The organism is Embleya sp. NPDC050154 (assembly GCF_044460165.1).
GTDB lineage: Bacteria > Actinomycetota > Actinomycetes > Streptomycetales > Streptomycetaceae > Embleya.
The window spans coordinates 259,020-350,927 of record NZ_JBITJP010000011.1 but is presented as its reverse complement, the minus strand read 5'-3'; the positions used below and the strand labels follow the sequence as shown (position 1 = coordinate 350,927).

The window sequence follows — 91,908 nt, the reverse complement described above, 5'->3', positions numbered from 1 at the left end:
AAAAGCCTTTTTGTGTGTGTGTGTGGGGGGGGGGGGGGGCCCCCCGGGGGGGGGGGGGCGGGCCCGGGGGGGCCCGGGGGGGGGGGGGGGGGGGGGGGGCAACCCCCCCCCCCCCCCCCCCCCGGCCGGAACGGCCCTACAACACCTCGATGTTGGGCCCCGCGCCGAGCACCCGACGACAGTCGAGCACATAGTCGGCGGCACGCAGCAGATCCAGGTCGACGTCGTCGTGATCGACGAGCAGGACGACCGCGTCCGCGGCGGCCACCGTCTCCGCGGTCAACTCCACCCGCCGCAAACGGGCGTCCACGACCTGGGCGAGATCCACGTGCGGGTCGGCGGCGGTGACCTCCGCGCCCAGGCTCAGCAACAGCCGGGCCACGTGCGCGGACGGCGACTCCCGGGCGTCGCCGGTGTTCTTCTTGTACGCGAGTCCCACCAGCAGCACCCGCGAGCCGTTGACCGACCGGCGCCGGGTGTTGAACGCGGCGGTGAGCCGGCGGATCACATAGTCCGGCATGTGGTTGTTGACGTCGTTGGCCAACTCCACGAAGCGAAAGCTCTGACCGAGCGCGCGCTGCACCCGCCAGGACAGGTACGACGGGTCGATCGGCAGGCAGTGCCCGCCGACGCCCGGCCCCGGGGTGAAGCGCAGGAACCCGAACGGCTTGGTCGAGCAGGCGTCGATCGCCTCCCACACGTCGATGCCCAGATCGTGGGCGAACATCGCGACCTCGTTGACGAGCGCGATGTTCACGTGCCGGAAGGTGTTCTCGATCAGCTTGACCAATTCGGCCTCCTTGGGCGAGGAGACCGGCACGACACGGTCGATCAGCGACCCGTAGAAGTCCTCCACGACCGCGAGCGAGGCGGCGTCCACCCCGGAGACCACCTTCGGGGTGTTCACCAGGTTCCAGGTCGGGTTGCCCGGGTCGATCCGCTCCGGGCTGTAGCCCAGGTGGAAGTCCCGGCCCGCGGTCAGGCCGGAGCCCTCCTCCAGGATCGGGCCGACCAACTCCTCGGTGGTGCCCGGGTAGGTGGTCGACTCGAGCACCACGCAGGCGCCGGGACGCAGGTAGCGGGCCAGTGTGCGCGCGCACTCCTCGATGTAGCTCAGGTCCGGGACGCCCTCGCGCAGCGGCGTGGGCACGGTGATCACCGCGATGTCGTAGCCGCCCAGGTCGCGCGGCTCGGCGGTGGCCCGATAGCTGCCCGCGTCCAGGATCGCCCGCACGTGCGCGGACGGGATGTCCTCGACGTACGACTCGCCCGCAGCCAGTCGCTTGACCCGCCCCTCGTCGACGTCGTAGCCGACCACCTCGTGGCCCACCTGTGCGGCCCGAACCGCCAGCGGCAGCCCCACGTACCCCTGACCGGCGATGACAACACGCATCCGAGAATCCCCCTCCTCGCGCAACCGCCCACCCCCGAGCGGCTGGTGACGCAACGTCAGGTGCGGCCCGGCACGTGATCGGCACGCGGCTTGGCCACCACCCAGGACGACACGAGCCCGGCCACGCGTTCGCCGCGCACCACCGCCCCGGGAAAGCGCGAGAGCAACTCGCCCCGCCGGGCCGGGAAAACCGCGGGCGCCGAACCGACGACCCGCGAGCGCACCCGGTCCGGCATCAGATGCAGCGCCGGCAGCGAGGTCTGCGGATCCAGCGGGTGCTCCCGGGCGGCGGCGCGCAGCCAATAGCGCTCCGCGCTCGCGTGCACGACGTCGGCCAGTCGGGCCCGCGCGGTCGGCACGGCCAACCGATCCAGCAGCCCGTCGCATACCACCAGGTCGCAACTCCCGGACCACTCCAGCGGATCGGCCGCTTCGCGGACCAACCACGAGGCGAGCTCGGCGGACTTGTCCGCGGCGTCGACCACGCGCACGTGCGCCGGCCGGACAGGGGCGTGCCACCAGAACTCGGCCGAGCCGCCCAGGTCCACCACCCGCAACCGCTCGATGTCCGGGAACGCCTCGCGGAACCACAGCCATCGCCGCGCCCGCGCCCCGGCTTCCACCTGCGTGCGCGCGGCTCCCGCGCGCACCGACCAGGCCCGGACCAGACGTTGCGGTGGTGACATCGTGCGCGATCCCCCCTGACGAGCCCGCGACCGAGCGCCCCGGGCCGAGCTCAGGTTATGGCCATAACCCGACCCCCACGCGGGAAACCGGCGAACCCGGGACGGCCCGGACGCGAACATGCGAACGGCCCCGGGGAAGGATCCCGGGGCCGTTCGCGGTCATCGCGAGCGGTCAGGCACTGGGCCAGACGATGCTCTGGATCTCGCTGTAGGCGGCCAGTCCGTACGAGCCGCCGTCGCGGCCGACACCGGACTGCTTGAAGCCGCCGAAGGCGGCCTCCATGTTGCGCCCGACGGTGTTCACACCGACACCGCCCGAGCGCAGCCGGCGGGCGATGCGATAGGCGCGCGTGCTGTCGCCGGAGAACACGTAGGAGAGCAGACCGTAGTCCGAGTCGTTGGCGATCCGGATCGCCTCCTCCTCGTCCCCGTCGAACGGGATCACCGTGACCACCGGGCCGAAGAACTCCTCGCGCGCGATGGTCATCTCGTTGGTCGCGTCCGCGAACAGCGTGGGCGCGACGTAGAAGCCCTTCTCGAAGTCCGGCCGCTCGCCGCCGACCACCAGGCGGGCGCCCTCCTCGCGGCCCTTGGCGATCAACGCCTCCACCCGGCCGCGCTGCACCGCCGAGATGACCGGGGTGACCTGGGTCGCCGGGTCCAGCGGGCTGCCGACCTTCAGACCGCGCGCGTGCTCCGCGAGCCGCTCCACCAGCCGGTCGTAGATGCCGCGCTGGGCGATCACCCGGGTCGGCGCGGTGCAGATCTGGCCCGCGTAGAAGCTCCACACGGTGCCGATGCCGTGCACGGCCGCGTCCAGGTCCGCGTCGTCGAGCACGACGCACGCGCCCTTGCCGCCGAGCTCCATGAGCTGACGCTTGAACGTGCGACCGGCGACCTCGGCGATCCGCGAGCCGATCAGCGTCGAACCGGTGAAGCTGATCATGTCCACGTGCGGGGAGGCCACCGCCGCCTCGGAGACGTCCACGCCCGAGCCGGTGATGATGTTCAGCACGCCGGCGGGCAGCCCGGCCTCGGCCAGTGCCTCGGCCATCCGGTACACCGCCAGCGGGTCCTGCGGCGCGGGCTTGACCACGACCGTGTTGCCCATCGCCAGCGCGGGCGCGACCTTGCCCGCGGTGTTCGCGAGCGGGTTGTTGTACGACGTGATGCAGGTGACCACACCGACCGGCTGGCGGATCTCCTGCGCGCCGAAGATGCCCGCGCGGCTCAACGCGGTCTCCGGGGTCGGCTGCGGGTTGAGCGCGAACTCGGTCGGCTCCAGCGCGCCCTTGGCGTAGCGCTTGAAGCGCGAGTACGTGGTGCCCAACTGCATCATGCCCGCGACCGCGAGCGTGGCGCCGGTCTCGGCGGAGGCGAGCGGGACCACCTCGGCGCCCATCTTCAGGAACAGGTCCGCGGCCCGGTCCAGGATGCCGGCGCGCTCCTCGGGAGTGGTCCTCGACCAGGTGTCGAACGCCTCGGCCGCCGCCGCCGCGGCCGCGTTCGCCTGCTCCACCGACGCCTCGGGCGCCAGGCCCACGACCTCCTCGGTCGCCGGGTTGATCACTTCGTAGTGACCACGCTCCGGCTCGACCCATTCGCCGCCGATGTAGAGCTTCTGCTGCGCGCTGCTCATCGTGTCCGTCGTCTCCCCTGGTCCAGCCGCTGCCCCGGACTCCCGACGCGCCGTCGAAAATCCGACAACCCGTCAGATTCCTGTTCGCAGGCCATTGGACCCCCTAACAGTCGCATTGCCAAGAGGGTGGGGTAGGCGGTGCTGGTCACAGTCACGCATTGTCATCGCGGGCCACACGGACCCCTTCGGGCGTAGGGTTGTCGGGGAACCCCGGTCCTTTTCCAAGGTCGGGGCCGTTCGCGTTGCGGAGGATCCAACCGGCCCATGAGCCTGACCGGTCTGCTAGACATCGTCGTCCAGGACCCCGCCGTCGCCGAGGCGGTGCGGGCCGCGTCCGAGGGCCGCGGTACCGCCCTCGACCTCGTCGGACCACCGGCACTGCGCCCGTTCGTGGTGGCCGCCATCGCGGCCCGCGCGGATCGGCCCGTGCTCGCGGTCACCGCCACCACCCGCGAGTGCGAGGACCTGGTGGCGGCCCTCGGGTCGCTGCTGCCCGAGGACTCCGTCGTGGAGTACCCCTCGTGGGAGACACTGCCGCACGAGCGGCTCTCCCCGCGCTCGGACACCGTCGGGCGCCGCCTCGCGGTGCTGCGCAGACTCGCGCACCCGTCCTCGGGCGGCCTCGCCGACTCCGGCACCGGAGCCCTCAAGGTCGTCGTCGCGCCGATTCGCAGCGTGCTCCAGCCCCAGGTCAAGGGGCTGGGCGAGCTGGAGCCGGTGGCCCTGACCGCCGGCCTGGACATCGCCCTGGACACCGTCGTCGAGCAGCTCGCGGCCGCCGCCTACTCCCGGGTCGACCTGGTGGAGAAGCGCGGCGAGTTCGCGGTGCGCGGCGGCATCCTGGACGTCTTCCCGCCGACCGAGGAGCATCCGCTCCGGGTCGAGTTCTGGGGCGACCAGGTGGAGGAGATCCGCTGGTTCAAGGTCGCCGACCAGCGCTCCCTGGAGACCGCCGAACACGGTCTGTGGGCACCGCCGTGTCGCGAGTTGCTGCTCACCGACGAGGTCCGCGAGCGGGCCCGCGAGTTGCTCGAGGAGCACCCGGGTCTGGTCGAGATGCTCGGGCGGATCGCCGAGGGCATCGCGGTCGAGGGTATGGAGTCGCTCGCGCCCGCCCTGGTGGACGACATGGAGCTGCTCCTGGACGTGCTGCCGGCCGGGAGCCATGTGCTGGTCTGCGACCCGGAGCGGGTGCGCACCCGTTCGGCGGACCTGGTGGCCACCAGTCGCGAGTTCCTGGACGCCTCCTGGGCCGCCGCGGCGGGCGGCGGGGAGAGCCCGATCGACCTGGGCGCGGCGTCGCTGTGGAGCCTGGCGGACGTGCGCGAGCACGCCCGCGAGATCGGCGTGCCGTGGTGGTCGCTGAGCCCGTTCAGCGCGGACGCCGACGACGCGGGCACCGAGATCGGCGCGGTCGAGGTCGAGGCCTATCGGGGCGACGCGCAGCGGGTGCTGGCCGAGATCAAGGGCCGGCTCGCCGAGGACTGGCGCGTGGTGCTGGTCACCGAGGGCCACGGCCCGGCCGCGCGCTTCGTCGAGACGTTGTCCGGCGAGGGCGTGGCCGCCCGCCTGGACGGCGACCTGGCCCAGGTGCCCGACACCGGCATCGTGCACGTGACCACGGGCTGCATCGGCCACGGCTTCAGCTCCGAGCCGCTGCGCACGCTGGTGCTCACCGAGGAGGACGTCTCCGGCCAGCGCACCTCCACCAAGGACATGCGCCGGCTCCCCAGTCGACGGCGCAACATGGTCGACCCGCTGCAACTGCGGGCGGGTGACTTCGTGGTGCACGAGTCGCACGGCGTGGGGCGCTACGTCGAGATGGTCCAGCGCACCGTGCAGGGCGCGCAGCGCGAGTACCTGGTCCTGGAGTACGCGCCGGCCAAGCGCGGCCAACCCGGCGACCGGCTGTTCGTGCCCACCGACCAGCTCGAGCAGGTGACCAAGTACGTCGGCGGCGAGAGCCCGTCGCTGCACCGGCTCGGCGGTGCCGACTGGGCCAAGACCAAGGCCAAGGCGAAGAAGGCGATCAAGGAGATCGCGGGCGACCTGATCAAGCTCTACTCGGCCCGGATGGCCGCACCCGGACACGCGTTCGGCCCGGACACCCCGTGGCAGCGCGAGCTGGAGGACGCCTTCCCCTACATCGAGACGCCCGACCAGCTCTCCTCGATCGAGGAGGTCAAGGGCGACATGGAGAAGCCGATCCCGATGGACCGGCTGATCTGCGGCGACGTCGGCTACGGCAAGACCGAGATCGCCGTGCGCGCGGCGTTCAAGGCGGTCCAGGACGGCAAGCAGGTGGCAGTACTCGTGCCCACCACGCTGCTCGTCCAGCAGCACTTCTCCACCTTCTCCGAGCGCTACGCGCAGTTCCCGGTCGTGGTCAGGTCGTTGTCGCGGTTCCAGACCGAGACCGAGGCCAAGGCCGCCCTGGAGGGCCTGCGCGAGGGCTCGATCGACATCGTGATCGGCACCCACCGGCTGTTCTCGTCCGAGACGAAGTTCAAGGACCTGGGCCTGGTGATCGTCGACGAGGAGCAGCGCTTCGGCGTGGAGCACAAGGAGCAGCTGAAGAAGCTGCGCGCGAACGTGGATGTGCTGACCATGTCCGCGACGCCGATCCCGCGCACCCTGGAGATGGCGGTCACCGGCATCCGCGAGATGTCCACGATCACCACGCCGCCCGAGGAGCGGCACCCGGTGCTCACCTTCGTCGGTCCGTACGAGGAGAAGCAGATCGGTGCCGCGATTCGGCGCGAGCTGCTGCGCGAGGGCCAGGTCTTCTACATCCACAACCGGGTCGAGTCGATCGACCGCACGGCCGCGAAGATCCGCGAGATGGTGCCCGAGGCCCGGGTGGCCATCGCGCACGGCCAGATGCACGAGAACGCGCTCGAACAGGTGGTCGTCGACTTCTGGGAGAAGGAGTTCGACGTCCTGGTGTGCACCACGATCGTCGAGTCCGGCATCGACATCTCCAACGCGAACACGCTGATCGTGGAGCGGGCCGACAACTTCGGCCTGTCCCAGCTCCACCAGCTCCGCGGCCGGGTCGGCCGAGGCCGCGAGCGCGCGTACGCGTACTTCCTGTACCCGCCGGAGAAGCCGCTGACCGAGACCGCGCACGAGCGGCTCGCCACCATCGCCCAGCACACCGAGATGGGCGCGGGCATGTTCGTGGCGATGAAGGACCTGGAGATCCGCGGCGCGGGCAACCTGCTCGGCGGCGAGCAGTCCGGGCACATCGCGGGCGTGGGCTTCGACCTGTACGTGCGCATGGTGGGCGAGGCGGTCAACCAGTACAAGGAGCTCGCGGCGGGCGGCGAGGGCGTGGAGGAGACCCCGGAGATCCGGGTCGAGCTGCCCATCGACGCGCACGTCCCGCACGACTACGTGCCCGGCGAGCGACTGCGGCTGGAGGCGTATCGGCGGATCGCGGCGATCACCTGCGAGGCGGACATCGACGCGGTGCGGGCCGAACTGGTGGACCGTTACGGGCCGTTGCCGCAGCCGGTGGAGAACCTGTTGGAGGTGGCCCGGTTCCGTGCGCACGTGCGCGGCGCGGGCGTCGCCGATGTCACCCTCCAGGGCAACTTCGTCCGGTTCGGGCCGGTCGACCTGCGCGAGTCGCAGCAGTTGCGACTCCAGCGGCTCTACCCGAAGACCCTGGTCAAGACGGCGACCCACCAGATCCTGGTGCCCAAGCCGATGACCGCGCGGATCGGTGGTCAACCACTGCGCGACGTCGCGCTGCTGGCGTGGGCGCGAGACCTGGTGGACGCGATCCTGCTGGAGCCGATCGGCGCGGCGAAGAAGTGACCAGGAATCCCGGGCCGGCGCGACCCGCCGGCCCGGGACCCGGTGCGGCCCGCCGGCCCGAGACGTCGCCGGTCCGCCGACCCGGCCCGGATGATCTTGGCCAAAGTGCGGACTTCGAGCGTGCCCACCCGTATCTTTGATCGTTGGTCATGGGTCGCACGCCTGCCGTGGCCGACAGTCGCACCGCCGTACAGCGCCATCGAGCCCCGGGAGTTCGTGTGAGTCGCACGTCGCGTTCCGTCCCTGTCGATTCCGCGCACCGCCGGCGCCGGTCCGCGGCCCGGGCCCGGGTGGCCGCGCTGGGCCTGGTGCTCGTCACCGGTTTCGCGCTCACCGGCTGCTCGGAGTCCAAGGCCGGCGCCGCCGCCGTGGTCGGCGGGGACCGGATCGAGATCTCCACCCTGAACGCCAAGGTCGACAAGCTGGAGCAGGCGTTCTCCCGGAACAACCTGTCGCTGGCCGGCACGAGCGCCCAACTGGAGGCCAATCAGGCCGAGTTGGTGCAGCTCATCTCGCGACGGGTGGTCGACGAGGCGGCCCGGCGCAACCACATCACGCTGAACGCGACCCAGGTGCTCGCGGCCCGGCGCACACTGGAGGCGCGCTTCCCCAGCCCGGAGGCGCTGCAGGTCCGGCTGTTGCAGACCGGTGTGCTGCCCGGCGAGGTGGACGACTTCGTCCGCACCGAGGCGCTCAAGCCGGAGATCGCCAAGGCACGCGGGATCCAGCTCGGCTCGGCCGATGCCCAGGAGCGGCTCGAGGCGTACCTGAGCGACGTGGCGAGCTCGATGAAGATCACGGTCAACCCCAGGTACGGCATCTGGGACTCGGCGAAGCTGACCACGGCCGCCGCGGCGTACTCGTGGCTCGCCCCGGGCACCCAGCCCGCCGGGGCCGGCCTCACCGAGGTCGTGCCCGGCGCGGGGGGCGGCGCCTGACCCGGACCGTAGGCTGGCCGGGTGAGTGACTCGCCTGCTTCCGCGCCGCCCGCCCGTCTCGTCCTGCTCGCCGGGACCCACCGGGTCGCACCCGGTCTGTTGAGCTGGCCCGCGTGGCACACGCTGCGCGAGGCCACCGACACGCCGACCGGCCGCGTGTTGTCCGCCGACGCCGACCACCCGCAGCTTCCATATCTGCGCGAGGCGGGGGTCGAGGTCGAGATCCTCGACCCGGACGCGGGCTCGCGGGTGCTCGCGCGCCGGCTGCTGGAGCGGGCCCGGACCGGCCTGGTGGTGTGGCTCGCGGCCACCGACGACGATCCGGGCCTGGGCGCCGCGCTCGCGCAGGTCGCGGCGGGCGGTGAGGACACCGAGCCGATCCCGGAGATCGAGCTGTTGCCCGGCGCGTGGGACCTGCCGGGCGCGCGACTGCTCGACCTGGTCGCGGTGATGGACCGGCTGCGCTCGCCCGGCGGTTGCCCGTGGGACGCGAAGCAGACCCACGAGTCGCTCGCGCGGTATCTGGTCGAGGAGACCTACGAGCTGGTCGACGCGATCGACTCGGGGGACCGCGAGCACCTGCGCGAGGAACTCGGCGACGTGCTGATGCAGGTGTTCTTCCACGCCCGGGTGGCCGAGGAGGACGAGGCCGACCCGTTCTCGATCGACGACGTGGCCGGCGCCATCGTGGACAAGCTGATCAGCCGTCACCCACACGTGTTCGCGGACGTCGAGGCGGATACGCCGGAGGCGGTCGAGGCCAACTGGGACGCGCTCAAGGCGGCGGAGAAGAGCGACCGGGACTCGGCACTGGACGGGGTGGCGCTGAGCCAGCCGGCGCTGGCGCTGGCGGCGAAGTTCCTGTCCCGCACCCGCAAATCGGGTCTGACCGTGCCCACACCCACGCTGCCGACGGCCTTCGAGGACGACGACTACACCGGCCCCGAGGCGATCGGCGACCTCCTCCTGGCCGTCACCGAACTCGCGGCCCGCCACGGCGTCGACGCCGAGACCGCACTGCGCGCCGCGACCCTGCGCCACGGCGACCGGGTCCGCGCGGTCGAGCGCGGCTAGAAACGCACGAGGGCCCGGAACCGATCGGTTCCGGGCCCTCCTCGCGTCAATCGATCACACGCGGCGGAAGATCAGCGCACGCTTCACTTCCTGGATCGCCTTGGTGACCTCGATGCCACGCGGGCACGCCTCGGTGCAGTTGAAGGTCGTACGGCAGCGCCACACGCCCTCCTTCTCGTTGAGGATCTCCAGGCGCTCCTCGGCGCCCTCGTCCCGCGAGTCGAAGATGAACCGGTGCGCGTTGACGATCGCGGCCGGGCCGAAGTACTGCCCGTCGCTCCAGAACACCGGGCACGACGTGGTGCACGCCGCGCACAGGATGCACTTGGTGGTGTCGTCGAAACGCTCGCGATCCTCCGGGCTTTGCAGACGCTCGCGCGTCGGCTCGTTGCCCGACGTGATCAGGAACGGCATCACGTCCTTGTACGCCTGCATGAACGGGTCCATGTCGACGACGAGGTCCTTCTCCAGCTTCAGGCCCTTGATCGCCTCGACCGTGATCGGCTTGGACATGTCCAAGTCCTTGACCAGGGTCTTGCAGGCCAGCCGGTTGCGACCGTTGATCCGCATCGCGTCCGAGCCGCAGATGCCGTGCGCGCACGAGCGCCGGAAGGTCAGCGATCCGTCCTGCTCCGCCTTGATCTTCATCATCGCGGTCAGGATGCGCTCGGTCGGGTCGGCCTCGACCCTGAAGTCCTGCCAGTACGGCTCCGCGTCGGTCTCCGGGTTGAACCGGCGGATCCGCAGCGTGATCGTGATCAGGGTGTGGTCACGCTCGGCGGCCGTGGCTCCGTGCCCCTTGCCGGGCGCGGTCTCTTCCACTACGGCAGTCATCAGTACTTACGCTCCATCGGCTGGTAGCGGGTGACCACGACCGGCTTGTAGCCCAGGCGGATCGAGTGCTCGCCCTTCGCGTCGACCTCGCGGTACGCCATCGTGTGCTTCATGTAGTTCTCGTCGTCGCGCGCCTGGAAGTCCTCGCGCGCGTGCCCGCCGCGGGACTCCTTGCGGTTCTGCGCGCCGACCACCAGGACCTCGGCGAGGTCGAGCAGGAAGCCCAGCTCGATCGCCTCGAGCAGGTCGGTGTTGTACCGCTTGCCCTTGTCCTGGATGGAGACGTCCAGGTAGCGCTTCTGCAGGCTCTTGATGTCCGCGAGCGCCTGCTTGAGCGTCTCCTCGGTGCGGTAGACGCCGGCGTTGGCGTCCATCGTCTCCTGCATCTCGGCGCGGATCGCGCCGACCCGCTCGGTGCCCGCGCTGTCCCGCAGCCGCTCGATCAGCTCGACGACCGTGGCCTCGGGGGCCTCCGGCAGCTCGACGAAGTCGTGCGTCGTGGCGTATTCGGCGGCGGCGATGCCGGCGCGCCGACCGAACACGTTGATGTCGAGCAGCGAGTTGGTGCCCAGACGGTTGGAGCCGTGCACCGATACGCAGGCGACCTCGCCGGCCGCGTACAGGCCGGGCACCACCGTGGTGTTGTCCGAGAGCACCTCGGCCTCGACGTTGGTCGGGATGCCGCCCATCGCGTAGTGCGCGGTGGGGTACACCGGGACCAGCTCGGTGGTCGGCTCGACGCCCAGGTAGGTGCGCGCGAACTCGGTGATGTCGGGCAGCTTCTCCTCGATCTGCTCCGCCGGCAGGTGGGTCAGGTCGAGGTAGACGTAGTCCTTGTTCGGACCCGCGCCGCGGCCTTCGAGCACCTCCAGGACCATCGAGCGCGCGACGATGTCACGCGGCGCGAGGTCCTTGATGGTGGGCGCGTAGCGCTCCATGAAGCGCTCGCCGTCCGCGTTGCGCAGAATGCCGCCCTCGCCGCGCGCGCCCTCGGTGAGCAGGATGCCCAGGCCCGCGAGGCCGGTCGGGTGGAACTGGTAGAACTCCATGTCCTCCAGCGGCAGCCCGCGGCGCCAGGCGATGCCCATGCCGTCACCGGTGAGGGTGTGCGCGTTCGAGGTGGTCTTGAAGACCTTGCCGAAGCCGCCGGTCGCGAAGATCACCGACTTGGCCTGGAAGACGTGGATCTCGCCGGTGGCCAGCTCGTACGCCACCACGCCCGAGGTGGTCTTGTTGCCCGCCTCGTCCTCGGCCAGCAGCAGGTCGAGCACGTAGAACTCGTTGTAGAACTCGACGTTCTGCTTGACGCAGTTCTGGAACAGCGTCTGCAGGATCATGTGGCCGGTGCGGTCCGCCGCGTAGCACGAGCGGCGCACGGCCGCCTTGCCGTGGTCGCGGGTGTGGCCGCCGAAGCGGCGCTGGTCGATCCGGCCCTCGGGGGTCCGGGAGAAGGGGAGGCCCATCTTCTCCAGGTCCAGGACGGCGTCGATCGCCTCCTTGCACATGATCTCCGCGGCGTCCTGGTCGGTGAGGTAGTCACCACCCTTGACCGTGTCGAACGTGTGCCACTCCCAGTTGTCCTCCTCGACGTTCGCGAGGGCGGCGCACATGCCGCCCTGCGCGGCGCCGGTGTGCGAACGCGTCGGGTACAGCTTGGTCAGTACGGCGGTACGGCTGCGCTTGCTCGACTCCAGGGCCGCGCGCATGCCGGCGCCGCCCGCGCCGACGATGACGGTGTCGTACTTGTGGGTCTGCATGATGCTCGTTCAGTCCTCGGGGTACTGGTCAGCTGCCGATGTTCGGGTCGAAGGTGAAGATCACCAAGGTCCCCAGGAAAAGCACGATCAGCGCGGACGTGTAGAGCAGCGCCTTGAGCCAGAACCGGGTCTGGTCCCGCTCCGCGTAGTCGTTGATGATCGTGCGCAGACCGTTGACACCGTGCAGCTCGGCGAGCCACAGCATGATGAGGTCCCACGACTGCCAGAACGGCGAGGACCAGCGGCCCGCGACGAACGCGAAGCCGATCTTGGACACACCGCCGTCCAGGACGAGCTGAATGATCAGGTGGCCGATGACCAGGACGACCAGGAGGACGCCCGACAGCCGCATGAACAGCCAGCCGTAGAGCTCGAAGTTGGTCTTGGTCGAACGCGGTGAGCGCTTGCTGCGCGGAGACTCGATCGACGGACCGCCGCCGTGGATCTTGGGCGCGTTTTCGATGGTGGCGGACACTTCAGCTCCCGAAGATGGTCTTGATCGAGTGCTGCAGGATCGGGTAGGCACTCCCGGCCATCAGCACGACCCAGACGCCGACGACAGTCCAGAGCATCTGCTTCTGGTAGCGCGGGCCCTTCTCCCAGAAGTCCACCGCGATGATCCGCAGACCATTGAGTGCGTGGAACAGGATGGCCGCGACGAGCCCGTACTCGAGCAGGTTGACGAACGGGTTCTTGTAGATCTCGATCGTCTCGTCGTACGCCTCGGGCGATACGCGAACGAGTGCGGTGTCGAGGACGTGCGCGAACAGGAAGAAGAAGATGAGGACGCCGGTGACTCGATGAGCCACCCATGACCACATGCCTTCCCGGCCGCGGTAGAGCGTTCCAGCCGGCACGGAAACTACCCTCCGGGTGCGGTACAAGGGGGACGCGGCCGGCTGGGAGGGTGTCCGCATTCCGTGTCGGACCCTCTGGTTGTCGGTCGGCCCGGCCGGGTATCGGTCGCCCGGCCCCGGCCATGGTAGCCACCGATGAGGGAGCCTCTTGTGCCAGGGCGCGCGATGTGATCCATTCCGCATGACGGAGTGGAACCATCCGGGTGACCCGGACGTCGAGGGTCACGATTCGCTGACGCCCCGTCAGCACCCGTACGGGTGAAGCCGCACGGGTGCGGACGAAAGATCGAGGCAAGCGCTGCGCCGCAGGTCGAAGATGTGACCGGCGGGTAGGGCCGGCATCACATCGGCAGTGCGTATTCATCGGCCCCGTCGGTCCATACGATGCGACCCATGACGGAGGCTACTGTCGATGGCGGCACGTCTACCGGGTCCACCTTCGCGAGCCAATTCCCGCAGCCCACGCGGGAACAATGGCAGCGCCTCGTGGCCGGCGTGCTCCGCAAATCGAAGGTGCTGGGCGAGAACGACGCGCCCGAGCACCCCGAAGACCTGCTGGCGACCACTACCTACGACGGCATCAAGCTGTCCCCGCTGTACACGGAGGCGGCCGCCCGGCCGGGCGTGCCCGGGCTGAGTCCGTTCGTCCGGGGCTCGCGCGCGGCCGGACACGCCGCCGACGGTTGGGACGTGCGCCAATCGCACGCCGACTCCGATCCGGCCCGCGCCAACGAGAGTGTGCTCGCCGATCTGGAGAACGGGGTCACGTCCGTCTTCCTGCAGGTGGGCGACGGCGCGCTGGCGCCGGCGGACCTGGCCCGCGCGCTCGACGGCGTGCTGCTCGACCTGGCACCGGTGGCCCTGGCCACCGGTGCCGACTTCGTCGCGGCCGGCGACGCGTTGCTCGCGGTGTTCCGCGCGAGCGGCATCGCGCCGGGCGAGCCGCGCGGCAACCTGGGCGCCGACCCGATCTCGCACCACGCGCGCACCGGGGCGGGCGCCGACCTGGTGGCCGCCGCGGACCTGGCGGCCCGCGCGCACGCCGAGTTCCCCGGCCTTCAGGCGATCGCCGTGGACGGGCAGCCGTACCACGAGGCGGGTGGCTCGGAGGGCCAGGAGCTGGGCGCGGCCACCGCCGCCGGTGTCGCGTACCTGCGCGCGCTGACGGCTGCCGGGCTCGACGTGGACACCGCCCTGGGCCTGGTCGAGTTCCGCTTCGCGGCCACCGCCGAGCAGTTCCCGACCATCGCCAAGCTGCGCGCGGCCCGCCGGTTGTGGGCCCGGGTCGCGCAGGCGTCCGGTGCCTCCCCGGCGGCCGGCGCGCAGCGCCAACACGCGCTCACCTCGTGGGCGATGACCACCCGGCGCGACCCCTGGGTCAACATGCTGCGCACCACGGTCGCCTCCTTCGCGGCCGGCGTCGGCGGCGCGGACGCGGTCACCGTGCGCGCCTTCGACGCGGCGATCGGCCTGTCCGACCCGTTCTCGCGGCGGATCGCCCGCAATACCCAGGCGCTGCTCCTGGAGGAGTCGCACCTCGCACAGGTGATCGACCCGGCCGGCGGCTCGTGGTTCGTCGAGCAACTCACCGACGACCTCGCCCGCACCGGCTGGGCGTTCTTCCAGGAGATCGAACGACGCGGCGGGATCGTCGCGGTGCTCGACTCGGGCTGGCTCGGCGAGCGCCTGGCCGAGGTCCGAACCCGGCGGGACCGGGACATCGCCCACCGGACCGACCCGATCACCGGCGTCAGCGAGTTCCCGAACCTGACCGAGGCGCCCGTCGTGCGCGAACCCGCGCCCGACGTCCCGGTCTCCGCCGCCGGGCTGCCCCGGGTGCGTTACGCCGAGGCGTACGAGTCGCTGCGCGACGCCTCGGACGCGCTGCTGGCCGCGTCCGGCGAGCGCCCGAGCGTCTTCCTGGCCACCCTGGGCCCGCTCGCGCAGTACACCGCGCGGGCCGGCTTCGCGACCAACCTGTTCGCCGCCGGTGGCATCGCCGCCGTCGAAGCGGGCATCACCGCGGTGGACGAGGGCGCGGTCGAGCAGATCCTCGAGCGCTGGACGGCGGCCGGCCGCCCGGCGACCGCCGTGCTCGCCTCCTCGGAGAAGCTGTACGCGACCCTGGCGGCACCGGTGACCGCGGCGCTGCGCGCGGCCGGCGCCCGCCGGATCCTGATCGCGGGCCAAAAGGCGCACGGAGCGGAGCCGGACGGGTACGTGTACACCGGGTGCGACGCGCTCGAGGTCCTGCACGCCACGTACCAGACCCTGGCGGAATCCCCGGAGGGGGCGAAATGAGCATTCCCGACTTCACCCAGGTCGAGCTCGACGCGCCCGCGTCCGGTGACCTCGACGCGTGGCGGGACGCCGTGCGCGAGGAGACCGGCAAGGACGCGGACGCGCTGACCCACGACACCCCCGAGGGCATCCCGCTCAAGGCGCTGTACACCGAGGAGGACCTGGAGGGGCTCGACTTCCTGGGCACCTACCCGGGCATCACGCCGTTCCTGCGCGGTCCGTACCCGACGATGTACGTCAACCAGCCGTGGACGATCCGCCAGTACGCGGGCTTCTCCACCGCCGAGGAGTCCAACGCCTTCTACCGGCGCAACCTGGCGGCGGGCCAGAAGGGCCTGTCGATCGCGTTCGACCTGGCCACCCACCGCGGCTACGACTCGGACCACCCGCGGGTGACCGGCGACGTGGGCATGGCGGGTGTCGCGATCGACTCGATCTACGACATGCGGCAACTCTTCGACGGCATCCCGCTGGACCGGATGTCGGTGTCGATGACGATGAACGGCGCGGTGCTCCCGGTTCTCGCGCTCTACATCGTCGCGGCGGAGGAGCAGGGGGTGGCACCGGAACACCTGACGGGGACGATCCAGAACGACGTCCTCAAGGAGTTCATGGTCCGCAACACCTACATCTATCCGCCCAAGCCCTCGATGTCGATCATCTCCGACATCTTCGCGTACACATCGCAGAAGATGCCGAAGTTCAACTCGATCTCGATCTCCGGCTACCACATCCAGGAGGCCGGGGCCACCGCCGACCTGGAGTTGGCGTACACGCTCGCGGACGGCATCGAGTACCTGCGCGCCGGTGTCGCGGCGGGCCTGGACATCGACGCGTTCGCGCCGCGCCTGTCGTTCTTCTGGGCGATCGGGATGAACTTCTTCATGGAGGTCGCCAAGCTGCGCGCGGCGCGCCTGCTGTGGGCCGACATCGTCAAGTCGTTCGGCGCGAAGAACCCCAAGTCGTTTTCGCTGCGCACGCACTCGCAGACCTCGGGCTGGTCGCTGACCGCGCAGGACGTGTTCAACAACGTGGTGCGCACCTGCCTGGAGGCGATGGCCTCGACCCAGGGGCACACCCAGTCGCTGCACACCAACGCGCTCGACGAGGCGCTCGCGCTGCCGACCGACTTCTCCGCCCGGATCGCGCGCAACACCCAGTTGTTGCTCCAGCAGGAGTCGGGCACGTGCGACGTGATCGACCCGTGGGGCGGCTCGGCCTACATCGAGCGGCTCACCCACGACCTGGCGGTCCGCGCCCGCGAGCACATCGCCGAGGCCGAGCGGGCGGGCGGCATGGCGTCGGCGATCGCCGAGGGCCTGCCCAAGCTGCGGATCGAGGAGGCGGCGGCGCGCACCCAGGCCCGGATCGACTCGGGCCGGCAGTCGGTGATCGGCGTGAACAAGTACCTGGTCGCCAGCGACGAGGCGATCGACGTGCTCAAGATCGACAACAAGGCGGTCCGCGAGGGCCAGTTGGACAAGTTGCGCAGGTTGCGCGAGGAGCGCGACGAGGACGCGGTGCGCCGCGCGCTGGCCGCGCTGTCCGGCGCGGCGCAGGCCGACGTCGAGGGCACCCGGCCGCGCGACCTCGAACACAACCTGCTCGCGCTCGCGGTGGACGCCGCGCGGGCCAAGGCCACCGTCGGCGAGATCTCCGACGCGCTGGAGTCGGCCTACGGGCGCCACCAGGCGCAGATCCGCACGCTGACCGGGGTGTACCGGGAAGAGGTGGGCATGTCGCCGAACGTCGAGACGGCCCGCTCGCTGGTCGCCCGGTTCGAGGAGTTGGAGGGCCGCCGCCCGCGCATACTGGTCGCCAAGATGGGCCAGGACGGGCACGACCGGGGCCAGAAGGTGATCGCCACCGCGTTCGCCGACCTCGGCTTCGACGTGGACGTGGGCGCGCTGTTCCAGACGCCGGGCGAGGTGGCCCGACAGGCGGTCGAGGCGGACGTGCACGTGGTCGGTGTGTCCTCGCTCGCGGCCGGTCACCTCACCCTGGTGCCGGCGCTGCGTCAGGAACTCGCCGCGCTGGACGCCGAGGAGATCATGGTCGTGGTCGGCGGGGTGATCCCGCCCGCCGACGTACAGCCGCTGCTGGACATGGGCGCCACGGCGGTCTTCCCGCCCGGCACGGTGATCGCGGACGCCGCGGTGGACCTGCTCAGGGGCCTGTACAGGCAGTTGGACCACGAGCTGCCGGTCGACTGATGGCACGCGTGATCGACGTCGGCGCGTACGCCGAGGGCGTGCTCGCGGGCAACCGGACGATCCTGGCCCGGGCGGTCACGCTGGTCGAGTCCACCCGGGCCGACCACCGCGACCTCGCGCAGGAGTTGCTGGTCAAGTTGTTGCCGCACGCCGGCGGTGCCCACCGGGTGGGCATCACCGGCGTGCCGGGGGTGGGCAAGTCCACCTTCATCGAGACGCTGGGCACCCGGCTGACCGGCGAGGGGCATCGGGTCGCGGTGCTCGCGGTGGACCCGTCCTCCTCGCGGCACGGCGGCAGCATCCTGGGTGACAAGACCCGGATGGGCCGACTCGCGGTGGACGACAACGCGTTCGTGCGCCCCTCGCCGACCGCCGGCACCCTGGGCGGCGTCGCGCGGGCCACCCGCGAGTCGATCGTGCTGATGGAGGCGGCGGGCCACGACGTGGTGCTGGTGGAGACGGTCGGCGTGGGCCAGTCCGAGACCACCGTGGCGAACATGGTCGACTGCTTCCTGTTCCTGACCCTCGCGCGCACCGGCGACCAGCTCCAGGGCATCAAGAAGGGCGTGCTGGAACTGGCCGACGTGGTCGCGGTGAACAAGGCGGACGGCGAGTACGCGCTCGCCGCCCGCCGCGCGGCCCGCGAACTGGCGGGCGCGCTGCGGCTGATGCGGCGCGCGGGGGAGTCGTGGACCACGCCGGTGCTGACCTGTTCCGGCCTGTCCGGGGAGGGTCTGGACGAGGTCTGGGAGACCATCCTCAAACATCGGCGCACGCTGGAGGAAACCGGCGAATTGGCCGAATTGCGCCGCCGGCAACAGGTCGACTGGACCTGGGCGACGGTGCACGACTCGCTGCTCGCCGAGCTGCGCGGGCACCCCTCGGTTCGGGCTATCGTGCCCGACCTCGAACGCGACGTCCGCGACGGCCATCTCACCGCGACGCTTGCCGCGTCTCGCATCCTGGACGCGTTCCATGGGCGGCAAGGGCAGTCCTGATCAATGGGGCGCTTGGTTGATACGCGGCCGAGTGGGCAGAAGCCCGCCAATGACGAAACGGACGGACAGTCATACCCCTACCGGCGGTAGCGCATGCGCCGGCGGGAGGCTTTTTTCTCACCCGAACGGGGGTAATTCGCTCTCTACCACGTCGCGAAGGCCGATGCAACGTACTCTTGCGTGGGTGAGCGAATCCCTCCACGCCCAGGCCGCCGCCAAAGCCGCGGCTTTCGCCGACGAGCTGGTCGCCTTTCGACGCGACCTGCACATGCATCCGGAGCTGGGTCGGGAGGAGTTCCGTACCACCGGGCTCATCCGGGAACGGCTGGTACGCGCGGGCCTGAGCCCGCGGCTATTGCCCGGCACGGGCCTGGTGTGCGACATCAGACCCCAGCGGGCCTCGCCCGGCACCCGGACCGCGAGTGAGCGGATGATCGCCTTCCGCGGCGACATCGACGCGCTGCCGGTGGACGACGTCAAGGACGTGGCCTACCGCTCGACGGTGCCCGGCCGCGCGCACGCGTGCGGCCACGACGTGCACACCTCGATCCTGCTCGGCACGGGCCTGGTGCTCGCGGAGTTCGCCCGGGACGGGCTGTTGCCCCGACCGGTGCGGCTGATCTTCCAGCCCGCCGAGGAGAAGCTGCCGGGCGGCGCGCTCGACGTGATCAAGGCGGGCGGCCTCGCGGGTGTCTCCGAGATCCACGCCATCCACTGCGACCCCAAGGTCGAGGTCGGCCGGGTCGGGCTGCGCGCGGGCGCGATCACCTCGGCCTGCGACCGGGTGGTGGTCACCCTCACCGGCGCGGGCGGCCACACCGCCCGTCCGCATCGCACCACCGACCTGGTCACCGCGCTGGCCAAGCTCGCCTCGGAGCTGCCCTCGGCGTTCTCCCGGCGGATCGACCCGCGCTCGGGCGCGAGCCTGGTGTGGGGGCGGATCCAGTCCGGCTCCGCGCCGAACGTGATCCCGCAGCACGGCGAGCTGGAGGGCACCCTGCGCTGCCTCGACCTGGAGGCGTGGCGGCAGGCTCCGGACGTGATGCACGAGCTGGTGGACGCGATCGCCTCGACCTACGGCGCCAAGTGGGAGCTCGAACACCACCGGGGCGTGCCGCCGGTGGTCAACGACCCCGACGCGGTCGCCTCGATGCGCACGGTCGCCACCGGGGTGCTGGGCGCGAGCGCGGTCGAGAGCACCGAGCAGAGCCTGGGCGGCGAGGACTTCTCGTGGTTCCTGGACCAGGTCCCCGGCGAGCTCACCCGGCTCGGCGTGCGACCCGCCGGGCACCCCGTATACGACCTGCACCAGGGGAGTTTCGACGTCGACGAGCGGGCGATCGGGGTCGGGGTGCGACTCTTCGCCGGGCTGGCGTTGCGGCCCTTTCGTTGACCCCGACCGGACCCGGTGCGCGCCGCGCGGGCGGGTGCGCCGAGAAGGGACGTATGCGGAACTGTTAACCGCCGCGACCCCGGTCCCCGTTCCTCCCGCGTTCGTAAGTCTGTAATGTTCCGACCCGGTGCCGTTCGATCACGTGCGGCACCGGGTCTTTTCCGTCTGTCACGTCGCGGACTGCCCGGTTCCGCGCCGACCCGTTTCCGCTCCGGCTACTCGGCCGGGCTAACGGGGCGTGTTGCGGTGGCGATTCACGGTTTTTGTCGCTCATATTCTTTTACTAGGTATGCTCTCCGACGGCTAGCAGGTCTACGCGCGTTTACCAGGGATGCAAGCGCGTCAGAGTCTGCATCTGGGAGCAGCGCCCGAAGGGGCGCTCATCGGAAGGAGACACCCGTGCGCCGGGTATCCAAGGTGACCGCGGCTGCGGTCGGCGTCACTCTCGCCCTTACTGCCACCGCCGCGTGCGGTAGCAAGCCCAAGGACGACGACAAGAAGTCGAATGGCAGCAGTGCCACCCCGGGTGGTACGCAAGCGACCAAGATCGACTTCAAGGCATGCATGGTGACGGACACCGGCGGCATCGACGACCGCTCCTTCAACGCCTCCTCGTGGGCGGGTCTGCAGCAGGCCAAGTCGGAGCTCGGCGTCGACGTGAAGTACATCACCTCGAAGACCGAGAACGACTACGTGCCGAACCTGAACAGCCTCGTGAACGACAAGTGCGGCCTGATCATCGCGGTCGGCGGCCTGATGGCCGATGCGACCAAGGCCGCTGCGACGACGCACAAGGACCAGAAGTTCGCGATCGTCGACTCGTCCAGCATCGAGCCGAACGTGCAGGGTCTGCAGTTCAACACGGCCGAGGCCGGCTTCCTCGGCGGCTACCTCGCCGCGGGCTACTCCAAGACCGGCAAGGTCGCCACCTTCGGCGCGAAGGCGATCCCGCCGGTCACCGTGTTCATGGACGGCTACGTCCAGGGCGTCAAGTACTACAACCAGACCAAGGGCAAGAACGTCCAGGTCATCGGTTGGGACGAGGTCAAGGGCGACGGTTCGCTCACGGAGAAGTTCGACTCGCCCTCCGACGGTGAGCGCACCGCCAACGACTTCATCGCCCAGGGCGCCGACGTGATCATGCCGGTCGCCGGTCAGACCGGCCTCGGTGCCACCTCCGCCGTGCAGAAGAGCAACGGCAAGGCGAGCGTCATCTGGGTCGACACGGATGGCTACGAGAGCGCCTCGCAGTACAAGACGGTGTTCCTGTCGACCGTGACCAAGGACATCAAGGGCCAGGTGTTCAACGCGGTCAAGGCCGCGGCGACGAACCAGTTCACCACCAAGTCCACGATCGGCACGCTGGCGAACAACGGGGTCGGCCTGGCGCCGTTCCACGACTTCGACGCGAAGGTCCCCGCCGACCTCAAGAGCGAGCTGGACACGGTCAAGGCCGACATCATCAGCGGCAAGATCAAGATCACCTCGAAGAACCAGCCGAAGAGCTGACTTCGACGATCGGGCGCCGCGGAAGCAGATTCCGCGGCGCCCGTGTCCGTACCGCCCGGGCCCCGAGGGGACCCGGGTCGAACCCGTAGCGGCCCCTCGCGGGGGGCGTAGCCGAGGAGGTCTCCGCGTTGAAGCTCGAACTGCGCGGAATCACGAAACGGTTCGGGTCGCTGGTCGCCAACGACCACATCGACCTGACCGTCGAGCCGGGGGAGATCCACTGCCTTCTCGGTGAGAACGGTGCCGGCAAGTCGACCCTGATGAACGTGCTCTACGGGCTCTACGAGCCCACCGAGGGCGAGATCGTGGTCGACGGCACCCCCCGCAAGTTCCGGACCGCCGGCGACGCGATCGACGCGGGCATCGGCATGGTCCACCAACACTTCATGCTGGTCCCGGTCTTCACCGTCGCCGAGAACGTCATGCTCGGCCACGAGGAGACCAAGCCGCTGGGCTGGCTGGACCGCCGTCGGGCCCGCAAGAAGGTGCTCGACCTCGTCGACGAGTACGGCCTCAAGGTCGACCCGGACATGTTGGTCGAGGACCTCCCCGTCGGTCTGCAACAGCGGGTGGAGATCCTCAAGGCGCTGGTGCGCGACGCCAAGGTGCTCATCCTGGACGAGCCCACCGCGGTGCTCACCCCGCAGGAGACCGAGGAACTGTTCCGGGTGATGCGCGCGCTGCGTGCCTCCGGCCACTCCATCGTGTTCATCACGCACAAGCTCAAAGAGGTCAAGGCGGTCGCCGACCGGATCACCGTGATCCGGCGCGGCAAGGTCGTCGGCACCGCGGACCCCGCCTCCTCGGAGAAGGAACTCGCGTCGCTGATGGTCGGCCGGCCGGTCAAGCTGGTGGTCGACAAGCCCGAGGCGAAGCCGGGCGCGGTTCGGCTGGAGATCGACGACCTGACCGTGCTCGACGGCAACGGCCAGGCCGTGGTGGACCGGGTCGACCTGCGCCTGCGCGAGGGCGAGATCCTGGGCATCGCGGGCGTGGACGGCAACGGCCAGAGCGAGTTGACCCAGGCCATCCTGGGCCTGCGTACGCCCGCCGCCGGGAAGATCAGCCTGGACGGACACGACCTCGCGGGCCGCACCCCGCGGCAGATCCTCAACTCCGGCGTCGGCTTCGTGCCCGAGGACCGTCAGCACGACGGCATCGTCGGCGAATTCACGGTGGCCGAGAACCTGGTGTTGGACATGGTCACCCAGCCGCCGTTCGGTCGCCGCGGATCGATCAACCCGGGCGCGGTGCGCGACAACGCGCGCAAGCGGGTCGAGGAGTTCGACATCCGCACCCAGACCATCGACTCGCCGGCCGGCACGCTGTCCGGCGGCAATCAGCAAAAGGTCGTCGTGGCGCGCGAACTCTCTCGCCCACTGCGGCTGTTCATCGCCTCGCAGCCCACCCGAGGGGTGGACGTGGGGGCGATGGAGTTCATCCACAAGCGGATCGTGGCCGAGCGCGACGTCGGCACCCCGGTGATCATCGTGTCCACCGAGTTGGACGAGGTGGTCGCGCTGGCCGACCGGATCGCGGTGATGTATCGCGGTCGGATCGTGGACATCGTGCCGCCCACCACGTCCCGGGGCGACCTGGGTCTGCTGATGGCCGGCGTGATCCCGAACCGGGACGGGGCCCAGGCGAGTGCACCGGCCGGCGCCACCGCGGCGACCACGAAGCCGGACGCGGCCGAGACCGCCATCGACAGCGACGAAACCCCGGGGGAGGAGGACCCAGCGTGACCGAGGACAACAAGAGCACGCCCGGCGAGCCGAGCGAGGCGAAGCCGGCCCTGAACGAGAAGACGGCCGGGCCGGGCGGGGCGAGCCCGTCGGCGCCGCCGAAGCCCTCGCTCGGTCGGGCTGTGCTCGACGCGATCATCACCGGCAACTCGGCCGTGGTGACCTTCCTGGCGATCGTGCTCGCGCTGGTCGTCGGCGGCATCCTGATGATCCTCGCGGACCAGGACGTGCTCGACGAGTACAAGTACTTCTTCGCCGCCCCCGGCGAGGCGCTCTCCAGCTCCTGGACCCTGGTCTCGGACGCCTACACGGCGATGTTCAAGGGTGCGATCGTCAACCCGGACACCTTCTCCGACGGTTCGGTCGAGGAAATCTTCCGGCCGATCTCCGAGACGATCACCCAGGCCACGCCGCTGATCTTCGGCGGTCTCGCGGTCTCGATCGCCTTCCGGACCGGGTTGTTCAACATCGGTGCGCAGGGCCAGATCATCGCCGGCGCGGTGTTCGCGTCGTGGGTCGGGTTCGTCGTCGACCTGCCGCCGGTGATCCACCTGGTCTTCGTGATCCTCGCCGGCGTGATCGGCGGCGGCCTGTACGCGGGCATCGCCGGTTTCCTCAAGGCCCGCTACGGCGCGCACGAGGTGATCGTGACGATCATGCTCAACCACATCGCGGTGCTGCTGCTCGGCTGGCTGCTGACCACCGACGCCTTCCGCCGGGGCGGTCAGTCGCAGCCGATCGGCAAGGACGCGAACGAGAACGCGGTGCTGCCGAACCTGTTCGGCGACAACCTGCGGATCCACTTCGGCATCATCCTGGCGCTGCTCGCGGCCGGGGTCTACTGGTGGCTGCTGAACCGCTCCACGCTCGGGTTCGAGCTGCGCGCGGTGGGCTCCAACCCGGACGCGGCGCGTACGGCGGGCATGAGCGTGGCCCGCGCGCAGATCCTGGCGATGGTGATAGCCGGTGCGATGGCCGGTCTCGCCGGTGTCTCGCAGGTGATGAGCTCGACCAACCCGGCGCACACGCTGACCCCGAGCATCGACGCCGGTATCGGCTTCGACGCGATCACCGTGGCCCTGCTCGGCCGTACCAAGCCGCTGGGCACCGTGCTGGCCGCACTGCTGTTCGGCGCGCTGCGCGCGGGCGGCTCGACCATGCAGGCGTCCGCGAACGTGTCCGTCGACATCGTCATCGTCATCCAGGCCGTGATCGTGCTGTTCGTCGCCGCGCCGCCGCTGGTGCGCTCGATCTTCCGGCTGCGCGGGGCCCGCAAGGGTGCCGAGGGCGGGCCGTTGGCCGCCAAGGAGACCGTGGGGGTCCAGGCATGAGCGAGCGGAACCCTGAAGGAGGCACGCAGGTGGCGGACACCGTGATCGCCCCCCACGTGGAGGCACCGGTGAACCCCACCGGCGAGGCCGCCGACGTGGTGCGGGCCGCGGCTCGCAAGAAGGCCCTGATCACGGGCATCGGCTTCGTCCTGGTCGGGCTGTACGCGCTGTGGGCGTTCGGCTTCGGTACCAAGAGCGGCGTCGACGCGGTCTTCGGGATGAACGTGCCCAACCGCGACACCACCGAGGTCGGCGACCTGTCGCTGCCCGCGCGGGCCGTCGCGATCGCGATGTCCGTGGTGTGCATGATCGCGGGCGGGCTGCGGATCGCGCTGGATCGCTCGCGCCTGGCGATCCGCCTGAGCATCGCGCTGTTCCTGGTCGCGTTCGTGATCGCGTTCCTCGTGTGGGCGGTCGCGGGCAAGCAGATGTCCTTCGCCGGCGCCCTGCAGAACACGCTGCTGGCCGCCGTGCCGCTCGTGCTCGGCGCGCTCGCGGGCGTGATCGGCGAGCGCTCCGGCGTGGTCAACATCGCCATCGACGGTCAGTTCCTGTTCGGCGCGTTCGCCGCCGCGCTCACCGCCTCGGTCACCGGGTCGCTGTGGGCGGGGCTGGCCGCGGGTGCCGTGGCCGGTGGGCTGATCGGCGCCCTGCTCGCGGTCTTCGCGGTGCGCTACCTGGTCGAGCAGGTCGTCCTCGGTGTGGTGATCAACCTGCTGGTCACCGGCATCACCGGCTTCCTGTACACGCAGCTCCTGCAGAAGGACCCCGAGGGTTACAACAACCCGGGCGTGTTCGAGAACATCCGGATCCCCGGCCTCGCCGACATCCCGGTGATCGGCCCGGTGCTGTTCGACGTCAACATCATCGTGTACCTGATGTACGCGCTGGTCGTGATCGTGCAGCTCGGCCTGTTCCACACCCGCTGGGGTCTGCGGGCCCGCGCGGTGGGCGAGCACCCGACGGCGGCGGACACGGTGGGCATCAAGGTCAACGCGACGCGCTACCGCAACGTGATGATGGCGGGCCTGATCGCCGGCATCGGCGGCGCGTTCCTGACCATCGGCACGGTGGGCACGTTCTCGAAGGACATGACCTCGGGCGCGGGCTACATCGCGCTGGCGGCGGTCATCTTCGGGCGCTGGCGTCCGCTGGGCGCGGTGGCCGCGGCGCTGCTGTTCGGCTTCACGAGCGCGCTGGCCACGTCGTTGCAGCCGCTGAACACGTCGATCCCGAGCCAGTTCCTGCAGATGATGCCGTACGTCGTGACGATCTTCGCGGTGGCCGGTCTGGTCGGCAAGGTGCGCGCGCCCGCGGCGGCCAACAAGCCCTACACGAAGGGCTGACGGGGGTGCCGGAGATTGATTGGCGCGCGCTGCGGGACGCGGCGACCGCGGCGATGCGGGGTGCGTACGCGCCGTACTCGAAGTATCCGGTCGGCGCCTCGGCGCTGGTGGACGACGGCCGGATCGTGTCCGGGTGCAATGTGGAGAACGCGTCGTACGGTCTCACGTTGTGCGCGGAGTGCGGCCTGGTGTCCGCGCTGCACGCGAGCGGCGGCGGCAGGCTCGTGGCGTTTTGCTGCGTGGACAGCGAGGGCGCGGTCCTGATGCCGTGCGGGCGCTGCCGACAACTGTTGTGGGAGCACGGCGGCGCCGAGATGTTGTTGGAAACCAAGCACGGGGTACGGCCGTTGCGGGAGATCCTGCCGGATGCCTTCGGGCCCGACGATCTTCGCTAGCACGAGCTCGTGACCCGAACAGGTCGCCTCGGCGGCCAAGAGAGAACGGACAGCATGGACGCGATTTCGGTCATCCGTACGAAGCGGGACCGCGGTGAACTGACGGCGGCTCAGATCGACTGGGTGGTCGATGCGTACACGCGCGGCGAGGTCGCGGACGAGCAGATGTCCGCGCTCGCGATGGCCATCCTGCTCAACGGCATGAACGCGACCGAGATCAGCCGCTGGACCGAGGCGATGATCGCCTCGGGCGAGCGGATGGACTTCTCGGGGCTGTCCCGGCCGACCGCGGACAAACACTCGACCGGTGGCGTCGGCGACAAGATCACCCTGCCGCTCGCGCCGCTGGTCGCCGCGTGCGGCGTCGCCGTCCCGCAGTTGTCGGGGCGCGGGCTGGGCCACACCGGCGGAACGCTGGACAAGCTGGAGGCCGTGCCCGGGTGGCGTGCGGCGCTGTCCAACGACGCGATGATGCGCGTGCTCGAGGACGTCGGCGCGGTGATATGCGCGGCGGGCGACGGTCTCGCTCCGGCGGACAAGAAGCTGTACGCGCTGCGCGACGTGACCGGCACGGTCGAGGCCATACCGCTGATCGCCAGCTCGATCATGAGCAAGAAGATCGCCGAGGGCACCGGGGCGCTGGTGCTCGACGTCAAGGTCGGCTCCGGAGCGTTCATGAAGGACCTGGCCGACGCGCGCGAACTGGCGCGCACCATGGTCCGGCTGGGTGTGGACCACGGGGTCAAGACGGTCGCGCTGCTGACCGACATGTCCACCCCGTTGGGGCTGACCGCGGGCAACGCGCTGGAGGTCCGCGAGTCGGTCGAGGTGCTCGAGGGCGGCGGTCCGGCGGACGTGGTCGAGCTGACCCTCGCGCTCGCGCGCGAGATGCTCGCGGCGGCCGGGCAGACCCGGATCGACCCGGCGGACGCGCTGCGCGACGGCTCCGCGATGGACGTGTGGCGCCGGATGATCCAGGCCCAGGGCGGCGACCCGGACGCGAAGCTGCCGGTGGCGCGCGAGACCCAGGTGGTCACCGCGGCCTCGTCCGGCGTGCTGACCCGGATGGACGCCTACGAGGTCGGCGTCGCGGCCTGGCGCCTGGGCGCGGGCCGGGCCCGCAAGGAGGAGCGGGTCCAGGCCGGTGCGGGCGTCGAACTGCACGCCAAGCCGGGCGACATGGTCACCGCCGGGCAGCCGCTGATGACTCTGCACACGGACACGCCGGAGCGGTTCGACTACGCGAGCGAGATCCTCGCCGACGCGGTCACGATCGCGCCGGCCGGCACCGCCTTCGAGGCCACCCCGATCCTGATCGACCGGATCGGCCCGACGGCCTGACGCTCCCCCGCGCACGACGAGGCCCTCGACTCCCGACCGGGAGCCGAGGGCCCGTTCGTGTACGGGCAGGCTCGCGTCCGGCAGCCGTCCGCGCGGCACCCGGGGCACGACACATCGGTCCTCCCGCGCGCCGACGGACCCGCCGAGATCCCGGGACGGATCCCGGTTACGACCCCGCGGCGCCGTATCGGCCGTGGAAGACGTTGCGCTCCAGGGCCCGGCGCCCGGGATGGCGCCGCTCCTCGGCCGGTCGGCCGACGGCGACGATCAGCGCGATCGCCAGGTCGTCGCGGTCCGCGACGCCGATCGCCCGTTTGACCAGGTCCTCGTCCCAGCCGTTCATCGGCGACGTGGCCAGACCCAGTTCGGTCGCGGCGAGCATGACGTACGTGGCGGCGATCATCGCGTCCTTGACCGCGTACTCGCGCAACAACCCGCGCGCCGCCAGGCCTTGCTGGAACTCCTGGGAGGCGGCCGCGAACATGGTCACGAACTCCTCGCTCCAGGCGCCGTTGCGGCGTGCCGACGCGTACACGTCGGCACGCTCCTCGCGCCAGGCCTGCGGCTCGGCGACGAAGACCAGCAGGACCGGCGCCTCCAGGGCCTGCGGTTGGCCGCCGGTGGCCTCGATCAGGCCCGCGCGGCCCGCGTCGTCGGTGACCACCACGATCGAACGGTCCTGGAGGTTCCAGCTCGTGGGGGCCTCGACGGCGAGTTCGAGCAGCGTGCGCAGGGTTTCGGCGGGGACCGGCTCGGGGCGGTAGTGGCGGACGGTGCGGCGGGTGCGGATGGCCTCGGCCACCGAGTGGGCCCGGATCGCAGTGCCGTTGCCCGACCCGTGGTCGGCCGGTGTGCGGGTGTTCGACGTGTGGTTGCTCATGGCCACAATTCTTGGAGAGTCACTCTCCAGTGGGAAGTAGGCACTAATTGGTGCGCTACTCTCCTCTCATGGTGACCATCGTCGAATCGGTCGGCCTCCCCGCCGACGTCTACAGCGCCAAGTGCGCGACGCGTCAGGTGCTGGACCACATCGCCGGCAAGTGGACGGTGCTGATCGTGGACGCGCTGCGGGACGGCACGATGCGGTACACGGACCTGAGCCGGCGGATCGAGGGGGTGTCGCAGAAGATGCTCACGCAGACCCTGCGCAGCCTGGAGACGGACGGCTTCGTGCTGCGTACGGTGACCCCGACCATCCCGCCCCGGGTGGACTACGAACTCACCGAGCTCGGCCGCAGCCTGGGCGGGCCGATCCGCGCGCTGCGCGAGTGGACCGAGACGCACATCAACGAGATCGAGCGGGCCAGGATCGTGACCGCCGAGCGCAAGGCGGCGCAGGGCTACTGACCGCGTCGGTCACAATGCCCGCAGGAGCAGCGCGGTGATCGCCACGGCCGAGGCGAGGATCACGAACAGGCAGCCGAGCAGCGCGCAGCCCGCGCGCACGGTGTGCGGTCGGTACACCCGGCCGAAGTCGTCGCGGTCGCCCGGGCGGGGTCCCGGGGACGGGTCGTGCCGCTCGTCCATGGCGCCCCGGCATGCCAAAGCCGGTGGAGGGCCCGATCGGGCCCTCCACCGGCCTGTGCGCACCGTTCAGGCGGTGGAGCGCACGTGTTGCGCGCGGGGCCGCCGCCGGATCGCCGCGGACGCCGTCGCCGCGCCGGTCACCCGGCCGTTGAGCCCGAAGGCCACCCACCCCGCCGCCGCCATCAGCACCAGCACGAGGAGCACCGCGCCCGCCCAGCCGTGACCGTGGAAGGCGACGCCGCCGATCGGTCCGCCCACGCTCGCGCCGAGGTAGTAGGCCGCCAGGTACAGCGCGGACGCCTGCGCGCGGCCCTCGGTGACCCGCAGGCCCACCGCCGAACTGGCCGCCGAGTGGCCCGCGAAGAAACCCGCCGTGAGCACGATCAGGCCCACCACGACCAGCGCCAGGTTGTCCGGCAGGGTCAGCAGCGCGCCCGCGGCGGTGATCGCCGCCGCGGCCCACAACGTCGCGCGGTGCCCGATCCGGCCGACCAGTCGACCCGACGCGGCCGAACTGAAGGTGCCCGCCAGGTAGATCACGAAGATCGCGCCGACCACCGTCTGCGGCAGCCCGAACGGCTCGGCGAGCAGCCGGTAGCCGAGGTAGTTGTAGACCGTGCCGAACGCCGCCATGAAGACCATGCCGAGCAGGTACAGCCGGCGCAGCACCGGATCGGCCAGGTGCGAGCGCAGCACGCCGGTGAGTTGCCGGGCGGTCATGGTCGAGGGGGTGAAGTTGCGCGACGGCGGCAGCAATACCCGGAAGGCGACCGCCGACCCGAGCGCCAGCAGGCCGACAGCCACCAGCGCGACCCGCCACCCGCCCAGGTCCGAGGCCAGGCCGGTGACCAGTCGGCCGCCCATGCCGCCGATGCTGTTGCCCGCCACGTACAAGCCCATCGCCGAGCCGAGCGAGGGGCCGTCGACCTCTTCGGCGAGGTAGGCCATCGCGGTCGCGGGCAACCCGGCCAGCGCCACGCCCTGCACCGCGCGCAGCGCCACCAGGGTGCCGAAGTCCGGTGCGAACGCGGCCAGTACGCCCAGCAGGGCCGCGCCGAACACGGAGATCGTCATCACCCGGGAGCGGCCCCACCGCTCGGACAACATGCTCACCGGGATCACCGCCAGGGCCAGTGCGCCGGTGGTCACCGACACGGACAGGCTGGCCGTCGCGGGGTCCAGGTGGAACCCGTCGGACAACTCCGGCAGCAGCGTCTGGGTGGCGTAGAGCATCGCGAAGGTCGAACAGCCCGCGGCGAACAGTGCCAGGTTGACCCGACGGTAGGCGCGCGAGCCGCGCGTGTGCCGGACGGGAGCGGCGGTGATCGGGTCGGTGGTTGGGGCGGGGTCCGAAGCACTGTTCGATGCGGGCATGTGTACGAAACTAGGCCGCGTCGTTTCATGCGTCCAATGCATGTTTAGGCCACAATCCATGCTGTGTCGTATGACAGCAGATCAGCCGAGGTTTCCGCGGCCATCGCCCCGCTCCTGACGCAATTCGCCGCGGTCGCACGCGAGGAGCACATCACGCGGGCCGCCGCCGGGCTGGGTGTTCCGCAGCCCACGCTCAGTCGCACGATGGCCCGACTGGAGGCCGACGTGGGTGTCCCGCTGCTGGCCCGGACCGGGCGCGGGGTCGCGCTCACCCGGCAGGGTCACACCCTGCTCGGCTACGTGGAACAGGCGCTCGCGCTGCTGGAGCGCGGGCTGGACGAGGTGATCGAGGACGCGGGTGGGGCGCGCGGCAAGGTCGCGTTCGGGTTCCTGCACACGATGGGCCCCGAGGCGGTGCCCGGCCTGCTGCGCGCCTTTCGGGTACACCACCCCGGAATCCGGTTCCAGTTGGTCCAGGACTCCGCCTCGGCGATGTTGGAGCGGATGCGGGCCGGCGAACTCGACCTGTGCCTGACCGCGCCGCTGCCGGACGCGCCGGACCTGGCCGTGCGCGCGCTGGACGATCAGCGGCTCTACCTGGTGGTGCCGGCCGACCATCGGCTCGCGCACCGCCGCCGGGTGCGGTTGGCCGAGGCGGCCGAGGAGGTGTTCGTGTGCATGGAGCCGGGCTACGGGATGCGCCGGATCACCGACGCGCTGTTCGCCGAGGCGGGGTTCGTGCCCAGGATCGCCTTCGAGGGCGAGGAGGCCGAGACGTTGCGCGGCCTGGTCGCGGCGGGCCTGGGCGTGTCGCTGCTGCCCGCCCCCGACGCCCCGCGCCCGGGCACCGTACACCTGGCCGTCACCGCCCCCCGGGCCTTCCGCACGATCGGCCTCGCCTGGATGCCGGCCCGCCCCGAAACCACCCCCGTACGCCTGTTCCGCGAATTCGCCCTCGGCCGCCGCGGCCATCTCCTGCACCCCGAGCATGCCCAGCCCACCCCTCGCGACCCGGCGCCGCCACAAGCCGCCCGGTAGGCCACCCGCAAAGCCGGCCCGACGAAGAGCAGATGATCTACGCGCGTAGGCAGTAAAGTCCTTTCATGTACAGCAGTCACCCGAACACGCCCGCTGCCTCGCCCACGGTCGAGCAGATCCGGCGCGCACCCAAAGTCCTGCTCCACGACCACCTCGACGGTGGGCTCCGCCCCGCCACGATCATCGAACTCGCCGAGGCAATCGGATACGACCGCCTCCCCGACACCGACCCCGAGGCGCTCGGCACGTGGTTCCGCGAGGCAGCCGACTCCGGCTCGCTGGAGCGCTACCTGGAGACCTTCGACCACACCGTGGCGGTGATGCAGACCCGCGAGGGCCTGTTCCGGGTCGCCGCCGAATGCGCCGAGGACCTCGCCGCCGACGGTGTCGTCTACGCCGAGATCCGCTACGCCCCCGAACAACACCTGGAAGCCGGCCTGACCCTGGACCAGGTGGTCGAGGCGGTCGAGGCGGGTTTCCGCGAGGGCGAGCGCCGCGCGGCCGAGGCGGGCAACCGGATCAAGGTCGGCGCGCTGCTCACCGCGATGCGGCACGCGGCCCGCTCGCTGGAGATCGCCGAACTCACCAACCGGCACCGCGACATGGGCGTGGTCGGCTTCGACATCGCCGGCGCCGAGGCGGGCTTCCCGCCCACGCGCCACCTGGACGCGTTCGAGTACCTCAAGCGGGAGAACAACCACTTCACCATCCACGCCGGCGAGGCGTTCGGCCTGCCGTCGATCTGGCAGGCGCTCCAGTGGTGCGGCGCGGACCGCCTGGGCCACGGCGTGCGGATCATCGACGACATCACGGCCAAGGACGACGGCGGTGTCGAACTCGGCCGGCTCGCCGCATACGTGCGCGACAAGCGCATCCCGCTGGAGATGTGCCCGACCTCGAATCTGCAGACCGGCGCCGCCACGTCCTACGCGGATCACCCGATCGGCCTACTGCGCCGACTCTATTTTCGGGTGACCGTGAACACTGACAACCGTTTGATGAGCGGTACGTCGATGACCCGGGAGTTCGAGCACCTCGTCGAGGCGTTCGGCTACGGCTTGGACGACCTGGCCTGGTTCACCGTGAACGCGATGAAGAGCGCCTTCCTGCCCTTCGACGAGCGGCTCGCGATGATCAACGAGGTGATCAAGCCCGGCTATGCCGCGCTCAAGTCGGAATGGCTTTTCGGTCGGAACTGACCTTTCGTGGGTGCGCCCGACCGATTCAGTCCGGTTCAGACGGGTTAAGACCGGTTCGGATCGCGGGCGCACCCCGAGGCCCCTCCGGGTTCGGGCCAACGGTCCGGCCGGACTCGAAGGGGATGTTTTGCGCATTCCGCGTCCGATTCGCTACGTTGCGGTCTCACTTCGTAACGGGGTGTGTCTCGCCCCGCCCGAATCGAGAAACCGAGGATGCACATGCGATCGGTAACGCGTAAGGCGGCCATCACGGCCGGGCTCGGCGCGGCAATGGCAGCGGGCGCCGCAGGCTCCGCGAGCGCCATGCCGGTGACCGACCTGGTCGAGGGACTGGCCCCGGCCGCCGCAACGGCCCAGGCGGCCCTGCCGGATGCCGCCGCGCCGTTCCCGCTGTCCCAGGTCACCGACCAGCTCCCCGTCGGCGAGGTGCTCACCCCGGGCCACACGGCCGGGACCATGGCCCGCAGCATGGAGCAGGGTATGACCGGCTTCGCCGCGCAGGGCGCCCCGGCCAAGGGCGGCCTGGGCTCGCCGCTCAACACGCTGCCGACGGGCGAGTCCTCGCCGCTTGGTGGTACGCCGCTCGGGGACCTGCCGCTGGGTGGCCTTTCTCTCTGACACCCGCATCGGGTTCCGCACCTGCCGCCGGGCCGGGTCGTCGGCGCGGAACCGGTCGGTCCTGTCGTGCCACGGGCCGTGTCCATCGCGCGTCGATCCTGCGCGAGGACACGGCTTCGTCGTGCCGCACGCACGGCGTCGCCGTGCCCGCACGGCTTCGGCCCGCCGGCCCCGCCCCCTCACCCGCCGCCGACCCGTCACCGGCCGGCGACCCGTCACAGCGAGTCGTACATGTCCTTCGCCACATCGCCCAGATACGGCCCCGTCATGGTGCGCGAGTTCCGCGTGGTCACCCCCAGCGAGACGTTGCTCACCAGGTAACTTCGCCCGTCCACCTCGGCGAACCAGCCGCCGCCGGAGGACCCGCCGGTCATCGTGCAGCCCATCCACAACATGTCCGGCTGCGGCCAGCCGTCCTCACGGAAGTCCGTGGTCGGCGACGAGCACGTGTAGAGCGCGGTGCCGTCGTAGGGCGTGTCCCCCGGGTAGCCGAACGACTGCACGCGAAGGTGTCGCGGCGCGTTCCAGAGCACGTCCGCGCCCGCCCCCGCCGTGTCCTCCAGAGTGCGCCCGCCGCGCGAGTCGACGATGAAGGCGCCGTAGTCGAACGGTGACGCGCTCGCGTCCCTGCCGCCCGGATCGGCGTTCTGCGCCCACTGGTTGCTCACCGTGATCCGCCGGGCCGGCCACCGTCCGTACGGTTCGCGCTCCGCCGGGGTGCGACCCGCGCCGTTGTACGCGGGCACGAAGGTGACCCTGTCGTAGAAGTCCCCGTCCCGGCCACCGTGCAGACAGTGCGCCGCCGTCCACACCATGTTGCCGGTGGAGTGGTGCACGACCGTGCCGCTGCACTCGGCGACGCCCTCCGGCGTCCGGAAGAAGATCTTGCCCCGGATCGCCGTGTCGGGCTCGGTGTACGGCGGGGTCACCCGGCGCGCCTGGATCGTCGGCGGTTGGCGGTAGTCCGCCTCGGGCCGCTGCTGCTCCTGGTCGGGCAACTGCGGCGGCTGTTGGTCGGGCGAGATCTCCGCGCCCCGGGGCTTGGCCTCGTCCTGCCGGTCCTGGTCCCAGAACCCCCGGGTGTCCTCGACGTCCCTGTCGCTGTACTGCTTCGAGTTCATCGCCTGGGTGCGCCCGGCCTCGACCGCCAGCGTGCCGCTGAGCACCAGCCCGACCAGGGTCACCAGGACGCCGGCGAACACCGACATCGTGATGATGAGGTTCTTGTTGTGCGTGCTTCCCGGTTGCATGTCCCCGCCCCCCGACCGAGCGCACGGCCCGGAACCCTCCGGTCCCGCGAGACCACTCGATCGAACCGCCTACCCATCCGTTGATCGGATGATAGGCGCCGATGCGGTCGGGCCGTTGCCCCGTCCCGCCCGGCTCAGTCCTGGGGCAGCAGGATCCACAGCGCGATGTACAGCAGGAACTGCGGGCCCGGCAGCAGGCAGGAGAGCACGAACACCACGCGGACGGTGGTGACGGACCAGCCGTAGCGGCGGGCGATGCCGGCGCAGACGCCGGCGATCCGGCGGCCGTGACGCGGGCGACTGAGGGTCGCGGTGCTCATGGTCATGGCGGTTCCTCCTCGATGCGGCGGCGCCTGACGCGGCGTCGTCGTACTTCGAAGGTAGGACGATTCGGACCCGGCCACATCCATCGCAGGACCCGCCTTGCTCATCCGCCTTGGGGAGTAAGGGTCTTCCCGGAGGGGCGGGACTGCGGCCAGTCCTTGTCGAACGCCGACGGCGGACCGGAGGCCCGGGCGCCGGGGGACGGCGTGGCAGTGGTCTTGCGGCTGATGTCGAGGTAGTTCTCGCACCGGTAGCTCTCCGGCGGCGTGCGCCGACCCGCGAGCAGCACCGTGTCGCCGCCGGACGCGCTCTGCAGCGTGCAGACCACCTGCCCGAGCGCGATCGTGGCCAGCGCCGACAGCGGCGCGTCCAGCCGGAAGAGGGTGGGCGGGTCACCCTCGCGCCGGTCGGCCGCGATCAGGCCGCCGGCGGGCAGCGCGGTGGTGTACCCCTCCAACGCCTCGGCGTCGTTGGGGCCCAGGTGCAACTCCTCCAGGAGCTGGTTGACCTGGTCGGTGCGTGGCTTGTCCGGGACCGCCTCGGCGGGCCGCAGCACCAACCGCCCGCCCCGGGGCAGCGCCTGGAGCCGGTTGTCCTTCACCAGGTAGACGATGTGCCGCTCCGAGCCGGGCAGCCGGCTCTGCGCGGACGGCGCCGTACGATTGGCCGGCTTCCCGGCCCCCACCGGTCCCTCGGTCGGCCGGATCCCGCACGACGTGAGCGCGGCGAGCACCCCGGTCGTCGCGAAGATCACGATCGGAAGCCGCCGGCGGGGTCTCAACGCCTGTCTCCTCGCTCGTCGTGCGTGCCGGCACCGTTGCCGCCGAGGTCGGCGCCGGCGTGCTCCGGGTGCTCCGCGTTCTCGGCGTCCAGGTCGGCGTGCACACCGTCGTCCTCGACGCCCTCGTCCGGGTCGATTATCTCTTCGAGCTCGGGTGGCACCAGCGGCAGGCGCAGGGTGAACTTGGCACCGCCGCCCGGCATGTTCGACGCGTACGCGGTACCGCCGTGGATCCGCGCGTTCTCCATCACGATGGACAGTCCCAACCCGCTGCCCTCGGACCGCGCCCGCGAACTGTCCGCCTTGTAGAACCGGTCGAACACGTGCGGCAGTACGTCCTCGGGGATGCCCGGGCCGGTGTCGGAGACCTCGATCACGAGATCCTCCTCCGGACCGGCGAGCATTCCGGGTATCGCCACGCGCGGTTCGTGGTGGATCTCGACGGTCACCGGCGAGCCGCCGTGCCGCAACGCGTTGCCGACCAGGTTGGAGACCATGACGTCCAGTCTGCGCGGGTCCACCCGGGCCAGGATGCCCCGGGGTGCCCGAAGGTCCACCGCGTCCATCCAGGCGCGCGCGTCCAGGCACGCGGTGACCAGGTCGGTGATGTCCACCTCGTCCGCGACCAGCGCGGCGGTGCCCGCGTCGAAGCGGGACACCTCCATCAGGTCCTCGACCAGCGTGGCCAGCCGCTCGATCTCGGCGACCACCAACCGGGCGGCCGGCGCGCCCTGCTCGCCGAGGCTGTCCGCCTCCTCCTCGAGCAACTCGCTGACCGCGGTCATCGCCGCCAACGGGGTGCGCAGTTCGTGCGAGACGTCCGCGACGAAGCGGCGCGAGGACGACTCCAGCGCGCGCAACTCGGCGACGCTGCGCTCCAGCTTCTCCGCCGCGTCGTTGAACGTCCGGGACAGGTCGGCGAGTTCGTCCGAGCCGCGCACGTCCAGCCGGGTGTCCAGGCGACCCGCGCCCAGCTCGCGCGCGGCGTGCCCGAGCCGGCGTACCGGGCGCAGGATGTGCCGCGCGGCGAACAGCGCGACCACCGCCGCCGCGCCCAGCGCCAGCAGGGTGCCCACGATCAGGTAGCGGGCCAGCGAGTTGAGGTCGGCCTGTTCGTCCTTGAGCGACTTGAACATGTAGCCGGTGGGCCCGTTGGGCACCACCTTGGTGCCGCCGACCAGGTAGGGCTGTCCCTCGATGTCGATCCGCTGGAAGTACATGTGGAAGCCGCCACCGCCGTCCGCGGTCTGCACCACGCGCTGCAGCTTCGCGGGCACCCGCTCCAGCGGGAACCGGGTCGGGTCGGAGGCGACCGGGCGGCCGTCGGTGCCGACCAGGACCACGGAGTAGCCGAAACTGCTCTCCCGCATCTGGTCGACGGCGGGCCCCAGATCGGCCTGGTCCGGGTGCTCCGGGAGACCCGCGGAGACTCGGCCGAGGTTGTCTCGGAACTCGGTGAGCACCGAGTCCTGCGCGCGCTCCAGCACGGCGGTCCGGGTCAGCCAGTAGGCGATGCCGGACGCGGCGACCGCGGCGATCAACGCGACCAGCGCGAAGGCGACGAGTACCCGGAACCGCAACGAGCGCAGCTTCAGGGTCGGGGCGACCCGGCGGACGATCCGGCGTACCAGCGGCGGCCGGCCCGTCACTGGGGCGGGTCGAGGCGGTAGCCGACGCCCCGGACGGTGCGGATCAGTGTCGGCGCGGACGGGGTCTGCTCCACCTTGGCGCGCAGTCGCTGGACGCACGCGTCCACCAGGCGCGAGTCGCCGAGGTAGTCGTGCTCCCACACCAGGCGCAACAACTGCTGCCGGGAGAGCGCCTGACCGGGCCGCCGGCTCAGCTCGACCAGGAGCCGCAGCTCGGTCGGGGTGAGCTGGAGCTCCTCGCCGGCCTTGGTCACCGTCATCGCGTTGCGGTCGACCACCAGGTCGCCGAACACCGACGCGTCGGACACCTCGCGCTCGCCGCGGCGCAACACCGCGCGGATACGGGCGTCCAGCACGCGCGGCTGGACCGGCTTGACCACGTAGTCGTCGGCGCCGGACTCCAGGCCGACCACCACGTCGATGTCGTCGTTGCGCGCGGTGAGCAGGATGATCGGCAGCGAGTCGGTGCGGCGGATCCGCCGGCACACCTCGAAGCCGTCGATGCCCGGCAACATCACATCGAGCACGATCAGGTCGGGGCGCTGCTCGCGCCACCGTTCCAGGCCGGCCTCACCGGTGGCGGCGGTGACCACGCGATGGCCCTGGCGCCCCAGGGCGAGTTCGAGTCCGGTTCGTACGGACTCGTCATCCTCGATAAGCAGCAGGTAGGGCACGCAGGCCATTGTGTCTGACGTCACGGCTGGGAAGAACACGGGGAGGCCCCTTCCGGTTCGCCGCCCGAGGTCGCTGTTGCATACCTGTGACAGCTCGCCGACCTGACGATGAAGCCCGCCCAGCAGGCTGTACATCGTGAACGAGCGCCGAACCGGGGGAGAAGTCATGCAGTCCCAGACGCAGTCGCAGGGCATCCGCAAGGACAACCGCCGTACCGTCGTCGCCCTTGCCCCGCTGAACGGCAACGCGCGTAGTGCTTCGTGCACGGACAGTGTCGACGACGAATTCACCGCGTATGTCCGTGAGCGCCGGTCGGCGCTGTTCGCCACCGCGTACCACCTCACGGGTGACCGCAACGAGGCCGAGGACCTGTTGCAGAGCGCGTTGATGAGCACGTACCAGGCGTGGGGTCGGATCCAGGACAAGGCCGCGCTGGGCGGTTACCTGCGCCGCACGATGACCAACCTGCATATATCGGCCTGGCGTCGTCGCCGGATCAACGAGTACCCCTCGGAGGAGCTGCCCGAGCGTCCGGACGGTTCGGACTCGATGGGCGACACCGAGTTGCGTGCGGTGCTCTGGCGCGCGCTGGCCAAGCTGCCCGAGCCGCAGCGCACCATGCTGGTGCTGCGCTACTACGAGGGTCGCACCGACCCCGAGGTGGCCGAGGTGCTCGGATGCAGCGTCGGCACGGTCAAGTCGAGCATCTGGCGCGCGCTGCGCCGGCTGCGCGAGGACGACGCGCTGAGCTTCGGTGCCGACGAGGCGTTCGCCGAACTCGTCGCCTGAGCCCGGGACTTCGTCGCCCGAGCTGTGCCCGGTCGGCCGATCCCACTCGTGTTCGCGATCCGCGTGCGCCGTGCGCACTCGCTCGCCCACGTCTTTCTCTCGTGTCGCGGTATCCCTGTGCAGTTGTGCGTCGTACCGGTGTCGATGCGTCCCGGGCCGAAGGTGTGTCATCGGCAGGGACGGCGGATGGGGCTGTGACGGTTCCGTCGAATTGGGAGCGAATTCGGGACATCGGCGCACGGGGCGCCGAATTGCGCTCGACGTAGCCGAGTGGCTACGTTGCGTGGTCAATCTCCTAGTCGACTGGGAAGGGCCACCGCCATGTCCTCCGTTCTTCGCACCGTGCTCGCCGCCACATCCCTCGGCGCCGCCGCCGCGTTCGGCATCGCCGGGAGCGCCACGGCCGCGCCCGTCGCGCCCGACGAGATCTCCCGTACCGACGTGCCCGCGGCCGGCCAGGGCGCCGCCGCGGCGACCGGAGCCGTGCTCGGCGTCGTGGAGCGCGCGCAACTCAACCCGATGAACGGCGGCGGCCTGAACCCGCTGTCCAACAGCGTCGGCACCGACGTGGGTGACACGCCGGTCGGCACCAGCCTGGTCACCGGCGACCTCGCCGACGGGATGACCGTGCAGGAAGCGCTCGATCGGCTCTGAGCCGGCCGGCCACCGCACCCGGCGCCCGTCGGCGCCCTGCCGCGAGGCCCGTGCCCGTCTACCCTGAGCCGCGAACACGGCCACGGGGAGGCAGTCGGATGCGGCAGGAAACGGATCGTTTGCGGGAACCGGCGGCATGGGCGCTGGTCGGCTTCGTGGCACTGCAGTTGGCGGTCGACGCGTTGCGCGTCCTGTTCGGCGTGGGCTCGGGGGTGCACGGCTTCCGGGCGCGTGCCTACGGCGGTCAGTCCGCCCTGCTCGACGTGCTCACGCCGGTGCTGCTCGCAGGCGCGGTGCTGCTGGCGACCCATGCCGGCCGGCCCACGCCCAGGGCCCGGGTGATCACCCGTGTCGCGCTCGGAGTGCTCGCCGTACAGGGCGCCGTGGGACTTACCGCGGCGCTGGGCGGGCTCGCCTACGACGGCGGCGGGTTCGCCGACATACCGGCCGGGGCCCGGGTCGAACAGAGCGCGATCAACGTGGGTGTCCTGGTCATGTTCGCGCTGTGCGCCTGGTTCCTGATCGTGGTCCTGGGCGCGCCGGTCACGCCGACGGTCACCCGCGGCAAGTCGCTGCCGCATCAGGAGTGGCTCTCGCACGGGCGGGACGCGACGGGCGCCGGCCAACCGGTGAGCACGTCCGGGCAGTACCCGGCGTACTCCGGGACGGGCACCCGGTACGCCGGGTCCACCGGTGAACACGTCACCCCGACGGACGCGGACCGGACCCGGGCGAGGGGTTCCGAACCGAGTGCCGAGCCGGCGTCCACGCCGCCGCACGGCGCCGCGACCGGGCCACGGGCCGCCGTTTCCGAGACCGGCCCGCAGACCGTCGTCTCCGCGAGCACTCCGGGCACCGGCACCCCGGCCGTGCCGCCCCGGCCGGCCACTCCGCCGGCGCCACCCACACACGGAGGGACCCGGCCGTGACCGCCGAGGTCGAGACCGAGTCGGTGCGGGAGATCCCGCCGCCGCCTCGGCTGTGGCGGTTGCGCCGGCGCACCCGCACGTTCGGCCGCAGCGTGGTCGGCCTGATCTTCGCGGGCGCGGTGCTGGTGACGGGGGCGCGGCTGCTCGTGTTCGACGCGATGTGGCCGGTCGCGATCGTGACCGTCTTCGCCCCGTACGCGGCGGCGGCCTCGGTGCTCGTGCTGCTCGGGGCCGCGCTGCTGCGGATGCGGCTGACCCTGCTCGTCGCGCTGGGTCTGGTGGTCGTCCACACCCTGTGGATGTTGCCGAGGCTGACCCCTGCCGACGCTCCCGCGCCCGGCGGCGCGCGGTTGCGCGTGATGACCTCGAACGCCTACTTCGGCAAGGCGGATCCGGTACGGATCACCGACCTGGTGCGCCGCGAGCGGGTGGACGTGCTGGCCGTGGAGGAGTTGACGCCCGAACTGGCGGCGGGCCTGGAGCGGGCCGGCCTCACCCGGGAACTCCCGTACTCGGCCGGGACCGGCGAGCCCGGCGCGGCCGGACTGGCGATCTACGCGCGCCGGCCGCTGACCGAGGAGCGGCTGTTGCCCGAGCGGACCACGATGCCGATGCCCGGCGCCACCGTGGAGGTGTCCGGGCGCCCGGTCCGGATCCAGGGCGTGCACACCATCCCGCCGATGCGCGGGCAGGCCGGGAAGTGGGCCCACGACATGGACGCGCTGCGCCGCGAGGCGGAGCGGCGCACCCTGCCCGCGATCTTCCTCGGCGACTTCAACGCGACCTCGGACAACGCCTCGTTCCGCGCGCTCACCGGCGCCGGGCTTCGGGACGCGCACGAGGAGCGCGGCCGGGTCCTGGCGCGCACCTGGCCGATGGCGTACTTCCACGGCCTGCCGCCGCTGTTCGGGATCGACCACGTGCTGGTCACGGGCGGGATCGAGGTGGTCTCGGTGTCCGAACACCGCGTGCCGCACACCGATCACGCCGCGGTGATCGCCGAGCTGTCGCTGCGCTGACCACTTGTCAAGATCCCGTCGGGAATGCCCTCACCAGCGTCGACGCCGCGTCAACAGGCCCGAGACGGTCGCCGCGCGCGGCCGGCGTCGAGTCTCGCAAGGCGGTTCGCCCGGCGACCACACCTTCGCAACTGCGAGGATTCGATCGCATGTCCGCTCTGTTCGCCCTCTTCGCCGTCGTCGTGATCGTCCGCGTCCCGGCCACCTGGAAGCTCTCCACCCGGCGGCCCGCCGACGCGAAGGGCCCGGCGACGCAGACCCGCGCCGATCGCGTGCTCGCGGCCTGAAGACGCGAGGACCGTCACCCGCGTGGGTGACGGTCCTCGCGCTGTCGCCGCCCGGAGCGCTCCGGCGATCAGTGCCCGGTCGGGTGCCAGACCGTGCGGGTCTCGGTGAACGCCAGCATCCGACCCGTGCCCGGGTCCGCCGACCAGTCCGGCTCCTTGGCCTCGGGGCGCAACACGCGCTTGAGGTTGTCCGCCGCCGCGATCTCCAGGTCGCGCGCCGACGCGACTCCCGCGTCCGGCGCCACGCCGGTCAGGTCGATCGCGTTGACGTCCTGGTGGGACGCGAGCGTCGGGGCGATCTCCGCCGGGTGTCCGGTCAGGATGTTGATCACCCCGCCCGGCAGGTCGGACACCGCGAGCACCTCGGCGAAGGACAACGCGGGCAGCGCCGAGGCGCCGGCCGCGAGCACGACGGCGGTGTTGCCGGTGGCGATCACCGGCGCGACCGCGCTCGTCAGGCCCAGCAGCGACGAGCGCTGCGAGGCGATCACCGCGACCACGCCGGTGGGTTCGGGCGTGGACCAGTTCGCGAACGGACCCGCGACCGGGTTGGCGCCGCCCGCGACCTGGGCGAGCTTGTCGGTCCACCCGGCGTACCAGACCCAGCGGTCCACGGCCGCGTCCACCGACGCGAGCGCCTTGGTCCGGCCGATGCCCTCGGCCGCGGCGACCTCGGTCGCGAACTGCTCGCGCCGACCCTCCAGCATCTCGGCGATCCGGTACAGGATCTGACCCCGGTTGTAGGCGGTGGCGCCCGACCAACCCGGGAATGCCTTGCGCGCCGCGACGACCGCGTCACGGGCGTCCTTGCGGCTGCCGCGCGGCGCGTTCGCCAGGGTCCGGCCCTTGCTGTCGGTCACCGCGTACACCCGCCCGCTCTCGGACCGGGGGAACTTGCCCCCGACGTACAGCTTGTAGGTCTTCAACACCTCAAGGCGCTCAGACATCGAGGTAGGCCTCCAGCCCGTGGCGGCCACCCTCGCGGCCGAAGCCCGACTCCTTGAACCCGCCGAACGGCGAGGCCGGGTCGAACTTGTTGAACGTGTTGGTCCACACGACGCCCGCCCGCAACCGCTGCGCGGTCCACAGGGCCTTGGCGCCCTTCTCCGTCCACACGCCGGCGGACAGGCCGTACGCGGAGTTGTTCGCCTTCTCCACCGCCTCGGCCGGGGTACGGAAGGTCTGCACGGTCAGCACCGGGCCGAAGATCTCGTCCCGGGCGATCCGGTGTGCCTGCGTGACGTTGGTGAACACCGTCGGCGGGAACCAGAAGCCCTTGCCGGGCAGCTCGCCGGCCAACGACCAGCGCTCGGCGCCCTCGGCCTCGCCCGCCGCGACCAGTTCCTGGATCCGGGAGAGTTGCGCTGCCGAGTTGATCGCGCCGACGTCGGTGTTCTTGTCCAGCGGGTCGCCCACGCGCAGCGTCTTGATCCGCCGGGTCAGGCTCGCCAGCAGCTCCTCGGCCACCGACTCCTGCACCAGCAGCCGCGAGCCGGCGCAGCAGACCTGGCCGCCGTTGAAGAAGATGCCCTCGACGATGCCGTCCACGGCGGAGTCGATCGCGGCGTCGTCGTAGACGATGTTGGCTGCCTTGCCGCCGAGTTCGAGGGTGACCCGCTTGCGGGTGCCCGCGATGGTGCGGGCGATCTCCTTGCCCACGGCGGTCGAGCCGGTGAACGCGACCTTGTCCACGTCCGGGTGCGCGATCAGCGCGCGACCGGTCTCGCCGGCGCCGGTGACGATGTTCAGCACACCGTCCGGCAGCCCGGCCTCGACGCAGATCTCGGCGAATCGCAGCGCGGTCAGCGGCGTGCTCTCGGCCGGCTTGAGCACCACGGTGTTGCCGCCCGCGAGGGCCGGCGCCACCTTCCAGGCCAGCATCAGCAGCGGGAAGTTCCACGGGATGACCTGACCGGCCACACCGATCGGCTTCGGGTCGGACCCGAAGCCGGCGTGCGCGAGCTTGTCGGCCCACCCCGCGTAGTGGAAGAAGTGCGCCGCGACCAGCGGGATGTCCACGTCGCGCGACTCGCGGATCGGCTTGCCGTTGTCGATCGACTCCAGGACCGCGAGTTCGCGCCCGTGCTCCTGGATCAGCCGAGCGATCCGGAACAGGTACTTGGCCCGCTCCGCGCCGGGCAGCGCCGACCACGACTTGAACGCCTTGCGCGCGGCCTTGACCGCGCGGTCCACGTCCGCCTCGCCGCCGACCGCGATCTCGGCCAGCACCTCCTCGGTCGCCGGGTTCACCGTCTTGAGCCGACCGCCGTCCGCCGCGTCGGCGAACTTTCCGTCGATGAACAGCCCGTACGCCGGGGCGATGTCGACGATCGCGCGCGACTCGGGCGCGGGCGCGTACTCGAATGGGTTGCCCATGGCTGTCAGTCCACCGTCACGTAGTCGGGGCCGGAGTAGCGGCCCGTGGCCAGCTTCTGGCGCTGCATCAGGAGGTCGTTGAGCAGGCTGGAGGCACCGAGCCGGAACCAGTCGGGGTCCAGCCAGTCCGAGCCCACCGTCTCGTTGACCAGCACGAGGTACTTCATCGCGTCCTTGGTGGTGCGGATCCCACCGGCCGGCTTGACGCCGACCTGCGTACCGGTGGCCTCGCGGAAGTCGCGGACCGCCTGGAGCATCACCAGCGTCACCGGCAGTGTCGCGTTGACCGCGACCTTGCCCGTGGACGTCTTGATGAAGTCGGCACCCGCGAGCATCGCGAGCCACGACGCGCGGCGGACGTTGTCGTACGTCGACAGTTCACCGGTCTCCAGGATCACCTTGAGGTGGGCACTGCCCCCACCGGCGGCGGCGCCGCGGGCGCACGCCGCCTTGACCGCGACGATCTCGTCGAAGACTGCCCGGTAGCGACCGGACAGGAACGCGCCCCGGTCGATGACCATGTCGATCTCGTCGGCGCCGGCGGCCACCGCGTGGGCGACGTCGGCCAGCTTCACGTCGAGTGCGGCGCGTCCGGAGGGGAACGCGGTCGCGACGGCCGCGACATGCACTCCCGAATCGCCGAGCGCGGCCCTGGCCTCGGCGACCAGGTCGCCGTAGACGCAGATCGCGGCGGGCCGGGGCGCGTCCGGTGCGCCCGGGTCCGGATGCAGCGCCTTCGCGCACAGGGCCCGGACCTTGCCCGGGGTGTCGGCACCTTCCAGTGTGGTCAGGTCGATCATCTTGATGGCGAGGTCGATCGCGGCGACCTTGGCCTCGTTCTTGATCGAGCGGGTGGCGAGCATTGCTGCCCGCGCTTCGGTCCCGACCCTGTCGACGCCGGGAAGCCCGTGCAGAAAGCGTCGAAGGGCCGCTTCGGACGAGGTGACCTCGGCCGGGTCGGCGAGAATTGCAGACGGCATGCTCACAAGACGAGCATATCTACTCGCGTAGCGTCGGGCCCAGTGGTCCGGTCGAGCCAAACCCGGCCGGTGTCGTGCGGCACAATCACCGGTCATGAGCAGCGACGAGGACATCACCACGTATCGCTCCCGGCCGGCGATGGCCGTCGGGGTGCTTCTGATCGCCGCCGGGGTGTGGATGGTGATCGACACGCTGATCCGCGGCGAAGGCAGCACCAAGTGGCTCGCCATCGCCGTCGTGGTCTTCTTCGCGGTCCTGGTGGTCGCGCTCACCCTGCGCTCGGCGGTGCTGGTCGGGCCGGAGCACCTGGTGATCCGCAACCCGTTCCGCACCATCGTGGTGCCCTGGGGCGCGGTGGAGCGGGTCCGGGCCGAGTACTCGATCGAGGTGCGCGCGGACGAGAAGTCGTTCCACATCTGGGCCATCCCGGTCTCCCTGCGCGAACGCAAGCGGGCGCTGCGCCAACAGGGCCGCTCGGCGGCGGAGGACCCGTACGGCCACGGCGCGCACGACCTGCCCCAACTCTCCCGTGCCGACCAGGTCGTGGACGACCTGCGCGGGATGAGCGAGCAGTTCGCCGCGAAGTCCACCGGCCCGGTCCGAGTCCAGTGGTCGATGGAGATCCTCGGCGGCCTCGTGCTCTCGGGCGCGGCCTCGCTGGTGCTGGGCCTGATCTGAGGTGCCGGCCCTGATCCGATCCGATCGGGCCCGGAAGGACACGAACGCCGACCGAGCCCTGCGCGGGCCCGGTCGGCGGGTGGTGTGCGTCGGTCGTCCGGCCGCGTTCAGCGACCCCGCCGGCGCAGTACGCGCGCGGCGCTGTACAGCACGATCAGAGCGGCGGTGACGGCGAGCGCGGCGCCCGTGACCGGCTCGACCACCGCTCCGCCGAAGCCGCGTCCGGCGGTGAGATCGTCCGCCGAGGTGTCGAAGAGGGTGTCGGCGACGCCCGAGAACAGCGGATAGGCCGACACGAACGCGAGCACCGGCAGGATCAGCAGGCCGACGAAGGTCGCGAGCGCGGGGACGGAACGCCCGGCCTTCGCCCACTGCCAGACGTGCCGCGGCCGGATGCGCGGGGCGGTGTTCGGAGCGGGGAACTCGGACAGGGTGCTCATGGCGTCCTCTGGGAGCCGGGGGATCGACTGACCCTTCCACGATCCGCCGGCGACCCGTTCGGGCACATCCACCCGAAGAGCCGGCTCCGCCCCGTACCGCGGTACCACGCGCCCCCGGGCCCGTCCTCCGAAGGGCTGGGCCCGGGGGTCGTACGCGAGCGGGGCGGGACGGTCGATCGACCGTCCCGCCCCGCTCGCCCACCGGTCCGTGTCGGCCGGGAGGCGTCCTACATGCCCAGCGTCGCGGCCAGGTCCCGCTTCAGTCGCTCCAACGCCGCGTACGCCGCCGCGCGGGCGCCGTCGACACCGACCTCGGCGATCCGCTTCGGGGCGACCACGACCTCCAGGTAGGCCTTGAGCTTGGGTTCGGTCCCGGAGGGCCGCACCACGACGCGGCCCGCGAGCAGGTCCACGCCGTCGCCGGCCAGCGTGTAGCGCAGACCGTCGGTGGGCGGCAGGCCGTCGGCCGGCGGGTGCAGCAGGTCCTCGGCGCTCGTCACGGCCAGCCCTCCGAGCGTGCGCGGGGCCCGCTCGCGCAGCCCCCGCATCGCGTCCGCGATCAGTTCGAGGCGATCCACCCGCACCGAATACTGGTCGGTCGCGTACAGCCCGTACCGGGTCGCGACGGCGTCCAGCAGGTCGGGGAGCGTGCGGCCGTCCCGCTTGGCGCGGGCCGCGAGTTCGGCCAGCATCAGCGCGGCGGTGACGCCGTCCTTGTCGCACACCCCGGCCGGGTCCACGCAGTAGCCCAGCGCCTCCTCGTACGCGAACGCCAGGTCGGGCACGCGGGCGAGCCACTTGAAGCCGGTCAGCGTCTCGGTGTGGGCGATGCCGTTCGCGCGCGCGATCGCGCCCAGCAGCGAGGAGGACACGATCGTGGTGGCCAGCACGCCGTCGGTGCCCCGGCGGGCCACCTCGTCGCCGAGCAGCGCGCCGACCTCGTCGCCGCGCAACATCCGCCAGCCGCCCGCGACCGCGGGGTCCGGTACCGCGACCGCGCACCGGTCGGCGTCCGGGTCGTTGGCGATCACCACGTCAGCGTCCTCGGCGAGCGCGGTGCGGAACGCGAGGTCCATCGCCCCGGGCTCCTCCGGGTTCGGGAAGGCCACGGTCGGGAAGTCCGGGTCCGGGTCGGCCTGTTCGGGCACCGGTCGAACGTCGGCGAAGCCCGCGCGGTCGAACGCGCCGAGCATCACGGTGGTGCCCACGCCGTGCATCGCGGTGTGCACGATCCGCACGGCGCGCGGCCCGGTCGGGTCGACGACGGTCACGGCGCGGTCGAGGTAGGAGTCGATCAACGCCTCGCCGAGCGTCTCCCAGCCGTCCTCGGCCATCGGCACGTCGGCCAGGGAGCGGACCGCCGCGATGTGCCCGGCGATCTCCGCGTCGGCGGGCGGCACGATCTGCGACCCGTCGCCGAGGTAGACCTTGTAGCCGTTGTCGCGCGGCGGGTTGTGGCTCGCGGTGACCATCACCCCCGCGACGCAGCCCAGGTGCCGGATCGCGTAGGCCAGCACCGGCGTGGGCAGCGGGCGGGGCAGCAGCAGCGCGTGCAGCCCGGCCGCCTCCATGACGGCGGCGGTGTCCCGGGCGAACACGTCGGACTTGTGCCGCGCGTCGAACCCGATCACCACCGCGTTGCGGGTCGCGGCGGGCGCGGCGGTGTCGGTGACGTACGCGGTCTTGAGGTACGCGGCCAGACCCGCGGCCGCGCGGATCACCACCGCGCGGTTCATCCGGTTCGGCCCGGCGCCCAATTCGCCGCGCAGCCCCGCGGTGCCGAACTGGAGCAACCCGGCGAAACGATCCGCGAGGCCCTCCCGATCGTCCGCCTCGAGCAACGCCTCGAGTTCGGCCCGGGTGTCCGGGTCCGGGTCCTCGGCCAGCCAGGCGCGTGCGATCTCGATGACGTCGCTCAACACGGACTCCTCGGTGCGGAAAGGATCAAAGAGGACGGGAACGGTGCTGCGGGCGCTCAGATGCGCGGCAGCACCCGGGTCAGCAGTCGGCCCATGCGCTCGGCGGACGCGCGTCCGGCGGCCAGGACCTCTTCGTGGTTGAGCGGCTCGCCGGTCATGCCCGCGGCGAGGTTGGTGACCAGCGAGATGCCCAGGATCTCGGCGCCGGCCTCGCGCGCCGCGATCGCCTCGATGGTCGTGGACATTCCGACGAGGTGCCCGCCGATCGCGCGGACCATGCCGATCTCGGCCGGGGTCTCGTAGTGCGGGCCGGGGAACTGCACGTACACGCCCTCTTCGAGGTCGGGCTCGACCTCGCGACACAACGCGCGTAGCCGCGGCGAATAAAGGTCGGTCAGGTCGACGAAGTTGGCCCCGACGATGGGCGACGCGGCGGTCAGGTTGATGTGGTCGCTGATCAGCACCGGCTGACCGGGCACGAAGGACGGGCGCAGGCCGCCGCAGCCGTTGGTCAGCACGACGGCCTTGCAGCCGGCCGCGACCGCGGTGCGCACACCGTGCGCGACGGCCGCGACGCCGTGCCCCTCGTAGAGGTGGGTGCGGCCGAGGAAGACCAGCGCGCGGCGGTCGCCGATGACCAGCGAGCGGACGGTGCCGGCGTGGCCCTCGACGGCGGGCGGCGGGAAGCCGGGCAGCTCGGTGACCGGGAACTCGTGCTCCGGGTCGCCCAGCATGTCGGCGGCGGGCACCCAGCCAGAGCCCATGACGAGCGCGATGTCGTGCGTCGCGGCACCGGTGAGCCGCTGAAGGCTTTCGGCGGCCTCGGCGGCGGCCGTGTACGGGTCGTGGCTATCCAATACGTTCACATCGATGAGCGTAAATGCTGTACCCGCAAAGGGCGCGAGCGGGGTCTATGCGCGTAGAAGACTGTGATACGACCGCAATGACAGCGGGGGACGACTGGTGCGGGTTTGTGGCGATACGTCCGTTCAGATGATCCGGTCGGACCGGGATCGTGTCGGTCGCCACTCGGACGCGCGAGACCTCGACGCGGCGGGTGTACACACCTGGGGTCGGCCGCCCGAGGGTCGCCTCCGGCTCGGCCGGCCGGATCGGTCTTCGGGCCCGGCCGGGTGCGCCGCGGGCTACGTGCAGGGGCGGTTGCGGAGTTCCTTGACGTAGTCGTCGGGGGCGCCGGCGGACTCGGCCGACTCGGCGACCATGCCGAGGTAGCGCGCCGAAGGCAGGCCGCCCTCGTAGTCGTTGAGCACGTACAGCCACGCGACCTGCTCGCCGAACAGGGACTCCACCCGGACCCGGACCTTGCGGTACAGGCCCAGCGGCATGCCCTCCCACCGGTCGAGGTCGGGCTCGTCCATCTCGGCCAGGTCGTACAACGCGACGAATACCTGGGACAACTCGTCCTCGACGACCGTGGCCAGCGATCCGTCCCAGCCCAACTGCTCGCCGCCGAAGGTCAGCCGCCAGCCGGGCAGCCAACCGGTGTGGCGCAGAGGGGAGTGCGGGGCACGCCGAGCCATCTGCCGCGCGTCGAGGTTGCTTGCGTACGCGGCGTAGAGGGGCATGGCCGCAGCCTACGCGACGCGCGGTCATGGGAGAGAATGACACCCGTGACTCGGATTGTGATCGTAGGCGGAGGACCCGGCGGGTACGAGGCGGCTTTGGTCGCGGCACAGCTCGGAGCCGAGGTGACGGTGGTAGAGCGCGAAGGGGTGGGTGGTGCGGCGGTACTGACGGACTGTGTCCCGTCCAAGACCCTGATCGCCACGGCCGAGGTCATGACGAACTTCGCCGACTCGCACCACGAGCTCGGCATCTACGTCGACGACGGCACCCCGGGCACCCTGGATCGCCCGATCGTGGGCGTGGACCTGGGCGTGGTCAACCGACGCGTACTGCAGCTGGCCAAGGCCCAGTCCAACGACATCGGGCAGAGCGTCACCCGCGCCGGCGTGCGGGTGCTGCGCGGCACCGCCCGGCTGGACGGGCCGCGCCGCGTGGTGGCCGACCTCGCCGACGGCTCCGAGCGCACGCTCGACGCGGACGCGATCCTTATCTCCACCGGCGCCCACCCGCGCGAGATCCCGGGTGCTGAGCCGGACGGCGAGCGGATCCTGAACTGGAAGCAGATGTACGGCCTGTCCGAGCTGCCGCGCGAGCTGATCGTGGTCGGCTCCGGGGTCACCGGCGCCGAGTTCGCCGGTGCCTACCAGGCGCTCGGCTCCAAGGTGACCCTGGTCTCCAGTCGCGACCGGGTGCTCCCGGGCGAGGACCCGGACGCGGCCGAGGTGCTCGAAGGCGTCTTCCGGCGGCGCGGGATGCGGGTCATGTCGCGCTCGCGCGCGGAGAGCGTCAAGCGGGACGGGGACAGCGTCATCGTCACCCTGACCGACGGTCGGATCGTCGAGGGCAGCCACTGCCTGGTCGCGGTCGGCGCGATCCCCAACACCGCGGGCATCGGGCTGGAGGAGGCCGGCGTCTTCCTCAAGGACACCGGACACGTGCGGGTGGACCGGGTTTCGCGCACCACCGCGAACGGGGTGTACTCGGCGGGCGACTGCACCGGCGTGTTCGCGCTCGCGTCGGTGGCGGCGATGCAGGGCCGGATCGCGATGTACCACATGCTCGGCGACGCGGTGGCGCCGCTGAATCTCAAGGCCGTGTCCTCGAACGTGTTCACCGACCCCGAGATCGCCACGGTCGGATATACCCAGGCCGCGATCGACGCGGGCGAGATCGACGCGCGCGGCGTCAAGCTGCCGCTGTCGCGCAACCCGCGGGCCAAGATGCAGGGCATTCACGACGGCTTCGTGAAGCTGTTCTGTCGGCCGGGCACCGGCATCGTGGTCGGTGGTGTGATCGTGGCGCCGCGCGCGAGCGAGTTGATCCACACCGTCGCGCTCGCGGTGGACCTGCACCTGACGGTCGACCAGATCGCCAGCGGATTCACCGTCTACCCGTCGCTTTCGGGTTCGATCGCGGAAGCCGCCCGGCAATTGCACCGGCGCGAGCGTTCCTGACCAAGCGGCCGAATCGGCCGGGTCGAATCCGCCGGGTGGATCCCGGGGTGTCGGGCCGATCCTTATCGGCACGGGACACCCCGGGCGGCCCCGATGTCAAGATCATCGCAGCCCGGGCCGGGTGGCTCCGGCGCGCGAGGGGCGCGCGTAATTCGGATTCCGCGCCCCTGTGCACTCCACTTACGGGTGGCTTTTCTCGAACATCCGCTGTCCTTCGGGGCCGCCGCGCATACTCGAATCGGACCGGGTGTGATCGCCTCCTCGCGGTGTGTTCGGCGTCCGTCGAGACCGGCTGACGCGGAATCAAAATCTGTGTACAGCAGTGCTATCCGCTTCCCGGTGAGCAGCGTTATGGTTGGCCCTCGCGAACGCTGCGGCTTCGCTGCGCCCGGAAACCGAAGCGGTCTTATCACTTTGGTGAACAAGTTCGGGTAAGAGTCGCAAGCGGCTGATAAGAGCCGGTCGTTCGCGTTACCTTCGTCACGTGTTCGCAGCAGAGCGTCGTCAACTGATTCTTGAAATGGTGCGGGCCAACGGAGCGGTGTCCCTTCGGGAGCTCGCCCGGGTGGTCCAGACGTCCGAGGTGACGGTTCGGCGGGACGTGCGGGCCCTGGAAGCCGAAGGGCTGCTCGACCGTCGGCACGGTGGAGCGGTACTGCCCGGTGGGCTGTCCCGTGAGCCGAGCTATTCGCAGAAGACCCACCTCGCGGCGGCGGAGAAGGCGGCCATGGCCGACCTCGCGGTCTCCCTCGTCGACGAGGGGGACGCGATCGTCGTGGGCGCCGGCACCACCACGCAGGAGCTGGCCCGCAGGCTGGCCCGGATCCCGGGCCTGACCGTGGTCACCAACTCCCTTCTTGTCGCGCAGGTCCTCGCCCACGCCAATCGGGTCGAGGTCGTGATGACCGGCGGCACGCTGCGCGGGTCGTCCTACGCGCTGGTGGGCAGCGGAGCCGAACAGGCCCTCGCGGGTCTGCGCGTGCGCCGCGCGTTCGTGTCCGGCAACGGGCTCACCGCCGAGCGTGGCCTGTCCACCCCCAACATGCTGTCCGCGAGTGTGGACCGCGCCCTGATCCAGGCCGCCCACGAGGTCGTCGTCATGGTCGACCACACCAAGATCGGTGTGGACACCATGTTCCAGACGGTGGCCCCCGAGCGGATCACCCACCTCGTCACCGACGAGGACGCTCCCGGTCCGGAGAGCGAGGCCCTGGCCGAGCTGGGCGCACAGGTGCACATCGCCCCCCTTCCGCAGCGAGCCGTCCCCGGCGCCCGCGCGGAGTTCAACGGGGAGCGGATGCGCGACATGCGCGTCCCGGGGGTGATGCCCGACCAGTGAGCAGGACCTTGCCGCCAGGTGTCACTCGCCGACCGCCCGGCGCCCCCCGGGCAACGCGCGCCGCACCTGTTCGACCAGGTCCCCGCCGAAGGCACCGAACCCCGTCGCCGACCACACGCTCCGCTCGGCCGGGACCTCGTAGTAGGGCAGGTACGCCCCGTCGGCGACCCGCGCGGTGAGGATGTCCGGCACCATGCGCTCGCTCCCGGCGACCGGACACGCCCAGCACGCCGGTACCGGCGCGGTCAGTCCTCGCATCACCCATCGCATCGTGGCGTGCGCTGCGCCGTGCAACGGATTGAACAGACACCGACACCTCGAACCGACGATCCGGGCCGAGCTCGTCGACGGAATCGGCCGCCGCGGCCACTTCCAGCGCCCGGACTCCGTGCCACACCAACACCCACGCGCCCGCGAGATCGGGGAGATCGTCGGCTTCCCGCAACACCCACGAAGCCGCCTCGCCCGCGTCCAGGGCCCGCAGTTGTGCCGCCAAGGTGGCCGGCCGCTCGGCCGGTACGAGCGCCTGCGTGCGCCGAGCCAACTCGGCGAGTCGTTCGATCACGTCTTCGCGCAGCCACACGACCAACTCGGACCGTGCCCGCTCGAGCAACTCGGGCGGGACCGAGAAGACGGCCGGTTCACTTGACGCGATGGCGCGCGGGGGCGGGTGCGACGAGCGGGCGCCGCGTCGACGATCGGACCACCGCACGCCCAGGGCGGCTCCGGTGCCGCCGGCAGCGCGGACGGTGGCGATCAGGAACCAGTGGTCCACGCCGAACCCCCTCCGGCGTGCGCATGGACGACCGCCCCCGCGCCGACGTGTCGGGCGGGGGCGATCGTGGCGTGCGTCGGGATCGTGGGTGATCCCGGTGGGTGTGCGCCCGGGTCAGTCCTTGATCTCGCAGAGCACCGCGCCGGACGTGACCGTCGCGCCGACCTCGGCGACCAGGCCCTTGACCGTGCCGGACCGGTGGGCGTTGAGCGGCTGCTCCATCTTCATCGCCTCGAGGACCACGATCAGCTCGCCCTCGGCGACCTGCTGACCTTCCTCGACCGCGACCTTGACGATGGTGCCCTGCATCGGGCTGGCCAGCGAGTCGCCGCTCGCCGCGGCGCCGGCCTTCTTGCCGCCGCCGCGCTTGGGCGCCTTCTTCCCGGCGGCCGGGGCCGCCGCGCCGGACGCGCCGAGGCCCGCCGGAAGGGTGACCTCGAACCGCCGACCGTTGACCTCGACCACGACGGTCTCGCGCTCGTCGGCCTCTTCGGCCCCGTCCGCGCCGCCGCCGAACGGGGCGATCGTGTTCTCGAACTCGGTCTCGATCCACCGGGTGTGCACCGTGAACGCGTCGGTCGAACCGTCGAGCTCGGGCGCGAACGCCGGGTCCACCACCACCTCGCGGTGGAAGGTGAGCGCGGTCGCCATGCCGTCCACGACGAACTCGTCCAGCGCGCGCTTGGCCCGCTGGAGCGCCTGCTCGCGGTCGCGGCCGGTGACGATCAGCTTCGCCAGCAGCGAGTCCCACGCCGGGCCGATCACCGAGCCCTGCTCGACGCCCGAGTCCAGGCGCACGCCCGGGCCGGACGGCGGCAGCCACGTGGTGACCTCGCCGGGGGCGGGCAGGAAGCCACGCCCCGGGTCCTCGCCGTTGATCCGGAACTCGAACGCGTGCCCGCGCAGCGGCGGGTCGTCGTAGCCGAGCACCTCGCCGTCGGCGATCCGGAACATCTCGCGCACCAGGTCGATGCCGGTGACCTCTTCGGTGACCGGGTGCTCGACCTGGAGGCGGGTGTTGACCTCCAGGAAGGAGATGGTGCCGTCCTGGCCGACCAGGAACTCGCAGGTCCCGGCGCCGACGTAGCCGGCCTCCTTGAGGATGGCCTTGGACGCGCGGTACAGCTCGGCGTTCTGCTCGTCGGACAGGAACGGCGCGGGCGCCTCCTCGACGAGCTTCTGGTGCCGACGCTGGAGCGAACAGTCGCGGGTGGACACGACCACCACGTTGCCGTGGGTGTCGGCCAGGCACTGGGTCTCCACGTGCCGCGGCTTGTCCAGGTAGCGCTCGACGAAGCACTCGCCGCGGCCGAACGCGGCCACCGCCTCACGCACCGCCGAGTCGTACAGCTCGGGGACCTCTTCGAGGGTGCGAGCCACCTTGAGGCCGCGCCCGCCACCGCCGAAGGCGGCCTTGATGGCGATCGGCAGGCCGTTGGCCCTGGCGAACTCCACCACTTCCTCGGCACCCGAGACCGGGTCCGGGGTGCCGGCGACCAGGGGCGCGCCGGCCCGCTGGGCGATGTGTCGGGCGGCCACCTTGTCACCGAGGTCGCGGATCGCCTGCGGCGGCGGTCCGATCCAGGTGAGGCCGGCGTCCAGCACGGCCTGGGCGAATTCCGCGTTCTCCGACAGGAACCCGTATCCGGGGTGGATGGCGTCCGCGCCCGAGTCCTGGGCGGCCCGCAAAACCTTGGCCACGTCCAGGTAACTCTCGGCCGGAGTGTTCCCGCCGAGCGCGTGGGCCTCGTCGGCCACCCGCACGTGCAGAGCATCCCGGTCCGGCTCGGCGTAGACGGCCACACTGGCGATACCGGCATCCCGGCATGCTCGGGCGACGCGGACCGCGATTTCCCCACGGTTGGCGATGAGTACCTTGCGCACGATCTGGCTCCCTCCTCAACTGCGGAGAGTCTAGGGATTCGGAGGCGGGCACCCTCGGCCGCCCCACCTCGTCATGGGTACGGCTACCCGCCACGTTCATGGCCATCGGTGGAGCTGCCGGCCACGTTGCCGGTGGGGTCAACGTACTCCGGACGAGGTCGGCGCCGACGCTCGGGTACGGCTGTAACGTGTTTCAGTTTATCGTCGGGTCCGGTCAGCCGCCCAGGCAATCGCCGCCGGACGCGTGTCCGAGCAGTCCGCTCTCGGGTACGTTCGCCCCGGCCATCTTCCCGCAGTGCTTGCAGGCCTTGGCCCACGGATTGCCGGTCGGTCCGTCGGGCCCGTACTGATACACCCACTCGTGGTCGTCGTGACCCTCGGCACACATGTCCCACGCGTTGCCCGGTTCCCGCACGTCTCGCGTCATTCGCCCTCTCCTCGCGTCTGTCGTGCGCAGGCTACGAGCGCACACGGGCAATGGAGGCCGAAACACGCGAATCGCCTGGCGCCGGGCCGGGGGTGGGGTGTGTGGGTGGGGGCGGGGCGGTTGCTCGACCGGGGGTATTCGGGCCGTGGTGTTTCCCCCGGGCGGGGCCGGCTGCCACGATGTGAGCGTCTACGGCATCCCATGCCTGGGCAGGAGGTACTGGTGGCAGAGGTGTTCTTGCGCCGGCTGACCCGTTGGCAGGCCGACCAACAGCGGGAATCCGTCGCGGATACGTACGTCAAGAGCTACGGCGAGGATCCGCCGGGCCGCCCCGATTTCCTGCGGCGCTATGCCGAGCACATCCAACAGCCGGGGTTCGAGATGGTGGTCGCGAACGGCGCCGGCGCGGCCGGTTGCACCTACGGCTTCCCGCCTCGACGGGCAAGTGGCTGGTGGACCGGCTTCCACGGCGATCTGCCCGAGGACGTGGCCGAACTGGCCTCGGCCGGAAAGGTGTTCGTGATCGTCGACCTGATGGTCGTGCCGCAGCACCGGCGGCAGGGGCTGGCCGGCCGGATGCGGGAGAGGCTGCTCGCGGGCACCGACGCGAAGTTCGCCGCGGTCCGGGTGCACCGGGACAACCACGCGGCGCTCGCCGCGTTCCGCTCCTGGGACTGGGCCCGACTGGGCGAGTGGCAACCCGACCCGGCGACCGAGCCCGCCGAGGTGTGGGGATACCGGATCCGCGCCTGAACCCGGGGCCCGGGACGCGCGCCGCCGCGGTCGCTCGCCGTGCGACGGTCCGCGCCGCCCGGGGTCAGTCGCCGTGCAACTCGCGCAGGATCTGCCCGGTGCGCTTGTCCGCGGGATAGAACGACTCGATCGAGATCTCGGCCACGGTGATGTCGACCGCGGTGCCGAACGTGGCCACGGTGCTGACGAAGGACAACACCTCCCCGCCGAACCGGATGCCCAGCGGGATCGCCGGCGCGCCGGGGCCGGCCGCGTTCGGCGGCTCGCCGCCCGGGTAGCCGCTCACCTCGTCGTACAGCGCCTGCACCAGCGGGTCCGCGGTGATCGCTGCCTGCCGACGCAGCCGGTGCAGCAGGTGCGCGCGCCACTGCGCGAGGTTGACGATCCGCGGCGCCATGCCCTCCGGGTGCAGGCTCACCCGGTAGGCGTTCAGCGGGTCGGTGAGCAACTCGGGGGCGACGCCCTCGGTGAACAGCGCGATGCTCGGCGTCGCGTCGACGATGTTCCACGCCCGGTCCACGATCACCGCCGGGAACGGACCGTGCCCGACCAGGATCTGGCGCATCGCGGCCATCACCGCGTCCAGTTCCGGCGCGTCCAGGCGGCTCTCGTTGTACACCGGCGCGTGGCCCGCCGCCTGCAACATGCGATTGCGTTCGCGCAGCGGGACCTCCAGGTATTCGGCCAGCCGCAGCACCATGTCCCGGCTGGGCACCGCGCGGCCGGTCTCGATGAAGCTCAGGTGCCGGGTGGACACCTCGACCTCCACGGACAACTCCAATTGGCTCAACCGCCGGTGCTGCCGCCAGTGGCGGATCAGCTCGCCGCTCGACCGCCGGCCGGCGGCGCGGCCGGCGGGCCGCTCGGTGGCGATGCCTGCGCTTCCCGAACTCATGGCACCAGACCGTACGCGGTGTTCCACGATCTCGGCACGGTGCGTCCGGAACGGTCCGCCGGCTCCTCTGCGTACGGTCATCGCACGGACTTGCGTGCCTTGCGCAGGGCGAACATCTGGACGTCGGCGAAGCCGAGCACCGCGATCGCCTGGAGCACGATCAACGTGGTACCCAGGCCGGTCGGGTCCATCCAGCCCGCGACGGCCGTCAGCACGCTGTCCGCGAACCACAGCAGGTTGAGTCCGATCACCACGCGCACCGCGGTGCGATGCGGCGTGGCGCGCGCGGCCACCCGCCAGACGCCGAGCGCGTAGAGCACCAGAAAGGCGCCGAGCCCGGCCAGGAAGGCGGTGGACAGGCCGAGCGCGCCGTCGAACGCGGCGCAGCCGACCAGCGCGGCCAGGCCCACCGCGCCGGTGGCGATCGCGTCGAGCCGAAGCGCGATCCGCAACAGGCCGGTGTCGCCGCGGACGGAGCCGTCCGCACCGGAACCGGCGGCCGCGAGTGTGGAGTGCAGGGACTGGGCGCTCATGGGATCCTCCAGGGTCGATTGCCGACATCGACGACTGTGCTGGAGCCCGGGTGGGGCGGTCGATTCCCTCCGAGGTAATGTCCGGCGATCGACGGGCCCGCGCGGGGGCCGGCGCACGGACGTTCCGAGGGATGGTCGAGGGACTTCCGGCGAATCCGAAACAGGCGGGTCCGCGTCTCCCGCTTCGGGAGCGGACGAGCGTCGTCCTTCCCTAAGCTGCGTGTAAAACGACCCGGGGGAGACGGCCATGGCCGGCGGAGTGGTACGCAAGGCCTACGAGGCCGGCGCCGGATTCGCGGAGGGCCGCGCGCGGCGCCCCGAACCGGTGGGCCGGCTGTCCCTGGAGTGGGTGCCCGGTGTGCTGCTGGTCGTGCTCGGCACGGCCGCCGCCCTGGTACTGCTCCGGGCGGGCATCGACCCGTCCGCACCGGCCCCGGCCGTCGCGGACCCGGACACGTACGGGTCGGCGCCGGCGCCGGTGAGCCCGGGCGCCGGCGACTGGTCGGTGTGGGACCTGATCGCGGTGTTGTTGCCGTGGGCGGTGCCGTTGGTGATCGGCGGGGTCGGGCTCACCGACAGCGTGTTCACCCACCGCCGCGGCGCGGTCGGCGGCGTGCTGGTGATCGGCCTGGCCGGCGCCGCGCTGACCACCGCGCTCGACCCGATCGCCGCGCACTACGACGGCTCGGGCGACGCGCGCTGGCTCGGCTTCGTGTACCTGCTGCGGTTCGGCTTCGCCGTCCAGGTGCTGGTCGGCGTGGTGTTGTGGATCCACCTGGCGGTACCCCGGCACCAGGCGCCGTTGAACGCCGCGTTCGCGGCGACGCTCGCGGCGGGTGTGCCGCTGCTGTTCGTGCTCGGCGGGCGGGACGTGCTCGACCCGATGTGGGAGTCCGGTGCCGGTCTACAGACCTGGCTGCCGCTCGCCGCGTTCGGCTACCTGCTGATCCTGCTGCCCACCGGTCGGGTCCTGGTGCCGCCGGGGCGCGGCTGGCAGGAGTCCCAAGTGGGCGCCTTCGGCGGGGTGTTCCTGCTCGGCCTGGCCGGCGTCGGGGTGTCCGCCGCGACCATCGTGATGGGCGACGACAAGCCCCGGGTGCTCGGTCTGTGGCCGATCGTGGCGCTGGCCGGCTGCCTGGTCGCCGCGCTGCTGACCTACCGGGTGGACGGGATCCGCTCGGTGGCGGGCGCGCTGCTGGCGATGGCGGTCGGGCTGGCCGCGTTCCCGGCCGCGCTGTTCGCCTGGGACCGCACCGAGGGCAATCCGGGCCTGGGCCTGGACGGACCGGGCGAATACGTGCCGTGGCTGCTCGGGCTCACCGTCGCGGGCATCGTGGGTGCGGTCGCGGCCCGCATGCTGGGGTCGTACGCGATCGGCCTGGCCGCACTCGCCCTGGTCCTGGCCGAGTTCATCGGTCCGGCGGCCGGCTCCGGGCATCAGCTCGCGGTGCGCTGCGCGGGCGCGGCTGCGATCGGCGTGGTGGTCGGCGGGCTGCGTCCGGAGGCCGCGATCGCGGGATTCGGGCTGGGCGCGGCGTGCGGACCGGTGTGGCCGGAGCTACAGGCCGCGTCGGCGGACTACGCGTGGGTGGAGTGGCTGACCAGGAAGCCCGGCGGCGTACCGCTGCCGCTGCTCGTGCTCGCGGCGATCGCGCTGCCGCTGGCGGTCCTGGCCGGGATGCGCGGCACGCCCACGCCGCCCCCGCGAACCGGTCCCGGGCGCGGGCCCGGATCCGGCCCGGTCGGCGCCCCGGTGCCCGGTGGCGGTCCGTGGGCCCCGAACGCCTACGCCGAACCCGCCCCGCAGCCCTATCTGCCGCAGCAGCCCGACGCCGGCTCGTACCAACCGCAACCGCCGTCGTCCGGGCTGCCCAACCTGGGCCCCGGCCCGGTCCGCCGGGACCTGAACCGGCCGGACGGTTCCGCCTCCTGAGGATCGTCGGCGCCCGGGGCGGAAGCGCCCCGGGCCGCGTCGCCCGATCAGGTCCACAGGTCGACGATCCGCACGCCCACGCCGTCCAGGAGCCGGCGCAGCAGCGGCAGCGACAGGCCGATCACATTGCCCGGGTCGCCGTCGATGCCGTCCACGAACGGCGACGCGTACCCGTCCAGGGTGAACGCGCCCGCCACGTGCAGCGGTTCGCCGGTGGCGATGTACGCGGCGACCTCGTCGTCGGACGGCGTGCCGAACCGCACCGTGGTGGCCCCCACGTCGGACACCCGCAGGCCGCTGCGGCGGTCGATCACGCAGTGCCCGGTCAACAGCACCCCGGAGCGCCCGCGCATGGCCTGCCAGCGGGCCAGCGCGTCGGCGGCGTCGACCGGCTTGCCCAGCGCACGACCGTCCAACTCCAGCACCGAGTCGCAGCCCAGGACCAGTTCGTCGGCGCCCAGGTCGGCGGCGACCGCGTCGGCCTTGGCCTCGGCGAGCAGCAGCGCGAGTTCGCGCGGGGAGGCGGCGGTGAGCGCGTCCTCGTCGACGCCGCTGACCACGACCTTCGGATCGAGCCCGGCGTCGCGCAGCAGCTTCAGGCGCGCGGGGGAGGCCGAGGCGAGCACGAGGGAACGGGAGGGGGTGCGGTCGGTCATGCCGCCAACGTACCGGGCGCCGGATCGCGGGCCGGTCACAGTCCGAGCAGGAGCAGGCCGAGGATCACCACCACGGGCAGGATCCACACGGCGCGCCGAAGCTGGGCCACGGCGCGCCGGGTTTCCTCGGAGAACTCGTCACGCTCACGCATGCGTCCATCGTGGGCCGCGCACCACGGTGCGTTCTTGAGTACGGGTACTCAAGTCGGGTCGTGCGATAGACCGACAACGCATATGCCGATGGACCGAATGGCCGATCGTCGCAGAAACGGGCTCGGTCAGGACGGCCAGGCGCTCGCGCGCCAGGCCCCCGGCCCGGGACGCAGTTGCCGGCGCACCAGCCGGGCCGGCGCGTTCCACTGCGAGGGCGCCGCCGGCTCCGGCGCGACACCGCCGCCGCGCGCCTTGGCCGCCACCACGGTGACGATCACGGCCAACTCCTCCGGGGTGGGTTCACCCCGCACCACCTTGATCATGGGGACCTCCAGGCCCTGACCGGGTCGGCCCGCCGCGCACGGCGCCGCGGGACCGACTCGGTGTGGTCCGACTACAGCGGGATGTTGCCGTGCTTCTTCGGCGGCAGCGTCTCGCGCTTGCCGCGCAGCGCGCGCAGCGCCTTGACCACGTGCGCCCGAGTCGAGGACGGACGGATCACCGCGTCGACGTAGCCGCGTTCGGCGGCCACGTACGGGTTGCACAGCGTGTCCTCGTACTCCTGGATCAGCCGCGCGCGGGTCGCCTCGGGGTCGTCGGCGGCGGCGATGGTGCGCCGGTGCAGGATGTTCGCCGCGCCCTGCGCGCCCATCACCGCGATCTGCGCGGTCGGCCAGGCCAGGTTGACGTCGGCGCCCAGGTGCTTGGAGCCCATCACGTCGTACGCGCCGCCGTACGCCTTGCGGGTGATGATCGTCACCAGCGGCACGGTGGCCTCGGCGTACGCGTAGATCAGCTTCGCGCCGCGCCGGATGATGCCGTTCCACTCCTGGTCGGTGCCCGGCAGGAAGCCCGGCACGTCCACGAAGGTCAGCACCGGGATGTTGAACGCGTCGCAGGTGCGCACGAAGCGCGCGGCCTTCTCGGACGCGTCGATGTCCAGCGTGCCCGCGAACTGCATCGGCTGGTTGGCCACGATGCCCACGGACCGACCCTCGACCCGGCCGAAGCCGACCACGATGTTCGGCGCGAACAGCGGTTGGACCTCCAGGAAGTCCGCGTCGTCCAGGACGTGCTCGATCACCGTGTGGATGTCGTACGGCTGGTTCGCCGAGTCCGGGATGAGCGTGTCCAACTCGCGGTCGTGGTCGGTGGTCTCCAGGTCGGCGGCCTCGTCGAAGGACGGGGCCTCCTCCAGGTTGTTGCTCGGCAGGTAGGACAGCAGGCCCTTGACGTACTCCAGGGCGTCCTTCTCGTCCGCGCCCATGTAGTGCGCGTTGCCGGACTTGCTGTTGTGCGTGCGCGCGCCGCCGAGGTCCTCCATCGTGACGTCCTCGCCGGTGACCGTCTTGATCACGTCGGGACCGGTGATGAACATCTGCGAGGTCTGGTCGACCATCACGACGAAGTCGGTGAGCGCGGGCGAGTACACGTGGCCGCCGGCCGCCGCGCCCATGATCAGCGAGATCTGCGGGATCACCCCGGAGGCGATCACGTTGCGACGGAAGATCTCGCCGTACAGGCCGAGCGAGACGACGCCCTCCTGGATGCGCGCGCCGCCGCCCTCGTTGATGCCCACCAGCGGGACGCCGGTCTTGATCGCGAGGTCCTGGATCTTGACGATCTTCTCGCCGTACACCTCGCCCAGGCTGCCCCCGAACACGGTGACGTCCTGGGAGAACACGCACACCTGGCGACCGTCGACCGTGCCGGAACCGGTCACGACGCCGTCGCCGTAGGGGCGGTTGGCCTCCAGGCCGAAGTTGGTCGAGCGATGCCGCGCGAACTCGTCGAGTTCGACGAACGAGCCCTCGTCGAGCAGGTACTCGATCCGCTCGCGCGCGGTCATCTTGCCCTTGGCGTGCTGCTTCTCGACCGCTCGGGCGCTTCCGGCGTGAACCGCCTCGTCGATGCGACGCTCGAGGTCGGCCAGCTTCCCGGCGGTGGTGTGGATGTCGGGATCGCCCTGTACTGGGTCCATCGTGCTGGCTCCTGTCAAGTCGAACGGCGGCGATCGGTAGCGTAGCCGCGCCACGCCGGCGAGCATCACCGCCCTGCCCCGCGGTGCCTTCTAGGGTGATCGGATGGACTCTCCTTTCACGGATCTGGACCGCCCGCCCCTGAATGAGGCGGCGCTGCGCCGGGCCCTGCTGGTACCGGGTGGATTGTGGCGCGAGGTGGACGTGCTGCCCGAGACCGGATCGACCAACGTCGACCTGGCCCGCAGGGCGGACGAGGCGGAGGGGCTGATCCTGGTCGCCGAGTCGCAGGTGGCCGGGAAGGGCCGGCTGGACCGGCGCTGGAGCGCGCCGCCGCGCTCGGGCATCGCGGTGTCGGTGACGCTGGCGCCGAACGAGGTGCCGGTCGCGCGCTGGGGCTGGCTGCCGCTGCTGGCCGGGGTGGCCGCGGCCGCGGCGGTGTCCCGGGTGGCCGGTGTGCAGGCACGACTGAAGTGGCCCAACGACCTGCTGGTGGGCGAACGCAAGCTGGCCGGGATCCTGGCCGAGCGGGCCGGCGCGGGCGTGGTGCTGGGCATCGGCCTGAACGTCTCGCTGCGCGAGGAGGAACTTCCGGTACCGACCGCGACCTCGCTGCTGCTGGCCGGCGCCGAGAGCATCGACCGGGATCCGATCCTGCGCGCGATCCTGCGCGAGCTGGAGGACTGGTACACCCGCTGGCGGCTGGCCGGCGGCGACGCGCGTACGAGCGACCTGCTCGCCGCCTACACCGGCGCGTGCGCCACGATCGGGCGCCGGGTCCGGGTCGAACTCCCGGCGGACCGCACCCTGGAGGGGCCGGCCACCGGCATCGACGACGACGGTCGGCTCCTGGTCACCACCACCGACGGCCCCACCGCGGTCGGCGCCGGCGACGTGGTCCACGTCCGCCCCACCACCGACTGACACCCGCCCCCACCGGCCCGGGACGAACACGCGACGTGCGGCCCGCGGTAGCGAGGCCGTCTTCGGCTCGGCCCGTGCCCGAAGTCCACAGCTTCGCCACCGTCGACCGCGCATCGCGCGCGTTCGCTTTTCCCGCCACCCGCGCCGCGAGGCCGTCCCGGCTTGACCCCTCGCCCGAGTTCCGCAGCCTCCGCACCTTGCGCAACGGGTGGGCGGGTGGGCGCAAAAACCGTGCCTTCGGCACGCCTCCGGGCCTCCCGCCCAAGGGACCCGCACAATCGTGGGTGACCCATCAGGAGGCCCGGTGTTCCCCATCACAGCCGAGGTCGACGACGACACGCTCTTCGTCGTGCGTCCGCACTGGATGCACCTCGTCCGCCCCGCCCTCGCCCTGTTCGCCACCGTCGCGGTCACCGGCTTCCTCGCCGCGCTGACCCCGCCGGACGCCGCCGCCGGCTGGCTCCAACCCGCCGTGCTCCTGGCCGGCCTCGCGGTGCTGATCCGCTGGAGCGTCGTCCCGTGGCTGGCCTGGCTGGGCACGCTGTACTCGGTCGCCGCCGACCGGCTGACCGTGCGTACCGGCACGGTGACCCGGGAGATCCGGGTGATTCCGTTCGCGCGGGTGGAGGACGTACTGGTCGAGCACGAGTCGTTCGCGGACCGCGTGCTCGGCGCGGGCACCGTCGTGCTGGTGCCGGTCGGCGACCGGGACCAGCTCGAACTGCCCGGTCTGCCGCGCGTGGTGCGGCTGCAGAGCGAGCTGCTCGTGCTCGTGCGGCGGGCCACCGCCGAGCGCGGGAAGCAGCCGGCTCCGCCCGACCCCGAACCTTTGTGACCCCCGACACGTAGTGTGGCTCCGACGAGACCATCCTTCGCACACCGGTGGAGCCACATGCCCGAGGAACGGACCCGCGTGGAGCCCGGCGCGGGCGCCGGGGCCGACGCGGCCGATCAGCACGCCCTGCCCGACCTGTCCGACATCGAGGCGGTCAACAACACCATCGCCGACGTCGAGCAGGTCGTCCTGGGCGCACCCCGGCGATACACCTCGGGCCAGGTCGCCGACCTGGTCGGAGTGCCCCTCGACGAGGCCCGCAGGTTGTGGCGGGGCCTGGGCTTCGCCGACTTCGGGCCCGCCCGCGCGTTCACCGACGCCGACGTCGCGGCGCTCAAGCACCTGCGCGAGCTGACCGAGTCCGGGCTGCTGCCGGCCACGGTCGCGGCGCAGTTCGTGCGCTCGGTCGGCCAGACCATGGCCCGGTTCGCCGAATGGCAGACCGAGGCGTGGGTGGAGTACATCGGCAACGAGCTCACCGGCAGCCGCTCCGAGCAGGTGGTCACCACCGCGGGCGACGTGATGCTCGAACTCGAACCGCTGGTCATCTACGCCTGGCGGCGACACCTGGCCGCGGCCAGCTCGCGGGCGATGCAGGGCCTGACCGATCCGCAGACGGTGGGCCAGTCGCTGGCCGTCGGCTTCGCCGACCTGGTCGGGTTCACCCGGCTGTCGCGCAATCTGGAGGAGGCCGAGCTCGGCCGCCTCGTGCAGACCTTCGAGGACACCGCCGTCGACGTGATCGCCGAGCAGGGCGGGCGGCTGGTCAAGACGCTGGGCGACGAGGTGCTGTTCGTGACCTTCTCGCCGGACTCGGCGGTCGAACTGGGCCTGCGACTGGTCGAGGCGATGGCACAGGAGGAGATCCTGCCCGCGCTGCGGGTGGGGATCGCGTACGGCCACGTGCTCTCCCGGATGGGCGACGTGTTCGGCACCACGGTCAACCTGGCCAGCCGGTTGACCGCGCTGAGTCCCAAGGACGCGGTGGTGGTCGACCGCGAACTGGCCGCGGCGCTGGAGGGCGACAACCGCTACGAACTGCACCCGATGTGGCGCCGCCCGGTGCGCGGCCTGGGCCTGGTCGAACCCTGGACGGTCTGCCGCCCGGGGAGCCCGCTGCCCGATCCGCTCGCCCCGGCGGTCGGGTGAGGCCGGGATCCGGTCCGGGACACCCGGCGCCCCGGTGTCCGCGACGCGGTCAGGCGAAGGCCGCCCGCAGGTCGCGCAGCGCCGGCCGCATCACCACGTGTTCGAGCTCGCGCAGCACCGCGAGTTGTTCGGCCGGTGTGCTCTCGAACCGGACCGACCACACCACCAGGCACATCGTGCCGCCGGCGATCGATTCGAGTGCGAGCCGGCCGAGCAGCGGCAGGCCGTCCAGCGCCCGGTAGGTATAGGTATGGCGTGCCGCGTCGTGCGAGACCAGCCGTTCGCGCACGGTCGAGCCGTCGGGTCTGCGGACACGTCGTTCGTTCCCGTCGTGCTCGTCCACCGGCCACGGGTACCACCCGGACGGGTCCTCGAAGTCTCCTACTGCCTCCCAGATCCGGATGGCCGGTACGTCGATCGCGGCGATGACGGAAAGCGTGGGCACGCGTCGCTCCTTCGGGCTGTGCCCGCGACCGTACTCTTTCGGTCGAGATCGTGGGACCCCTCCACGTTGTCTTCACAACCTCGTGCCCCGATGCGTCCCGTCGCGCTACGGAGCGGACACGGGGCGTTGCGGGCGCGAGGCACAGGAGTAATGTGCGCAGGACGCGAAGCCGGGGTATACAAGCGCTTCGCTCGCACCGGAGCGAGCCCCCGGGCTCACGCGCGGGCGCACGGCGGCCACGTCGGCGCCGGCCGGGGCCCACAACTTGGAACACACGCGAACAGCGACCCGTCGAGGTGGCGGCATGACGCGGGTGCACGTTGCCGTGAATCGGGCAATATATGACATATCCTCTGGTCTCGGTGCTGGTGGATTGGGGGTGAGAACCGTAGCTTCGCGACCCGATTCGAGCGCTTCCGGAACCGAGGGTTCGGGCGGCCTGCCCGACGATCTGCCGGGCATGCCCGGAGACACGTGCCCGGAACCCGTCGCCCTGGTCGAGGGACCGGACGCGGCCCGCAGGCTGCACGCGATCATCCATCTGGCCAAGACGCTCGCCACCACCCACCACTTCCCCGAGGTGGTCCGGGTGTCCGCGGCCCAGGCCCGGTCGGCGATGGGCGCCGCGCACGCCTCGATCTCGGTCTGGGAGCGGGACACCGGACGGCTGCGCGTGCTGGTCAACGACGGCGAACTCGCCGAGGGCGAGGAACCGCTGCCGGCCGCGGAGACGTACCCGGTCACCGACTTCCCGGACATCATCGAGTCCGAGTCCTGGCCCACCACGTGGTCGCGCTGCGTGGACGATCCCGAGCACGCGCGCGACCCCGAGCGGGTCGCGGCGATGCTGCGCCGGGGCCGGCACGACTGCATGGTCGCGCCGATCATGGTCGAGGGCCGGGTGTGGGGCGAGCTGTACCTGGCCCGGCGCTCCGACCAGCCGCGGTTCGAGCCGGTGGACGCCGAGTTCGCCGGGGTGCTCGCCGCACAGATCTCGGCCGGGCTGGCCCAGGCCGAGCACTTCGAGCGGATCGAGAAGCTGGCCTTCACCGACCCGCTGACCGGCCTGGCCAACCGGCGCGCGATCGACGCCCGGCTGGACGAGGCGATGGCCCGGCACTACCGCGAAGGCGTCGTGGTCAGCCTGATCGTCTGCGACGTCAACGGTCTCAAGCGGCTCAACGACGAGCGCGGCCACGACGTCGGCGACCGCCTCCTGGAGCGGTTCGCCGACCAGCTCTCCGCGTGCGGCGCGATGTTGCCGGGGGCGATGGCGGCCCGGCTCGGCGGCGACGAGTTCTGTGTGCTCGCCGAGGGCTATCCGCCGGACGACGTGGTCGCGGTCGCCGAGGAACTGTGTCGGCGCGCGCTGCGGATGCACGACGGCGAGGGTGTGGCCTGCGGCGTGGCCTCCACCGGCGATCCGGTGGGCCCGGTGACCAGCGCGGACCGCCTGTTCCGGCTCGCCGACGCGGCCCAGTACCGGGCCAAGGGCTCGCGCTCGACCCGGCCGGTGGTCGCCGGGCGCGGCCAACAGCCCGACCTGACCCTGTCCCTGGCGCGCGAGGCGCAGGACGACGCGCAGGCCGAGGGCCCCGGCCCGCACCGCGACCGCCGCCGCTTCCGCGGCGCGCTGCACAACGCCGAACCGGGCCGGTTGCTCGCGGCGGTACTCGCGGTCCTGGACGAGCGCGAGCCCAAGAGCGTGCACCGCGCGGACACGCTCGGCCGGCTGGAAATCGTCGCCGACACCTTCGCGCGGATGCTGGACGGGGTCGCGTGGTGGGTGTCCTACCTGCCACCGGGCGGCCGGGTGCTGCGCACCGTGCGCTACTCGATCCACCGTTTGACCGGCGCGCAGAGCCAGGCGGGGCAGCGCTACGACGCGGTCACCGCCGAATACGACCTGGCGCACTATCCGGCCACGGCGCACGCGGTGCAGGGCGGCAGCTTCGTCGCCGAACTCGGCGACCCGGGCACCGACCCGGCCGAGGAGGACCTGCTCCTGGTCGGCGGCTACAAGGCGATGGTCGCGGCCGGCGGCAGCAACGCGGCGGGCGGCTGGCTGGTCGAGGTCTACGCCGACGACCTGAGCCTGAGCGTCACCGGCCTGGCCCCGGTGCTGCGCGCGCTGGTGGCGGTCGCGCTGACCGGAGGCGCCTCGCTCCCGGAGTGACGGCGAGGACGGGCGCCCGGCTTCCGCGGCGACCGCACGCACCGGCCCTTCGCCGACACGGTGACCGCGACTCTCGCAAGGACCCGGGCGGCCGGGCTCGGACCGCCCCCGCGATCAGGCCGACGGCCGGGACGAGCGCACCGTGACCCGATCCTGGTGGCTGTACACGTTCGCCGAGCGCCCGCGCAGGAAGCCGACCAGGGTCACCCCCGCGTCCGCGGCCAGGTCCACCGCCAGCCCGGACGGGGCGGACACCGCGGCCATCACCGGCACCCCCGCCATCGCGGCCTTCTGGGTCAGCTCGAACGAGGCCCGCCCGCTGACCATCAACACGTGGCCGGCCAAGGGCAGCAGGCCCTCGCGCAGCGCCCAGCCGACCACCTTGTCCACCGCGTTGTGCCGACCCACGTCCTCGCGCACGCACACCATGTCGCCGGCCGCGGTGAACAGGCCCGCCGCGTGCAGGCCACCGGTGCTGGCGAACACCTTCTGCGCCGCCCGCAGCCGATCGGGCAGCGCGTACAGCACCTCCGCGTCCACTCGAACCGGGTCCGCGAGCACGTCGAAGCGCGACATCCGGCGCAGTCCGTCGATCCCGGTGCTGCCGCAGATCCCGCACGCGCTCGAGGTCCACACCCCGCGCATCAGGCCCGGATCCGGGGCGGGCACGTGCGGCGCGAGCACCGCGTCCACCACGTTGTAGGTGTTGTGGCCCTCCTCGTCGGTGCCCGCGCAATAGCGCATCGTGGTCAGGTCCCCGGCGGCGCCGATCACGCCCTCGGCCGCCAGGAACCCGGCGACCAGGTCGAAGTCGTCACCCGGTGTGCGCATGGTCACCGTGATCGTGCGCCCGCCGATCCGGATGTCCAGCGGCTCCTCGGCGACGAGCGTGTCGGTGCGGGTGACGGCCGGTGCGTCGCCGCCCAGTCGCAGGACCTTGTGGCGAGAGGTGACCCGACCCACGGCACTGCCTTTCCTCGGTTGTCTCCGGGCGGTCGGATCCGCTCCGGACGGCGCACGACCGGTGGCACGGAAACGACGCGAACGTGCCGTACGCCTTCCGGCACGGTAGCCGCCCTGGCGTTGTCGCGATCCATGCACATAATGTTCGAGTGAATAATGATCTGCACAGCGCCCCCGAGACCGCCCCCGCCACCGTCCTGATCGGCGAGGCCGGGATGTCCCCGCAGGACGTCCTCGCGGTCGCCCGCGCCGGCGCGCGCGTCGAACTCGCCGAGAGCGCGATCAAGGCGATGGCCGCGTCGCGCGCGGTCGTCGAGGGCCTCGCCGCGCGCACCGAACCCGTGTACGGGGTGTCCACCGGCTTCGGCGCGCTCGCCGTCCGGCACATCAGCCCCGAACTGCGCACCCGACTCCAGCATTCGCTGGTCCGCTCGCACGCCGCCGGAATGGGCCCCCGGGTCGAGGACGAGGTGGTCCGCGCGCTGATGCTGCTGCGGCTGAAGACGCTGTGCTCGGGACGTACCGGGGTACGGCCGATCGTCGCGCGGACCATGGCCGGACTGCTCAACGCGGGCATCACGCCGGTGGTCCGCGAATTCGGCTCGCTCGGGTGCAGCGGCGACCTGGCGCCGCTGGCGCACTGCGCGCTCGTGCTCACCGGCGAGGGCGAGGCGGCCGGTCCCGACGGTGTGGTGCGACCCGCCGCGGAACTGCTCGCCGCAGCCGGGCTGGAGCCGATCGAGCTCAAGGAGAAGGAGGGCCTGGCCCTGATCAACGGCACCGACGGCATGCTCGGCATGTTGTTGATGGCCGGGGCCGACCTCGCCCGCCTGTTCACCACCGCCGACATCACCGCCGCGATGACGATGGAGGCGCTCCTGGGCACCTCCCGCGTGCTCGACCCGGCGCTGCACGCCATCCGCCCGCACCCGGGCCAGGCGGCCAGCGCGGCGAACATGCTGCGGGTACTGGAGGGTTCGGCGCTGACCGGGCACCACCAGGACGCCGCGCCGCGCGTCCAGGACGCTTACTCGGTGCGCTGCGCGCCGCAGGTCGCGGGCGCCGGCCGGGACACCCTCGCGCACGCGCTGCTGGTGGCCGACCGCGAACTCGCCTCCGCCGTGGACAACCCGGTGATCCTGGAGGACGGCCGGATCGAGTCCAACGGCAACTTCCACGGCGCGCCGGTGGGCTACGTGCTCGACTTCCTGGCCGTCGCGGTGGCCGACCTCGGCTCGATCGCCGAGCGACGCACCGACCGCCTGCTCGACCCCTCCCGCTCGCACGGCCTGCCCGCGTTCCTCGCCGACGACCCCGGCGTCGACTCCGGCCTGATGATCGCGCAGTACACCCAGGCCGCGCTGGTCTCCGAGTGCAAGCGCCTGGCGATGCCCGCGTCGGCCGACTCGATCCCCAGCTCGGCGATGCAGGAGGACCACGTCTCGATGGGCTGGAGCGCGGCCCGCAAGCTGCGCCGCGCGATCGACAACCTCAACCGCATCCTGGCCATCGAGCTCACCACCGCCGCCCGCGCCCTGGACATGCGGGTCGCCGCCGGCCTCGGTGCGCCCGCGCCCGCCACCGCCGCGGTGATCGCCGCGCTGCGCGCGAGCGGCGCCGAGGGGGTGGGCCCGGACCGCTTCCTGGCCCCCGACCTGGAGGCCGCCGACGCCTTCGTCCGGGCCGGCAAGGTGATCGAGGCCGCCGGCTCGGCGGCCGGCGAGCTGAACTGACCCCCGCGCGCCGAACCGACCCGAGCGCGCCGATCCGAACTCGCGTCGGATCGGGCAGGATTGCCTGGCGCGGACCGCCGCCACCCGCGGCGGTCCGCGCCTTCCCGCAGCGTCCGCAGCAGGCCCGCCGCACCCGGTGGGCGCGCCCGAGCGACGCGCCGGCAACGGCGACGACCCAGCAACGAGGAGACATGTCGGTGGCCGACGACGACGCGAGCCCTTCCGCCCGCCTGCTCGCCCTCTTCGAGCGCCACCGGCTCACCCCCACCCAGCGCCGGATCGCCCACTGCCTGGTCCGGCACGCGGGTGAGGCGGTGTTCCTCTCCAGCGTCGAGGTGGCCCAGCTCGCCGGAGTCAGCCAGCCCTCGGTGACCCGGTTCGCGGTCGCACTCGGCTTCGACGGCTACCCGGCACTGCGCCGACACCTGCGCGAACTCGGGCTGCCGACCACGGCCGAGTCCTCCGCCGAGGTGGACCGCAACGAGTACGTCGGCGCCGTGCACGCCGAGATCGCCAACCTGACCCGGCTCGCCGAGCAACTCGCCGACCCGGGCCCGATCGCCCGCGCCGCCGCGCTGCTCGCGCCCTCGCGCCCGCTGGTGGTGCTGGGTCTGCGGACCGGGATGGCGCCGGCGCGCGGCTTCGGCTACTTCGCGGCCAAGGTGCTGCCCGAGGTTCGGGTGCTGGACGAGGGCGGCTCGCTCCTGGTGGACCGGCTCGACCAGGCCCGCGCGGCGGGCGCCACCGGTCTGCTGTGCTTCGCGCTGCCGCGCTATCCGCGGGAGTTGGGCGAGGGCCTGCGGGTCGCGCGCGACCTGGGCCTGCGTATCGTCACCGTCACCGACAGTCCGTTCGCGCCGGCGGCGGAGCTGTCCGACGCGGTGCTGATCGCGGGCGTCGGCTCGCAGTTGGTCTTCGACTCGTACGGGGCACCGATCCTGATGGGGCAGATCCTGCTCCAGGCGATGTGCGATATCGAGCCTGCGCGGGCGCAGGCTCGACTGGAGGAGTTCGAGAAGCAGGCCGGGGAGCGCGGGCTCTTCGACGTGTGAGCCTCGCGGCGGCGGCGGCCGGGCCTGCGGCCGGCTTGTCCTCGAACGCCGGGCGGGCTGATTTGCCGTGACCGGGTGCGGTGCCGGGGTCGGGTGTCGCGTCACGTCCGGGTGTCGCGCGGCGTCGGGTGGGCTCACACGCCGGGGTGGCCGCGGTGCGCCGGCATGATCGAGATGGCGCCGAGCATGGCCAGTACGCCGACGAGCGCCGCGCCGCCGGCGATCAGCGCGGTCTCCGCGTAGCGCGGGATGCTGAGCAGGAAGCCGCCGGTGCACAGCAGCGCGCCGATCATCACCACCAGGGCCACCACGCCCGGCTCGCGCCCTCGACCGCGCACCAGCATCACCAGGCCCGCGAACGCGACGAACGCGCCCAGTGCGGTGATCGCCCAGAGCACCTCCTGCAGATCCATGCCGACCGGCTACCCGCGCCGGTCCGCGCCGACCGCCGACCGCATGAAATGGCACCGAATGGGTCAAGTCCCTCGATGTCGCGCTGCCCACACCACCCGCTGGGCCGGCTCTCTTGGCGACGCCTTGCAGAACAGATAGATTCACTCTCGAAGCTACTGAATGTTTTCATACAGAAATCGTGCACAGGGACAGAAGGGGCGCCGCCATGTCGGACCACACCGCAGGACCGCGCGAGGTTCGCGCACCACGCGGGAGCACGCTCACCACCCGCGGCTGGCAGCAGGAGGGCGCCCTGCGGATGTTGCTGAACAACCTCGACCCCGAGGTCGCCGAGCACCCGGACAAGCTGGTCGTCTACGGCGGCACCGGCAAGGCGGCGCGCGACTGGCGCTCGTTCGAGGCGATCACCCGCACGCTGACCACGCTGAAGCAGGACGAGACGCTGCTCGTGCAGTCCGGCCGTCCGGTCGGCGTGATGCAGACCCACGAGTGGGCCCCGCGCGTGCTGATCGCCAACTCCAACCTGGTGCCCGACTGGGCCAACTGGGAGGAGTTCCGCCGGCTGGAGTCGGCCGGACTGACCATGTACGGCCAGATGACCGCCGGCTCGTGGATCTACATCGGCACCCAGGGCATCCTCCAGGGCACCTACGAGACCTTCGCCGCGGTCGCGGCCAAGCGCTTCGGCGGCACCCTCGAAGGCACCATCACGCTGACCGCCGGCCTCGGCGGCATGGGCGGCGCGCAGCCGCTGGCGGTGACCATGAACGGCGGCGTGGTCATCTGTATCGACTGCGACCCCTCGCGGATCGACCGCCGGATCGAGCACGGCTACTGCGACACCCGGGTCGAGACGCTGGACGCCGCGCTGCAGCTCGCGGTCGAGGCGCGCGACGCCCGCCGGCCGCTGTCCATCGGCCTGCTGGGCAACGCCGCCGAACTGGTCCCGCAGCTTCTCGCGATGGACGCCCCGATCGACATCGTCACCGACCAGACCTCGGCCCACGACCCGCTCGCCTACCTGCCGGTCGGCGTCGCGTTCGAGGACATGGCCGAGTACGCGCGCACCAAGCCCGCCGAGTTCACCGACCGCGCGCGCGAGTCGATGGCCCGCCACGTCGAGGCGATGGTCGGCTTCCAGGACAAGGGCGCCGAGGTCTTCGACTACGGCAACTCGATCCGCGGCGAAGCGCAACTGGCGGGCTACACCCGCGCGTTCGACTTCCCCGGCTTCGTCCCGGCGTACATCCGGCCGCTGTTCTGCGAGGGCAAGGGCCCGTTCCGCTGGGCCGCGCTCTCCGGGGACGCGCGCGACATCGCCAAGACCGACAGGGCCGTGCTCGACCTGTTCCCGGAGAACGAGTCGCTGGCCCGCTGGATCAAGCTCGCCCAGGAGAAGGTGCACTTCCAGGGCCTGCCCGCACGGATCTGCTGGCTGGGCTACGGCGAGCGGGACAAGGCCGGCGAGCGGTTCAACGACATGGTCGCCTCGGGCGAGTTGGCCGCGCCGATCGTGATCGGCCGCGACCACCTGGACTGCGGCTCGGTGGCCAGCCCGTACCGGGAGACCGAGGGCATGCTCGACGGCTCCGACGCGATCGCCGACTGGCCGCTGCTGAACGCGATGGTCAACGTGGCCTCCGGCGCCTCGTGGGTGTCCATCCACCACGGCGGCGGGGTCGGCATCGGCCGCTCGATCCACGCCGGCCAGGTCACCGTCGCGGACGGCACGCCGCTGGCGGGCGAGAAGATCCGCCGGGTGCTCACCAACGACCCAGGCATGGGCGTGATCCGGCACGTGGACGCCGGCTACGACCACGCCGTCGACGTCGCCGACGAGCGCGGTGTGCGGGTGCCGATGCGGGAAGGCGACGCGTGAGCACCGGCTTCGAGGCGATGTGGCGCGACCTGCTTCCGGTGGGTCGCGCCACGACCGGCGGCTACCGCCGGTACGCGTGGACCGACGCGGACACCGAGTGCCGCGCCTGGTTCCGCGAACAGGCCCAGAGCCGGAACCTGATCTACGAGGAGGACCGCAACGGCAACCAGTGGGCTTGGACCGCGCCCGGCGCCGACGCGATCGTGATCGGCAGCCACCTGGACTCGGTGCCGGACGGCGGCGCCTACGACGGACCGCTCGGCGTGGTCTCCTCGTTCGCCGCGCTCGACCTGCTGCGCGAGCGCGGCGCCGACCCGGAGCGGCCGCTGGGCATCGTCAACTTCGCCGACGAGGAGGGCGCCCGGTTCAACGTCGCGTGTGTCGGATCCCGGTTGTCCGCCGGGGTGCTGACGCCGGATCAGGCACGTGCGCTGAAGGACGCCGACGGCGTCTTCCTGGGCGACGCGATGGAGCGCGCCGGTGTCGACCCGGCCGGGATCGGCGCCGACCCGGAGCGGCTGGGCCGCATCCGCGCGTTCGTCGAACTGCACGTCGAGCAAGGCCGCGACCTGGTGCACCGCGACCGCGCGGTGGGCGTGGCCTCGGCGATCTGGCCGCACGGACGCTGGCGGTTCGACTTCCGAGGCGAGGCCAACCACGCGGGCACCACCCGCCTGGAGGACCGGCACGACCCGATGCTGACCTACGCCAACACCGTGCTCGCGGCCCGCAAGAAGGCCCACCTCGCCGGTGCGCTGGCCACCTTCGGCAAGGTCGACGCGCGGCCCGGCGCGGCCAACGCGATCGCTTCCGAGGTGCGCGGCTGGCTCGACTCGCGGGCCGCCGACGAGCGCACGCTGGACGACCTGGTCGCGGAGATCATCCGGACCGCCGGCGAGCGTGGCGACCGGGACGGGGTCGGCGTACAGGTCACCCGCGAGTCCTTCACCCCGGTCGTCGAGTTCGAGGGCCCGCTGCGCGACCGGATCGCCAAGCACCTCGGAGGTGCGCCGATCCTGCCCACCGGCGCCGGACACGACGCGGGCATCCTGTCCGCGCGCGTGCCCACCGCGATGTTGTTCGTCCGCAACCCGACCGGCGTGTCGCACTCGCCGGCGGAGAGCGCCGAGATGGTGGACTGCCTTGCGGGCGTCACGGCGCTCGCCGACGTGGTGACCGACCTGATCAGCGAGGACCTCGGGTGAGCGAGTACTGGTGTGAACTGGTGCAGACCCGCACCGGGATCGAACGCGACGCGCTGCTCGTGGTCGAGGACGGCCGGATCGCATCGGTCACCCCCGACCGCCCGGCGCCGGGCGGCGCCTGCGTGCTGCCCGGGTTGACCATCCCGGGCCTGGCCAACGTCCACTCGCACGCCTTCCACCGGGCACTGCGCGGACGCACCCAGACCGGCACCGGCACGTTCTGGACCTGGCGCGACCAGATGTACCAGGCGGCCGGCCGGCTGGACCCGGACAGCTACCTCGCGCTCGCGCGCGCGGTGTACGCGGAGATGGCGCTCGCCGGGATCACCTCCGTCGGCGAGTTCCACTACCTGCACCACGGTCCGGACGGCACGCCGTACGACGACCCCAACGCGATGGGCCACGCGCTGATCGAGGCGGCCCGCGAGGCCGGCGTCCGGATCACCCTGCTGGACACCTGCTACCTGCACGGCGGCCTCACCGCCGACGGCTACCGGCCGCTGGAAGGCGTGCAGCGCCGATTCGGCGACGGCAGCTCGGACGCCTGGTACGAGCGCTGGGGCGCGCTGCGCGGCGACGACAACACCCGGATCGGCGCGGCCATCCACTCGGTCCGGGCGTTCGACACCAAGGACGGCTACGCGACCTGGGCCGCGCGTACCGAGGGTGTCCCGGTGCACGTGCACCTGTCCGAACAGCCCGCCGAGAACGCGGCGTGCGTCGCGCACCACGGGCTGACCCCCACCGGGCTGCTGGACGCGCACGGCTTCTGGAGCGCGAACGCGACGGCGGTGCACGCGACCCACCTCACCGACGCCGACATCGCCGCGCTGGCCCGGGCCGAAGCCGGCGTGTGCTTCTGCCCGACCACCGAACGCGACCTCGCCGACGGCATCGGCCCGGCCGGCGAGCTGGCCCGGGCCGGTGTGCCGCTGTCCCTGGGCAGCGACAGCCAGGCGGTGATCGACCTGTTCGAGGAGGCCCGCGCGGTCGAACTCGACGAGCGGCTGCGCACCGGCCGGCGCGGCCACTTCACCTCCGCCGCGCTGCTCGCGTACGCCACCGGCACCGGCCACCGCGCGCTCGGTTGGCCGGACGCCGGCCGGATCGAACCGGGCGCCCTCGCCGACCTGACCACGATCGGCCTGGACTCGGTCCGACTGGCGGGCACCGTCCCGCGGTTGGCCACCGAGGCGGCGGTGTTCGCGGCCACCGCGAGCGACGTCACGCACGTCATGGTCGGCGGACGCACCATCGTCCGCGACGGCGTGCATCAGCTCGTGGAGGCGGTGCCGCAGGCGTTGGGCACGGCCATCCACGGCCTGTTCGGCTGATCCGCGGCCGTTCCGCCCGGAGCGGCCGCTCCCCCTCGAACCGGAAGGGACCACTCGCGCGTGGCCACCACCCTGATCACCAACATCGGCTCGCTGGTCACCAACGACCCCGACCTCGGCACCGGCCCGCTCGGCCTGATCCAGGACGCGGCACTCGTGCTCGACGGCGACCGGGTCACGTGGGTGGGGGCCGCCGCGGGTGCCCCGGACGCCGACACCCGCCACGATGCCGAGGGACGCGCGGTGCATCCCGGCTTCGTCGACTCGCACGCGCACCTGGTGTTCGCGGGCGACCGCACCGCCGAGTTCGACGCGCGGATGTCCGGACAGGCCTACCGGGCGGGCGGCATCCGCACCACGGTGGCCGCCACCCGCGCCGCGAGCGACGAACACCTCGCCGCCAACGCCGCGCGGCTGATCGAGGAGGCGGCCCGCCAGGGCACCACCACGATCGAGATCAAGTCCGGCTACGGCCTCACCGTCGCGGACGAGGAACGCGCGCTGCGGATCGCGTCCGCGTTCACCCCCGAGACCACCTACCTGGGCGCGCACATCGTCGCGCCGGAGTACGCGGACGACGTGGCCGGCTACGTCGACCTGGTCACCGGCCCGATGCTCGACGCGTGCGCCCCGCACGCCCGCTGGGTGGACGTGTTCTGCGAACGCGGCGCGTTCGACGGCGACCAGGCCCGGGCGATCCTGAAGGCCGGCGCCGCCCGGGGCCTGATCCCGCGCGTGCACGCCAACCAGCTCGGACACGGGCCCGGCGTACAGCTCGCGGTCGAACTCGGCGCGGCCTCGGCCGACCACTGCACCCACCTCACCGACGCCGACGTGGACGCGCTGGCCGGCGGCGACACGGTCGCCACGCTGCTCCCGGGCGCCGAGTTCTCCACCCGCGCGGTCTACCCCGACGCCCGCCGGCTGTTCGCCGCCGGCGTCGACGTCGCGCTGTCCACCGACTGCAACCCCGGATCGAGCTACACCACCTCGATGCCGTTCTGCGTGGCGCTCGCGGTCCGCGACATGGGCATGACGCCGGACCAGGCGCTGTACGCGGCGACGGCCGGCGGCGCCCGCGCGCTGCGCCGCGAGGATGTGGGCGTACTGCGTGCGGGCGCGCGCGCCGACGTGGTCGAACTCGACGCGCCCTCGCACGTACACCTGGCCTACCGGCCCGGGGTGCCGCTGGTGCGCGGGGTGTGGCGCGCCGGAGTGCGGGTCTGACCGGCGGTAATCGTCGGGGCACGGGTGAGGGTGCTGTCCGGGGCACCCGTCCGACAGACCGTTCGAAATCGACGTGCCCGCGTTACGGACCCCCTCTGTCGCGACCCGCCGCGCTCGTGGATACTCCCCGGTAACTCTCTCAACCAGAAGCGTGGCCGGGACCCCGGTGGTGGGGCCCGGACATGCGCAGACGGAAGGAGCGCCGCCCATGGGCCGCCTCGCACAGACCGACGGACTCACCGATGTCCAGCGGGAGATCCTCGCCACCGTGCGCACCTTCGTGGACAAGGAGATCATTCCGGTCGCCACGGAGCTTGAACACCGGGACGAGTATCCGGCGGAGATCGTCGAGGGCATGAAGGCCATGGGCCTGTTCGGTCTGATGATCCCGGAGGAGTACGGCGGCCTCGGCGAGTCGCTGCTGACCTACGCGCTCGTGGTCGAGGAGATCGCACGCGGCTGGATGAGCGTGTCCGGCATCATCAACACGCACTTCATCGTCGCGTACATGATCAAGCAGCACGGCACGGACGAGCAGAAGGCCTACTACCTGCCGAAGATGGCCGAGGGCGAGATCCGCGGCGCGTTCTCGATGTCCGAGCCGCACTGCGGGTCGGACGTCTCGGCGATCCGCACCAAGGCGGTGCCGGACGGCGAGTTCTACGTGCTCAACGGCCAGAAGATGTGGCTCACCAACGGCGGCAGCGCCAACCTGGTCGCGGTGCTCACCAAGACCGAGCTGGGCGAGGAGTCGGTCTACCGGAACATGACCACGTTCCTGATCGACAAGGAGTCCGGCTTCGGCGAGACCCGTCCGGGCCTGACCATCCCCGGCAAGATCGACAAGATGGGCTACAAGGGCGTCGACACCACCGAGATGGTGCTCGACAACTGTCGCGTGCCGGCCGACCGGATCCTGGGCGGGGTGCCCGGCAAGGGCTTCTACCAGATGATGGACGGCGTCGAGGTGGGCCGGGTGAACGTGGCCGCGCGCGGTTGCGGGGTCGCACATCGCGCGTTCGAGCTGGGCATCCGGTACGCGCAGCAGCGGGAGACCTTCGGCAAGCCGCTGGCCGGCCACCAGGCGATCCAGTTCAAGCTGGCCGAGATGGCGACCAAGGTCGAGGCCGCGCACACGATGATGGTCAACGCGGCACGCAAGAAGGACGCGGGCGAGCGCAACGACCTCGAGGCGGGGATGGCCAAGTACCTGGCCTCCGAGTACTGCAAGGAAGTCGTCGAGGACGCGTTCCGGATCCACGGCGGGTACGGGTTCTCGCGCGAGTTCGAAATCGAGCGCCTCTACCGCGAGGCCCCGATGTTGCTGATTGGCGAAGGTACGGCCGAGATCCAGAAGATGATCATCGGGCGGCGTCTGCTGGAGGACTACAAGCTCAAGGGCTGAGGCTCGGGTGCCGTCGCAGCCCGCCCGCGAATCCTCGGGGCGGGCCGCGACGCGTGCCCAGTCGGCGACGGAGAACGGCGCGTGCGACCAACCGGGTCCGGTATCGGCTCGGTCGGCGTAGTGGTCGCGTCGTTGCGGGGCGGGGGTCGGGTGGCGACCGATGATGGCGAAACGTGTAACCGCCAGTGATCGGGGAGCCCACCATGGCCGCGAGACGCCCGGTACCGGTACCGCCCGGCACATTCGTCCGGATCGACGGGACCGCCGTGCACGTGGTGCGCGAGGGCACCGGACCGGTGGTGATCGCCACCAGCGGGCTCGGCGGCGCGTGGTTCGACTGGGATCCGGTGGTGCCGCTGCTCACCGCCGACTGCATGGTGGTGCGGTTCGACCGGCCGGGCCTGGGCTACTCCGAGCCGGACCCGCGACCGCCCACCCTGGTGGGCGAGGCCGAGCGGATCGCCGCGCTGGCCGACGCGCTCGCGCTGCCCGGTCCGTACGTCCTGCTCGCCCACTCGCTCGGCGCGTTCCACGTCGAGGGCTTCGCGCGGCTGTTTCCCGAGCGCATCGCCGGACTCGTGCTGGTGGACCCGAGCAACGAGGACAAGCCCAGGTCTCGACCCGCCCGCCGGGCCCGGGTACGGGCCGCGCGGATGGCCGGGGGAGCGATGCGGGTCAGTGGGCTGGCCCGGGCGATCGGCCCCGCCGCGCGCCGGTCGATCCTGTTCACCCAGTCGCGCCGGCATCGCGACGTGGCGGACGCGCGCTGGGTGCGCGGCAGTTACGGATCGGGCCGGTTCTTCGCGACCGCGCTGACCGAGAACGCCACCTACTTCGACGTCGCCGCCGAGCTCGCCGACCTGCGCCGGGTCGCACCGCTGCCGGACGTGCCGCTGCGGGTGCTGGCCGCCGCCGGCGGCTACGAGAGTCTGGCTGCGCGGGCCCGCTGGGTGCGCGCGCTGCGCACGCTGGCGAACCTGTCCCCGCGCGGGCGCTGCGACGTGCTGGACGACTCCGCGCACTTCGTGATGCTGGACCGCCCGGACGCGGTGGCCGACGCGGTGCGCGAGGTGTTGTCGGGTTGATCGGTTTTCGCCGGATTGGTCACGTGTTGTGACCAATCCGGTGGGTACACGCATCGGGTCGAACAACCACCCGGCATCGATGCGAGGCGGCACACCCATGTTCGGTCAGCAGAACCTTCCCCCGGGCGCCGGCGCGCCCGGCCCCGACCTCGCCAACACCGGCCAGGTGATCGCGTCGTACACGAACTACGCGGGTGCCCAGCGTGCGGTCGACTACCTCTCCGACAACGAGTTTCCGGTGGAGAACACCGCGATCGTCGGCGCCGACCTGCGGATGGTCGAGAACGTGCTCGGCCGGCTCACCGCGGGCAAGGCGGCGGCGTCCGGCGCGGCCAGCGGCGCGTGGTTCGGTCTGATGATCGGACTGTTCCTGGGCATCTTCGCGGTCCGCGCGCACGGGTGGCTCTGGCTGGTGCTGATGGGCCTGGTCTGGGGCATCGCGGCGGGCGCGCTGTTCGGCTGGCTGGGATACAAGGCCCTGGGCGGGCGCCGGGACTTCGTCTCCACGAGCCAGATCGTGGCCTCCCGCTACGACGTGGTGGTGCGTCCGGACCTGGCCGAGCGGGCCCGCAATCTGGTGGGCCGGCTCGACCTGTAGAGGTGCGTCCGTCCGGGTGGCCTCCCGGACGGACGCGCGTGGCCGCCGCGTCCGCGCGTGGCCGCCGCGTCCGCACGTGGCCGCCGCGTCCGCGCGCGGCCGGTGGCGGCCGGTGTACGTGTGCGGGCGGCGTATGCGGGCGGTGTGTACGTGCGGCGCGTACGTGCGCGTTACAACCACCCGTTGCGGCGGAAGCCCCGGTGCATGAGCGTGCACACGACGACGATCACCGACAGCGTCATCGGGTAGCCGTACCGCCACTTCAGTTCCGGCATGTGCTCGAAGTTCATTCCGTACACGCCGGCCAGCATCGTGGGCACCGCGAAGATCGCCACCCACGCGGAGATCTTGCGCATGTCCTCGTTCTGCGCGACGGTCACCTGCGCGAGATTGGCCTGCAGGATCGAGGTCAGCAGTTCGTCGAACGAGGCCACCTGCTCGCCGACGCGCGACAGGTGGTCCTCGACGTCGCGGAAGTACTCGCGGATGTCCGGGTGCACCTGGCGCATCGGGCGCTCGGCCAGCGCGTGCAGCGGGCGGGCCAACGGTGCGACGGCGCGCTTGAGTTCGAGCAGTTCGCGCTTGAGCTGGTAGATCCGACCCGCGTCGCCCGCACCACCGCCGCCGAACACGTCGTTCTCGACCTGGTCGATGTCGTCCTGGATGAGCTGGGCGACGTCGAGGTAGGTGTCCACCACCCGGTCGGCGACGGCGTGCAGCACCGCCGAGGGCCCGGCGGCGAGCAGTTCGCCGCCGTCCTCCAGCCGACAACGCAGGTCGGCGAGCGCGCCGTGCCGGCCGTGCCGCACGGTGACCACGAAGTCGTTGCCGAGGAAGACCATGATCTCGCCGGTCTCGACGATCTCGCTGGTCGCGGAGAGCTGCTCGTGCTCGACGTAGGTGACCGTCTTGAACACCGCGAACAGGGTGTCGTCGTAGCGCTCCAGCTTGGGCCGCTGGTGCGCGTGCACGGCGTCCTCGACGGCGAGCGGGTGCAGCCCGAACCGCTCGGCGATACCGGACAGTTCGAGCGCGCTGGGCTCGTGCAGGCCGATCCAGACGAAGCCGCCGCCGGTGCGCACCTCGTGGATTGCCGAGTCGGGGTTCGCGTACCCGTCCAGGCGCCGGCCGTCGCGGTACACGGCGCAATCCACCACACAGTTCCCGGTCGTCACGGGCGTGGTGGACGGCAGGGGGGTGCGGCGGTACGGGCGGACTGCGGCGCGGAGGTCGCGGATCATCGACATGACGGGTCTCCTGCACTGACCGGCACGCGCCGACGCCGCCACGCCGCGGCGGGAAGGCCGCGGGGAGCGTCGACACGGGCAAGCGGAACGAATCACCGAAAGAACGGCAAAAGATCCTGACGCCCCGTCACGGAGGAAATTCGGAGATCGGGCACCGGGTCGTGATGCGCCGGCCGGTACTCGGCGAAAGTCTCGGAAACCCTCAGAAAGGGCGGGGCGTGCGACTGGATCGGGGAAGATCGGGTGAGCCGCCGGTACTGCACGGTGTGCTGGTATGCACCACGATCACCTCCCACGGCCGGTCCCCGCTGGGGGAAAGCCTCCGCTCGTCGACCGGGTGGGTCGAGGCGAGGGCGAGTCCGTCATCCGATGGCGCGCGAGGATGTCCACATCCTCGGGCCGACTACGTAGAGTACACCAGGGCGCCGGCTGCAATGGCCGGTATGCGAAAGGCTCCTGACGGCGAATTAGCATGCGGGCATGTTCGACTTCACGCCGGGACCCGAGCCGGTCGACCCCACCCCGCAGGTCGAGGCGCATCTGACGGCCGCGTTCGGCGAGCCGACCGGCCGAGCCGGGGTCACCTTCGTCGGCGCGGATCGCATCGAGGTGCTGCGCTTCGGTCCCGACGCGGGCGGCGTGGTCCGGTACGCGACGCTGGGCATGTCCCGGGCCCCGATGGCCGATCCGGCGGCGGTGCTGGCCGATCCGATCGCGGGCCCGCGGGCCGAGTTGGTGCTCTCGGTGCGCGGCGGGCACGACTCGGTGTTGCGGCCGTTGGCCGTGCTGGGCGCGACCCCGCAGGTGGAGGGCCTGGTGATCGCGCCCGGCGCGTCGCTCGACCTGGGCGGCCCGCTGTGGGACGGCGCCGGCTTCCACGCGGTGCTGGTCGCCGAGCCCGGCGGCCTGTTGGCCGACCTGCCGCTGCCCGAACCCGCCGACGCGGTCCGCTTCTTCCCGCTGCTGCCGATGACTCCGGCCGAGGCCGCCTGGAAGCGGGCCCAGGGCGCGGAGGCGCTCCAGGAGAAGTGGCTGCGCGCGGGAACGGACCTGCGTGATCCGAACCGGCGTGCGGTGCCGCTGGGTTGAGGGGCGGGCGGGTTCGCGCGCTTGGGCCGCCGGCCCCGGGGATCCCGTGTGGGGAGATCCGGGGCCGGCGGCCTGTGCGGGGTGGGTGTTCCCTTCGCGTGCGCTTTCGGGTGGGGTGGACTACGGGATCAGCAGGACCGGGCACGCCGAGCGGTGGGCGACCGCGTCGCTGACGCTGCCCAGGAACAGGCTCGCCACGCCGCCGTGTCGGCGGGCGCCGAGCACGAGCAGGTCGGCGTCGAACGCGCGGGCCTGGTCCAGGACCGCGTTGGGCACATCGCCGCGAACGGTTTCCTCGGTCCAGCCCTCGACGTTGGTGACGCCGGCCGCCTTGAGCGTGTCGACGGCGGTGGTGACCACCTTGACCGCCGCGTCGGCGGTCTCGTCCTCGACGACGCCGCCCACTCCGCCGCCGTCCACCACGTCCAGGGTCTGTACGTGCAGGACGCGGACGGCGGCGCCGCCGGCGGTCGCCAGTCGAGCGGTGTGCGCCAGGACTTCGTCGGCCTCGGGCGTGGAGTCCACCGCGACCAGAATCCGCTCGTACATGTCGTGCACTTCCTTTTCCGCAGATTTTATGGATATCGAACTATTTGTACTCGCTCGGCCGAGTCGGGTTGTGGCCGGGTCAGGCGGCTGCCGGGACCGGCTGTGGCGCACGCACCGCCGCGGTGTCGTGGTGGTCGACCGCGGCCAGCGTGCGGCGTGCGCCGAACAGCACCGCGGCGGCGACCAGGCAGGTCACGCCGGCGACCAGGAACGGCACGTGCACGTTGAAGTGCTCCTCCAGCTTCGGCGCCAGGAACGGCGCGGCCGCGGCGGCGAACCAGCGGACGAAGTTGTACCCCGCGCTCGCCACGGGTCGCGGCGAGTCCGAGACTTCGAGCGCCATCTCGGTGAACACGGTGTTATTGATACCGATGAAGGCTCCCGAAACGATGACACCGGTCACAATGACGGCCTTCGACCCGTACGCGAGCACGCCGAGGTCGACGGCGAACAGGAGCAGGCTCACGGCGGCCACGTTCGCGGAGCCGAACCGGGCCTGGAGTCGAGGGGCGACCAGGACCGAGCAGACGGCGAGCAGGACGCCCCAGCCGAAGAACACCGCGCCGCTGCGGTAGGGGCTCATGTTCAGCACGAACGGGGTGAACGCGAGCACGGTGAAGAAGCCGTAGTTGTAGAAGAACGCGCCTGCGGCGGTGGTCGCGAGGCCCTTGTGGCCGAGCGCCTTGAGCGGGTCGAGCAGGCCGACCTTGCGGGCGGGCCTGGGTTGTTCCCGGAGTAGGGCGACGATCAGCGCGAAGCCGATCGCCATCAGCGCGGCGGTGCCGTAGAACGGGTAGCGCCAACTGGCGTCGCCGAGCACCGCGCCCAGCAGCGGGCCGCACGCCATGCCGAGGCCGAGCGCCGATTCGTAGAGCAGGATCGCGGCGGACGAACCACCGCTCGCGGCGCCGACGATCACGGCCAGCGAGGTGGACACGAACAGCGCGTTGCCCAGGCCCCAGCCGGCTCGGAAGCCGACCAGTTCGCCGACGGATCCGGAGGTGCCGGCGAGTCCGGCGAAGAGCACGACGAGGGCGAGGCCGAGCAGGAGCGTACGTCGGCCACCGATTCGGCTGGAGACGAAGCCGGTGACCAGCATGGCCACGGCGGTGATCAGAAAGTAGCTGGTGAACAGCAGCGACACCTGGCTCGGGGACGCGTCCAGCCCCTTGGCGATCGAGGGCAGGATCGGATCGACCAGGCCGATCCCCATGAACGCGACCACGGCCGCGAACGCGGTGGCCCACACGGCCATCGGCTGCTTGAGGATGCGACCTTGCTCGGGGGCGTGTTCGGGAGCGTGCTCGGCCTGGGTATTGCCCCGGGTCTGCCCGCCGTCGGAAAGGGACCGCATGCGAGACCTCCGCACTCTTTGTTCGACGCGCGCTGTTGCGCGTTGCGCCGCGAGCCTGTTCTTGCTTAGTTAGCTTCGCTAATAAATGTAGCCTACATGTATATGAGTGGCAAGGGTTCTCGAGTCGAGCGGGGGAGGGGTCGAGGGGGCGAGGGGTCTAGGGGTCTAGGGGTCGGGCGGGCGGGTCGCATGAGCCGGCGAGGTCTCCGTGGCCGGTTGCACGTCTGCTCCGCAGCCGCGGTCGGGCCGTTCGCTCCGCGCCGGGGCGCCCGTCCGCTACGCGGCCGACACGTCCGACACGGCAACCGGTCCGGCGCGGGTGCGGTGTGGGGCGGCGGCGCGCGGGGTGCGGGTCGGCCGGTCGGCTTGCGGGAGCGGGCAAGCGAACGGCTTCATGTGCCGTCCCACCCGTCGATGGCCACCTCGGGGCGCTCACCCGCGAGGTACCGCTCCAACGCGTGCAGGGTCGACGGAACGAAGTCGGCCGGCAGGTCGTCGGTGTCGACCCAGGCCACGGCCGAGTGCTTGCCCGGCTCGGCGTTGACCGCTTCGCCGTCCCACTCCTCCGCAGCGAAGGCCGGCACGACGAACCCCTCCGGCGCCTCCGGGCTGTCCGCGCTGTGCGTCACATGGGCAAGACGCAACGCCTGCGGCGCGACCACCAGTCCCGTCTCCTCGCGGAGTTCGCGAACTGCCGTGTGCGTGATGGGTTCACCGGGCGCACCTTTGCCGGTGGGCAGACTCCACATCCCGGGCGCGAACGCTTTCCTGTTGCCCCGACGCAGGAGCACGACTCGCTTGTTCGCCCGATCATGCACGATGACTGAGACGGCGAGCATGACCATCAGCCTTGGCTCACAGCCGATTTCCTCACGCACATGCGCCTCTTACCCGTGACGGCGGATCACTGTTTGATGGACTGCATCAGAGCCGCCCAGGCGACCGGCGATATGGCCAGATGGCCGCGCGATCTGTTCTTGGAATCGCGGGTGCCAACGGAGTCGTCGAGTTGTGCCACCTCGACGCACTCTGGGGCGGTCTGACCGCTGAAGCTCGACTTCCGCCAATGGCGTGGCTGGGGTTGTGCCTTGTTCATTTGCTCTCCAAGAGATCTCGCAGAAGCACGTGTGAACGCGAGGGCGAAAGAGTCTCAGCCCGCAGTAGATCGTATCGGCGCTGCACTTCCACCACGGCGTAGCCGTCGGCGACCATCTGTTCCTTGAACATGCCCTCTGCATAGGCGCACTCACCACGGCCCGGGATCGAGAGCAGGACGAACGCGCCATCCATGCACGCATGTAGGCCGCAGTCCATCGGGACTACTTCGAGTACCACGTTCGACAACTCGCTCAGTTCCAGCAGGTGGGCGAGTTGCGGCTCGGCAACCTTCGGATCGTCGTGCTTCAGCCGGATGAGGGTGGCCTCGTCGACGGCGGCCCAGTACTGCGGCGGTTCCATCTTGGTCAGCAGCCGCTTCCGCTTGAGTCGTCGTGTGACCAGGGAATCGATGGTTGCCGGCGCAATTCTCGCTCGCTGTAGTAGGGCCCGCGTGTACTCCTCGCACTGGAGTAGTCCCGGAACTACCTGCGGCTGAAACGTGCGGATGCGCGCGGCCTCCTGCTCGGTCTTCGCAAAGGTCTCGAACCAGCCAGGCTGTCCCTCCGCCAAGCGGTATGCGTGCGATGCCGTTGCGATCAGCAGACCGGTCCCGCCCAGGACCGCGTCAAGGTCGGCCACGAACTCGGAGCTCGGCCGCCGCTCGGCAGTCTCTATCTGTCCAACAAAAGACCCTGTTGAATGCAGGTCGCCCCCCAACTCCTGCTGCGTCTTGCCCGCGAGTTTGCGGAGAAATCGCAGGTGAGCGCCGAACAGGGCCCACATCGAGGCTTCCGGGTCGAGATCTTTCGCTGCCGGCATCGCGCGCCTGTCTCTCAAATCAAGCTGCTGAATTCTGCACCGTTCCCAACGTAGACCCAGAGGTGTTCACTCAGTAGCGGAACGATCACACAGAAGCAGATCGGCCTGCTGTACCTGGTCGGATCAGCACCTCGTCAGGAGTGGCCCATGGGTGTGTGGGAGGGCAGGAGTCGGATGACCATGAGCGTCTATCGCCTCTACCCCAACGGTGAACGCGAGGACATCAAGTCTCGTGAGCATTTCGAACTGGGCGATGCTGCAAGGTCGTTGCACCGGATGCGAAACGGCGAGCAGAACGAACTGCCGATGCCGTGGCCGGAACGGTACTGACGGCGATCGAGAGGAAAAAAATAGGAATGTTCACGATCGACGCCACCGGCGCAATCGGCGCGGTGGACTGGACTTTGGTCCGGATCGCGCGATGGGGAGTGCGCCACTACGGCAAGTTGTTTCGCGATCCGTATCGGGGAACCGTTGGCCGCCTCCGCGAAGTCGAGGGCCTCCTGGCCGTGTTGCGGACCCGGCAAGGGTTGGAAGTCGCCTGCTCCGTAAGGCACTTGGTGGGTGTCACCACCGGTGACGCGGCCCACGCGGTGTCGACCCCATGCGGCGAGAGCGGGTGACGCGGTGCGCATGGAGGAGACCACCGAAGCGGACAGGATGGCCGGGCGAGTCCTGGCATATCGCTACCTCGGGGCGCTGGTACACGAGGACGTGCGCGGGCCCACCGGGCGCGAAGGCGAACTGACCGCCGTCGACGGTCGACAGGCATGGGTGCGAACCCGGAGCGGAATCGAATTCGTCGTACCGGTGCGCCGGTTGGTGATCGACACGTTGCCCGCGCCACGTGCGGGACAACCGGTGCGCCACCGCGACACCAAGAACCCGGTCGGTATCTACCTGTGCGTCCTTCCCGGACCGGACGGCCCGAGCGCGGTCGTACAGCGTTGCGACGGCACACCGACACGGGTCGGCGATCCGGACGACCTGGTGCCCGACTACCCCACAGGCCGCATCACCTGGCCGCCTCCCCCCTGACTGCCGCACCGCCGTAAGTGGCGATGAACGGTAGGCACGGCGCTACAAGCTCCCCGCCGGACCACGCGCGGAGAGCATCCGACACCCATTCACCGGAGGAAAAGATGACCAGCAGGGCAGCTCTGCCGACGCCGTTCTACATGCGTCACCTGACCGAAGTCCCCACGCGGTCGGTACCGACGATGCACTACGACCCGGAGCTTCAGATCGGGGTGACCGCCGAAGGCAACCCGTGGCACGTGTTGATGCCCGGGGACACCAAGACGGAGACCCAGCCGGATGGCAAGTCGGACGGCGACGGCACCGACCTGTGGTGAACCGTCGCGCCACCGTCGTGGTCGTCACAGCGCCGGACGATGCCACCGCCGATCCGGTCGTCGTGAAACTGTCCGAACGTGGTGTCGACGTAGTGCGCTTCGACACGGCCGAGTTTCCTGCCCGCGCCACCCTGGCCGCCTCCCTGTCGGGGGGCGGCTGGGGCGGTGCCCTCCGCGTGGGCACTCGCACGATCGACCTGGCTCGCGTGAAAAGTGTCTGGTGGCGCAGGCCGGGCGAGTTCCGACTGCCGAGCGATTGGACTCCCACCGCCCGCACGTTTGCCGCCTCCGAGGCCCGTGCGGGACTGCTCGGGGTCCTCGGGTCACTGCCCGTCCGGTGGGTCAACCACCCCACGGCCAACCTCGCCACGAACTACAAGCCGATGCAACTGGCCGTCGCCGCGACTGTCGGCCTCGATCCTCCGGCGACGGTTGTCACCACAGACCCGACACACGCTGCGACGTTCGCCAGGGCCCACGGTGCGGCGGGACGTGAGGTCATCTACAAGGCCCTCGGCGGGGGCGTACACACCGCGGAGAGGACCGCGACGATTCCCACGACCGTGGTGGATTCGGGAAGTATGGACGAATCGATCGCGTCGACGGCGGTCCTGCTCCAAGAGCGCGTGGCCAAGGCGCATGAGGTCAGGCTCACGGTCGTGGGTTCCCGTATGTTCGCGGCGGCGATTCATGCCCACAGCGACGAGACGCGTCTGGATTTCCGCGTGGACTACGGCGCGTTGACGTACCGCTCGGTTCCCGTTCCGAAGGAGGTGGAGGCTGGGGTGTCGGCCCTGATGGCGCACTTCGGTCTGTTCTTCGGCGCGCTGGACTTCGCGGTGACCCCGGACGGCCGCTGGCGGTTCTTCGAGATCAACGCGAGTGGTCAGTACCGCTGGCTCGAACGCCATCTCCCCGGGCTCGGCATTACCGATGCCCTGGTGGACGCCCTCTCGGAAGGGATCAAACAGTGAGAACCTGGGACGTTGCCGCCGCGACATTGGCCGCCGCCGTTGCGGTCGATTCGCCGTGGCGTGACGCGGTTTCGCGCACCCCGCGTCACCTCCTCGTGCCGAACTGGTGGGAACAGGACGGCTTCGACTGGCGCCTCCATCGAGGGATGACCGACCCGGCGTCGTGGATCGGCACCGCATATGAGGACCGAACGCTTGTTACGCAGGTTGGCGAACTGCATGCCGACACGGCCGGTGACGACGTCACACCGCCGTCCGACCGACCTCCCACTTCGTCGACGACATTGCCTTCACTTGTACTGCGGATGTTCGACGTCGCGGAGATCGAAGAGGGCATGAAGGTACTCGACCTCGGAACCGGCAGCGGCTATTCGGCCGCTCTGCTCGGACACCGTCTGGGCGACGATCGGGTCCTGTCCGTCGACGTGGACGAGTACCTGGTGAGCGCTGCCCGGCGACGGCTTGCCACTTTCGGCCGCGCGCCACGGATGACGACCATCGATGCGACCCACGCACTGCCCGAGGACGGGTTCGACCGCGCCGTGGCGATGTTCTCGACGCGGACCATTCCTTCGACATGGCTGGCCGCCGTACGGAGCGGCGGCGTCATCTCGACCACGCTCGCCGGGACCTCCCTGCACCTCCGGGTGACAGTGACCGACGCGACACATGCTCACGGTCGCGTCGCGTCACATGGTGCGCGGTTCATGCCCGTGCGCAGCGGCCCCGAGGACGGGTCGGCTCTGCACCGCGTGTACCTCGCTGCTCGAACCGCCGACGGTGACGAAGTGCGGGCCTTCGACGGTGACGTGCCGAACATTCGGGACGACTGGCGATTGGCTCTGCTCCTCGAACTGCTGCAACCGGCCGTCGACCATCGGTGGATCGACCTCGACGACCGCTCGATGGTGTGGCTGTTGCACGCGTCCGGCTCATGGGCTCGTGCCGAAGTGCCCAAATTCGGCGGCCGACCGACCGTCCACTCGTCGGGCCCGCTGGATCTGTGGGGACACCTCGACCGGGCCCGGCACCTGACCTCGGAACACGGCCCGATCGAACCGTCGTCTCTTCACGTGGAGATCGACTCGCACGACCAGCGAATCACCTGGCCCGCCGGGGGTCTGTCTTTCCCTCTGTGACACCCGCTTCGTGGCGGACTCCCTGGCCCGAGTCGTTCAGCCCTCCGTCAGTTCCGTGCCCGGGAGGCCGAATTCCTGGTTGAGGCGGTCCCAGAAGCCGTTGCGCAGTGCGCGGCGCAGGTCCTCGTGTGGGCGGAGCGAATATTGCAGCACGCTCTCCGCGTCCACGAGCAGGCCCCGGTCGATCGCCTGGGGCAACATCGGGCCCGGCATCAGGTCGGCGAGGTTCTCCCGGCCGCGCACCACCAGCCAGCGCTTGGCGATCTCCTGGCCGATCCGCCATGCCTGGTCGGCGGTCGGCGGGCCGCCCGGTTGGACCGCGAGCGCGCCGGCGTGCGACGGCGGCAGCATCACCGGTGTCACGCACGTCTCGCAGAACTCGCGATGCAGCATCCGGGTGACGTCGGCCTCCCACACCAGCGGGTCGGCCTGGTTGGTGCCGTATGCCGGCTCCACACCCCACAGGTGCACGCGTACGCCGTAGGACTGCGCGGCCTCGACCGCCGAGACCAGGTCCTCGTCACCGCTGATCACCACGGCGTCGTCGATCGCGTGGTTGCGCGCCAGCGATTCGAGGTCGCTGCGGATCAGCGAGTCGACGCCCTTCTGCTGGTTGTGCGCGTTGAGGTTGCCCAGCCGGACCTTGACGTCGGGCAGCTCGGCGATCTGCCGCTGCTCCACGGTGTGCACCCGCTCGCGCGCCCCGTCGTACCAGTACACCCGCAGCAGTCGACCCTCCGGGAAGACCCGGCGCGCCTCGTCGATCAGGCCGGTGATCAGTTGTTCGGCGTCCACCCGGAAGGCGCGACGCTCGGCCGAGCCGGCCACCAGCAGGCCCATCGCCGCGTACACGTAGCCGACGTCGACGAACAGCGCGTGCGTACCGAAGTGCAGGGGCGGCGAGACGGACTGGACCAGTACGGCCGGTCGGGTGAACGGTTCCGCCAGGTCCGGCAGCGGTCCGGGTCCGGCTTCGAAGCCTGCGACCGGATGGTCCTCGAGCGGACCACCGTGCTCGGCGCCGAGGTCCCCGCCGGATTCGTGCACCACGGCGCCGAAGACGGCCGTCGCGCCCGTCCGGACGTCGTCCTCTCCCGGATCGTGCAAAGTCTCTCGTCCTCCCATGGCCGCTGCTGCTCGATCGGCGTCCGGCCGATGTGTCAGACCGGCATTGTCCTATGCCGGTCGCTGTCGCGTCCTCGCTTGCTCGGCGCGTGATGTCGCGTCATGCGTCACGTGTAACCCGGGGAAAGTCAGGAAAGGAACATTTCAGTCAAGGGAATGCTATCGGTGTGACCGCTGTTGTTCAGTGTGGTGCCGGTAGTGACCCCTGCCGGGTCTTTGCCGATCCGTACGGATCCCGGCACCCAATCCTTGTAGACGAGGCCGTAGCACCATTCGGCCCCGTGCGAC

88 protein-coding genes are annotated in these 91,908 nt (G+C 71.3%); 47 read left to right on the top strand and 41 right to left on the bottom strand.

All coding sequences use genetic code 11. From position 1 onward, the window contains the following. Positions 1–136: 136 nt before the first annotated feature. The 3 genes from ACIBSV_RS24740 to ACIBSV_RS24730 all read right to left on the bottom strand — a co-directional run bounded on the left by ACIBSV_RS24740 (position 137) and on the right by ACIBSV_RS24730 (position 3,718). On the bottom strand, positions 137–1,393 hold the full coding sequence (locus ACIBSV_RS24740) for a nucleotide sugar dehydrogenase (RefSeq protein WP_395866496.1): 1,257 nt from the start codon (positions 1,391–1,393) through the stop codon (positions 137–139). Positions 1,394–1,449: 56 nt separating this feature from the next. Beyond that, complete coding sequence (locus tag ACIBSV_RS24735) at positions 1,450–2,079, bottom strand: hypothetical protein (protein WP_395866494.1); 630 nt, start codon at positions 2,077–2,079, stop codon at positions 1,450–1,452. A 172-nt stretch (positions 2,080–2,251) separates the two neighbouring features. Then, positions 2,252–3,718, bottom strand: a complete 1,467-nt coding sequence (locus ACIBSV_RS24730; protein ID WP_395866492.1) for an aldehyde dehydrogenase family protein — start codon at positions 3,716–3,718, stop codon at positions 2,252–2,254. Positions 3,719–3,982: 264 nt separating this feature from the next. Between ACIBSV_RS24730 and mfd the strand changes: the two genes are divergently transcribed. From mfd to ACIBSV_RS24715, 3 genes are all read left to right on the top strand, one after another. Continuing rightward, positions 3,983–7,540: a transcription-repair coupling factor gene (gene mfd, locus ACIBSV_RS24725; RefSeq protein ID WP_395866490.1), complete on the top strand. Its 3,558-nt coding sequence runs from the start codon at positions 3,983–3,985 to the stop codon at positions 7,538–7,540. A gap of 218 nt (positions 7,541–7,758) precedes the next feature. After that, positions 7,759–8,478, top strand: coding sequence for a SurA N-terminal domain-containing protein (locus tag ACIBSV_RS24720; RefSeq protein ID WP_395866488.1), 720 nt, complete (start codon positions 7,759–7,761; stop codon positions 8,476–8,478). Between the two features lie 21 nt (positions 8,479–8,499). Next, complete coding sequence (locus ACIBSV_RS24715; protein WP_395866486.1) at positions 8,500–9,552, top strand: MazG family protein; 1,053 nt, start codon at positions 8,500–8,502, stop codon at positions 9,550–9,552. A 54-nt stretch (positions 9,553–9,606) separates the two neighbouring features. Here the strand turns inward: ACIBSV_RS24715 and ACIBSV_RS24710 are convergent, their stop codons facing one another. From ACIBSV_RS24710 to sdhC, 4 genes are read right to left on the bottom strand one after another with little or no spacing between them, the layout of a single operon-like run. Continuing rightward, the gene (locus ACIBSV_RS24710; protein WP_395866534.1) at positions 9,607–10,389 is read right to left on the bottom strand and encodes a succinate dehydrogenase iron-sulfur subunit; all 783 of its coding nucleotides are present in this window, start codon (positions 10,387–10,389) and stop codon (positions 9,607–9,609) included. Further along, positions 10,386–12,143: a succinate dehydrogenase flavoprotein subunit gene (gene sdhA / locus ACIBSV_RS24705; RefSeq protein ID WP_395866484.1), complete on the bottom strand. Its 1,758-nt coding sequence runs from the start codon at positions 12,141–12,143 to the stop codon at positions 10,386–10,388. Before sdhA ends, ACIBSV_RS24710 begins: the two co-directional genes overlap by 4 nt. Positions 12,144–12,171: 28 nt before the next feature. After that, positions 12,172–12,618: a succinate dehydrogenase hydrophobic membrane anchor subunit gene (locus ACIBSV_RS24700; protein WP_395866482.1), complete on the bottom strand. Its 447-nt coding sequence runs from the start codon at positions 12,616–12,618 to the stop codon at positions 12,172–12,174. Position 12,619: 1 nt separating this feature from the next. After that, a complete protein-coding gene (gene sdhC / locus ACIBSV_RS24695; RefSeq protein ID WP_360307991.1) occupies positions 12,620–13,000 on the bottom strand; it encodes a succinate dehydrogenase, cytochrome b556 subunit in 381 nt (126 codons plus the stop codon). Between the two features lie 393 nt (positions 13,001–13,393). Between sdhC and ACIBSV_RS24690 the strand changes: the two genes are divergently transcribed. The 10 genes from ACIBSV_RS24690 to ACIBSV_RS24645 all read left to right on the top strand — a co-directional run bounded on the left by ACIBSV_RS24690 (position 13,394) and on the right by ACIBSV_RS24645 (position 27,572). Next, on the top strand, positions 13,394–15,301 hold the full coding sequence (locus tag ACIBSV_RS24690; RefSeq protein WP_395866480.1) for a methylmalonyl-CoA mutase subunit beta: 1,908 nt from the start codon (positions 13,394–13,396) through the stop codon (positions 15,299–15,301). Continuing rightward, entirely contained in the window at positions 15,298–17,514 is a 2,217-nt protein-coding gene (scpA, locus tag ACIBSV_RS24685; protein ID WP_395866478.1) for a methylmalonyl-CoA mutase, read from the top strand. Before ACIBSV_RS24690 ends, scpA begins: the two co-directional genes overlap by 4 nt. Further along, positions 17,514–18,512, top strand: coding sequence for a methylmalonyl Co-A mutase-associated GTPase MeaB (gene meaB / locus ACIBSV_RS24680; protein WP_395866476.1), 999 nt, complete (start codon positions 17,514–17,516; stop codon positions 18,510–18,512). The genes scpA and meaB overlap by 1 nt, the downstream gene beginning before the upstream one ends. 184 nt (positions 18,513–18,696) lie before the next feature. Next, a complete protein-coding gene (locus tag ACIBSV_RS24675) occupies positions 18,697–19,905 on the top strand; it encodes an amidohydrolase (protein WP_395866474.1) in 1,209 nt (402 codons plus the stop codon). 399 nt (positions 19,906–20,304) lie between these two features. Continuing rightward, positions 20,305–21,414: a BMP family protein gene (locus tag ACIBSV_RS24670; RefSeq protein WP_395866472.1), complete on the top strand. Its 1,110-nt coding sequence runs from the start codon at positions 20,305–20,307 to the stop codon at positions 21,412–21,414. Positions 21,415–21,542: 128 nt separating this feature from the next. Next, positions 21,543–23,159 (top strand): ABC transporter ATP-binding protein, encoded by a 1,617-nt coding sequence (locus ACIBSV_RS24665; protein ID WP_395866470.1) that lies wholly within the window; start codon positions 21,543–21,545, stop codon positions 23,157–23,159. Then, positions 23,156–24,490 carry an ABC transporter permease gene (locus ACIBSV_RS24660; protein WP_395866468.1) on the top strand — a complete coding sequence of 445 codons (1,335 nt, stop codon included), beginning with the start codon at positions 23,156–23,158 and terminating at the stop codon, positions 24,488–24,490. Before ACIBSV_RS24665 ends, ACIBSV_RS24660 begins: the two co-directional genes overlap by 4 nt. Positions 24,491–24,519: 29 nt before the next feature. Beyond that, positions 24,520–25,836: an ABC transporter permease gene (locus tag ACIBSV_RS24655; RefSeq protein ID WP_395866466.1), complete on the top strand. Its 1,317-nt coding sequence runs from the start codon at positions 24,520–24,522 to the stop codon at positions 25,834–25,836. A gap of 5 nt (positions 25,837–25,841) precedes the next feature. Beyond that, positions 25,842–26,231, top strand: a complete 390-nt coding sequence (locus ACIBSV_RS24650) for a cytidine deaminase (protein ID WP_395866464.1) — start codon at positions 25,842–25,844, stop codon at positions 26,229–26,231. A 54-nt stretch (positions 26,232–26,285) separates the two neighbouring features. Then, positions 26,286–27,572, top strand: a complete 1,287-nt coding sequence (locus ACIBSV_RS24645; RefSeq protein ID WP_395866462.1) for a thymidine phosphorylase — start codon at positions 26,286–26,288, stop codon at positions 27,570–27,572. A 166-nt stretch (positions 27,573–27,738) separates the two neighbouring features. On the opposite strand, the gene ACIBSV_RS24640 is transcribed toward ACIBSV_RS24645, so the two are convergent. After that, positions 27,739–28,452: a nitroreductase family protein gene (locus ACIBSV_RS24640; protein ID WP_395866460.1), complete on the bottom strand. Its 714-nt coding sequence runs from the start codon at positions 28,450–28,452 to the stop codon at positions 27,739–27,741. 68 nt (positions 28,453–28,520) lie between these two features. Between ACIBSV_RS24640 and ACIBSV_RS24635 the strand changes: the two genes are divergently transcribed. Then, positions 28,521–28,919: a winged helix-turn-helix transcriptional regulator gene (locus ACIBSV_RS24635; RefSeq protein WP_395866458.1), complete on the top strand. Its 399-nt coding sequence runs from the start codon at positions 28,521–28,523 to the stop codon at positions 28,917–28,919. Positions 28,920–28,928: 9 nt separating this feature from the next. Here ACIBSV_RS24635 and ACIBSV_RS24630 read toward each other — a convergent pair whose 3' ends face one another. Next, positions 28,929–29,099 carry a hypothetical protein gene (locus tag ACIBSV_RS24630; RefSeq protein ID WP_395866456.1) on the bottom strand — a complete coding sequence of 57 codons (171 nt, stop codon included), beginning with the start codon at positions 29,097–29,099 and terminating at the stop codon, positions 28,929–28,931. A gap of 66 nt (positions 29,100–29,165) precedes the next feature. After that, the gene (locus tag ACIBSV_RS24625) at positions 29,166–30,473 is read right to left on the bottom strand and encodes an MFS transporter (RefSeq protein WP_395866454.1); all 1,308 of its coding nucleotides are present in this window, start codon (positions 30,471–30,473) and stop codon (positions 29,166–29,168) included. Between the two features lie 63 nt (positions 30,474–30,536). Between ACIBSV_RS24625 and ACIBSV_RS24620 the strand changes: the two genes are divergently transcribed. The 3 genes from ACIBSV_RS24620 (at position 30,537) to ACIBSV_RS24610 (ending at position 33,328) form a co-directional block, all read left to right on the top strand. Beyond that, entirely contained in the window at positions 30,537–31,511 is a 975-nt protein-coding gene (locus tag ACIBSV_RS24620) for a LysR family transcriptional regulator (protein ID WP_395866452.1), read from the top strand. A 65-nt stretch (positions 31,512–31,576) separates the two neighbouring features. Further along, the gene (locus ACIBSV_RS24615; protein WP_395866450.1) at positions 31,577–32,710 is read left to right on the top strand and encodes an adenosine deaminase; all 1,134 of its coding nucleotides are present in this window, start codon (positions 31,577–31,579) and stop codon (positions 32,708–32,710) included. 219 nt (positions 32,711–32,929) lie between these two features. After that, positions 32,930–33,328, top strand: coding sequence for a hypothetical protein (locus ACIBSV_RS24610; RefSeq protein WP_395866447.1), 399 nt, complete (start codon positions 32,930–32,932; stop codon positions 33,326–33,328). A gap of 215 nt (positions 33,329–33,543) precedes the next feature. Here the strand turns inward: ACIBSV_RS24610 and ACIBSV_RS24605 are convergent, their stop codons facing one another. From ACIBSV_RS24605 to ACIBSV_RS24585, 5 genes are all read right to left on the bottom strand, one after another. Then, positions 33,544–34,578 (bottom strand): trypsin-like serine peptidase, encoded by a 1,035-nt coding sequence (locus ACIBSV_RS24605; RefSeq protein ID WP_395866445.1) that lies wholly within the window; start codon positions 34,576–34,578, stop codon positions 33,544–33,546. 134 nt (positions 34,579–34,712) lie between these two features. Next, positions 34,713–34,904, bottom strand: a complete 192-nt coding sequence (locus tag ACIBSV_RS24600) for a PspC domain-containing protein (RefSeq protein WP_395866443.1) — start codon at positions 34,902–34,904, stop codon at positions 34,713–34,715. Positions 34,905–35,005: 101 nt separating this feature from the next. Beyond that, positions 35,006–35,656: a hypothetical protein gene (locus ACIBSV_RS24595; protein WP_395866441.1), complete on the bottom strand. Its 651-nt coding sequence runs from the start codon at positions 35,654–35,656 to the stop codon at positions 35,006–35,008. Positions 35,657–35,679: 23 nt separating this feature from the next. Next, complete coding sequence (locus tag ACIBSV_RS24590) at positions 35,680–37,332, bottom strand: ATP-binding protein (protein ID WP_395866439.1); 1,653 nt, start codon at positions 37,330–37,332, stop codon at positions 35,680–35,682. Then, positions 37,329–38,006 (bottom strand): response regulator transcription factor, encoded by a 678-nt coding sequence (locus ACIBSV_RS24585; protein ID WP_174861367.1) that lies wholly within the window; start codon positions 38,004–38,006, stop codon positions 37,329–37,331. Before ACIBSV_RS24585 ends, ACIBSV_RS24590 begins: the two co-directional genes overlap by 4 nt. Before the next feature lie 166 nt (positions 38,007–38,172). On the opposite strand from ACIBSV_RS24585, the gene ACIBSV_RS24580 reads away from it, so the two are divergent. The 5 genes from ACIBSV_RS24580 to ACIBSV_RS24560 all read left to right on the top strand — a co-directional run bounded on the left by ACIBSV_RS24580 (position 38,173) and on the right by ACIBSV_RS24560 (position 41,685). Next, complete coding sequence (locus ACIBSV_RS24580) at positions 38,173–38,796, top strand: SigE family RNA polymerase sigma factor (RefSeq protein WP_395866437.1); 624 nt, start codon at positions 38,173–38,175, stop codon at positions 38,794–38,796. Between the two features lie 321 nt (positions 38,797–39,117). Then, entirely contained in the window at positions 39,118–39,450 is a 333-nt protein-coding gene (locus ACIBSV_RS24575) for a hypothetical protein (RefSeq protein WP_395866435.1), read from the top strand. Between the two features lie 98 nt (positions 39,451–39,548). Beyond that, positions 39,549–40,379 (top strand): hypothetical protein, encoded by an 831-nt coding sequence (locus tag ACIBSV_RS24570; RefSeq protein WP_395866433.1) that lies wholly within the window; start codon positions 39,549–39,551, stop codon positions 40,377–40,379. Continuing rightward, complete coding sequence (locus ACIBSV_RS24565; protein WP_395866431.1) at positions 40,376–41,398, top strand: endonuclease/exonuclease/phosphatase family protein; 1,023 nt, start codon at positions 40,376–40,378, stop codon at positions 41,396–41,398. The genes ACIBSV_RS24570 and ACIBSV_RS24565 overlap by 4 nt, the downstream gene beginning before the upstream one ends. Before the next feature lie 149 nt (positions 41,399–41,547). Next, entirely contained in the window at positions 41,548–41,685 is a 138-nt protein-coding gene (locus ACIBSV_RS24560) for a hypothetical protein (RefSeq protein ID WP_395866429.1), read from the top strand. 68 nt (positions 41,686–41,753) lie between these two features. Here the strand turns inward: ACIBSV_RS24560 and ACIBSV_RS24555 are convergent, their stop codons facing one another. From ACIBSV_RS24555 to deoC, 3 genes are read right to left on the bottom strand one after another with little or no spacing between them, the layout of a single operon-like run. Continuing rightward, positions 41,754–42,632, bottom strand: coding sequence for an aldehyde dehydrogenase family protein (locus ACIBSV_RS24555; protein ID WP_395866427.1), 879 nt, complete (start codon positions 42,630–42,632; stop codon positions 41,754–41,756). After that, positions 42,625–44,061 (bottom strand): aldehyde dehydrogenase family protein, encoded by a 1,437-nt coding sequence (locus ACIBSV_RS24550; RefSeq protein ID WP_395866425.1) that lies wholly within the window; start codon positions 44,059–44,061, stop codon positions 42,625–42,627. The genes ACIBSV_RS24555 and ACIBSV_RS24550 overlap by 8 nt, the downstream gene beginning before the upstream one ends. 5 nt (positions 44,062–44,066) lie before the next feature. After that, positions 44,067–45,041 (bottom strand): deoxyribose-phosphate aldolase, encoded by a 975-nt coding sequence (gene deoC / locus ACIBSV_RS24545; protein ID WP_395866533.1) that lies wholly within the window; start codon positions 45,039–45,041, stop codon positions 44,067–44,069. 94 nt (positions 45,042–45,135) lie between these two features. Between deoC and ACIBSV_RS24540 the strand changes: the two genes are divergently transcribed. Further along, on the top strand, positions 45,136–45,720 hold the full coding sequence (locus tag ACIBSV_RS24540) for a PH domain-containing protein (protein WP_395866423.1): 585 nt from the start codon (positions 45,136–45,138) through the stop codon (positions 45,718–45,720). Between the two features lie 107 nt (positions 45,721–45,827). Here ACIBSV_RS24540 and ACIBSV_RS24535 read toward each other — a convergent pair whose 3' ends face one another. The 4 genes from ACIBSV_RS24535 to ACIBSV_RS24520 form a co-directional block, all read right to left on the bottom strand. Beyond that, positions 45,828–46,160: a hypothetical protein gene (locus ACIBSV_RS24535; RefSeq protein WP_395866421.1), complete on the bottom strand. Its 333-nt coding sequence runs from the start codon at positions 46,158–46,160 to the stop codon at positions 45,828–45,830. Between the two features lie 227 nt (positions 46,161–46,387). Next, positions 46,388–48,082 (bottom strand): phospho-sugar mutase, encoded by a 1,695-nt coding sequence (locus ACIBSV_RS24530; RefSeq protein WP_395866419.1) that lies wholly within the window; start codon positions 48,080–48,082, stop codon positions 46,388–46,390. Positions 48,083–48,135: 53 nt separating this feature from the next. After that, a complete protein-coding gene (locus ACIBSV_RS24525) occupies positions 48,136–48,945 on the bottom strand; it encodes a purine-nucleoside phosphorylase (protein ID WP_395866417.1) in 810 nt (269 codons plus the stop codon). A 279-nt stretch (positions 48,946–49,224) separates the two neighbouring features. After that, entirely contained in the window at positions 49,225–49,665 is a 441-nt protein-coding gene (locus ACIBSV_RS24520; protein ID WP_395866415.1) for a gamma-glutamylcyclotransferase, read from the bottom strand. Positions 49,666–49,701: 36 nt separating this feature from the next. Between ACIBSV_RS24520 and ACIBSV_RS24515 the strand changes: the two genes are divergently transcribed. Next, positions 49,702–51,120, top strand: coding sequence for an NAD(P)H-quinone dehydrogenase (locus ACIBSV_RS24515; RefSeq protein WP_395866413.1), 1,419 nt, complete (start codon positions 49,702–49,704; stop codon positions 51,118–51,120). A gap of 520 nt (positions 51,121–51,640) precedes the next feature. Further along, positions 51,641–52,459, top strand: coding sequence for a DeoR/GlpR family DNA-binding transcription regulator (locus ACIBSV_RS24510; protein WP_020552647.1), 819 nt, complete (start codon positions 51,641–51,643; stop codon positions 52,457–52,459). A gap of 21 nt (positions 52,460–52,480) precedes the next feature. Here ACIBSV_RS24510 and ACIBSV_RS24505 read toward each other — a convergent pair whose 3' ends face one another. Beyond that, the gene (locus tag ACIBSV_RS24505) at positions 52,481–52,654 is read right to left on the bottom strand and encodes a hypothetical protein (protein ID WP_395866411.1); all 174 of its coding nucleotides are present in this window, start codon (positions 52,652–52,654) and stop codon (positions 52,481–52,483) included. On the opposite strand from ACIBSV_RS24505, the gene ACIBSV_RS24500 reads away from it, so the two are divergent. After that, positions 52,653–53,108 carry a hypothetical protein gene (locus ACIBSV_RS24500; RefSeq protein ID WP_395866409.1) on the top strand — a complete coding sequence of 152 codons (456 nt, stop codon included), beginning with the start codon at positions 52,653–52,655 and terminating at the stop codon, positions 53,106–53,108. The two genes, ACIBSV_RS24505 and ACIBSV_RS24500, sit on opposite strands and share 2 nt — an antisense overlap. Positions 53,109–53,348: 240 nt before the next feature. Here the strand turns inward: ACIBSV_RS24500 and ACIBSV_RS24495 are convergent, their stop codons facing one another. Together ACIBSV_RS24495 and ACIBSV_RS24490 are read right to left on the bottom strand one after the other, a co-directional pair. After that, entirely contained in the window at positions 53,349–55,118 is a 1,770-nt protein-coding gene (locus tag ACIBSV_RS24495) for an acetyl/propionyl/methylcrotonyl-CoA carboxylase subunit alpha (protein WP_395866407.1), read from the bottom strand. A gap of 214 nt (positions 55,119–55,332) precedes the next feature. Continuing rightward, the gene (locus ACIBSV_RS24490) at positions 55,333–55,545 is read right to left on the bottom strand and encodes a hypothetical protein (RefSeq protein ID WP_395866405.1); all 213 of its coding nucleotides are present in this window, start codon (positions 55,543–55,545) and stop codon (positions 55,333–55,335) included. A 222-nt stretch (positions 55,546–55,767) separates the two neighbouring features. Here ACIBSV_RS24490 and ACIBSV_RS24485 point away from each other — a divergent pair, with 222 nt between their 5' ends. Continuing rightward, positions 55,768–56,298: a hypothetical protein gene (locus ACIBSV_RS24485; RefSeq protein ID WP_395866403.1), complete on the top strand. Its 531-nt coding sequence runs from the start codon at positions 55,768–55,770 to the stop codon at positions 56,296–56,298. Positions 56,299–56,362: 64 nt separating this feature from the next. Here the strand turns inward: ACIBSV_RS24485 and ACIBSV_RS24480 are convergent, their stop codons facing one another. After that, positions 56,363–57,193 carry a helix-turn-helix domain-containing protein gene (locus ACIBSV_RS24480; protein ID WP_395866401.1) on the bottom strand — a complete coding sequence of 277 codons (831 nt, stop codon included), beginning with the start codon at positions 57,191–57,193 and terminating at the stop codon, positions 56,363–56,365. 77 nt (positions 57,194–57,270) lie between these two features. Then, positions 57,271–57,726 (bottom strand): hypothetical protein, encoded by a 456-nt coding sequence (locus ACIBSV_RS24475; RefSeq protein ID WP_395866399.1) that lies wholly within the window; start codon positions 57,724–57,726, stop codon positions 57,271–57,273. A 247-nt stretch (positions 57,727–57,973) separates the two neighbouring features. Here ACIBSV_RS24475 and ACIBSV_RS24470 point away from each other — a divergent pair, with 247 nt between their 5' ends. Continuing rightward, positions 57,974–59,659 carry a hypothetical protein gene (locus tag ACIBSV_RS24470; RefSeq protein WP_395866397.1) on the top strand — a complete coding sequence of 562 codons (1,686 nt, stop codon included), beginning with the start codon at positions 57,974–57,976 and terminating at the stop codon, positions 59,657–59,659. Positions 59,660–59,706: 47 nt separating this feature from the next. On the opposite strand, the gene ACIBSV_RS24465 is transcribed toward ACIBSV_RS24470, so the two are convergent. From ACIBSV_RS24465 to ACIBSV_RS24450, 4 genes are all read right to left on the bottom strand, one after another. Next, positions 59,707–60,315 (bottom strand): Maf family protein, encoded by a 609-nt coding sequence (locus ACIBSV_RS24465; protein WP_395866395.1) that lies wholly within the window; start codon positions 60,313–60,315, stop codon positions 59,707–59,709. 35 nt (positions 60,316–60,350) lie between these two features. Next, a complete protein-coding gene (gene mmpB / locus ACIBSV_RS24460) occupies positions 60,351–60,467 on the bottom strand; it encodes a morphogenic membrane protein MmpB (RefSeq protein WP_395866393.1) in 117 nt (38 codons plus the stop codon). A gap of 126 nt (positions 60,468–60,593) precedes the next feature. Continuing rightward, positions 60,594–60,791 carry an acyl-CoA carboxylase subunit epsilon gene (locus ACIBSV_RS24455; RefSeq protein WP_395866391.1) on the bottom strand — a complete coding sequence of 66 codons (198 nt, stop codon included), beginning with the start codon at positions 60,789–60,791 and terminating at the stop codon, positions 60,594–60,596. A 71-nt stretch (positions 60,792–60,862) separates the two neighbouring features. After that, on the bottom strand, positions 60,863–62,449 hold the full coding sequence (locus ACIBSV_RS24450; protein ID WP_395866389.1) for an acyl-CoA carboxylase subunit beta: 1,587 nt from the start codon (positions 62,447–62,449) through the stop codon (positions 60,863–60,865). Positions 62,450–62,552: 103 nt separating this feature from the next. On the opposite strand from ACIBSV_RS24450, the gene ACIBSV_RS24445 reads away from it, so the two are divergent. The 3 genes from ACIBSV_RS24445 (at position 62,553) to ACIBSV_RS24435 (ending at position 65,355) form a co-directional block, all read left to right on the top strand. After that, a complete protein-coding gene (locus tag ACIBSV_RS24445; RefSeq protein WP_395866387.1) occupies positions 62,553–63,371 on the top strand; it encodes a biotin--[acetyl-CoA-carboxylase] ligase in 819 nt (272 codons plus the stop codon). Between the two features lie 304 nt (positions 63,372–63,675). Continuing rightward, complete coding sequence (locus ACIBSV_RS24440) at positions 63,676–64,206, top strand: PH domain-containing protein (RefSeq protein ID WP_395866385.1); 531 nt, start codon at positions 63,676–63,678, stop codon at positions 64,204–64,206. A gap of 57 nt (positions 64,207–64,263) precedes the next feature. Continuing rightward, the gene (locus tag ACIBSV_RS24435) at positions 64,264–65,355 is read left to right on the top strand and encodes an adenylate/guanylate cyclase domain-containing protein (RefSeq protein ID WP_395866383.1); all 1,092 of its coding nucleotides are present in this window, start codon (positions 64,264–64,266) and stop codon (positions 65,353–65,355) included. A 49-nt stretch (positions 65,356–65,404) separates the two neighbouring features. Here the strand turns inward: ACIBSV_RS24435 and ACIBSV_RS24430 are convergent, their stop codons facing one another. Beyond that, complete coding sequence (locus ACIBSV_RS24430; RefSeq protein ID WP_395866381.1) at positions 65,405–65,800, bottom strand: SRPBCC family protein; 396 nt, start codon at positions 65,798–65,800, stop codon at positions 65,405–65,407. Positions 65,801–66,260: 460 nt separating this feature from the next. On the opposite strand from ACIBSV_RS24430, the gene ACIBSV_RS24425 reads away from it, so the two are divergent. After that, positions 66,261–67,976 (top strand): diguanylate cyclase domain-containing protein, encoded by a 1,716-nt coding sequence (locus ACIBSV_RS24425; protein ID WP_395866379.1) that lies wholly within the window; start codon positions 66,261–66,263, stop codon positions 67,974–67,976. 114 nt (positions 67,977–68,090) lie between these two features. Here ACIBSV_RS24425 and fdhD read toward each other — a convergent pair whose 3' ends face one another. Further along, a complete protein-coding gene (fdhD, locus tag ACIBSV_RS24420) occupies positions 68,091–68,939 on the bottom strand; it encodes a formate dehydrogenase accessory sulfurtransferase FdhD (RefSeq protein WP_395866377.1) in 849 nt (282 codons plus the stop codon). A 197-nt stretch (positions 68,940–69,136) separates the two neighbouring features. Here fdhD and hutH point away from each other — a divergent pair, with 197 nt between their 5' ends. Both hutH and ACIBSV_RS24410 read left to right on the top strand, forming a co-directional pair. After that, entirely contained in the window at positions 69,137–70,672 is a 1,536-nt protein-coding gene (hutH, locus tag ACIBSV_RS24415) for a histidine ammonia-lyase (protein ID WP_395866531.1), read from the top strand. A 191-nt stretch (positions 70,673–70,863) separates the two neighbouring features. Beyond that, on the top strand, positions 70,864–71,724 hold the full coding sequence (locus tag ACIBSV_RS24410; RefSeq protein WP_395866375.1) for a MurR/RpiR family transcriptional regulator: 861 nt from the start codon (positions 70,864–70,866) through the stop codon (positions 71,722–71,724). A gap of 134 nt (positions 71,725–71,858) precedes the next feature. Here ACIBSV_RS24410 and ACIBSV_RS24405 read toward each other — a convergent pair whose 3' ends face one another. Beyond that, on the bottom strand, positions 71,859–72,137 hold the full coding sequence (locus ACIBSV_RS24405; RefSeq protein ID WP_395866373.1) for a hypothetical protein: 279 nt from the start codon (positions 72,135–72,137) through the stop codon (positions 71,859–71,861). A gap of 206 nt (positions 72,138–72,343) precedes the next feature. On the opposite strand from ACIBSV_RS24405, the gene hutU reads away from it, so the two are divergent. From hutU to ACIBSV_RS24370, 7 genes are all read left to right on the top strand, one after another. After that, complete coding sequence (hutU, locus tag ACIBSV_RS24400) at positions 72,344–74,017, top strand: urocanate hydratase (RefSeq protein ID WP_395866372.1); 1,674 nt, start codon at positions 72,344–72,346, stop codon at positions 74,015–74,017. A 17-nt stretch (positions 74,018–74,034) separates the two neighbouring features. Next, the gene (locus tag ACIBSV_RS24395; RefSeq protein ID WP_395866529.1) at positions 74,035–75,222 is read left to right on the top strand and encodes an allantoate amidohydrolase; all 1,188 of its coding nucleotides are present in this window, start codon (positions 74,035–74,037) and stop codon (positions 75,220–75,222) included. Then, on the top strand, positions 75,219–76,556 hold the full coding sequence (locus tag ACIBSV_RS24390; protein ID WP_395866370.1) for a formimidoylglutamate deiminase: 1,338 nt from the start codon (positions 75,219–75,221) through the stop codon (positions 76,554–76,556). Before ACIBSV_RS24395 ends, ACIBSV_RS24390 begins: the two co-directional genes overlap by 4 nt. A 60-nt stretch (positions 76,557–76,616) precedes the next feature. After that, complete coding sequence (gene hutI / locus ACIBSV_RS24385; protein ID WP_395866368.1) at positions 76,617–77,783, top strand: imidazolonepropionase; 1,167 nt, start codon at positions 76,617–76,619, stop codon at positions 77,781–77,783. Between the two features lie 208 nt (positions 77,784–77,991). Further along, positions 77,992–79,188 carry an acyl-CoA dehydrogenase family protein gene (locus ACIBSV_RS24380; protein WP_395866366.1) on the top strand — a complete coding sequence of 399 codons (1,197 nt, stop codon included), beginning with the start codon at positions 77,992–77,994 and terminating at the stop codon, positions 79,186–79,188. A 203-nt stretch (positions 79,189–79,391) separates the two neighbouring features. Next, a complete protein-coding gene (locus ACIBSV_RS24375; protein WP_395866364.1) occupies positions 79,392–80,273 on the top strand; it encodes an alpha/beta fold hydrolase in 882 nt (293 codons plus the stop codon). A 97-nt stretch (positions 80,274–80,370) separates the two neighbouring features. After that, positions 80,371–80,871, top strand: a complete 501-nt coding sequence (locus ACIBSV_RS24370; protein ID WP_395866362.1) for a general stress protein — start codon at positions 80,371–80,373, stop codon at positions 80,869–80,871. Between the two features lie 170 nt (positions 80,872–81,041). Here the strand turns inward: ACIBSV_RS24370 and corA are convergent, their stop codons facing one another. Beyond that, a complete protein-coding gene (corA, locus tag ACIBSV_RS24365) occupies positions 81,042–82,118 on the bottom strand; it encodes a magnesium/cobalt transporter CorA (protein WP_395866360.1) in 1,077 nt (358 codons plus the stop codon). 480 nt (positions 82,119–82,598) lie between these two features. Here corA and ACIBSV_RS24360 point away from each other — a divergent pair, with 480 nt between their 5' ends. Further along, positions 82,599–83,207 (top strand): suppressor of fused domain protein, encoded by a 609-nt coding sequence (locus tag ACIBSV_RS24360; protein ID WP_395866358.1) that lies wholly within the window; start codon positions 82,599–82,601, stop codon positions 83,205–83,207. A gap of 120 nt (positions 83,208–83,327) precedes the next feature. Here the strand turns inward: ACIBSV_RS24360 and ACIBSV_RS24355 are convergent, their stop codons facing one another. The 5 genes from ACIBSV_RS24355 to ACIBSV_RS24335 form a co-directional block, all read right to left on the bottom strand. Beyond that, entirely contained in the window at positions 83,328–83,756 is a 429-nt protein-coding gene (locus ACIBSV_RS24355; protein ID WP_395866356.1) for a universal stress protein, read from the bottom strand. A 79-nt stretch (positions 83,757–83,835) separates the two neighbouring features. Continuing rightward, positions 83,836–85,110, bottom strand: coding sequence for an MFS transporter (locus tag ACIBSV_RS24350; RefSeq protein ID WP_395866354.1), 1,275 nt, complete (start codon positions 85,108–85,110; stop codon positions 83,836–83,838). A gap of 392 nt (positions 85,111–85,502) precedes the next feature. Further along, on the bottom strand, positions 85,503–85,949 hold the full coding sequence (locus ACIBSV_RS24345) for an NUDIX domain-containing protein (RefSeq protein ID WP_395866352.1): 447 nt from the start codon (positions 85,947–85,949) through the stop codon (positions 85,503–85,505). A gap of 65 nt (positions 85,950–86,014) precedes the next feature. Continuing rightward, on the bottom strand, positions 86,015–86,206 hold the full coding sequence (locus ACIBSV_RS24340; RefSeq protein WP_395866350.1) for a DUF397 domain-containing protein: 192 nt from the start codon (positions 86,204–86,206) through the stop codon (positions 86,015–86,017). Then, positions 86,203–87,027 carry a helix-turn-helix domain-containing protein gene (locus ACIBSV_RS24335; RefSeq protein WP_395866348.1) on the bottom strand — a complete coding sequence of 275 codons (825 nt, stop codon included), beginning with the start codon at positions 87,025–87,027 and terminating at the stop codon, positions 86,203–86,205. The genes ACIBSV_RS24340 and ACIBSV_RS24335 overlap by 4 nt, the downstream gene beginning before the upstream one ends. Before the next feature lie 180 nt (positions 87,028–87,207). Here ACIBSV_RS24335 and ACIBSV_RS24330 point away from each other — a divergent pair, with 180 nt between their 5' ends. The 5 genes from ACIBSV_RS24330 to ACIBSV_RS24310 all read left to right on the top strand — a co-directional run bounded on the left by ACIBSV_RS24330 (position 87,208) and on the right by ACIBSV_RS24310 (position 90,495). Then, the gene (locus ACIBSV_RS24330; RefSeq protein WP_395866346.1) at positions 87,208–87,357 is read left to right on the top strand and encodes a hypothetical protein; all 150 of its coding nucleotides are present in this window, start codon (positions 87,208–87,210) and stop codon (positions 87,355–87,357) included. 303 nt (positions 87,358–87,660) lie between these two features. After that, on the top strand, positions 87,661–88,065 hold the full coding sequence (locus tag ACIBSV_RS24325; RefSeq protein WP_395866344.1) for a hypothetical protein: 405 nt from the start codon (positions 87,661–87,663) through the stop codon (positions 88,063–88,065). Between the two features lie 104 nt (positions 88,066–88,169). Continuing rightward, positions 88,170–88,382, top strand: coding sequence for a putative ATP-grasp-modified RiPP (tgmA, locus tag ACIBSV_RS24320; protein ID WP_395866342.1), 213 nt, complete (start codon positions 88,170–88,172; stop codon positions 88,380–88,382). After that, complete coding sequence (gene tgmB, locus ACIBSV_RS24315) at positions 88,379–89,356, top strand: ATP-grasp ribosomal peptide maturase (protein ID WP_395866340.1); 978 nt, start codon at positions 88,379–88,381, stop codon at positions 89,354–89,356. The genes tgmA and tgmB overlap by 4 nt, the downstream gene beginning before the upstream one ends. A gap of 146 nt (positions 89,357–89,502) precedes the next feature. Continuing rightward, positions 89,503–90,495 carry a methyltransferase domain-containing protein gene (locus ACIBSV_RS24310; protein WP_395866527.1) on the top strand — a complete coding sequence of 331 codons (993 nt, stop codon included), beginning with the start codon at positions 89,503–89,505 and terminating at the stop codon, positions 90,493–90,495. A 36-nt stretch (positions 90,496–90,531) separates the two neighbouring features. Here ACIBSV_RS24310 and ACIBSV_RS24305 read toward each other — a convergent pair whose 3' ends face one another. Continuing rightward, entirely contained in the window at positions 90,532–91,620 is a 1,089-nt protein-coding gene (locus ACIBSV_RS24305) for an NYN domain-containing protein (RefSeq protein WP_395866338.1), read from the bottom strand. Positions 91,621–91,908: the final 288 nt, after the last annotated feature.

What these genes read in the sequence shown, in the direction of transcription:
- ACIBSV_RS24740 (WP_395866496.1), bottom strand. Translation starts at nt 1,393, where the DNA reads ATGCGTGTTGTCATCGCCGGTCAGGGGTACGTGGGGCTGCCGCTGGCG.
- ACIBSV_RS24735 (WP_395866494.1), bottom strand. Translation starts at nt 2,079, where the DNA reads ATGTCACCACCGCAACGTCTGGTCCGGGCCTGGTCGGTGCGCGCGGGA.
- ACIBSV_RS24730 (WP_395866492.1), bottom strand. Translation starts at nt 3,718, where the DNA reads ATGAGCAGCGCGCAGCAGAAGCTCTACATCGGCGGCGAATGGGTCGAG.
- mfd (WP_395866490.1), top strand. Translation starts at nt 3,983, where the DNA reads ATGAGCCTGACCGGTCTGCTAGACATCGTCGTCCAGGACCCCGCCGTC.
- sdhA (WP_395866484.1), bottom strand. Translation starts at nt 12,143, where the DNA reads ATGCAGACCCACAAGTACGACACCGTCATCGTCGGCGCGGGCGGCGCC.
- ACIBSV_RS24690 (WP_395866480.1), top strand. Translation starts at nt 13,394, where the DNA reads ATGACGGAGGCTACTGTCGATGGCGGCACGTCTACCGGGTCCACCTTC.
- scpA (WP_395866478.1), top strand. Translation starts at nt 15,298, where the DNA reads ATGAGCATTCCCGACTTCACCCAGGTCGAGCTCGACGCGCCCGCGTCC.
- meaB (WP_395866476.1), top strand. Translation starts at nt 17,514, where the DNA reads ATGGCACGCGTGATCGACGTCGGCGCGTACGCCGAGGGCGTGCTCGCG.
- ACIBSV_RS24645 (WP_395866462.1), top strand. Translation starts at nt 26,286, where the DNA reads ATGGACGCGATTTCGGTCATCCGTACGAAGCGGGACCGCGGTGAACTG.
- ACIBSV_RS24640 (WP_395866460.1), bottom strand. Translation starts at nt 28,452, where the DNA reads ATGAGCAACCACACGTCGAACACCCGCACACCGGCCGACCACGGGTCG.
- ACIBSV_RS24635 (WP_395866458.1), top strand. Translation starts at nt 28,521, where the DNA reads ATGGTGACCATCGTCGAATCGGTCGGCCTCCCCGCCGACGTCTACAGC.
- ACIBSV_RS24630 (WP_395866456.1), bottom strand. Translation starts at nt 29,099, where the DNA reads ATGGACGAGCGGCACGACCCGTCCCCGGGACCCCGCCCGGGCGACCGC.
- ACIBSV_RS24625 (WP_395866454.1), bottom strand. Translation starts at nt 30,473, where the DNA reads ATGCCCGCATCGAACAGTGCTTCGGACCCCGCCCCAACCACCGACCCG.
- ACIBSV_RS24615 (WP_395866450.1), top strand. Translation starts at nt 31,577, where the DNA reads ATGTACAGCAGTCACCCGAACACGCCCGCTGCCTCGCCCACGGTCGAG.
- ACIBSV_RS24610 (WP_395866447.1), top strand. Translation starts at nt 32,930, where the DNA reads ATGCGATCGGTAACGCGTAAGGCGGCCATCACGGCCGGGCTCGGCGCG.
- ACIBSV_RS24605 (WP_395866445.1), bottom strand. Translation starts at nt 34,578, where the DNA reads ATGCAACCGGGAAGCACGCACAACAAGAACCTCATCATCACGATGTCG.
- ACIBSV_RS24600 (WP_395866443.1), bottom strand. Translation starts at nt 34,904, where the DNA reads ATGACCATGAGCACCGCGACCCTCAGTCGCCCGCGTCACGGCCGCCGG.
- ACIBSV_RS24580 (WP_395866437.1), top strand. Translation starts at nt 38,173, where the DNA reads ATGCAGTCCCAGACGCAGTCGCAGGGCATCCGCAAGGACAACCGCCGT.
- ACIBSV_RS24575 (WP_395866435.1), top strand. Translation starts at nt 39,118, where the DNA reads ATGTCCTCCGTTCTTCGCACCGTGCTCGCCGCCACATCCCTCGGCGCC.
- ACIBSV_RS24570 (WP_395866433.1), top strand. Translation starts at nt 39,549, where the DNA reads ATGCGGCAGGAAACGGATCGTTTGCGGGAACCGGCGGCATGGGCGCTG.
- ACIBSV_RS24560 (WP_395866429.1), top strand. Translation starts at nt 41,548, where the DNA reads ATGTCCGCTCTGTTCGCCCTCTTCGCCGTCGTCGTGATCGTCCGCGTC.
- ACIBSV_RS24555 (WP_395866427.1), bottom strand. Translation starts at nt 42,632, where the DNA reads ATGTCTGAGCGCCTTGAGGTGTTGAAGACCTACAAGCTGTACGTCGGG.
- ACIBSV_RS24550 (WP_395866425.1), bottom strand. Translation starts at nt 44,061, where the DNA reads ATGGGCAACCCATTCGAGTACGCGCCCGCGCCCGAGTCGCGCGCGATC.
- deoC (WP_395866533.1), bottom strand. Translation starts at nt 45,041, where the DNA reads ATGCCGTCTGCAATTCTCGCCGACCCGGCCGAGGTCACCTCGTCCGAA.
- ACIBSV_RS24540 (WP_395866423.1), top strand. Translation starts at nt 45,136, where the DNA reads ATGAGCAGCGACGAGGACATCACCACGTATCGCTCCCGGCCGGCGATG.
- ACIBSV_RS24535 (WP_395866421.1), bottom strand. Translation starts at nt 46,160, where the DNA reads ATGAGCACCCTGTCCGAGTTCCCCGCTCCGAACACCGCCCCGCGCATC.
- ACIBSV_RS24520 (WP_395866415.1), bottom strand. Translation starts at nt 49,665, where the DNA reads ATGCCCCTCTACGCCGCGTACGCAAGCAACCTCGACGCGCGGCAGATG.
- ACIBSV_RS24515 (WP_395866413.1), top strand. Translation starts at nt 49,702, where the DNA reads ATGACACCCGTGACTCGGATTGTGATCGTAGGCGGAGGACCCGGCGGG.
- ACIBSV_RS24510 (WP_020552647.1), top strand. Translation starts at nt 51,641, where the DNA reads ATGGTGCGGGCCAACGGAGCGGTGTCCCTTCGGGAGCTCGCCCGGGTG.
- ACIBSV_RS24500 (WP_395866409.1), top strand. Translation starts at nt 52,653, where the DNA reads ATGCGCTCGCTCCCGGCGACCGGACACGCCCAGCACGCCGGTACCGGC.
- ACIBSV_RS24505 (WP_395866411.1), bottom strand. Translation starts at nt 52,654, where the DNA reads ATGGTGCCGGACATCCTCACCGCGCGGGTCGCCGACGGGGCGTACCTG.
- ACIBSV_RS24490 (WP_395866405.1), bottom strand. Translation starts at nt 55,545, where the DNA reads ATGACGCGAGACGTGCGGGAACCGGGCAACGCGTGGGACATGTGTGCC.
- ACIBSV_RS24480 (WP_395866401.1), bottom strand. Translation starts at nt 57,193, where the DNA reads ATGAGTTCGGGAAGCGCAGGCATCGCCACCGAGCGGCCCGCCGGCCGC.
- ACIBSV_RS24475 (WP_395866399.1), bottom strand. Translation starts at nt 57,726, where the DNA reads ATGAGCGCCCAGTCCCTGCACTCCACACTCGCGGCCGCCGGTTCCGGT.
- ACIBSV_RS24470 (WP_395866397.1), top strand. Translation starts at nt 57,974, where the DNA reads ATGGCCGGCGGAGTGGTACGCAAGGCCTACGAGGCCGGCGCCGGATTC.
- ACIBSV_RS24465 (WP_395866395.1), bottom strand. Translation starts at nt 60,315, where the DNA reads ATGACCGACCGCACCCCCTCCCGTTCCCTCGTGCTCGCCTCGGCCTCC.
- mmpB (WP_395866393.1), bottom strand. Translation starts at nt 60,467, where the DNA reads ATGCGTGAGCGTGACGAGTTCTCCGAGGAAACCCGGCGCGCCGTGGCC.
- ACIBSV_RS24455 (WP_395866391.1), bottom strand. Translation starts at nt 60,791, where the DNA reads ATGATCAAGGTGGTGCGGGGTGAACCCACCCCGGAGGAGTTGGCCGTG.
- ACIBSV_RS24450 (WP_395866389.1), bottom strand. Translation starts at nt 62,449, where the DNA reads ATGGACCCAGTACAGGGCGATCCCGACATCCACACCACCGCCGGGAAG.
- ACIBSV_RS24445 (WP_395866387.1), top strand. Translation starts at nt 62,553, where the DNA reads ATGGACTCTCCTTTCACGGATCTGGACCGCCCGCCCCTGAATGAGGCG.
- ACIBSV_RS24435 (WP_395866383.1), top strand. Translation starts at nt 64,264, where the DNA reads ATGCCCGAGGAACGGACCCGCGTGGAGCCCGGCGCGGGCGCCGGGGCC.
- ACIBSV_RS24425 (WP_395866379.1), top strand. Translation starts at nt 66,261, where the DNA reads ATGCCCGGAGACACGTGCCCGGAACCCGTCGCCCTGGTCGAGGGACCG.
- ACIBSV_RS24410 (WP_395866375.1), top strand. Translation starts at nt 70,864, where the DNA reads ATGTCGGTGGCCGACGACGACGCGAGCCCTTCCGCCCGCCTGCTCGCC.
- ACIBSV_RS24405 (WP_395866373.1), bottom strand. Translation starts at nt 72,137, where the DNA reads ATGGATCTGCAGGAGGTGCTCTGGGCGATCACCGCACTGGGCGCGTTC.
- hutU (WP_395866372.1), top strand. Translation starts at nt 72,344, where the DNA reads ATGTCGGACCACACCGCAGGACCGCGCGAGGTTCGCGCACCACGCGGG.
- ACIBSV_RS24395 (WP_395866529.1), top strand. Translation starts at nt 74,035, where the DNA reads ATGTGGCGCGACCTGCTTCCGGTGGGTCGCGCCACGACCGGCGGCTAC.
- ACIBSV_RS24380 (WP_395866366.1), top strand. Translation starts at nt 77,992, where the DNA reads ATGGGCCGCCTCGCACAGACCGACGGACTCACCGATGTCCAGCGGGAG.
- ACIBSV_RS24375 (WP_395866364.1), top strand. Translation starts at nt 79,392, where the DNA reads ATGGCCGCGAGACGCCCGGTACCGGTACCGCCCGGCACATTCGTCCGG.
- ACIBSV_RS24370 (WP_395866362.1), top strand. Translation starts at nt 80,371, where the DNA reads ATGTTCGGTCAGCAGAACCTTCCCCCGGGCGCCGGCGCGCCCGGCCCC.
- corA (WP_395866360.1), bottom strand. Translation starts at nt 82,118, where the DNA reads ATGTCGATGATCCGCGACCTCCGCGCCGCAGTCCGCCCGTACCGCCGC.
- ACIBSV_RS24360 (WP_395866358.1), top strand. Translation starts at nt 82,599, where the DNA reads ATGTTCGACTTCACGCCGGGACCCGAGCCGGTCGACCCCACCCCGCAG.
- ACIBSV_RS24355 (WP_395866356.1), bottom strand. Translation starts at nt 83,756, where the DNA reads ATGTACGAGCGGATTCTGGTCGCGGTGGACTCCACGCCCGAGGCCGAC.
- ACIBSV_RS24350 (WP_395866354.1), bottom strand. Translation starts at nt 85,110, where the DNA reads ATGCGGTCCCTTTCCGACGGCGGGCAGACCCGGGGCAATACCCAGGCC.
- ACIBSV_RS24345 (WP_395866352.1), bottom strand. Translation starts at nt 85,949, where the DNA reads ATGCTCGCCGTCTCAGTCATCGTGCATGATCGGGCGAACAAGCGAGTC.
- ACIBSV_RS24340 (WP_395866350.1), bottom strand. Translation starts at nt 86,206, where the DNA reads ATGAACAAGGCACAACCCCAGCCACGCCATTGGCGGAAGTCGAGCTTC.
- ACIBSV_RS24335 (WP_395866348.1), bottom strand. Translation starts at nt 87,027, where the DNA reads ATGCCGGCAGCGAAAGATCTCGACCCGGAAGCCTCGATGTGGGCCCTG.
- ACIBSV_RS24330 (WP_395866346.1), top strand. Translation starts at nt 87,208, where the DNA reads ATGAGCGTCTATCGCCTCTACCCCAACGGTGAACGCGAGGACATCAAG.
- ACIBSV_RS24325 (WP_395866344.1), top strand. Translation starts at nt 87,661, where the DNA reads ATGGAGGAGACCACCGAAGCGGACAGGATGGCCGGGCGAGTCCTGGCA.
- tgmA (WP_395866342.1), top strand. Translation starts at nt 88,170, where the DNA reads ATGACCAGCAGGGCAGCTCTGCCGACGCCGTTCTACATGCGTCACCTG.
- ACIBSV_RS24310 (WP_395866527.1), top strand. Translation starts at nt 89,503, where the DNA reads ATGACCGACCCGGCGTCGTGGATCGGCACCGCATATGAGGACCGAACG.
- ACIBSV_RS24305 (WP_395866338.1), bottom strand. Translation starts at nt 91,620, where the DNA reads ATGGGAGGACGAGAGACTTTGCACGATCCGGGAGAGGACGACGTCCGG.